Below are 113,603 nucleotides of genomic sequence, written 5' to 3' on the forward strand. Positions count from 1 at the left end.
TAATGAGGCAACGTCAGTGCAAATGCCTAGAACACAAAAATTCTGACACTCCCCCGGACCGCAATCGTAGCCCCGCCCACTCCAGGCCCACGCCGCGCCGGGCGTCTCAAGAACTCCACCCGTCGCAACGCAAACCGCCACAAAAACCAAAAACCCTATGCCAATTCCCGAAGCAGCAATTCCCAAAACTTCAACCGCTGTTCCAGCGTGGAAACCAGCACGTATTCATTCAACGTATGCGCCCCGTCGCCGTCGGCGCCCAGGCCGTCCAGCGTGGGAATGCCCATCGCCGACGTGAAGTTTGCGTCGCTGCCGCCGCCCGTCATCGGGGCGTCTTCGAGCAGGAAACCAGCCCGGTCCGCATAGCCCTGGACCAGCGCCAGCAGGGCCGCGGCGGCTTCGGTCTTCACCATCGGCGGGCGGTTCAGTTCCACGTCGATGTCGAGTTCCACGTCAGGGCCGACCGCGCACAGCTCGCGCATGCGGCGCAGCACGTCTTCGGCGGCGCCCATGTCCGGCACGCGGAAGTCCACGACGCAGCGGCACAGGGCGGGCACGGTGTTGGTCACGGTGCCTCCGGCGATGGTGCCGACGCTGACGGTGATGCCGCGGTCGTAGTCCGTCATGGCTTCCAGGGCCAGCACCTGATGCGCCATCTCGCGGATCGCGCTGCGGCCCTTCTCGTGCTGCATGCCGGCGTGGGCCGGCCGGCCCTTGACGTTCAGGCTCAGCATGCCCGTGCCCTTGCGGGCCGTCACGCACTTGCCGCCATTGGGGCGGGCCGGTTCGCAGACCAGCGCGTACTTGGCGTTGGCGGCGAAGCGTTCGATATGCGCGCGGGACGCATGGCTGCCGGTTTCTTCATCCGGGACCACCAGGAAGTCCACGGGCAACTGCGTCGCGCCCGGGCGGGCCACGCCGGCCAGGGCGGTCAGGGCTAGGTAGATGCCCGCCTTCATGTCGTAGCTGCCCGGCCCGTAGAGGCGATCGCCGTCGATGCGCACCGGGTTCTCCAGCAGCGTCCCGACCGGGTGCACCGTGTCCATGTGCGCCAGGATCAGGATGCCGGGACGCGTGTCGCCGGGGGCGCGGTTGGTGGCGTACAGCAGCGGACCCGTCGTGGGACCCAGCGACGACAGCTCGACGGTCAGGCCCGCGGCGGCCGCGTAGTCGGCGATGATGCGCGCCATCGCGGCGATGCCCTCGGGGAAATTCGACGGCGATTCGCATTGCAGCCAGCCTTGGATGCCGGCGACGATCTGTTCAGTAGTCTGGGTGTTGGACATGGCGGTTTCTGAGTTCAGCAACGAATGAAAGGGATGGGATCAGGCGACCTGCTGGCCGGCCAGGCGCTTGAGTTCGGCGTCGTCGGGCATCTTGCCGTCGAACCACAGGCTGGCGCACACGGCTGACATGGCGCGACCGTCGTGGCCGATGCCGGGCACGACCTGCAGCTTCCAGCCGAACGGCACGCCGCGGCGCTCGGCTTCCTGGCGGCCGAACTCAAAGTAGTTCTGCGCGCGCGCGAAGCGGTGCGGGCCCTGGCGCATCGCGGCGGGCTCGGACGGCAGGTTCGGGTCGTCGGTGACGATGTCCTGGTCTCCCGCCAGGATGGTCATCGGATAGGCCAGCAGCTTGATCAGATGGTCTTCCGTCAGGCCTACGCCGTCCATGCCTTCCGGATAGGGATGGTCGAAAGTGGGCAGGGTGTACCAGCCCGGGTTGCCGGCCGTCACGGCCTTGAACGGAGCGTGCGGCTGGCTGCTCATCAGGCGGTGGACGAACTGGCCGCCCGCGCTGTGGCCGAACAGGTAGACGTTTTGTCCGTCGGTGATCTCGCCGGCGATCAGGTCATTGATGACGTTGCCGACCAGGGCATACGTCCAGCCTGCGATGTGCCGCGGATTGCCGCCGGCCGAGAACACGCGGCCGTTGTTGTAGCTTTCGACGCCGGGCCAGATCTCGTTCGAGAAGGTCAGCGCGACGATCAGCAGCTTGTGCTTGTCGGCGGCCTCGACCCAGAAGTCGCGATATTCGTCGCCGTTGCGCAGCACGCCGTGCTGCACGATGACCACGGGGCGGTCCGGCGTGTAGCCGTACGGGCGGTAGGTCTGCAGCTTGAACGGACGATCGGAATTGCGATCCTCGTCCACGTACAGGATGGCGTTGCGGCCGGCATGGCCCAGTTCGATGGCGATGCGGTCGACGTTGGACATCTCGGAGGGTTTCATCAGGCGCTCACTTCATTCAGGTGGCAGGCCGACCAGTGGCCCGCCGAGATTTCTTTCAGGACCGGCGCCTGTTCGCGGCAGCGCGGCATGGCGTGGGGACAGCGGGGATTGAAAGTGCAGCCGGGCGGCGGGTTCAGCGGCGACGGGATCTCGCCCTTGATCGGCGTGAACTTGCGGCCGCGGCGGCCCACGTCCGGCACTTCGGCCATCAAAGCCTGAGTGTAGGGGTGATTGGCGCGCGCGAAGATCTCGGCAGACGTGGAAATTTCCACGATCTTGCCCAGGTACATGATCGCGACGCGATCCGAGATGTGCTTGACCACGCCCAGGTCATGGCTGATGAACAGGTACGTGAATCCGTGCTGTTCGCGCAGGTCCATGAACAGGTTGATCACTTGCGCCTGGATCGACACGTCCAACGCGGCCACGGGTTCGTCGCAGACCAGGAACTTGGGAGCCACCATCAGCGCGCGGGCGATGCCGATGCGCTGGCGCTGGCCGCCCGAGACCTGATGCGGGAAGCGGTCGCGATATTCGGGGTCCAGGCCCACTTCCTTCAGCGCCTTGTCGATGCGGCCCGGAATCTCGGCCGGGGGCGACAGCTTGTGGACCTTGAGCGATTCGCCCAGGATCTGACGCAGGCGCTGGCGCGGATTCAGCGAGGCCTGCGGATCCTGGAAAATCATCTGCACGCCCAGCGTATAGGCCAGCTTGTCGGCGCCGCGCAGGCGATTGGCGTCCTGGCCCTGGTACAGCAGTTCGCCTTCGGTCTGGCGGTGCAGTCCGGCCACGACGCGTCCCAGCGTCGACTTGCCGCAACCGGATTCGCCCACCAGGCCCACGACTTCGCCGCGCTTGATGGACAGGTCCACGCCATTGACGGCGTAGACGGTGCGGCGGTCGATGGGGCGGCCGGTCAGGGAAAGAATGCGCTGGGCCAGGTCGGGTCGCTGTTCGAAACGCTTGTGGACGTTCTTGAGCTCGATGACGGGGGTATCGGCTTGGCTCATGTTCTTACTGTGCCTCGCGGGCTATCGGCACGTAACAGCGGTAGCTGCGCGGACCTTCGTTGGTGACGGAGGGGGCTTGCTCGGTGCAGCGCGTGACCGCGTGGGAGCAGCGCGGACGGAACGCACAGCCCGAGGGGCGGCCGGCCAGGCTGGGCGCCATGCCGTTGATCTGGTGCAGGCGGGCGCCGGGCTGGGTGGCGCCGGGCATCGAGTCCAACAGGCCCTTGGTGTAGGGATGGCGCGGCGCGTCCAGCACCTGTTCGACCGGGCCGCTTTCCACGATGCGGCCGGCGTACATGACGGCCACGCGGTCGGCCAGTTCGGCCACCACGCCCAGGTCGTGGGTGATCCAGATCAGCGCCGTGTTGTGCTCGCGGCAGATCTGCTGCATGCGGTACAGGATCTGGCCCTGGATGGTGACGTCCAGCGCGGTGGTGGGTTCGTCGCAGATGATCAGGTCGGGCTTGTTCAGCATCGCGATGGCGATGGCGACGCGCTGGCGCATGCCGCCCGAAAACTCGTGCGGGTAGCTCTTCAGGCGCTTTTCCGGCGACGGGATGCCGACCATGGCCAGCGCCTCGCGGCAGCGTTCCTCGGCCACCGCGCGCGGCACGTCTTCGTGCGTGAGGATGGCCTCCATCATCTGCTCGCCGATGCGCAGCACCGGGTTGAGCGTCATCAGCGGATCCTGGAAGATCATGGCGATGCGGTTGCCGCGCAACTGGCGCATCTGCTCTTCGGACAGCTTGCGCAGGTCCGTGCCCTTGAACTTCACTTCGCCGTCCACCACTTCCCCGGGCGGGTCGATGAGGCCCAGCAGCGAGAAGCCGGTGACGGATTTGCCGGAGCCCGATTCGCCGACCAGGCCGACGATTTCGCCGCGGCGCACGGTCAGGTCGACGCCATCGACCGCCAGCCACGCGCCGGCCTCCGTATGGAATGCGGTGCGCAAACCGCGCACTTCAAGAATGTTTTCGCTCATTTCATTTGTCCACAGGCCAAACCCCATCCACTGCGCATGCAGCGGATATCGCATGATCGGGATGCCGCGGATCCGACTCCGCCGGTCCGCAGGCATGCCCCCTTGAGGGGGGCCCGCCTCAGGGGGAAGCGCGTAGCGCTTCGGGGGTGGGCCGTCACTTCCTCGGATCCAGGCTTTCACGCAGGCGGTCGCCCACGATGTTGATGGAAAGGATCAGCAGCAGCAGCGCAATGCCCGGGAACAGGCTGATCCAGTAGTCGCCCGACAGCAGGTATTGGAAGCCGTTGGAGATCAGGAGGCCCAGCGACGGTTCGGTGATGGGCACGCCCACGCCCAGGAACGACAGCGTCGCTTCCAGCGCGATCGCCGTGGCGATCTGGATGGTGGCGAACACCATCACGGGACCCAGGCAGTTGGGCAGCAGATGAAAGAGCATGATGCGCCAGGCCGGAAAGCCCAGGTTGGCGGCGGCTTCGACGTATTCCTTGCGGCGTTCCTGCAGGGCGCGGCTGCGCATGATGCGCGCGTAGTGGCCCCACTGCACCAGCACCAGCGCCAGGATCACCTTGTCGACCCCGCGTCCCAGCACCACCAGCAGCACCAGCGCCACGAGGATGGTGGGAAAGCCCAGGATGAAGTCGACGATGCGCATCAGCACCGTGTCGACCACGCCGCCCACATAGGCGGCGACCAGGCCGATGGCGCCGCCGATCGCGGTCGCCAGGACCACGGCGGACAGGCCGACCATCAGGCTGATGCGCAGGCCATACAGGATGGCGCTGAGCATGTCGCGGCCCTGGTCGTCGGTGCCCAGCCAGGCGATGCTGCCGTCCATCAGCGCCTGGCGCGGCGCCAGGCGTCCGTCCATGAGGGACAGGTTGGCCAGATCGTAGGGATTCTGCGGCGCGAAATACGGCGCGAAGATTACCAGGATCACCAGGATGGCCAGCGCGATGACGGAGCCGCGCACCGTCGGGCGCGCGTGCAGTTTCTTCAGGATGGCGGCGCGGCGCGGCGTCTCGGCCAGAGGCTGGACGGTGCGGGTGCGGCCGGGATCGGGAGTATTAGCCATGGCGGTTTATTGAGCGGGGGCCACGAGCTGCACGCGCGGGTCGAGCGCGGCGTACAGGATGTCCACAACCAGGTTGATGACGACGAAGATCAGGGTGACCAGCATCACGTAGGCGACGACGACGGGGCGGTCCAGCTGATAGACGCTGTCGATCAGCAGCTTGCCCATGCCGGGCCACGCGAACACCGTCTCGGTGATGGTGGAGTAGGCGATCAGGGTGCCGAATTCCATGCCGATCACCGTGACCACGGGGATCAGGATGTTGCGCAGGATGTGGCGGCGCACGATGCGGCCGGGCTTGACGCCCTTGGCGCGCGCGAACTTCACGTAGTCCTGGCTGCGGGCCTCGACCACGCCGGAGGCCGTCATGCGCAGCACCAGGGCGATGTTGGCCAGCGCCAGGTTGATAGCCGGCATGATCAGGTGCGACCAGCCGTCGGCGGTCAGGATGGACAGCCGCACGCCCAGCACGTCGACCGTATCGCCGCGGCCCGTCGCGGGAAGCCAGCCCAGCCACACGGCGAACAGCAGGATCAGCATCATGCCCTGCCAGAAGTTCGGCAGCGAAAAGCCCAGGACGGATGACGCCATGATGCCGCGGCCCAGGTATTCGTCGCGGTACAGGCCCGCGACCAGGCCCAGCGGAATGCCGATGACACAGGTCAGCAGGATGGCCACGATGACGAGTTCGAACGTGGCGGGGATGCGCTGCACGATCAGCTCGATGGCGGGGATCCCGTGCACGAAGGACGTGCCCAGGTCGCCATGCAGCGCGCGCCACAGGAACCCTGTGTACTGCTGCCACACGGGCAGGTCCAGGCCCAGGCGGGCGATCATCGCCTCGCGTGCGGCCTGGCTGGCTTCGGGGCTGACCAGCAGTTCGATCGGGTCGCCCACGGCATACACCGCGAAGAAGACCACGACCGAGACGGCCAGCAGCACGAACAGACTCTGTATCAGTCTGCGTAGGATGAACAAGGCCACGTGATGATTTCCTTGGTGGGCTCAGGGTTGGATAGAGGGCGCGCCGGGGACTTGCGTGGCGGGCGCCGCGCGATTGCTCAAACGATGGGTTGCGCCAGGCGGACGACGGTCACGCCGGGCCGCAGGTTCGCGGTGGACGGCATGATCAGCACGCAGTTGTCATAGGGCGTGGTGACGGGTTCGCCTTCCGACCAGCCGATCACCGTACCTGCCTTGGCCAGCATCTCCAGCCCTTTCCAGGGTTCGGCGAACCGGAAATCGGCGCTCTTGGCGGCGATGGCGTGCGTCACGCGCAATGCGCGCTGGATAGGGGCGCCGGGCGCGAACCAGGCGACGGGGAGGTCGCCGCGGTCGACCGTAGCGGCCTGAACCAGGAAGCGCGCCATCTGGTCCACGGCAACGCCGCGCGCCTCGGGCGCGCCATGGAATCCGCATTCAATTAGCAGGGAGCGCGTGCCGTTTTCGCCAGATTCTCCGAAGCGGCCGAAATCGCGCATGCGCACGCCGGCGGCGTGGCCGGCGTCGGCGATGATGGTGGCGGGATTGCCCAGGGCCAGGGCCAGGTCGATGTTGCGCTGTTCCAGGCCGGTCAGTTGCAACGGCACGTCGGAATTGCTCATCGAATGGAAGTCCAGCAGCCAGTCGGCCTGTTCCACCCATGGGCGAAGCTCGGCTGCGCGGCGGCGTTCCTGGCTGGTCGGGATGGAGAGCTTGTCTTCGCTCCAGACCCGGTTCATGTCTTCATCGACGAACCGGGCCGGCGCGTAATTGCGGGCGTCGAAGCGATCGAAGGCGGCCAGATTGCAGAACGCCAGCGTCAGCGTGCCACGGCGCGGGCGCAGGCCGGCGGTCAACGCTTCCTTTAGCGCCCAGGCGCCACAGAGCTCGTTGCCGTGGATCAGCGCGCTCAGCATGACTCGCTTGCCGGGCATGCCGGAATCGAAATGCCAGACTCCCGGCGTATCGGTATTGCCCAGGCGCTCCGCCGACAAGTCCGGACAGGCAAGAAGAAACGGGCGTGGGCTGGACGGGGAAGACGGGGGCAAGGACGTGTGCATGGCAATTCCGATGAAGCGGGACGATTGTATAGGGGATGGGGCCGGAGGCTGGGTCGGGACGCAGCGCGTCGGCTCCTTCCCACAAGACAAAACGGCTGCACGCGGCAGCCGTTTCGGTTCAATCAGCCCTCGATGCTCACTTTGCGTCGGGCTTGACCGACGAGGCCAGCGTGTACTGGTCGCGGCGGCCTTCGTAGGTGATGCCCTTGCGGAAGGCCCAGATGCTGCTTTCAAAGTGCAGCGGGATCAGCGGCACGTTGTCCAGGGCGATCTGGGTGGATTCCTGCAGCAGCTTTTCGCGCTTGGCCGGGTCGACGGTCACGATGGCCTGCTTGTAGACCTTGTCGAAGTCGGCGTTGGAGAAGCCGCCGTAGTTGCTGGTGCCCAGGCTGACGGGCGAATCCAGGGACGCCACCCACAGCTGGAACAGCGCCGACGCTTCACCCGTTTCCGCCGGCCAGCCGCCCATCGAGAAGCTGAACTCGCGCTTGGCGCGCTTGGGGAAGTAGATGGAGGCCGTCATGGCGTCCACGTTGGTCTTGATGCCGACGCGCGACAGGTACTGGGCCACGGCCTGGGCGACTTGGCCGTCGTTGACGTAGCGGTCGTTGGTGGACGACAGCGTCAGTTCAAAGCCATTCGGGTAGCCGGCTTCGGCCAGCAGCTTCTTGGCGCCTTCGGGGTCGTACTTGATTTCCGGAGCCTTGGGCAGCGCGCCGAACATGCCGTCGGGCATGAACTGGAAAGCGGGCGTGGCCATGCCGTCCATGATGCGGGCGGTGATGGTCTTGCGGTCGATGGCCATGTTGATGGCCTTGCGCACGCGCAGGTCCTGCAGCGGGTTCTTGCCGTCGGCGGCCTTGACGAACGGGCTCGGGTTGCGGCCCACGTCCGGCTGGAAGAACACCAGGCGGGTGGACGGCGTGGCCACGAAGCCGAACTTGGGGTTGTCCTTCAGGCGGGGCAGGTCGCGCGCGGCGGGGTTTTCGATCATGTCGAAGTCGCCGGACAGAAGGCCGGTCAGGCGCGGGCCGGCGGAGGGCACCGGCACGAACTTCACTTCCTTCCAGTGGGGCTTTTCGCCCCAGTAGTTTTCATTGCGGACCAGCTCGATGCCCGTGCCCTTGACGTAGGACTTCAGCATGTAGGGGCCGGTGCCGATGGCATCCTTGCCATTGTTGAAATCCGCCACGGTAGGCCAGGCGCCGGTCACGCCGCAACCCTTCTTGGGGTCGAACGTGAGCTTGCCGTGCTCGACGATGCCGTTCCAGACGATCGGCAGCGAGCGGGCCAGTTCGGCCGGCATCAGGGGGAAGGGTTCGCCCGTCTTGATGATCACGGTGTGCGCATCCGGCGTCTGGACGTCGGTGATGCGCTTCGTCATGTCCATGTAGGACTGCGACACGTTGGTTTCGTTGTTCAGCGTGCGGCAGACCGTGAACAGCACGTCTTCGGACGTGAACGGCTTGCCGTTGGAAAACTTGACGTCGTCGCGCAGCTTGAATTCCCAGGTCAGGTCATCCAGGTTCTTCCACGACGTGGCCAGCTGGGGAACCAGCTTCATATCGGCGCTGCGGCCCACCAGAGAGCTGTAGACGTGCGCGGAAAACGCGTCGTTCTGCGTCATCTTGTGATAGTGGGGGTCCGCCGAAGTGGGTTCGGCCGACAGGCCGATCTTCAGCGTCTGGGCTTGGGCGGCAGCCAAAGGAATGGCGGCGGCCACAAGGGCCAGGGTGGTGCGCAACTTCATGGTGACAACTCCGGATTGGGAACGAACCGGATCGTGCTGCGGCGGCCACGCGTGCCAGGGGACGACTGCGTCGGCCAGGGGCTTGCGGGGAGTGTCGCCAGGCACGACGGCAAGGGGCCGATTATCGGTAGGGGCTTCGCGCGCTGTCAATGCGCAGCGGCGATTGTGGCGTTAGGGAAAACGCCGAGAGGAGAAGAGGGAGAGGGCGTCGCGCGGCCCCTCTTGGGGCCTGCGCGGCGCGATGGCGCCGGTGAGGGGACGGGCGCCGGATCGTTGCAGGGGCGCGGGGGAAAGCCCGGCGGGCGCTGCAACGGCAGCGCGCCAGACTGATACGCGGGAGATCGGTCGCGAGTCAGTCCGGCGCGGCTGTTCTTACCACTGCGATCCGGAGAAGCGCGAGCTGGCGGCGCGAGCCTTGTTCATCGATTCGTTCACTTCGTCGATGAAGGCAAACACCGCAGCGATGGCTGCTGCGACGGATTGGCCGGCCTTCTTCAGGCTGGTTAGCGGGTGGGAATTCGGTTGGTTTTCGAGGGCGCCGCGGAGCAGGTCACGCTCCAGCGCGTCGGTCAGGCGGGCAGTGTGGTTCAGGGTCAGTTCGCTCATGGTTTGCTCCAGTCCGTTTCGTCTTGGGGTAAACCATTATAGGGATAACCCTAGAGCAAAAGCAATGAGCTTTTTAGGGAAAACCCTAGGATGTTGTAAAAATGTTTTGTGAGCCGGGGACTTAGCATCCGTTGCGCAGCCTGCGGGCGGCGTCGGCAAGCTCGCCGGCGGTCAATCCGATAGGGCCGATACCCTGATCGACCAGCGCATCCGCGGCTGCGCCGTGCAACCAGACCGCCCCGGGCACGGCCTGGTCCAGGGGCAGCTTTTGAGCGATCAGCGAGCCCAGCATGCCGGCCAATACGTCCCCGGTTCCGGCCGTGGCCAGCCCCGGATTGCCGGTGGTGTTGATGCGCAGCGCGCCGTCGGGAGCGCAAACCACGGTGCCGGCGCCCTTGAGGACGATCCAGGACCGGAAGCGCTCGGCCAGGCGGCGGGCGGCCACGGGGCGATCCCGCTGGATCTGGTCGGTGCTTGTCCCCAGCAGCCGGGCGGCCTCCGCAGGGTGCGGGGTCAGGATGACCGGGCCGGCGCCCCAGTTGGGGTTGATGTCCCCCCGCGCCAGGAGATTCAGGCCGTCCGCGTCCAGCACCAGGGGGGCTTCACGGCGCAGCACGAACAGTTCGGACAGGGCGTTCGCGGCCAGCGCGCCGGTTCCGATTCCGCAGCCGGCGATCCAGGTGGTGACGCCCCAGTCCTCTTCCAGCAGCGAGCGGAAGTCGCGCAACATCAGCTCGGGCTGCAACGGGTCGCAGGGCAAAGGCGAGCTTTCCTGGACGAAACCCACCAGGACCTTGCCGGCGCCAGTCTTCAGGGCGGCTCTCGCCGCCAGCAGGGCGGCGCCGGTCATGCCAGGGCCGCCACCCACCACACCCACGGTGCCGAAACTTCCCTTGTGCGTGCCCTGGCCGCGGGGCGCGAACAGGGCAGACAGGGCGTCACGGTCGATGGGAGCGGCGACGGGCAGGTCCGGGGTGTTCATTGGCTGAGGCTCCTGAAGCGAATCGTCATGGCGGATGGGGCGTATCCACTATAGTGCGCAAAAACGCGGCCGCCGTCGGCGGACTGCCGGATAACCAATAGACCACTCGGAGCAGACAATGACCGACATCACGCTGGAACACTATTCGGCCTATGAATCCCTGAAGCTGCGCCGGCATCCCGGCGGCGTGCTGGAGTTGATCATGGGCGCCAAGGGCGGCCAGCCCGGCAAACTGTCTACCGCCGACGACCGGATGCACCGCGAACTGGCCGACATCTGGCGCGATATCGACACCGACCCGGACACGCGGGTGGTTGTGATCCGCGGCGAGGGCAAGGGCTTTTCCGGCGGGGGCGACCTGGAACTGGTGCAGCAGATGGCGGACGACTTCGACGTGCGCACGCGCGTGTGGCGCGAGGCCCGCGACCTGGTCTACAACATCATCAATTGCAGCAAGCCCATCGTGTCGGCCATGCATGGCGCGGCGGTGGGGGCGGGGCTGGTGGCGGGCCTGCTGGCCGATATTTCCATCGCGGCGCGCGACGCCCGGATCATCGATGGCCATACCCGCCTGGGCGTCACGGCGGGCGACCACGCCGCGATCGTCTGGCCGCTGCTGTGCGGCATGGCCAAGGCGAAGTACTACCTGATGTTGTGCGAAACGGTTTCCGGCGAAGAGGCCGAACGCATCGGCCTGGTGTCGCTCTGCGTGGACGAGGCCGAGCTCATTCCCAAGGCGTTCGAGGTGGCCAACAAGCTGGCGGCGGGGTCGCAGACGGCCATTCGCTGGACCAAGTATTCGCTGAACAACTGGCTGCGCATGGCGGGGCCGACCTTCGATACGTCGTTGGCGCTGGAGTTCATGGGCTTTGGCGGCCCCGACGTCCGCGAAGGGATCCAATCCCTGCGCGAACGCCGCGCGCCGAATTTCCGGCCCGACTCGCCCTTCTGAGGCGCGGCGCTACTTCTTGAAGAACTTCGCGAACGCCGCCTGCGCCTCGTCGGTGCGCAGGCGGGCGCGGAACTGCTCGGCCTCGTAGTCCAGCGTTTCCTGGATGGCCTGGCGGTCGGCGCGCTTCATCATGGCCTTGGTCAGGCGCAACGCCGCGGGCGGCTGGCCCGCCAGGTCGGCGGCGGTTGCCTGCGCCGCGGCCAGGGCCTGGCCCCTGGGCGTGACCGACGTGGCCAGTCCGGCTTCGAGCGCGTCGCGGGCCGAAAAGGCCTTGCCCTGCAACAGCCATTCCGCCGCCCGGCGTCCGGCCAGGCGCGGCATCAGCAGGCTGGAGCCGCCCTCCGGGCACAGGCCCAGCGCGACGAAGGGCATGCGCAGGGTCGCGCCTTCCCCGATGTGCACGAAGTCGCAATGCTGCAGCAGGGTGACGCCGATGCCGATGGCGTAGCCTTCCACGGCGGCGATGACGGGTACGTCGGCCTTCGTCAGCGCCCGCAGGAAAGTCAATCCGGCGCTGTCGCCGGCGCCGCGCTCCGCCTGGAAATCCCGCAGGTCATTGCCTGCAGTGAAGTGTTCGCCAGCGCCGGTCAGGATGACCGCCGAGATCGCGACGTCCGCGCTGGCCTGCGTGATCTGCTCGGTCAGCGCGGCATAGGTTGCCGTGTCCAGCGCGTTGCGGCGGTCCGGGCGGTTGATGGTCAGCGTCAGGACGGCGCCGTCGCGGGCGACCTGCAGGCCGGCGCTCATGCGTGCGGCCCGGCGGCCAGGCGGGCTTTTGCCTCGGCGTATTCGCGCCGCAGCGTTTCGACGATCTTGCGAGTGGGCTCGACGCTGGCGATGCCGCCCACGCCCTGGCCCGCACCCCAGATGTCTTTCCAGGGCTTGACGCGGGTGGACCCGAAATTCGACGCGCCGGTGTCGGGCACTGGCAGGTTGGCCGGGTCCAGGCCGGCCGCGGCGATGCTGGCCTTCAGGTAGTTGCCGGGAATGCCCGTGAAGAAGGGCGTGTACAGGATGTCCGACGCGCTGGCTTCGACGATGGCGGACTTGTAGCCCTCGCTGGCGTTGGCTTCCTCGCTGGCGATGAAGCGCGTCCCCATATAGGCGAAGTCGGCGCCCATGGCCTGCGCGGCCAGCACGTGCGCGCCGGAGGTGATGGCGCCGGACAGGATCAGCGGGCCGTCATAGAAGCGGCGCACTTCGGAGATCAGCGCGAAGGGGCTGAGCGTTCCGGCATGGCCGCCCGCGCCCGTGCAGACCAGAATCAGGCCGTCGACGCCCGCTTCCAGCGCCTTTTCGGCGTGACGAATCGTGGTCACGTCGTGGAAAACCTTGCCGCCCCAATCGTGGATGCCTTTCACCAGGTCGCCGGGCGCCCGCAGGCTGGTGATGATCAGCGGCACCTTGTGGCTGGCGCACACGGCCAGGTCCTGCTCGAGGCGGTCGTTGGACTGGTGGATGATCTGGTTGACCGCGAAGGGCGCGACGGCGGCGCCCGGATTGGCTTCGCGGTAAGACGCGAGGCCAGCCTGGACTTCATCGAGCCAGTCGGTCAGCAGCGACTGCGGGCGCGCGTTCAGGGCGGGAAACGATCCCACGATGCCGCTCGTGCACTGGGCGGTCACCAGCTTGGGGTTGGAGACGATGAACATCGGGGCGCTGATGACCGGCAAGGACATCTGGCCATACAAATCAGTCACGAGGGAATTCGGCATGGCGTCGTCTCGTTGTAGATGTTTTTGGAGTATATTAATTACCTACCGACCGTCCGGTAATTAATTAATCTTTATTTAACGGCATGCCCGGAACCGCTGTCAATCGAGGTTCGCCAGAACCCCGCCAGCCTTCCGCGCGGCCTGACGCAAAGGCTGCCATGGCGACCTCCGCCCCTCCCATCCAGAAACGCGCACGCGCCGGCCGGCCGCCCACGCTGGCCGCCCCGCGCGAACGCATTCTTGAAGAAGCCGCCAAGCTCTTCGCCCGCAGCGGCTACGACGGCAGCTCCATTTCGGATCTGGCTGCCGCCATCGGGGCATCCAAGGCCGCCATCTATCACTACTATCCCACCAAGCAGGACATCTACGACGCCATCATCCTCGAGGTGCTGAACGGACTGACCCAGACGGTCGGCCGGGACGTGGCCGCCGCCGAGGGTGGCGTTGCCCGCCTGCGCGCATTCATGGTGGGACACGCGCGCTATTTCGAACAGCACCACGCGCAATTCGTGACCATGCTGATCGGCTACTCCGGCATGGCGCTGTCCGAACGCGAGGATGCCGCCAAGCTGCGCGACAGCTACGAAAAGCGCCTGCGCGAAGTGATCGCACAAGGCGTTGCCGAGGGCGCATTCCGCCCGCAGGACGTGGCCGCCACCGGCCGCGCCGTGCTGTCGATGCTGAACTGGATGGTGCGCTGGTACAAGCCGGGGCAGGGCGAGAGCGCAGAGGCCATCGCCGCCGGTTACTTCGATCTGCTGGTGGGCGGCATGCGTGCCGCCACATGACGCCAATCCGACTTCCGACCTGAATCCGCATAGAGAGACTTCCATCATGGCCCTCGACACCGAAACCCTGAACCTGTTGTTGGACGCCGTGCGCCGCTTCGTGCACGAACGCCTGATTCCCGCCGAAGACGAACTGGCATCCACCGGCCAGGTGCCGCCGGACATCGTCAACGAAATGCGCGACCTGGGCCTCTTCGGTCTGTCCATCTCGCCGGACTTCGGCGGCCTGGGCCTGACGATGGAAGAGGAAGTGCGCGTCGTGTTCGAACTGGGCCAGACTTCGCCCGCGTTCCGTTCGCTGGCGGGCACCAACATCGGCATCGGTTCGCAGTCCATCGTATTGGCCGGCACCGACGAGCAGCGCGCCCATTACCTGCCCAAGCTCGCCAGCGGCGAACTCATCGGTTCCTTCGCGCTGACCGAACCGGACGCCGGCTCGGACGCCATGGCGCTGCGCCTGTCCGCCGTGCGCGACGGCGACAGCTACGTGCTGAACGGCACGAAGCGCTACATCACCAATGCCCCCATCGCCGGCCTTTTCTCGGTCATGGCGCGCACCGCGCCGGAGCGTCGCGCCGGTTCAATCTCGTGCTTCCTGGTGGAAGCGGGCACGCCCGGCCTGACCATCGGCAAGCCGGACAAGAAAATGGGCCAGGCCGGCGCGCTGACCAGCGACGTCGTTTTCGACAACTGCCGTGTGCCGGCCAGCGCCCTGCTGGGCGGCGAGGAAGGCAACGGCTTCCGCACGTCGATGCGCGTGCTGGACAAGGGCCGCCTGCACATCTCGGCCTTGTGCGTGGGCATTGCCGACCGCCTGTTGCGCGACGCGGTGAAGTACGCCACCGATCGCAAGCAATTCGGCCAGCCCATCGCCGAGTTCCAGCTCATCCAGGCCATGATCGCGGACAGCCAGGCCGAGCTCTACGCGGCCCGTTGCATGGTGCTGGATGCCGCCCGCATGCGCGACCGCGGCGAAAACACCACCATGCAGGCTGCCTGCTGCAAGCTTTTCTCCACGGAAATGGTGGGCCGCGTGGCCGACCGCGCGGTGCAGATCCACGGGGGCGCCGGCTACATGTCCGAATATGCGGTGGAGCGCTTCTACCGTGACGTGCGCCTGTTCCGCATCTTCGAAGGAACGTCGCAGATCCAGCAACTGGTGATTGCCCGCGAGACGATCAAGGCCCATTCCTGATCTTTCCGCGTCCGGAACGCAGGCCCAGCCGTTCGAAAGGCTAATATCCAGTCTGACGAATGCTGATCAGGAGGCGGCCCCCGCGGGCCGCTTCCTGGCATGACGGAATCCCAGTTCGGCTTGCGCGTGCGCGCGGGCCGGAAGTTCTCATTTCCCTTCTAGCGAAAAGATTACAGATGTCCCAACGTCCCGCTCCCCTAACCGGCATACGTGTGCTGGATCTGACCCGCGTGCTGGCGGGTCCCTGGTGCACCCAGAACCTGGCCGACCTCGGCGCCGAAGTCATCAAGATCGAACGGCCCGGCTCGGGCGACGATACGCGGGCCTGGGGGCCTCCGTACCTGAAGGACGAAGCGGGGCAGGACACCACCGAGGCCGCCTACTACCTCTCGGCCAACCGCAACAAGATGTCGGTGGCGCTGGACATCGCGTCGCCCCGCGGCGCCGAACTGGTTCGCGAACTGGCCCTGCAAAGCGACATCCTGGTGGAAAACTTCAAGGTCGGCGGACTTTCCAAGTACGGCCTGGACTACGAGAGCCTGAAGGAAATCAATCCGCGCCTGATCTACTGCTCGATCACCGGCTTCGGCCAGACGGGTCCGTACGCCAGCCGTCCGGGCTATGACTTCATGATCCAGGGCATGGGCGGCCTGATGAGCATCACCGGCGAACGCGACGACCTGGCTGGCGGCGGTCCGCAAAAGGCGGGCGTGGCCGTGGCCGACCTGATGACCGGCATGTATTCCACCGTCGGCATCCTGGCCGCGCTGCACGAGCGGGCCCGCAGCGGCCTGGGCCAGCACATCGACATGGCCCTGCTGGACTGCCAGGTCGCCATGCTGGCCAATCAGAACCTGAACTTCATGACTTCTGGCGTGGCGCCCCGCCGCGCCGGCAACGCGCACCAGAACCTGGTGCCGTACCAGGTCTTCGCGGCCAGCGACGGCCACCTGATCGTCGCGGTGGGCAACGACAGCCAGTTCCGCAACTATTGCGGCGCGATCGGTCTGCCGGAGTTGTCGGCCGATCCGCGTTTCTCGACCAATCCGCAGCGCGTGAAGAACCGCGAGGAACTCGTGCCGCTGCTGGCCGAGCGCATGGCCACCGGCGAGCGCGACTACTGGCTGGCCGCACTGGAAGGCGTTGGCGTGCCCGCGGGCCCCATCAACACGCTGGACCAGGTCTACGAAGACCCGCACGTGCTGGCCCGGGGCATGAAGCGCGAACTGCCGCATCCTGCGGCCGGCACCGTGCCCATGGCCGCCAGCCCGCTCAAGTTCTCCGGCAGCCCGGTCGAATACCGCCGCGCGCCGCCCATGCTGGGCGAGCACACCGAGCAGGTGCTTACCGAAAAACTGGGGCTGTCGGCCGAAGAAATCCAGGCGCTGGCGCAGAGCCGGGCGTAAATCGCGCGCCGGGCGGCCCGCGCCGCCGACCGCGCATGCCGCGCCGCGCCAGGCGCGATATCCATTCCAATAAAGGCAGGAGAGAGTTGATGACGGAGATTCAAACCATCGGCGTCGTAGGCGCCGGGGCCATGGGGCGCGGCATTGCGCAGATCGCGGCGCAAGCTGGACTGCGCGTGCGCTTGTACGACACCAGTTCCGATGCCGTCGCCGCCGCGCGCGAGTCCTTGCGCCAGACCTGGGAAAAGCTGGCCCAGAAGGGCAAGCTGACCGCCGCCGATGCGCAGGCTGCGCTCGAACGCGTGGAGTCCGCCACCGCGCTGACGGACATGTCCAACTGCCATTTGGTGGTTGAGGCCATCGTCGAACGGCTGGACGTCAAGCGCGACCTGTTCGCGGCACTGGAAGGCGTCGTCTCCGATGACTGCATCCTGGCGTCCAACACGTCGTCCCTGTCCATCACCGCCATCGCGGCGGCGTGCAAGCGTCCGCAACGGGTCGCCGGTTATCACTTCTTCAATCCGGTCGCGTTGATGAAGGTAGTGGAAGTCATCGACGGCCTGCGCAGCGCGCCGGAAGTCGGCGACGCGCTGGCCGAACTGGCGCGCCGCATGGGCCACACGCCCGTGCGCGCCAAGGACATGCCGGGCTTCATCGTCAACCACGCCGGCCGCGGCATGAATACCGAAGGCCTGCGCGTGGCGCAGGAAGCCGTGGCGACCTTCGCCCAGGTGGACGCCGTCATGCGCGAGCAGGCGGGCTTCCGCATGGGGCCGTTCGAGCTGCTGGACCTGACCGCGCTTGACGTGTCGCACCCGGTGATGGAGTCCATCTACCGCCAATTCTTCGACGAGCCGCGTTTCCGTCCGTCGCCCATCACGACGGTGCGCCTGGCGGGCGGGCTGATCGGCCGCAAGGCCGGCGAAGGCTTCTACGTCTACGCCGACGGCCAGAAGCAGGTGCCCGCCGAAGCGCCCGTGCCGACGCTGCCCGAAGGCCTGAAGGTCTGGGTCAGCCCGAAGCATGCGGAAGGCTACGCGCGCGCGTCGGCGCTGGTCGACACGCTGGGCGGCACGCTGGTCACCGGATCGTCGCCGGACGCCGATGCGCTCATACTCGTCACGCCGTTCGGTGAAGACGTGTCGACCACGGTTTCCGCGCAAGGCTTGAACGCGGGCCGCACCGTGGGCCTGGACACGCTGCACGCCTTCGACAGCGCCAAGCGCCGCACGATCATGGTCTCGCCCGCCACCGAAGCCAAATGGCGCGATGCCGCGCATGCCCTGCTGGCCTCGGATGGCGTCCCGGTCACGGTGATCGAGGATTCGCCCGGCTTCATCGCGCAGCGCATCGTTGCCACCATCGTCAACATCGCCAGCGACATCGCGCAGCAGCAGATCGCCACGCCGGAAGACATCGACCTGGCCGTGACGCTGGGTCTGGGCTATCCGGTGGGTCCGTTGGCCCTGGGCGACAAGCTGGGCGCCGACCGCATCCTTGAAATCCTGAAGAGCATGCAGCGCGTGACGGGCGACCCCCGCTATCGTCCCAGCCTGTGGCTGCAGCGCCGCGTCCAGCTGGGAATGTCGCTGTTGAAGTCGTCGGCGGACTGATCAGCCATCCGGCCGCGATCGGCCGGAAGACCGCGGGAACCGGCGTGCCGGCGGCGAGCCTCCTGCGGTCAGCGGCGAACGGCAAGCGGACACAAAAAAGCCCCATGATGATTCATGGGGCTTTTTTTTGCCGGCGGTCAGGCCAACGCTTACTGGGCGGCGTTCACCATGAATTGCACGGCTGCGCGGATGTCGTCTTCCGAGGCGTTGGCTGCGCCGCCCTTCGGAGGCATCGCTCCCTTGCCTGTCATCGCTACCTTCACCATGGCGTCCATGCCGGTATTGATGTAGGGCGCCCACGCGGCCTTGTCGCCGAACTTGGGTGCATTGGCGACGCCCGTGGCGTGGCATGCGAAGCAAACGGTCTTGTAGAGCTGCTCGCCGGCGGGATTGACCGCGGCGGCTTGCGGCGCGGGCGCTGCCGGTGCGGCGGCGGCAGGCGCTGCGGCAGCGGCAGGAGCGGCTGCAGCAGGAGCCGCGGCGGGGGCAGCCCCTGCGTCGGCTTCCTTCTTGGCGCCTTCTTCAGCCGGGGCGGCGGGTTCGGGCAGTGAACCGCCGGACTTGTTGGCCATGTAGACCACCGCGCGCGCCACTTCGTAGTCGGACAGCGCCGGGTTGCCGCCCTTGGCGGGCATGCCGCCCTTGCCGTGCAGCGCAACGTTCAGCATGGCGTCGTAGCCGGCCTTGATGAAGGGAGCCCACGCGCCGTTGTCGCCCATCTTGGGTGCGCCAGCCACGCCGGCGGTGTGACAGGCCGTACAGACGGCGGCGAAGACTTGTTCGCCGGTCTTGAAGACCTTGGGGGCGTTGGCATCGACAAGTTCGAACCCCGCCACGGGGGCGATCCGCCGGGCGACGGCTTCGCCGGACAGCGCGTCCGAGCCTGCACCGGTCTTGGTGCCGGTAACCACCATATTCACCAGAAGGATGATGATGGCGATGGGAACCACGAAAGCCAGGATGACCGTGACGATCAGTTGCTTCGGGGTCTTGATAGGGGAGGAGTGCTCTTCTATGTGTTCCTGCTCGTTGCTCATGACCAAATCCTGCTAACGGGTACCGGGGGCGCCTGGCGGCGGCAACAGAAAATCAGTACTGCACAAGTTGGCGGCAATCCATGCCCGCCTGCAAGCAAACGCTGGATTATATAACGGTGTCAGGGACGCAGGTCCAATGCAAACGAACGGGTTTTCGATGAGTTTCCCCGAAGATTTGATCCAGTTCATGCAGATCCCGCAAAACTAGGTACAATACCGCCTCCTTGCGCTGCGCCCGTAGTTCAATGGATAGAATGAGAGTTTCCGAAGCTCTTGATACAGGTTCGATTCCTGTCGGGCGCGCCAAAAATTCAATGGCTTACGTGGACTTTGTGCCCGCGTTGCGCCCAAAACGCCCCAGACAGCGAAGCCTCATTCGCCTGTAGAGTCCCGCGGCGTATCGCGTGCGACAAGACTTCGCATCTTGTCCTTCTCAAGCTGGTTTGCCGCGCCGTCAATTCGCTTCGTGTAGACCTCGAAGACATCTTGGCATTGCTACGCCCCATTTGCCGCGACAAGCATCCCGGATTCATTCCGGCGTGCTAGCCCATCGTGGCGTGTGTACGCCGAGTCTGCCGCGCATCCCTCTCCCCCATTTCTTGCACCTGAAATCAACCCGCGACCACTTCATAGCGGATCTGTTTGATGGTCGTTTTTGGGACTTGCCGAAAGAAGCGCTGCCGCTCAGGACGGGGGCTTTCGCTGGCGCCCTCAACAGACGCTGACCCTGTAAGCAGGCTGGTCAGCGATCTCACATAAGACAGCACCTAACGTCAAAAAAAGCTGTTGCCTTTAGCCTCGGTTGCGGCTCGCGTCTCGACACGCCGCCTATGCGGTCGGGAGGGGCCACCCGAACTTAACCCTAAAGGATTGATATGGCGGTTCAGGCATCAGCAAAAAGAACAGGCTACGAAAAATGGCGAGACGGCGTCGACAAGGCGGTTGGTGATCCCAAATGGAATGAATGGGACTGCGAAATTCAGATGGCCGTCAATGAATACAACCGCCACCTTTCTGGCACGGCGGGATACGTCCAGCTAGATTGGCAGTTCATCAAGGCAATTTTGTGGGTCGAGTCCGGAGCAGCTAACGCGGATTGGAAGAACAGGCCCATGCGTATTGGAGTGCCCGGCGACCCCGGACTGTCATCGCTGCTGTCGGGCAACGAAGGTGGGAACTTAATTCTTCCAGCCGCTTGGAAAGGCAAGCTTACTGTCAGTTCAGCGCGAGCTATCCCTACCCATAACATTCGTGCGGGAATTGGCTATCTGTTGATGAAAATGGGCCAGTACGAATACCGCAGCGTCCCTGATGCCGATTCCAAAATCTACGAAGTCGTTGTGAAGGCAGGCGATAGCCTTGAAAAGATTGCGAAGGCCCAGGGTAGTACGGTCGACACGATGAAAGCACTAAATCCAACGGCTAGCATCTTGCGCCCCGGCCAGGTGTTGAAGTACCGAATGGCTTCTGTAAGGCGCGTCATCACGGGTTGGCGGAAGATCTCCACGGCCTTGATGGCGGCACGCTATAACGGCGGCGGGGATAACAATTACGAAATGAAGCTCAACCACGCCTTAAATCTCCTTAGCAAAGGAACGACCCGCATATGCACAAAATAGCGCCATTGATTTTTGTTGTGACTACTTTCTTTCCATTGGCTTCGATGGCGACCGCCGATGCTCATGTTCAGAGTGAGCGTGAGCTGCGCGATGAATGTTCGGGTGAATTAACCGGGGTAAGGGAATGCCTCGAAGAAAAGGCCGCGGCAAGTGAAGTCGACCTTAAAGACGCAGAAAAGCGTGTGATCGATGTCCTGACTCAATGGGATGAGGACACCAAGTACGTGAATCAAGCCAAGGCTAAATTCAACGCATCTAACAAGGAATTCGTTAAGTACCGGGATGCCCAGTGCGCTTTTGCTTCGGCTTTGGGCGGAGGAGCAATTGGCAACGCCCTAGCCATGCGCCGCTTCGCTTGCATTGCAGAACTCAACAGTAGACGAGCATTTCAGCTACGCGATTTAGTGTCGGACCGGCCACTGAAGTAGTTCTGTAGCCGTTATCGCAAAAAGGGAGCCTGTCCGGATTCTTGTGGAAATCGACAAGACCAGCCACGCGCGCGTATTTCGCGCGTGGCTGCAAGTCATCGCTTTGTGATTTCTACCCCCGATGCGGTCAGCGCGCGGGAGTGGCCGCATTGCCCGCCGGCGTACTCGGCGTGGCGGGCACTTGAATCTCTTTCTGACGCAACACGCCGCCGCCCTGGACGCTGCCCTGCACGTTCGTGGGTGAGGTCATCTTCGCCACGCAGTTCTGACGCTGCGCTTCGGGCAGGCGATTGCACCGAGCCAGCTCGTTCTGCCGTAGCTGCTCCGGGCTCTCCGCACTCAGGTTCTGGCGATCGCGCTCCTGACGCGCCGCCCCGGCTTCGCGTAGGCACGTCTCCATCGGTTGACCGGAGGCGCCGCTCTTGCACGTGGCAACGTCCTTGTCGAACTGCGCTTGCGAGGCACTGCTTGTGTCGGCCGCGTAGGCGGCGCCTGCGGCCCACGCGAGACCGGCCAGGCATAGCATCGCGGATACTCTTTTCAGGGGCACTTGAACAGCATTCAACTTGTGAACAGTATTCATGGTCAGCTCCTCAAAAAAATGGGAATGCGCCCGGCGAGGTGCCGAGCGGCCGTTCCCGACGATATATCTACCATGCTGCAATCATTGGTAGCGTGCTGCCAGGTAACTGTATGTGTCGCGTTGGTGGGCTGCCAAAGTCCGCCAGCCTGCCCGCAAACGCTGAAAAAAGCACATCCTAACCCTTCGGCGTATTCGACATTGCGAATCCTGAGTCTGAGTGTTGCTCCAAGGGCGACACGTCCGGCCGGCCGCTAGGCGGCGACTGCCAGGTGCTCGTACAGGATGACGCTGCCAATGGCGATAAGAGCAATGCCCCCGAGCATTTCGGCACGTTTGCCAGCCACATAGCCCAGGGCGCGGCCGAGCATCACACCAAGCGTGACCATCAGCGCGGTGGCCAGGCCAATGGCAACCGCCGCTATCACGATGTTTACGTCGACAAAGGCCAGGCCAGCTCCGACGGCCATTGCGTCTATGCTGGTGGCGAAGCCCGTCGCGGCGAGCAGCCAGAAGGAGTGTCGTGCTACCGGGCTTGCGTCCTCCGCCTCTTCTTTCATTGCGTTGCGGATCATCAGCAAGCCCAGGATACAGAGCATGGAGAAGGCGATCCAATGGTCCCAGGCTTCAACGTATTTCGCAGCGACGGATCCGATTCCCCAGCCGATCAACGGGGTGAGCGCCTCGATGACGCCAAAGATGACGCCGGTTCGCAAGGCTTCCGAGATTCGAGGTCTGTGTAGCGCAGCGCCTTTACTTACGGCGGCGGCAAAGGCGTCCGTGGACATGGCGAACGCGAGGACGATGATGGAGAGGGCATTCATGAGCGTGATGTCACTGGGCGAGAACGGCACAGACTGTCCACATCGCCCAGCGTGCTGTGGAAGGTCTGTGGTCTCGCCAAGTTCATCTACCGTTTACGCCATGGCCGGTTGCAGGCCAAGAATGTTGACGTAAACCCTTCCAACTAACACTGGAAGGAGGCTACTCCCCAAAGAGGCCCAAATTTTACCAGCCCAGCAGCGGTTCGTAAGAACTCGCGCGTCGAGTTGCTGATTTCGATTCAGTCCATTGCGGACGTGCGCGTCGACGTACTTTGAGCCGAGGGAGCCCGCCCGCGCCAAAAGGCACGGACGGGCGACGCGGGTTCAATCGTCCAGCGCAGGCACGGTTCCGATCTGCGCCAGGATGCGCGGCGATTCCATGTCGCCGGTTTCCTTGTCGATCATCACTTCGTACGCGGCCACGCCCGCGAACTTGGAAGCCATGGAATTCGCGATGCGGATGGCTCCGAATTCGCTGCTGGCCGGACGGATTTCACCGGGGGCGACGCCATTGGCGGCGGCGCGGTAGGGTACGACGATGTACTGAACGATATGAGCAGCTTCTGACACAGGAATTCTCCCCTGGACGACAGTTTTTCGGGCGAGCGCAATGTATCACGTCGCACTGTGTTTTTGTACAGTATTTTCGCGGTGTCGCCAACAAATTTTTCGTGGGAACTCCGCGGCACAGGAAAACCCCTAGTTCCACGCCATTGCCCGCGTTCCGCTCCCTCTCGTAATATTTTCGAAAATCCTCCGTGTTTTATAAAACCAGGGGCAAGGGATGGAAGCGAACCGCTACGACGTTTACCGCGAAGACATTGCTGGCCGCGCCAATGTGGCCGACTCGCCAGAGCGGGTGGCCTATTACCAGGAACTTGCCCGGCTGGAGACGGGGGCCCTGTGGACGGTGGCGAACAAGATCGAGCCCTGGGCGCCGCGGTCCGCGTCGGTGCCAGTGGTCTGGCGTTACCGGGACCTTCGCGGCCATGTCCTGCGATCCGCCGAACTCGTGTCTCCCGAAGAGGCGGGTCGTCGCGTCATCTATCTGAATAATCCGGGGCGGCGCGATGTGGCGGCGGCGGTGGGCTGGCTGTATTCCGGCCTGCAGGTGATGAAGCCAGGCGAGCTGGCTTCGGCGCATGCGCACACCCATTCCGCGCTGCGTTTCATCATGGAAGGCCGCGGCGCGTACACGGTGGTGGACGGCCACAAGATGACGCTGGGCGCGAATGACTTCGTGCTGACGCCGAACGGCACCTGGCATGAGCACGGTGTGGCGGAAGACGGCACCACCTGCATCTGGCAGGACGGCCTGGATATCCCGTTGGTCAACGCGCTGGAGGCCGGTTTTTATGCCGTGCATCCCGATCTGAACCAAGCGGTGACGCATCCCGTCGACGACACCACGGGCGCGTGGGGCGGCGTGGCGCTGCGGCCGCAGGTGTCCGGCTGGACCAAGCCGTACTCGCCGCTTTTCAAGTACGAATGGGAGCCCACGTACGAAGCCCTGCGCCGCTACGCGCGCACGACGGCCGGCAGCCCCTATGACGGCATCCTGCTGGAATACGTGAACCCGGCCACGGGCGGCTCGGTCATGCCGACCATCGGCGCCAGCATGCAATTGCTGCGCCCCGGCGAGCACACCAAAGCCCACCGGCATACCGGAAGCTTCATCTTCCAGGTCGCCAAGGGCAGCGGCTTTTCCGTCATCGATGGGAAGCGCTTCGATTGGACCGAACGCGACATTTTCTGCGTGCCTTCGTGGTCCATCCACGAGCACGCCAACCTGTCGTCCAACGACGACGCCTGCCTGTTCTGCTTTAACGACCTGCCCGTGATGCGATCACTTGCGCTCTATCGCGAAGAGGCGCTGCAGGACAACGGCGGCCATCAGATCCTGATCTAGTTTCACTGACATGCGCCGCCGCAAGGCGGTCCGATTCCATCCCATCCCTGACTACCCGGAGTACCTATGCGCCTGGTGACCTTTCGCGCTCATCCCACCGCCGCCGCCCGATTGGGTGCGGTCGTCGACGGCTACGTAGTGGACCTTTTCCTGCTGGGGCAGGAAGGCGGCGTGGACCTGCCCGATGACATGCTCGACTTCATCGACCTGGGGCCGGTCGCGGTGGCCCAGGCGACGCGGCTGATCGACACGTTCCGAGGCAACTGGCCTGTCGGCACGGCATTGCCGCAGGACAACGTGAAGCTGCTGGCCCCCATTCCGCGCCCGCGCAAGAACATTTTCGGCATCGGCCTGAACTACGTGGAGCACGTGGCGGAGTCCAGCCGCACGCTGGACACGTCGGTCGAGCTGCCCAAGCAGCCTGTCATCTTTTCCAAGCCGCCCACCGCGGTGATCGGGCCGGGCGACGCGATCGAGCACAACGCGAAGATCACGCAGCAGCTTGATTGGGAAGTCGAACTGGCCGTCATCATCGGGCGGCGCGCGTCGCGCGTGGCCGAGGCCGACGCGCTGTCGTATGTGTTCGGCTACAGCGTCATGCTGGACATGAGCGCGCGCGATTGCCGCCGCGCGGGCCAGTGGATCTATTCCAAGGGCCAGGACACGTATGCGCCGTTCGGTCCGTGCATCGTGACGGCCGACGAGATCCCGGATCCCCAGGTGCTGGACCTGTGGCTGACGGTCAACGGCGAAAAGAAGCAGGGGTCGAATACGCGCCACATGCTGTTCAAGGTGCCGTTCCTGATCTCCGACATCAGCGCGGGGATCACGCTTGAGCCCGGCGACATCATCGCCACCGGCACGCCGGAAGGCGTGGGAGCCGGCCGCAAGCCGCAGGAATGGCTGTGGCCGGGCGACGTGGTGGTGGCCTGCGTCGAAGGCATTGGCACACTGCGCCATCCCGTGGTGGCGGTGTAAGGGGAGCAACGCGTGAAGCCCAGAATCAAGGCCCCGCGCGAGGATGCGACCGGACCGGGCGGCGCGGATGTCGAAGACATCACGCTGTCCGAGCAGATCTACCGGCTGCTGCGGCGGGACATCATGCGCGGCGCTTTCGCGCCGGGTCAGTCGCTGCGGCTGGAGCTGCTGCGCCAGCGCTACGGGGGCAGCTTTTCGCCCATCCGTGAAGCCCTGAACCGCCTGCGCAGCGAACGCATGGTGTTGACCACGACGTCCCGCGGATTCCGGATCGCGCCGCTGACCGTGGAGGAAATGCGGGACGCCTGCGAGACCCGCATCCTGATCGACTGCGATGCGTTGCGCCGGTCGCTGGCCAACGCCGACGATGCGTGGGAGTCGCGGCTGGTGGGGGCATTCCATGCGCTGGCGTTGGCCGCTCGGCGCGCGGACGAGGCGCCCGCGCTGGACCAGGACCGCGAGGACGCGCTGGAAGCGCGGCACCTGGACTTCCACCACGCGCTGATCGGCGCGTGCCGTTCGCCGTGGCTGTTGGACCTGTCCGCGCAGCTTTACGCGCAGACCGAGCGCTACCGCCGGCCAGCGCGGGCCCGCGCCATGGCCTACGGCGCCGACCGCAATGTCGACGACGAACACCGCCAGCTGTTGGACGCCGCGATCTCGCGCGATGCGGACGGCGCCGTGGCGTTACTGGCGGGGCACTACCGCAAGACGGCGCAGGTCATCGAACGCATTCTCAGCCTTCCCGCAGGGCAAGAGGCCGCCTGAACCGCGTAGCGCGCGCCATGCCGTAAGCTTGTCGTCCATGGCAGACCTGAAACTCCTCGAAGACCTGATTGCGCTGGCGCAGACCGGCAGTTTCGTGCGCGCGGCGGAACTGCGCCACGTCACGCATCCCGCGTTCGGCCGCCGCATCCGCGCGCTGGAGGCCTGGGCCGGCGCGCCCCTGGTGGAGCGGCAGCGGCTACCGGTGACGCTCACCCCGGAAGGCGAGGCGCTGCTCAAGACGGCCACCCAGGTGATCGAGCAGATGGGGCTGGTGCGCCATCGCATCCGCAGTTCGGGGGCGGGCGGCGAGGCCGTGCTGCGGATCGCCACGGGCCGCAGCCTGGCGCGCACGCTGGTGGCCGACTGGATCGCGCGGCTGCGGCACCGCACGCCCAAGGTGCTGACCGACGGCACACAGGTCGAACTGTCCACCGGCAAGGCGCAGGATCTGGTGATCCGTCTGGAACAGGGCAAGGTGGACCTGCTGTGCTGTTACGAACATCCCGCCCTGTCCGTGCCGCTCAGCCCATCGCGCTACCGCTATATGACGCTGGCGACCGACAAGCTGGTCCCGGTCAGCCAGGTCGATGCTCGCGGCCGCCCGCGCTATCTGCTGGAAGAGGGCGGAGCGCCAGTGCCGCTGATCACCTACACGGGCGGGCTGGCCATGGAGCGCATCGTGGGCGACCGGCTGGAAGCCACCCCGTACGCCCTGACGCCGTTCGTGCGCAGCGATTCGCTCGACGCGGCGCATGGCGCGGTCGCCAAGGGTGTTGGCGTTGCCTGGCTGCCGTGGTCGATGGTGGCCGCGGATTGCCGGCGCGGGGCGCTGGCGACGCTGGGCGGGCGCAGCGAAGAAATCGCGTTCGAGGTTCGGCTGTATCGCCCGCGGGCACGGCTGACGGATCTGGCCGAGGCCGCCTGGGAAGCGACCGCCAACCGCAAAGCCTGATTTCTTCAGCGCAGAACCCGATAAGCACGGGGATGTGCTGTTTCAGCACGGCTGACGCCTGGACCCCGCTCGAAAATACCTCCCGAAACTCAAACGAGACGGCCACGCCGTCCACCCCACAGCACCCCAGGGAGAAATAATGAAGTCCATTCTGCACCCGCTGCGCGCAGCGCTGGTCTCGCTTTGCGCCGCCTCGGCCCTTGCCGTCGCACCTGCCGCCTCTGCGGCTGATTACCCTGCCCGCAGCATTTCGCTGATCGTCGGCTACCCCGCCGGCGGCAGCCTGGACCTGACCGCGCGCCTGCTGGGCGAAGAACTGGGCAAGCGCCTGGGCCAGACCGTCGTGGTCGAGAACGTCGGCGGCGCCGGCGGCACGATCGGTGCGCAGCGCGTGGCGCGCGCCGCGCCGGACGGCTACACGATCTTCCTGGGCTCCACCAATGAAATGGTGATCGCCCGCATGATCAACAGCGCTGTGAAGTACGACAGCGCCAAGGACTTCACGGCGCTGGGCATCGTGGCTTCGCAGCCGATGCTGCTGGCCGCCAGCAAGAACTCGGGTGTGAAGACCGCCGCCGACTACCTGCAAAAGCTCAAGGGCGCGGCGCCGGGCACGTTCAACTACGGCTCGTCCGGCGTGGGCACGACGTTGCACCTGGCCGGTGAAATGATCAACCAGGCCACCAGCACGCGCGCCGAGCACGTGCCCTACCGCGGCGTGTCGCCGCTGGTGACGGACTTGATGAGCGGACAGCTGGACTACGGCATGCTGGTGCTGTCGTCGGGCCTGCCCCAGGTGCGCAGCGGCAATATCGTGGCGCTGGGCCTGACCGAGAACAAGCGTTCGCCCGCCGCGCCGGAAATCGCGCCGCTGGCCGCCACGCCGGGCTTCGAGTCCGTGGACATCAACCTGTGGTTCGCGCTGTACGGCCCCGCAGGCCTGCCCGAGCCGGTGGTGGCCAAGCTGCGCGGCGTGCTGGATGAAACGCTGAAGTCCGAGCAGTTCCGCGCCAAGATGCAGGAAGCCGGCGGCGAAGTGGCCAAGCCGGGTGTCGATCCCGTGGCCTTCCAGGCCGAAGAAACCAAGAAGTACGGCGCGCTCGTGAAGGCCGCCAAGATCGAGGCGCAATAAAGGCTGCGCGTCGTAAATCAAGTCATCGTCAGACAGGCATCAAGCGGACATCACCATGGAATTCAAGCTCCCCGTACCCGACCTCGCCGCCGAACGCGCGGGCAATACCGATACGCCCGGCGTGTGGCACTTTGATTCGGGCGTTCCGGGACGGGCGCTCATGGTGTCCGCGCTGGTGCACGGCAATGAACTGTGCGGCGCATGGGCGCTGAAGGAATTGCTGGCGTCGGGCCTGCGCCCGCGCCGCGGCAGCCTGACGCTGGCGTTCTGCAATCTGGACGCGTTCGACCGTTTCGACCTGGCCAACCACGATGCCTCGCGCTTTGTGCAGGAAGACATGAACCGTGTCTGGAGCGCCGAGCGGCTGGACAATCCCACGACGCCGGACCGCCAGCGCGGCGCTGCGCTGCGCCCCTGGGTGCGCCGCGCGGACTGGCTGCTGGACCTGCATTCGATGCATGAGCCGGGCGCGCCGCTGCTGCTGACGGGCGTGCTGCCTCGCAATGTCGCGTTGGCGCGCCGCCTGAAGGCGCCGCAGCATGTGATCGTCGACGCCGGGCACAAGGATGGCGTGCGCATGCGCGACTTCGAGCACTTTGGCGACCCGGCCCGGGAAGACGCTTGCGCCTTGCTGATCGAATGCGGGTTTCACGGCGACCTGTCGTCGCGCGACGTGGCGCGCGACATGGTGGCGCGGATGCTGGTTGAGTCGGGGGTGGTGGACGCCGCGGACCTGCCCGCGGGCTGGATGTTGCCTGACGCCGTGGATCAACGCGTGCTGGAAGTCACGGACGCCGTGGTGGCGCCGTCCATGAACGTGCGTTTCGCCGGCCCGTGGTCGGGACTGGAAACGTTTGAAAAGGCGGGGTCTTCGATCGGCTGGGCCGATGAACAGCCCATCGTCACGCCCTACGACAACTGCACGCTGATCATGCCGTCGCTGCGGCAACTGAAGCCCGGCGTGACGGTGGTCAGGCTGGCCCGCGACTACGCGGGCTGAAGACTGTGCGGGGCTGCGTGGGGCTGCTTGGGGTTACTTCACTTCTGCGGCGTGTAGCGCAGCTCGTCTAGCTGGTAACCCTGCGCCGTCGCGGCGGCCAGCGCTTTGTCCAATTCTTCCTTGGGCATTTGCGGCGAACGCGACAGGATCCACAGGTACTTGCGGTCTGGCGTGCCGACCACGGACCAGCGGTACTCCGGGTCCAGTCCGATCACCCAGTAATCGCCCTTGAACGGCTTGAAGAACGAGACTTCAAGCTTGGCGTTGTTGCTGCCTTCCACGACCGTGGCGGTGCCCGACGCCGAATCGATATCCCCGTCCTTCGTGCGGCAGCGGTTGTTCACGCCGATCGTGCCATCGGGATGCGCGGTGTATTCCGCCGTGGTGTCGCCAACGCAGTTGCGCTGAAAGAACATGGGAAAGTTCGCGATTTCGTACCACATCCCAACGTAGCGCTTCAGGTCGACGGATTCGACGGTCTGCATGGGCGGCGGCGCGGCATGGGCGATGCCCGCCATGCTGGCCGCCAGGGCCAGCAGGAATTTTGCGGTGCGGCGCATGGGTAAAACCTCCTGATGTGACTGGTCAGGTCCGCGCCGTCCGCCAGCCAGGCGCCGGGCGCGAACCGAACCCTAACGATACGCCTTATTTGATCGGCGCCTTAAGCGCGTCGTGATAGCGGGCCACATAGGTTTCGAAATCGTCCGTGTCCGACTGCTCCAGTCGAAGCTGCTCCGCGGCGGACTGTGCGGCTGCCTGCTGATATTCCGTTGCCAGCGCGGCCGGCAGCGGCTGCGCGCGCAGCGCATCCGCCTGCTTGCGGCTGAGTTCGAGCGAGTAGTCGTGGAACGACAGGCCGGAGTCCTTCAGCGAGGCGAGCAGTCGTGCCGAAGGCGTGGATTCGGGCTGGTCGAGCTTGGCGCGCTGCGCGGCCAACGCTTCGGCGTAGGCGCTGCCGCCCAGCGCCGCGTCGTACAGCGCGGCGTAGGGCGCGATCTGGTCAAGCAGTTCATGGCCCCATTGCGTGAGGCTGATGGCCTGGCCTTCGCGGTCCAGCATCAGGCCGGGCTTGCGGCCTTCCTTCACGACGGTCGAGAAATTGTCGGCGCTGCGTTGACAGTAGCCGTTGGCGGGGAAGAAGGGACTGTCCGAGGCGGTGCAGAACAGCAGGAAGGCGTCGACGAAGCGGCTGGTGGCGGCGTCGATGCCCACGGGCGAGTACGGGTCGATGTCCAGGCAGCGCACTTCAACATATTGGACGCCGCGTTCGGCCAGCGCGGTGATGGGGCGTTCGCAGCGGCCCGTGGCGCGCTTGGGGCGAATGCTGGAGTAGTACTCGTTTTCGATCTGCAGCACGTTGGTGTTGAGCTGGATCCATTCGCCGTCGCGATGCGTGCCGATCTTCTGGTAGTCGGGCCACGGCTGCGTCACCGCGCCGTACAGGCGGCCGAGGAAGGTGTCGAGGTCGTTGTAGCAGAGCTTGAGCTGCGACTGCGCCTTGTTCTGGTAGCCCAGGTCGCTCATGCGCAGGCTGGTGGCGTAGGGCAGATACAGCGTGTGGTCGCCCAGCTTTTCCAACGCGTGGTCCTGCCCTTTCAGGAAGCCGCTGGCCAGGGCGGGAGCCGCGCCAAACAGGTACATCAGCAGCCAGGAATAGCGCGTGAAGTTGCGGATCAGGCCGATGTACCCGCGCGAGCGGCGGTCCTGCACCGAGCCCGGCTGCGTATCCAGGACGGACCACAGGTCTTCTGGCAGCGAAAAGTTGTAGTGCACCCCCGCGATGCACTGCATCGTCTTGCCGTAGCGCTCGGCCAGGCCGCGCCGGTATACGTGCTTGAGCATGCCCGTGTTGGACGTGCCATACCAGGCAATGGGAATGTCGCACTCGGCCGGCAGCGTCGCCGGCATGGATTGGTTCCAGATCAGTTCATGGTCCAGCACGCTGTACACGTGGCGATGCGTGTTGGCCAATTCAGCCAGCAGCGCGTCCACGTCAGTATGCGTGCCCGTGATGAGCTCGAGCAGCGATTCGGAATAATCGGTGGTGACGTGTTCGTTGGTCAGCGCCGAGCCCAGCCCGGCGGGGTGCGGCGTGCGGGCCAGGATGCCCTGTTCGTCCACGCGCAGGCCTTCTTTCTCGATGCCCCGCAGGGTCTGGGTCAGCAGCGAGCGGTTGGCCTCTAGGCGGGCGAGGCGGTTGGCGGCAGTATCGGTCACGGATTCTTCTCGTTGGGGGCTGTCGCCGGATTTTACGGGGTGCTGGCCTCCTGTGCAGAGGGAACCAGTACTGGGGACAGGGACAATGCCTGGGACGTGCGCGCCAGCCATTCGTCCAGGTCAGCATAGACCGGATCCGCGATGGGGGCGGTTTCGTTGAATATCTCGTGCCAGGCCGTGTCGTACCAGCGCAGGGTGAGCAGTTCGGCCGGTGCCCGCTGGGCAAACTGGCGGCTTCCCTCGGCGGCGACGATGGAGTCGTCGCCAGCCACCATCAGCAGGGTGCGGCAGGGCAGCAGCCAGGCCTCGCGCAGGGCTTCCTGGCCGGCCTCGTCCACGAAGCGCGCCAGCCGGCCCGTCATGCGGCGCCGCACCAGGGGGTCCGATCGGTAGGCCTTCACGACGGCCCGATCATGGGAAATCCGCGCCGGCGCCAGCCCATGGGGCACGCGCAAGTCCGGGGCGTGCAGGGACATCCAGGACAAAGTGCGGCGCACCCACTGCGGCACGTTGACGGCAAAGGGCGGCGAGCTGAGCACCAGCCCGTTCAGGTCCGCCAAGCGACGTTGGGCGATGCGCACGGCGACGAGAGCGCCCAGGCTGTGTCCCAGCAGGATGGGCGGCCGACCCTGCGCCTGCGTCCAGGCATGCAGCCTGTCGACGGCATCGGTGACCAGGTCTTCCTGTTGCTTCAGGGTGGCGGGATGCCCGGCCGAGCGGCCGTGGCCGCGGTGATCATGGGCGCCCACGGTCCAGCCGCGCGCCGTCAGCCAGCGCGCCAGGCGGTCGTAGCGTCCGGCGTGCTCGCTGAGTCCGTGCATCAGGTACACGCTGGGACTGCCTGCGCCGGCGATGGGAAGCGGCACATTGGGCGCGGCTGCCCACGAATAATTGGCCAGCGACGTGCCGTCGGGCGCGGGGGTCATCGAAATCGGCGACAATTTCTGGATTCCTCGAAATGACTAGACCCTTGCGGGTCCTCGGGTAATGACGATTTCATCGCTGTTTCGTTTCATGCTGAAGAAAACGGGCCTTTTTTTGGCGCTGGCCCTGGCGCTGGCCGCGTGCTCGCCCAGTTACAACTGGCGCGAGATGGACGTGGCCGATGGGCACGTGCGCGCGGCGTTTCCCGCACGGGTGTCCACAGAAACCCGTGATCTGAAGCTGGACAACCACACCCTGAAGTTCACCCTGGCCAGTGCGACGGTAGACGAGGCGGTCTTTGCCGTGGGATCGGCGCCGCTGCCGCCGGAGATCGCGGCCAGCCCCGCGGCCAGGCAGGCGCTGGGTGTTGCGCTGATGCGATCGCTGCACACCAACATGCAGTCGCCGCCGCCCACCGATTGGCCGCCCTATGGGCAGGAAATTGAGGTGCGGGGCAAGGCGGTGGGCAAGCCGGGATGGCTGCTGGCCAAGGTGTGGGTGACGGACACGATGCTGATCGAGGCCGTGGCCGCCGGCACCGAGGAAAGCCTGCCCGCCGATCGCGCGCGCGAGTTCCTGCGGTCGGTCGTCGTCAAGCCTTGACGTCATCGAGCAGACCCAGCCGCAGGGCGGCCACCACGGCTGCGCGCCGGCCGCGCACGCCCAGCCGGCAGCAGGCGTTGCGCAAGTGAAAATTGACCGTGCTTTCGCTGACGCCCAATATGCGGGACGTTTCCCAGCTGGTTTTGCCGGCGGCCGACCAATGCAGGCAGGCGGCCTGGCGGTCGGACAGCCGCAAGCCGGCGCACGGCGTTGCGCTGCCGGCGGCATAGGGCGATTGGGCGTGCGGAAAGAAACGCGTCGGCGTGACGGACATGGCGGCGGGGGCGGGACGCCCATTCATGAACAATGGCCTTATGCTGCGGCGGGCGCCGCGGGCAGGGCAAGCAATGATGCCGCGACGCATCAATCTCTTTATCTCTGACGGAATAGTTGCATGTTGGCCATCGCGCAGTTTTATTTGTCAGCCATCGTGCTGATGCTGCCCCTGCTTTCCTGCGTGGGAATCGGGCTGTTCTGGGGCAAGCGCGATCTTCCCTTCGGCGGCAGCTTCATCACCACGCTGGTGACGTCGGTGACCACCCCGGCGCTGGTGTTCCACACATTCGTCACGACCCACCTGGACGACCGGGCGCTGGCCGACGTGGCCGCCGCGACCCTGATCGCGCTGCTGCTTTGCGCGCTGTTGTGCGCCGCGCTGCTCAAGGTCTGGAAGCTGCCGGTGTTGAGCCTGCTGCCCACCGCCTTCCTGCCGAACGCCGGCAACCTGGGGCTGCCGATCTCGCAGCTGGCTTTCGGCGACGCCGGCCTGTCGGTCGCGGTGGCGTTCTTCGCGGTGAATTCGTTCGTGATGCACACCATCGCGGTGCGGCTGCTGCCCGGCGTGAACACCAAAGGAAGCTGGAAGAGTCCGATCCTGCTGGCTTCCGTCGTGGCCGTGGCCATGCGGGTGCTGCACATCCCGGTGCCGGAGTGGATCATCGAAACGGCGCGCATGCTGGGCGCGGTCACGGTGCCGTTGATGCTGTTGAGCCTGGGCCATGCCCTCGCGCTGATTCCTTCCAACGGCATGCGCGACGGCGCCAAAGTGGCGGCGATCCGCCTGGCCGTGGGCCTGGCGACGGGTCTGGCGGTGGCGTGGGCGCTGGATCTGGAGCCCGTGCTGGCGGGCGCGCTGACGCTGCAGATGGCCATGCCCTGCGCCGTGGTCAGCTACATGTACACCCGGCGCTACACGCAGTTGGGAGACACCGCGGCGGGCGCCGTGCTGGTGTCCACCGTGGTGTTCCTGCTGCTGGCGCCCCTGATGCTGTGGTTCTCCCACGGGCAGTAGAGGGCGCCGGGCCGGTTCAGCCCGCGCCCGCCATGGCGCGCAGTTGAGCCATCAGCGTGTCGGGCAGTTCCAGGCCATGCTTGATGGCCTCGTCGCGCAGCTTGCGGCGGCGGTCGCCCGGCAAACGTACGCCGTCGTCGTCGAGCATGGCCTCCACCAGCGTTTCGACGCGTTCCAGATAGGCGTCGTTGCCGGCCAGCGCGTTGGGGTCGATCGCCATGAACGCCTGGCCCAGGCGCGCCGGGCCGCCTTCGTCCACGAAGAACGACTCCGTTTCGAATCCGAAGCGCGCGCCGGTCAGCGCGCAGGCCAGCAGTTCGACGATAAGCGCCAGCATCGCGCCCTTGACGCCGCCCGCGGGCAGCATGCTGCCCGCCAGCCCGGCCTTCGGGTCGGTGGTGGGTTGGCCGTCCGCGTCCAGCGCCCAGCCCAGCGGGATGGGCTGGTTGTCGCGCGCCGCGATCATGAGCTTGCCGCGTGCCACTTGCGATAGAGACAGATCGACGACCAAACGGCCGCCGCCGCGGCGCGGAAAAATCGCTGCGATGGGATTGGTGCCGAACAGCGGCCGTTTGCCGCCCCAAGCAGGCATGGCGGCCGGAGAATTGCCCAGCGCCAGCCCCACCATGCCGGCATCGGCCAGCGCCTCGAGGTGATAGGCGGCCACCCCGAAGTGATGGCTGTTCGACACCCCGACGAACGCGACGCCGTGCTCGCGGGCGCGGGTCGCAGCCTGATCCACGGCCATCGCGCAGGCGGGAAACGCCAAGCCGGAACCTGCGTCGATCAGCGCCGCGCCGCCACGCTCGTGCACGATGCGGGGCTCGGCCGTGCCGATGGCGCGGCCGGTGCGCAGGTGGCCGGCGTAGAACGCGACGCGCGACAGGCCATGGGAGCTGAGCCCCTGGCTTTCCGCGAAGACCAGCGCGCGCGCGGTGCTGTCCGCCATGATCGGGTTGGCGCCGGCGGCGGCAAGCCCGGCCGCGGCCAGGTGTTGAAGTTCGTCCAGATAGATGTGAGCCATATCCTTCCTGTCGTGGGAGGCGCGCCGCGCCTCGTCAGCGTGCGCGGGCGTCAAGCGCTATTGTCACACCGGCGGCCACCATGTCGGAAACCCGCGTATTGGCCTCTTGCGTCAGGCCCGCGATGTGCGGCGTGAGGATGAGATTCGGGGCGTCGGCCAGCGGGCCGCCGGCCGGCAACGGTTCCTGTTCGAAGACGTCCAGCGCCGCGCCGCGCAGTGCGCCCGCGCGCAGGGCCTGCGCCAGCGCGGCTTCGTCGACGATGCCGCCGCGCGACGTGTTGATCAGGACGGCGCCCGGCCGCATGCGGCCGATGCGGGCGGCGTCCAGCAGATGGCGGGTGTCGGGGGTGAGCGGCACGTGCAGGGTCACCACGTCGGCCTGCGCAAGCAGCTCGTCCAGCGGCAGCGGCGCGGCGCCGGTTTCCTGCCAGGCAGGGTGGCCGGGCGGCAGCGCCGCATCGCTGCCCACGACGCGCATGCCCAGTCCTCGGGCAAGCGTCGCGGCCAGCCGGCCGATGCCGCCAAAGCCCACCACGCCAAGCGTCCGTCCGTGCGCTTCCAGTCCCTGCGACAGCGCTGCGCGGGGCCACTTGCCCGCCGCGACGTCGGGCGTGGCCGCGTAGGCGCCGCGCAGCAGCGTAAGCATCGTGCCTATGACGTACTCGGCCACCGCCCGCGCGTTGGCGCCGGTGGCCGGAATGACCTGGATGCCGCGCGCCTCGCAGCCGGGCAGGTCGATGTTGTCCAGCCCCACGCCCAACCGCCCCACCGCAAGCAGTCGCGGGGCGGCCGCCAGCAGTTCGGCGTTCACCTGGCTGCGGTTGCGCACGATGAGCGCGTCGGCCTCGGCGGCGGCGTCCAGCAGGGCGCCGCGCTGTTCGACCAGGTCGGGGGCGTAATGCACGTCGAACCGCTGCCGCAAGGCATCGACGGCGGGCGCATCCATGAACTCCGAAATCAGTACTCGCATCTGCCGGGCTCCTCGTCGTGATGGGCAGGGTGGGGCGGGCCGCGTCAGGCGACCTGGATGTTGGCGTCGCGGATGATCTTGGCCCAGCGGTCGACCTCGGACTTGAGGTAGGCGCCGAATTCCTGCGGTCCGCGCGGCTGCGGCACAAAGCCCAGTTGCAGCAGGGCCTGCTGCATGGCGGGCTGCGACACCTGCTTCACGATGGCGCCGCCGATGCGCTCGACCAGTTCCGGCGGCGTGCCGGCCGGAGCGAGCACGCCGGTGAAGTTTTCGACGATCAGGTCGGGCAGGCCGACTTCCGCCACGGTGGGCAGGTCGGGCAGATCCTTGCTGCGTTCGCGCGTGGTGATGGCCAGCGCGCGCAGCGAGCCGTTCTTCACGTGCGCCAGGGACTCGGGATAGTTGGAGAACACCACGTCCAGGTGCCCGCCGATCAGGTCCGTCAGCGACGGCGCGCCGCCCTTGTACGGCACGTGCATCAGCGGCGTGCCCGTGAGCTTCTGGTACAGCGCCAGCGTCAGGTGCGGCGGCGTGCCATTGCCGCTGGAACCGGCCGACAGCGGCTTGGCCTTCGCCGCCCGAGCCAGGTCGTCCATGCTCTTGATGGGGCTCTTGGCGTTGACGACCACCATGATGGGCGAAGACGCCAGTCCCGCCAGCGGCGTCAGGTCGCGGGTCAGGTCGTAGCCCGCCTTGCCGGCGAACAGGGTGGCGTTGGCGGCGTGGGACAACGTAATGGCCAGCCAGGTGTAGCCGTCCGGCGCGGCGTGCGAGACATGCGCCGCGCCGATGTTGGCGCTGCCGCCCGGCTTGTTTTCCACCACGACGTTCCAGCGTTCCGCGTCGCTCAGCGCCTTGCCGACCTGCCGCGCGGCGACGTCCGTCAGGCCGCCTGGCGGAAAGGGCACGACGTAGTTGATGGGGCGGTCGGGCCAGGCGCCTTTCTGCGCCAGCGCCCGTTCCCACGGGGCCAGCGCACAGAGGCCGGCGGCGCCCAGGGCGCCGAGCAGGCGCCGGCGTTGCGCGTCGTGCAGGGGGTATTGCGGTTCGCTACTCATCTGTCTTCCTCCTTGGGGATGGTGCCCGGGTAGGAATGCATACGCCTGTTGCTGCCGCGGTCTGCGCCCGGGTCTGCTGGTTCTAGTCGTGATGCCGCGATGGTGTCGCGAGGGGTGGCCGGCGCGCCCTCCTTGACGCGCCGGCGCGAGCGCTAGGCGCTTTCGAAAATCCGCGTCAGGACGAATTCCCGGTGACCCAGGGCCTCGGCCGCGGTCCAGCGGCCGTTGGCGGTGGCCAGCATGCATTCCAGCAGCTTGTCGCCCGCCTGGTTCAGGTCGATTTCCCGCTGCAGCAGGCCGCTGGTGTCCACGTCGATGTGCTCGGACATGGTGCGCACGGTGCGCGGATTGGCGCAGATCTTGATGACCGGCAGGATGGGATTGCCGATGACGTTGCCCTGGCCGGTGGGGAAGAAATGCACGGCGTAGCCCGATGCGGCGCACAGGGTCACCATCTCGGCCGCCGCCGACGATGAGTCCATGAACCACAGGCCCGGGCCGTCGGGGATCTCGGCCTTGTCGATCACGCCGTCGACGCGGCACTTCTTGCCGATCTTCTGGATGTTGCCCAGGGCCTTTTCCTCGATGGTGGTCAGACCGCCGGCGATGTTGCCCTTGGTGGGCTGGGATTCGGACAGGTCGCTGGTTTTCCAGCGGTCGATCATGGCCTGGTAGCGGTCGAACATGAACATGAAGCGTTCGCGCACGGCGTCGTTGGCGCAGCGTTCGGCCACGATGTGTTCGCCGCCGGTCAGTTCCGACGTTTCGCCGAACACCAGCGTGGACCCCAGCGCATACAGCTTGTCGAAGGCATTGCCCACGGTGGGATTAGCGCCGCAGCCAGATGTGGTGTCGGATTCGCCGCACTTGGTGGACACCCACAGGTCGGCGATCGGGCATTCGCTGCGCGTGAGCGCGGTGGCGTAATGCACGTATTCCTTGGCGCAGCGAGATGCGCGCATGATGGTGTCGTGGTCGCCGTGCAGTTCGATGCTGAAGCCCATGACCGGCTTGCCGGTGGCGGCGATGCCGTCCACGACGCGCTTGGTCCAGCCTTCCTCGATGCCGATGACGACGACGGCCGCGACGTTGGGGTTACAGCCGGTGCCGATCAGCGTGCGGAAGTGCAGTTCCAGATCTTCGCCGAATTGCAGCCGGCCGTACGGATGGGGCAGGGCCAGCGTGCCCTTGATGTTGTTGGCGACGGCTTCGGCCGCCGCGTTGGAGATGTCGTCAACGGGCAGGACGATGACGTGATTGCGCACGCCGACGCGGCCATTGTCGCGGCGATAGCCCTGGAAGGCGGTGCTGGAATCGATGATGGACATGGTGATTTCCTGTGCGATGGGGGGACGCTTACCAGCGCTTGGTCTTGATGTTGTGCACATGGGCGTGCTGGCCGGCCTTGATGGGCTCCACCACGCGGCCGATGTCCACGCCGTACTTGAAGACCGTGTCGCCGACGGCCATGTCCTGCATCGCGACCTTGTGGCCGATGGGGATGTCCTGGGATGCGCGCACATGGATGATCCTGTCCTCATCCATGATCCAGGCGTTCAGCTCCGTTCCGGCGGTAAGGCCTTCCACCACGGCGACCGCCACCGTGTCCTTCGCATCGTGCAATACGGCGTGAATCATTGTCTTCCTCTCTTGGTCTGGTGCGCCGCCGGGGTGCTGCACGCGGCGCGGATCACAACGGCCAGGAAATCTTAGGGCCGCCTTTTTTTAAAGTCAACTAAATCATATAGATGAATTGTATGACTTGAGCGAACGGAGTTCGCACCGCTACACTTGGGGGCCGTGAATATTGCGATGCACCCATGAACACCAGCCTGTCACCGACTGTGCCTTTGGGCAGTCCCTTGTACGAACAGGTCAAGCAGGCCGTGCTTGGCGCGCTGGCGCAAGGCGAATGGAAGCAGGGCGAGGCGATTCCGCCGGAAAAGAATCTTGCCGAGCGCTTCGGCGTATCGATCGGCACCCTGCGCAAGGCCATCGACGAACTGGCCGCCGAAAACATCCTGGTTCGTCATCAGGGGCGGGGCACTTACGTGGCGGTGCACACGCGCAACCACCATTTCTTCAAGTTCTTCCGCATCGTCGGCCAGGACGGCGGCAAGTCCTATCCCACCACCGAACTGGTGCGATTCCGCCGCGTCAAGGCGTCGGCGGTGGCGCGCGAAAAGCTTGCCCTGCCTGCCGGCGCCTACGTGTACGAATTCCTGAACGTGCTGTCGCTCAACGGCGACGTGGTCATGGCCGATGACGTCTGCCTGCCGGAGTCGCGTTTTCCAGGGCTAACCGAGGAGCATCTGCGTGAGCGCTCCAGCACGTTGTATGCGCTTTACCAGGACCTTTTCGGCGTGAACGTCATCGCCACCGACGAACGGCTGCGGACCTGCCTGGCCGAGCGCACGCATGCGCGCTGCCTGGGCGTGCCCGAGGGCAGCGCGCTGCTGGAGATCCGGCGCATCGCGTTTTCCTACAACCGCCAGCCGGTGGAGTGGCGCGTGTCCCGCGTGAATACCGCAAGCTACGAATACCTGGGACAGGAGCCCTGGGAGGCGGGCGCCTGACCGCGCGGCGGCGGCGGGACACCGCCGTGTCGAAGCCGTCAGCCAGGCCGCCAGCCGGCCACGTCCGCGATAAAGGCCTTGCTGCCCGGCACTTCAAGCAGTGCTAGAATTCTTGCCGCACTATCCAATTTCGGCGCCGATTTGCCTGATCCGCTTGCGGGCGCCTTCCAATAAATCCAGCTAAAGAGGTCCGTATGACCACTCCTGCCCAGCATTTGGCCGGTGATTCGGCCAGCGGGTTCGTACCCGCAACCGTCACGACATCCGATTCCGTTGATCCCGGTTCGGTCGGTCTCGTCGCTCCCACCTTCATTCGTTTCGATGAGCCGCTGCCCTTGCTCAGCGGCCAGTCGCTGGCTTCGTACGAGCTTGCCGTCGAAACCTACGGCACGCTCAATGCCCAGCGCACCAACGCCATCCTGATCTGCCACGCGCTCAATGCCTCGCATCACGTGGCTGGCCTGGCCGCGGACAATCCGACGGACGTCGGCTGGTGGGACAACATGGTGGGCCCCGGCAAGCCGGTGGACACCAACATCTTCTTCGTGATCGGCGTCAACAACCTGGGCTCGTGCTTCGGGTCGACGGGTCCGGCCAGCATCAACCCCGCGACGGACAAGCCGTGGGGCGCGGCGTTCCCGGTGCTGACGGTGGAAGACTGGGTGCGCGCGCAGGCGCGGGTGGCGGACCATTTCGGCATCGAACGCTTTGCCGCGGTGATGGGTGGATCGCTGGGCGGCATGCAGGCCCTCAGCTGGTCCATCACCTTGCCCGAGCGCGTCGCAAATTGCATCGTCATCGCCAGCACGCCGCGCCTGTCGGCGCAGAACATTGGCTTCAACGAAGTGGCCCGCCGGGCCATCATCACCGATCCGGACTTCCACGGCGGCGACTATTACGCGCAGGACACCGTGCCGCGCCGCGGCCTGTCGGTCGCGCGCATGATCGGGCACATCACGTATCTGTCCGATGACGACATGGCCGAGAAGTTTGGCCGAGCCCAGCGCGCGCCCGCCGAGAACGGCGCCTACCGCTACGGCTACGACGTCGAATTCGAGGTCGAGTCCTACCTGCGTTACCAGGGCGAGAAGTTCACGCGGTATTTCGACGCCAATACCTATCTGCTCATCACCCGCGCGCTGGATTACTTCGATCCGGCCCGCACGACGGGCGGCGACCTGGCCCGCGCGCTGGCGCCCGCCAAGTCGAATTTCCTGCTGGTGTCGTTCTCGACCGACTGGCGTTTCCCGCCGGAGCGTTCGCGCGAAATCGTGCGCGCGCTGCTCAAGAACGGCAGCCCGGTCACATACGCCGAGATCGACGCGCCGCACGGGCACGACGCCTTCCTGCTGGAAGACACGCGCTACCATGCCGTGGTCCGTGGCTACTACGAGCGCATTGCGCGGGACCTGGGCCTGGAGGCCGCCGCCTTGACCGAAGGACAATCCGAATGACTCCCGTGACTCCCCGCTATGCCCATGACGCGCTGCGGCCCGACCTGGCGCGCATCGCCAGCTGGATCGAGCCGGGCAGCCGCGTCCTGGACCTGGGCTGCGGCGACGGCGCACTGCTTGCGCACCTGCGCGACCATCGCCAGGTGAAGGGCGCCGGCGTCGAACTCGACGACACCTGCGTGATTGCGTGCGTGCGGCGTGGCGTCGAAGTCATCCAGCAGAACCTGGAAGACGGTCTGGCGCTCTTCGACGACAAGCAGTTCGACACGGTAGTCCTGTCGCAGACCCTGCAGTCGATGCACCGCACCGAGCACATCCTGCGAGAGATGTCGCGCGTGGCGCGCCACGGCGTGGTGTCGTTTCCCAACTTCGGCTACTGGCCGCACGGCTGGGCCATCCTGCGCGGCCGCATGCCCGTGACCGGGCAGATGCCCTACCAGTGGTACAACACGCCCAACATCCACCTGTGCACGCTGCGCGACTTCGAGCAACTGGCGGGGGAACTTCGCCTGCGCATCCAGGAACGCGCCACGTTCAACGAGGGCAATGAAGTCCGGCTGTTCCCAAGCTGGCGCAGCACGCTGGCGGTGTACCGCTTCGCGTCGCCCTGACATTCCGACACGCCTCCTCCTGACGCAACGGGCGAACAGGCCCTAAAATGCCGCAGGCCTGCGGCCCGAGCCTGTGCCGCCGCCGGTCACGTTCCAGGAGACCGTCATCACCGCTGTATCCAACGTCTACACCAGCCCACGCGTCGCCCCTTTGCTGGTCCTGGGCTTTGCCAGCGGCCTTCCGCTAGCCCTGACCAGCGGCACCTTGCAGGCCTGGGCCACCGTCGAAGGCGTGCCGCTGCAGGAAATCGGTTTCCTCACCCTGGTAGGCACGGCCTACACCATCAAATTTCTCTGGGCGCCGCTGGTCGACCGCTACGCGCCGCCTTTGCTGGGACGCCGCCGCGGCTGGATGCTGGTCACCCAATTGCTGTTGGCCGCGGCGATCATGGCCATGGGCGCGCTGTCGCCGTCGGCGGCGCTGATGCCGCTGGCCCTGCTGGCCGTGCTGGTGGCCTTCCTGTCGGCCACGCAGGACATCGCCTTCGACGCCTACTGCACGGACGTGCTGCGCAAGGAAGAGCGGGGGGCGGGCGCGGCCATCAAGGTCATGGGCTACCGTCTGGCGATGATCGTATCGGGCGGCCTGGCGCTGATCCTGGCGGATCAGTGGATAGGGTGGGGCAATACCTACATGCTGATGGGCGGGCTGATGCTGCTGTGCGCATTGGCCACGCTATGGGCGCCCGAGCCCGAACACATCGCGCGCCCGCCGCGCAATCTGCGCGAAGCGGTGGCCGAGCCCCTGCATGAGTTTTTCACGCGCCGCGGCGCGCTGGCGATCCTGCTGCTGATCGTGCTGTACAAGCTGGGCGACGCGTTTGCCGGCGCCCTGTCCACGACGTTCCTTATACGCGGGGCGGGCTTCACGCCGACGGAAGTGGGCACCGTGAACAAGGTGCTGGGTCTGGCCGCCACCATCATCGGCGCGCTGGCCGGCGGCTCGCTCATGTCGCGTTGGGGCCTGTACCGGTCGCTGATGGCGTTCGGCCTGCTGCAGGCCGTGTCCAATCTTGCCTACTGGCTGATCGCGGTCAGTCCGAAAAACCTGTGGCTGATGGCCACCGGCGTGGGCATCGAGAACCTGTGCGGCGGGCTGGGCACGGCGTCGTTCGTGGGCTTGCTGATGGCGCTGTGCCGCCAGCGGTTTTCGGCCACGCAATTCGCCCTGCTGTCCGCGTTGTCGGCCGTGGGCCGCACCTACCTGGCCGGGCCACTGACCCCGCCGCTGGTGAATCATCTGGGGTGGCCGGGGTTCTTTCTGCTGACGGTGGCCATCGCCATCCCGGGATTGGTGCTGCTGAAGATGCTTCGCGGCACCATCGACGCCATGGAAAAACAGAACGAGGCGTAGCGCGGCTGCGTCTCGTCCTGCATGAAGGCGGCGCGCATGCGCCGCCTTCTTTTTGCCCGGCTTATTCGTCGCCGCTGAGCCTGACGATCAGCACGTCGCTGGGCAGGGATTCCAGCAGCCGTTCGGCCACGCTGCCGATGGCGGTGCGCAGGATGCCCGTGCGGCCATGCGTGCCGGTGACGACAAGATCAGAGCGATGGTTGAACGAATACTCGGACAGCACCGTTTCGGGCTGGCCGGCTTCCAGCACGACCTTTGTGGGCCGGCCCTTGGGCAGTTCAGGGGTTTCGGCGATGAAGCGCTCGGCGCACTGTTCCGCAGTCTTGTAGAAGCTGCTGACGACCGCGTCGTCGGGCACGTTCACGCTCTGGAAGGGCACTTCGTACGCGTTGAAGAGTGTGATCTCGGCGTTGGGGACCAGTTGCAGCGCGGCGCGCAGCGCCTGGCGCGAGCCGTCCGAGAAGTCGGTGGCGACCAGGACGTCGCGGTAAGGCTTGCGTGGGCGGTTCTTCACGACCAGCACCGGCTGGCGGGCCTGGCGGGCCAGTTTTTCGACGGTGGTGCCCAGCAGCAGGCGGCCCAGGGTTTCCTGGCGTGCGATGCCGGCGACGATCAGCGAGCAGCCGTAGGTGTCGGCGGTTTCCATGATGCTGGCGACGGGATCGCCCTTGGCGACCACGACTTCGGTAGGAACGTTGGCGGCGGCCACGTCTTCGGCGAGCTCGCGTTCGGCCAGGGCCTTGTGGTCGGGCGACAGGCGCCGCCACACGGGGGTGGTCAGGCGCGCGGACGTGGCATGGGATTCCATGACGTGCAGCACGATCAGCTTGGTGTTGAGTTCCTTGGTCAACTGCAAGGCGCGATCCAGGGCTCTGTCGCCGCGCGCACTCAGGTCGGTGGCCAGCAGGATGGGGCCAATTTGCTGTGTCATACCTTATCTCCCGGTAGTGGCCAGGGCGTCGGCTCCCGCGTCCGCGCTGCCTGGCCCGTTTGCGCCCGGTCGGGCACGTCTCCATTGTCTCGCCGCGAAACGAGACTGGGCTTGATTGATATCAACGCAAAGACGAGGGTACGGGATGACGCGCTGCCAGGCAATGCCGCCGCCGTCGGCAAGCCTCAATACAATGGGGCCTTCGCCAACCCTCTGCTGATCCATGTTCTCCGATCTTTCGCCTGCCCTGCTGCATACGCTGTACCTGGTCGCCATCGTCGCGGAAGCCATGACGGCGGCGCTTTCGGCGGGTCGTCGCGACATGGACTGGATGGGCGTGTGCATCATTGCGTGCGTCACCGCCCTGGGCGGAGGGTCGCTGCGCGACGTGCTGTTGGGACACTATCCGCTGACCTGGGTGGTGCATCCGGAATACCTGTGGATGACGGGCGGCGCGGCCATCCTGACCGCGTTGATCGCGCCCGTGATGAAGCGTCTGCGCAGCATCTTCCTGCTGGCCGACGCGCTGGGCCTTGTCGCCTTCACCGTCATCGGTTGCCAGGTGGCGCAGATGATGCAGCTGCCCATCACGGTGGTGCTGCTCAGCGGAATGATCACGGGATGCGCGGGCGGGGTGCTGCGGGACGTGCTGTGCAACGAAGTGCCGCTGCTGTTCCGCAAGGAACTGTACGCCAGCGTGTCGCTGGTCACCGGCGCGCTGTACCTGGGATCCATGGCCCTCGGGCTGTCCGCCAACGCTTCCGTGCCCATCGCGCTTGCGGCGGGACTGACGATGCGTCTGCTGGCCCTGCGCTTCAACTGGCAAATGCCCAAGTTCGTGTACCGGGACGACTGGCACTGAGCCGACGCGGCAGGCTCCCCAATACGCCGTATGAAACGTAGTTTGACTAGTATGAAACAGTATCAATACTTGTGTTTCAATAAATTTCTAGTATCTTGTCGCTGTCTCATACCATGCATTGCGCAGTAAAAGGGGAGCCGATTGGACGTCAAAGCGCCCGCCACGATTCCGTATTTCCTACAGGAACAGATTCGTGGATTGATAGTGGACGGCACTATCCGACCTGGGCAGCCGCTGCGGGAACAGGAACTGGAACAGCGCTTCGGCACCAGCCGCAGCCCTATCCGGGAAGCCCTGCGCCTGCTTGAACTCAGCGGGCTGGTCACGCACATCCAGCGCAAGGGATTCCGGGTCACGCTCTATACCGAAACGCAGATCCGCCACCTGTACATGCTGCGCGCCGAGCTCGAGGCCTATTGCATTCGCCAGGTTGCTGAGATGCCCGACGTGGGCCCGCTGGTGGCTGAACTGGCCGGCTTTCACGAGACGATCGTCGCGGCGATGGCGCGCGGAGAGGCGCGCGGCTTCATCGCGGCCACGCGCGAGTTCTACCTGGCGGCGGCGCGGTACACGGGCAATGCGCCCCTCACCAGCATGCTCAGCAAGCTCTATGAGCAGATCGAGCCGCTGGGCTACCTGCTGGCGCGGCGGTCGCTGGAAGCCATCAAGATCCCGGCCTATACCGAGAGCATCATCCAGGCGCTGGGCAACCGCGACTTCGACCAGGCGGCCGACCTGACGCGCCGTTACGTCATGGAAGTGTTGCCCGAGATACTGGGCGCTTACCGCGAAGCGTCGCTGGAAGCCGCGTAAGCCCCGCGGCGATACGCGGCCCGGGCGCGCGTCAGCGGCCGGGCGTACGCACCTCGATGCCCGCCTGCTCCAGCGCCCGGCGGATGCCGTTGGCAAATACCAGGGCATTGGGTTGGTCGCCATGGATGCAGAGCGTGTCGGCCTGCACGGGCACGTCCTTGCCGTCCACCGAGCGCACCAGGCCCTCGCGCACCATGCGCACGACCTGCGCCACGGCCTGGTCTACGTCTTCGATCATGGCGCCAGCGCGCGTGCGCGGCGTGAGCGAACCATCGTCCTGGTAAGAACGGTCGGCAAAGACCTCGTTGGCGGCCGACAGGCCAATGGCGCGCGCCGCGTCGATCAGCTTGCTGCCGGCCAGACCGTAGAGGATCAGCGAGGCGTCCACGTCCTTGACTGCCTGGCAAATGGCGCGCGACAGGTTCTCGTCCTTGGCGGCCATGTTGTAGAGCGCGCCGTGCGCTTTCACGTGGTGCAGCCGCGCGCCTTGCGAGGCCGCCACGCCGGCCAGGGCGCCGATCTGGTACACGACGATGTCGTAGGCTTCTTCCGGGCTGATCTGGATGATGCGGCGGCCAAATCCGGCCAGGTCCTGCAGGCTGGGATGCGCACCAAGCGCCACGCCCTGCTTGAGCGCCGCGGCCACCGTCTTGCGCATCGTAGCGGGGTCGCCGCCGTGAAAGCCGCAGGCGATGTTGGCGGAGCTGACGTATTGCAGCACCGCGGCGTCATTGCCCATGGTCCAGGCGCCATAGCTTTCGCCCATGTCGCAGTTCAAGTCGATGCGGGTAGTCATAGCGAGTTCCTTTCTAGGCCAGAATCGCGCGCAGCGGCGCCAGCGATTCATGCAATTGGGCAAAGGCGCGTTCGCGTTCGCCGTCCAGGCGTTGCGCTTCGTCGAGTTCGATCCGCTGGAATCGAAGCACCTGGCCGGGCGCGTATTGCGCCAGGGCGGGCAGGTCCACCGTAGCGATCTGCGCGATCTTGGGATAGCCGCCGGTGGTCTGCCGGTCGGCCATGAGAATGATGGCTTCGCCACCCGATGGCACCTGCACGGTGCCAAAACAAGCGGCTTCCGACAGCGTCTGCCGCGGCTGGTTCATGGCCAGCGGCCGGCCCGTCAGGCGGTAGCCCATGCGGTCGGACTGCGGGCTGATTCGATATTCGGATTCGGCGAACGCCCGGCGACTGGATTGCGAGAACTCGGGCCAGTGCACGCCGGGCAGAAAGCGTATGAATTCACGCGGCTTGTTGCCCAGCGTCGTGGGCAGGTAGGCGCGCACCGTCCACAGGTCTTTCTGCAACGCGGCCAGGTCGCGGTCCTGCGCGAGCGGCTCTCGCAGGGGCACGACGTCGCCCTTGGCCAATGCGCGTCCCTGGAAGCCGCCGAAGCCGCTGCGCAGATAAGTGGTTTCGCTACCCATCACGGGCGTCAGCGCAAAACCGCCGTGCACGGCCAGATAGGCGCGCACGCCATTTGCCGGCCGGGCGCCGAAAGCGAGGACGTCGCCCGCGTGCGCGACCAGGGGGCGAAGCAGGGGAATATCTTTGCCGTTCAGGGTGGCGCCCAGATCGGCGCCGGCCAGCGCGAAACAGGCGGGAACGTCGAAGCGCAGCGACGGGCCGGTCAGTGTGATTTCCAGCGTGGCGGGGTCTCCCGCGTTGCCGGCCAGCGCGTTGGCCAGCCGATGGGCGCGTTCGTCCATGGCGCCCGCCGCGGGGATGCCCTGGTGCTGGTAGCCTTCGCGCCCGCGGCTTTGGAAGCTGGACAGCATGCCCGGCTTGATCACGGTCACGCTCATTTCTGGATTTCCCGGATGCGGTTGAATTCGTCGGGGCCGATGGGCACGAAACGCACGGAATCGCCGGGCTGCAGCAGGGCAGCCGGTTCGCGGGCGGGGTCGAACATGACGAGCGGCGTGGCGCCGATGATGTTCCAGCCCCCCGGCAGCCGGTTGGGATAGATCACGGTCTGCCGGTTGGCGATGGCCACGGCGCCGGGCGGCACCGCGGTGCGCGGCGACGGACGGCGGGGGATGTTCAGTTTTTCGTCGTGCACGCCCAGGTAGGCATGGCCGGGCGCGAAGCCCAGCATGAACACCATGCTGCGCGGCTGGCTGTGCAGTTCGATGACGGCCTCGGGCGTAAGACGCGCCGCGCGGGCCACGTCTTGCAGATCCGGTCCGTGTTCGCCGCCGTAGCAGACGGGAATGTCGACCTCGCGTCCGCCGGCGTCTTCGGTTGGAATGCCGCCGGCCAGCAAGGCCTCGATGTGTTCGGAAAGGGCGGCGTAGGTGGGACCTTCGCCGTGTCCACCGGGCCGGTAATGCACGGCCACGGCGACAAACGACGGCACGACATCGGTAACGCCCGGCAGCCGCGCATCGCGCAGCTTGCGGGCCGCAGCCAGACAGGTGCGGCCAACCGAGACGTCGATGTGTTCGCCGAAAGAGACGATCAGGCAGCGGTCACCCTGGGGCAGGATGCGCCAGCGGGTTTCGGCCGAAGAAGAATGGTCTGAAATTGCGTTCAACGGCACGAAACCTGTAGTGACGGGTTACTTGGCGAACAACGAGTCCATGTTCTTGAACGCCTTGAATTCCAGCGCGTTGCCCGACGGATCCAGGAAGAACATGGTGGCCTGTTCGCCGACTTCGCCCTTGAAGCGGATGTAGGGCTCGATGACGAACTCGGTGCCTGCGTCGGTCAGGCGCTTGGCCATGGCTTCCCATTGTTCCATGGAAAGCACGGCGCCGAAATGGCGCACCGGCACATTGTGCGAATCCACGGCGCTGGTGGCCTTGTGGCCGCATTCGCTGGGAGCCAGGTGAGCCACGATCTGATGGCCGTAGAAATTGAAGTCGATCCATTCGGGCGAGCTGCGGCCCTCCGGACAGCCCAGCTTTTCGCCATAGAAGGCGCGAGCTTCGGCCAGGTCGCGGACGGGGAAGGCCAGGTGGAACGGAGGCAGGTTGGTTTGAGCGGACATGAAAGGCTCCGGGGTAAGGCTAAGGAAAATGATCGTTCAGAATGCCGGCCGTCGCAATATGGGACAGGGCTAGCACTGGTGGGTAGTTTAGGTATTGTTTTTTTGATTGAAAAACGATATTTTTTGTGCCTTAGCATCGAAATAATTGATCGTGATCAAGGAATTCAAGACCTTTCTCGCCGTTGCGCGCGATGGCACCTTTACCGGTGCGGGCGCGCAATTGGGTCTGACGCAGTCCGCCGTCAGTGCGCAGATCAAGCGGCTGGAGGAATACCTGGGCGTGGAATTGTTCGACCGCGGCGCGCGCGCGGCGGTGCTGAACGCACAGGGCCGCGAGATGCTGCCGCAGGCCGAAGAACTGGTCGCCATGGCCGAGCGGATGGCGGCCACGGCCGGGGCGGGCCATGTCAGCGGATCGTTGCGCATCGGCGCGATCGCTTCCGTTCAGCAGGACCTGCTGGTCCGCGCGGTGGGCGAATTCCGCGCTGTCTACCCGGACGTGCGCGTGCGGATCGTGCCCGGTGTCTCGCTGTCGCTGCTGGGGCAGGTGGATGCTGGCGAGGTGGATCTGGCCGTGCTGATCCGGCCACCGTTTGCCTTGCCGCCCGAATTGGGTTGGCAGCCGTTGATGAGCGAACCCGTGATGCTCGCCATGCCCGAATCCATGCCGCTCGCACCCTGGCGGGAACTGCTGGCGACCCAGCCCTTCATCCGCTACGACCGGGCGTCATTCGGCGGACGGGTGGTGGACATCTTCCTGAAAAAGCACCGGATCAACGTCCATGAGGCCGTTGAGCTGGACGAGATCGAGGCCATCGCGGGCATGGTGCGCCATGGCCTGGGCGTGGCGCTTCTGCCCAGGCTGCGGCGGCTGGACATGAGGGGGCTGCGCCTGTTGTCGCTGGAGGAACTGGCCTTTCATCGCGAGATCGGCATCATCGGGCGCCTGCCCTTCGATGCGGGCAGCGTGCGCGACAAGATCGCGGAATGCCTGCTGCGGGCTGCGGCGGACGACGCCTGACGCCGTTGGCGCATCAGGGCGGATGGAACGGCGTAGCCATCTGGCGTCAGCCACGCATTCGACTGGCCGTCATCGTGCGCCAAACAGAAGGGCCCCGATGAAGGGGCCCTTGGTCATTACCGACGGTCTCAGCGTGCCTTACAGGCGGTCGCAGCGCACGGTGATGGGGTGGTTGCGCAAGTCGGACATCACGATGTCGTCGACCGCGCCTTCGACGTCGGTGATGACGTAGCCGATCTGGCCCCGCGTCTGCAGCGTCTGGCTGACGATGTTCAGGCCGTGCTGCGCCATCAGGTTGTCCAGCGCGCCCAGCGCCCCGGGCGCGTTGCGGTGGACGTGCAGGATGCGCGTGCCGCCCGCCTGTTCCAGGAACGGCAGTTCGGGGAAGTTGACGGCGCCCTTGGTAGTGCCGGCCTGCAGGAAGCGCACGAGCTTTTCAGCCACTTCGCGGCCGATGTTCTCTTGGGATTCCTGCGTGCTGCCGCCGATGTGCGGCGTGAGGATGACGTTGGGCATGCCGATGAGCGGACTGGCCAGGGGCTCGCCTGCGCCCTTGGGCTCGGTCGGGAAAACGTCCAGCGCGGCGCCGGCAAGGTGGCCGGACTTCAGCGCAGCGTGCAGGGCGGCGATGTCCACGACCGTGCCGCGCGAGGCATTGATCAGTATGGAGCCGCGGCGCATGCGCGCGATGGTGTCCGCGTTCATGATGTTTTCGGTGGACTTGCCGCCGGGCACGTGCAACGTCACGACGTCGGCCTGTTCCAGCAGTTCGTTCAGCGTGCCGGCGGGGCGGGCGTTGCCCAGCGGAAGCTTGGCCTCGACGTCGTGGTAGATGACGCGCATGCCCAGGCTTTCGGCCAGCGTGCTGATCTGCGATCCGATATTGCCGTAGCCAACGATGCCCAGCGTCTTGCCGCGGGTTTCAAAGGCGCCCGCGGCGCTCTTGTCCCAATGGCCCAAATGGACGCGGGCGTTCTTTTCGGGGATCCGGCGCAGCAGCAGGATGGCTTCGCCCAGCACCAGTTCGGCGACCGACCGGGTGTTAGAAAACGGTGCGTTGAACACCGGGATGCCGCGCTGCATGGCCGTGTCCAGGTCGACCTGGTTGGTGCCGATGCAGAAGCAGCCCACGACGCGCAGGTCGGGGTTGCCGGACAGCAGGGCGGCGTCCAGGTGCGTGCGAGAACGAATCCCCGCCACTTGCACGCCGCGCAGGGCGTCGTGCAATTGCGCCGGCGGCAGGGCCGCAGCGTGCGTGACGATGTCGGTGTAGCCGGCGGCCTCGAAGACGGCGCGGGCGCTCGGGTGGATGTTCTCGAACAGGACGATTTGTGCCATGACTGCCAAGGGGTGGGTGAGAAACGCGTTTTATTTATTGTGGACCATTTTTGCTGCGGTGCAAGGAGTAGCCATTGAGCCAATGGGGATGAATTGTTTCAGTGCGGCGGCGCGTGCGGCCGCAACGCGTGGCCATGGACGCCCCTGGGCCGGGGCTCCGTGGCGTTGAAGTGCGGCGCGGCCTAGCGGTACGCCTGGAAGACCGTGGCCCCGCCTTGCTTGTCCACCAGCACGATGTCGTGCGGGGTCTTGCGGCCGCCGTACTCCGGGCCGTCCATGCCGGGAGACCCCAGCGGCATGCCCGGTGCGGACAGGCCCGCCGCGTCGGGCTTCTCCAGCAGCAGCCGGCGCACGTCGCTGGCGGGCACGTGGCCTTCGATGGCGTAGCCGTCGACCAGGGCGGTATGGCACGAGCCGTAGTTGGCCATGCCGGCGTTGCGGCGGATCGGGCCGGTGTCGTCGACGTCATGCGTGGTGACGGCAAATCCGTTGTCGCGCATGTGCTTGACCCAGTCCTCGCAGCAGCCGCAGGTAGGCGTCTTCCAGACCTCGACCTTGACGGTCGATTGGGCGGCAACAAGAACAGGCGCGCACAGGGCCGCGGCGATGACCAGGCGGCGCGTAAGACGGGTAACGTTCATGATGCTCCGTGCAATGGGTAAGGAGGTAATTGGCGCTCAAAGGATACGGCAACGTAGCGCGCTTGATCTCGAGTGTCTTCGTGGCGCGGGCGCAAGGTAAGCGCCGTCATGTCAGAGCACCGACACCGAACCCTTCATGCCCGCAGCGTAATGGCCGGGTTCCAGGCAGCCGAAAGACACTGTTCCGGCCTTGTCGAAGCGCCACACGATCGCGCCGCTTTTGCCGGCTTCGAGCGACACCGCGTTCGCTTCCTCGTGCCGCATGCCGGGGTCCTTCATCATCATGTCGTAATGCGATTTCAGGTCGGCGTCGGTGCCCAGCACCAGCTCGTGGCGGATCTTGCCGGAATTGTGCACGTTCAGGCGCACGGTCTCGTCCGCCTTGACGTCGATGCTGGCCGGCGTGAAGCGCATGGCGTCGGTCATGTCGATGTCGATGGTGCGGGTGACGCGGGCGGCGTCGCCCGGCTTGCCGATGGGCGCGGAGGCGGCCGGCATGGCGTGGCCGGCATGGTCCTGGGCGCCGGCGGCAAGAACGGCGGCGGCCGGCGCGAACGCCAGGGCGGCAATGAGCGTGGTGCGAAGCTGAGTGCCTTTCACGTGAAATCCTTTCTGGGAGTGACCGTGATGGCACTGTAGAAAAACCGGGGTGACCCGATCCTGTCGCGCAGATTACGTTTTTGTAATGTTCGGGGCGGGCGATGCCGGGCCACGCAGCGTGATGCCGATCACGGTGCCACCCGCGTCCGACGCGGCATCCACGTCGCCGCCGTGCATGCGCGCAATGGCGCGCACGATGGCCAGCCCCAGGCCATGGCCTTCGCTGCGAGGGGCGCGAGCCGGCCCTGCGCGGAAAAAGCGGTCGAAGATGCGGGGCAGATCGGCGGGCGGGATGGGCGCGCCGGGATTGCGCACCTCTACCCGCGCTCCAGCGTCGGACATCGAGCAGGCCAGCACGATCTCTTCTCCGCGGGGCGTGGCCTTGATCGCATTCGAGATCAGGTTGGCCAGCGCGCGGCGCACCAGCCCCGGGTTGGCCGCCACGGTGGCGTCGCCCTCGTTGCGCAACCGCACGCCATGTTCTTCCAGCGTGGCCTCGTAGTATTCGGCGACGCGGCGGGCCTCGGCAGCCAGCGACACCGGCGACAGGTCGGCCGCGCGTTCGCCCCGGTCGGCGCGGGCCAGGAACAGCATGTCGTTGACCAGCGTCTTCAGGTCCTCAAGCTCTTCCAGGTTGGATTCCAGCGCGTCGCGCAGCTCCGCGGCATCGCGGGGCGAAGACAGCATGACCTGCGCGCCGTTGATGAGCGTCGCCAGCGGCGTGCGCAGTTCATGCGCCACGTCGGCGTTGAAACCTTCCATCTGCTGGTAGGCGGACTGCAGGCGGTCCAGCGTCCGGTTGAAGGAACGGACCAGTTCATGCAGTTCGCGGTCGGTGTCTTCCAGCGGCAGGCGAAGCGCCAGGTTGTCGGGCTGGATGCCGGCGGCCTGTTCGGACAGCCGGCGCGCCGGCGCCATGCTGCGCCGCACGGCCCAGGCGGCCAGCACCACGGTCGCGCCCACCCAAAGCGCGCAGATCAGCAGCAGGGCGGTGCCGTAGGCGTACAGGAATTGCGAGCTGGTGCGCGTGCTGACCGCGACGGTCAGATGCGCGCCGGGCAGGATGCGGTCGTTCATGGCCACGCGCAGCCCGCGCATGCGGCCGCCGTCGGGCGCCTGCAGCACGACCTGCCGGCCGTCCGCGGTCTCCAGCGTTTCAGGAGCGGCGCCGCCATACACCACCTTCCCCTGCGCGTCCTGGATCCAGATGCTCAACTGGGCCTGTCCCGCGCGCATCTCGTCGAACGTGGCGGCCAGGTCGGTCAGGCCGCTGGCGCTGTTCTGCATGTCGATCAGGTGGTCGATGAGTTCGAGCTTGCCGCTGACCTCGGTGATCTCCTGGCGCTCGACTTCGCGCTTGAGCGCCCAGAACAGGGTGGCGCCGGCAAGACTGGACACCAGCAGGGCGATGGCTCCCAGCAGCAGCGTAAGCCGCGCCTGCATCGACCGGACGCGGGGCCGGCGACCGACGGGAGGATTCATGAATGCCGGCCGTCAGGGGGGCGGCCGTCAGCCGACCGTGATTCCAGCACGTACCCCATGCCGCGCACGGTGTGCAGCAGCTTCATGTCGTAGGGATCGTCCAGCTTGCCGCGCAGCCGCCTCACCGCCACGTCGATGACATTGGTGTCGCTGTCGAAATTCATGTCCCAAACCTGCTCGGCCAGTGTGGTGCGCGACAGCACCTGGCCCTGGCGGCGCAGCAGCAGCGCCAGCAGGCTGAATTCCTTGGCGGTCAGGTCCAGGCGCTGGCCGCCGCGCTGGACGCGGCGGCGCGCCAGGTCCAGCTCCAGGTCGGCCAGCCGCAGCAGCGTGGGTTCCTGCGTGCGGCCGCGTCGCAGCAGGGCCTGCACCCGGGCCAGCAATTCAGAAAAGGCAAAGGGCTTGACCAGGTAGTCGTCGGCGCCGCCTTCCAGACCGCGCACACGGTCTTCGACGGCATCTCGGGCCGTCAGCATCAGGATGGGCGTGTCCTTGCGCGCGCGCACCGACGCCAGGACCTCGAAGCCGTCCACGCCGGGCAGCATGACGTCCAGCACGATCAGGTCGTACGCGCCCTCCAGGGCGAGGTGCCGGCCGTCCAGGCCGTCACGCGCCACGTCCACGACGTGGCTTTGCTCCGACAACCCCTTCCTGAGGTAGTCGGCCAATTTGGGTTCGTCTTCAATGACCAGGATGCGCATGGCCAAAAATTTACCATCGCGCCGGTGGAAAGGCCTGGCGATACCCCCGCCTCAAAGCCGGGGTATCAGGCCGTTTCGGCGACGGCGATGCGGTCCGGGGGAAAGCGCAGCGCAAAGACGCTGCCCTTGCCGGGTTCGCTGGTGATGAGCAGTTCGGCGTCGTGGCGCATTGCGATGTGCTTGGTGATCGCCAGCCCCAGCCCGGTGCCGCCCACGGCGCGCGACCGGCCTCGGTCCACGCGGTAGAAGCGTTCGGTCAGGCGGGGCAGGTGGCGCGCGGGGATCCCGATGCCGGTGTCCTGCACGCTGTAGTGCGCCCCGCCATCGGCCTCGCGCTCCCACCGCACGGTGATCTTGCCGCCGTCCGGCGTGTAGCGCACCGCGTTGGTCAGCAGGTTGGACAGGGCGGAAGTCAGTTCGGTCTCGGCGCCCAGCACGTCCAGGCTTTCGTCGATGTGCCATTCCAGCACGTGACGGCCGCCCGACAGCGCCTCGATCTGCTGGCGCGCCTTCTGCAGCAGCGCGCCCATGTTGACGGCGCGCGGATCGCTGCCCGGCGACGATTCCAGCGTGGATAGGGTCAGCAAGTCTTCGACGATGGCCTGCATGCGATGCGCCTGTTCATGCATCATGTCGATGTACTGGGCACGCTGCTCTTGCGGCAGCGCGTCGTCCGGCATGTCGCGCAGCGTTTCCAGGAACCCGGCCAGCACGGTCAGCGGCGTGCGCAGTTCATGCGAGACGTTGGCGACGAAGTCGCGGCGGGTGGTTTCCAGGCGTTCGATCTGCGTGACGTCGCGCGTGATGAGCAGGCGCTGGTTGCTGGCGTAGGCCGTGAGCTGCATCATCATCAGCCGTTCCTGGCCTTGCTGGCCCAGCCGCACCAGGATGGGCTCCGGCCAGGACGCGCGGTGCGCGTACTCCACGAACTCGGGGGCGCGCAGCAGGTTCAGCAGGTTGTGGCCGCGGTCGGCGGGCAGGCGCAAGCCCAGGTGCTGGCGCGCCATGCGGTTGCACCAGTCGATCTGGAAGTCTTCATTAAGGGTGACCGCGCCATCCGGCAGCGCCTGCGCGGCCGCCAGCATGCCCTGCATGGTGTCGCGGGTCTCGGACAGTTCGCGGGCGCGGGCCCGGGTGTAGCGATACAGCGGGGCGAGGATGTCGTCCCACGGGCCCACGGAAGCGGGCGGGGCGGTGTCGGGGTGGTTGGCCCAGCGGGAGACCAGCGACAGCCGCCAGCTTCGCCAGAGCAGCATGGCGGTCAGCGCGGTTGAAAACACCAGCCAGCCCGCCGGGTCTCCAATGAGCCATTGCGCCAGTAATGCAATCACCGCCCACAGGGCGACCAGGAAAAGTGTGCGCAGCCAGATCATCGTGCGCAAGTTTTACCGCGTGGGAAGCTGTGCCGTAAACCGATAACCGCTGCCGCGGACAGTTTCCACGTGCGCGTCGTGGCCGCTGGGTTCCAGGGCCTTGCGCAGGCGGCGAATGTGGACGTCGACCGTGCGTTCTTCCACGAACACGTGGTCGCCCCAGACCTGGTCCAGGAGCTGCGAACGGGAGAAGACGCGTTCGGGGTGCGTCATGAAGAAGTGAAGCAGGCGGAATTCGGTGGGCCCGATCTGCAGCGACTGGCTGTTGCCCGACAGGCGATGCGTCACCGGATCGAGCTTCAGGCCGCCGACGTCGATCACGTCGTCGGTGAGCTGCGGCGCGCGGCGGCGCAGCACGGCCTTGATGCGGGCCATCAGCTCTTTCGGGGAGAACGGCTTGGTGATGTAGTCGTCGGCGCCGGCTTCCAGGCCGTCAACCTTGTCCTGCTCGGAACCCTTGGCCGTCAGCATGATGACCGGGACGGCGCGGGTGCGCTCGTCGTTGCGCAGCTTGCGCGCCATGGCCAGGCCGGACGTGCCGGGCAGCATCCAGTCCAGCAGGATCAAATCGGGCAGCTCGGCGCGGATCAGCGTCTGGGCCTGGTCGGCGTCGAAGGCGCGCAGCACCTTGTGCCCGGCGAAGGACAAGTTGACGGCGATCAGTTCCTGGATTGCGGGTTCGTCTTCGACGACGAGGATGGTGCTGGACATGTGGAATTTGGCACACTTCGGAGCGCCGGCGCGGCGCGAACATTGCGATAGTATGGCCGCAATATTTCAGGTATGTGACCGCAGCGCGTCATCTGGCGGCTGAGTCCGCCGCCGGCGCGCGCCCGATAGGCTACCATTGAACGATATATCGGGAATACACCATGCAAAACCCCTCCGAATCGCAACAATCCTCCAGCTCGGACTCGGCATCCACGCATTTCGGCTTCCAGTCGGTCCCGGAAAGCGATAAGGCCCGCAAGGTCGCCGAAGTCTTCCATTCGGTCGCCCAGCGCTACGACATCATGAATGACTTCATGTCGGGCGGCCTGCACCGCGTCTGGAAGGCATTCACGATTGGCCGTGCGGCCATCCGCCCCGGCATGAAGGTGCTGGACATCGCCGGCGGCACGGGCGACCTGGCCCGCGCCTTCGCCAAGCGCGCCGGCCCCACGGGCGAGGTCTGGCTCACCGACATCAATGATTCCATGCTGCGGGTGGGCCGGGATCGGCTGACCGACGCCGGTCTGCTGGTGCCCGCCGCCGTGTGCGACGCTGAACGCCTGCCGTTCCCTTCGGGCTATTTCGACCGCGTCAGCGTGGCCTTCGGCCTGCGCAACATGACCCACAAGGACCGCGCCCTGGCGGAAATGACCCGGGTGCTCAAGCCGGGCGGCAAGCTGCTGGTCCTCGAATTCTCGCGCATCGCCAAGCCTTTGGCTCCTGCGTACGACTGGTATTCCTTCAATGTGCTGCCCTGGCTGGGCAAGAAGGTCGCCAAGGACGAAGCCAGCTATCGATACCTGGCGGAATCCATTCGCATGCACCCCGACCAGGACACCCTGGCCGACATGCTGCGCACGGCCGGGCTCGAACGGGTCCAGTACTTCAACCTGACTGCCGGCATCGCCGCCCTGCACGAAGGCGTGCGGCTGGGATAACGCGGGGCGTCCACGGCAAGTTTCACCCTCCGGCGGGGAACTTGTCGGGCGACGGCTTGTCCGTTATTCTTACACCATTCAGATTACTGTAAGAAAAGTCGCGCAGATGGTCTCGCGTATTGCGGGGCCCTCCCGTTGCTCGGGGCAGCGGGGGCGCGAGTACGAGGGAGCAAACCTATGTCCAAATTCTGTCTTTCGCGGTTTGTCGCCGCGGCGCTCATCGCCGTTTCCGGCGCTGCGCTGGTGACGGCGTCGTTTGACGCCGAAGCCCGCCGCGCTGGCGGCGGCTCGAGCGTCGGCCGCCAATCGTCCAACGTAACGCAGCAGCGCCAGGCCACCACGCCGCCCGCCGCCAACAGCAGCACGGCAGGCGCCACCGCCGCTCCGGCAGCCGCTGGCGCGGCCACGGCTGGCGCCGCGGGCGCCGCCGCCAAGAGCGGCGCTTCGCGCTGGCTTGGCCCCATCGCCGGCATCGCCGCCGGCCTGGGTATCGCCGCGCTGCTCTCCAGCATGGGCCTGTCGGGCGCGTTCCTGGAGTTCCTGTCGTCCGCGCTGCTGATCGCCGCGGTCGTCTTCGCCGTCATGTTCATCATCCGCCGCCTGCGCGGCGCCGGTCCGCGCACTGCCACCCAGGGCGCGTTCGGCGGTGGCAACAACGCCTCGGGCCAGCAGCAACAGCAACCGATGTGGCGCGAATCGCTGCAGCCCGGCGCCGCTGCGCCTGCCGCTGCCGCTGCTGCACCGGTCGCTCCTCCGGCTGTCCTGCCCAAGATGGGCGAAGACACCAACTGGTTCGTGCCGGGCGATTTCGACACGGCGAACTTCCTGAAGCAAGCCAAGGACCAGTTCGTCCGGATCCAAGGCGTGTGGGACAGCGGCAACGTCGACAACCTGCGCGAATTCCTCACTGACGACCTGATCACCGAGCTCAAGCCCCAGCTGGCCGAGCGCGGCGCGGCGCCCAACAAGACCGAAGTGGTCCTGCTGAACGCCGAAATGCTGGGCATCGAAACGGTTTCCGACGGTCACCTGGCCAGCGTGCGCTTCTCCGGCATGCTGCGCGAGGCTCCGGGCGCCGAAGCTTTCCGCTTCGAAGAGGTCTGGAACCTGTTCAAGCCGGCCACGGGCGGCTGGCTGCTGGCCGGCATCCAGCAGATCCCGGTGGAGCACGCCAGCTAAGCCTGGCGGCCCTGCTCGACCGATCTGTGCCGCGGGCGCCATAAGGCGTCCGCTTGAACCGGCCCCTCAAGGGCCGGTTTTTCCATGTGCCCCCGCAGAACAGGCACCCATCTAACCCGTTACACTCCCGATTTACCCATCAACTTCGGCAAGCCCCGCCATCGGGTCGTTGCAACCGTCATGCTGCCTCTTCCGTTCCTGCCCACCCCCACGCGCCTGGCCATCAGCGCCCTCAACGCCCTCTTGCGGCGCGAGGACTGGGCGCGCGAACGCCTGGCCCGGCATGCCGGCAAGACGGTGCGGTTTGCCATGGGTGGATTCACCCTTGGCCTGTCCATCGACAGCGAAGGGCTGGCCGACCAGGCCGACCCCGCCGTGGTGCCAGACGTTACCCTGACCGTCGCCCCTGAAAAGCTGCCGCTGCCGCGCCTGGGCGCCGGCCGCGAAACGCCGGACTTCGCCGAGGCCACGCATATTTCCGGGGACGCGGCGCTGGCGCAGGTGGTTGCCGACCTGTCCAAGCAGTTGCGCTGGGATCCCGAGGACACACTGGCCCGCGTGGTGGGCGACATCGCCGCGCTGCGCATCGTGGGGGGCGCCCGCGCGGTGGTCGGCGGCGCGCGCACGGCCGGTCAGCGGCTTGCTGAAAACGTCTCGGAATACCTGTCCGAGGAAAGCGGCGTATTGGCGGGCCGTCCGGCCCTGGAGCAGTGGCGGCTGGACCTGGCCGACCTGAACGCCCGCGCGGACGCGCTGGCCCGTTCGGCGGCCGCGCTGCAAACCCGCCTGGCTTCGGCCAGCGCAAAGCGGGGCGCCTGATCCATGTTCCCCTTGCTGCGCCTTTTCCGCATCATCCTCGTTTCGCTGCGCTATGGCCTGGACGAACTGGTGTTGTCCAGCCTGAACCATCCGCTGGCCACCTGCCTGCTGCGAGTCATCCGACTGGGCACGCGCCCGCGCACCCCGCGCGGCCAGCGGCTGCGCCTGGCGCTGGAATCGCTGGGCCCCATTTTCGTGAAGTTCGGGCAGGTGCTGTCCACGCGGCGCGACCTGATCCCGGCCGACATCGCGAACGAACTGGCCCTGCTGCAGGATCGCGTGCCGCCGTTCCCGTCGGCGCAGGCGGCGGCCTGCATCGAGGCTGCCCTGGGCGCGCCTCCGGACAAGCTGTTCGCGCAGTTCGAGATCGATCCCGTCGCGTCGGCCTCGATTGCGCAGGTCCACTTTGCCGTCCTGCACGACGGCCGCGAAGTCGCGGTCAAGGTGCTGCGCCCGGGCATGCTCAGCATCATCGAAAAGGATCTGTCGCTGCTGAAGGTCGTGGCGCGCATCATCGAGCGCCTGGGCCCGGACGGCCGCCGCCTGAAGCCGCGCGAGGTCGTGGCGGAGTTCGACAAGTACCTGCACGACGAGCTGGACCTGGTGCGCGAGGCATCTAATTGCAGCCAGTTGCGCCGCAACTTCGGTCCCGAATCCGGCCGCGGCGACATGCTGATCGTGCCCGAGGTGATCTGGGAATACACGGCTTCCACCGTGTTCACCATGCAGCGCATGTACGGCATGCCGGTGGGCCAGGTCGAGCGCATGCGCGAGGCCGGCATCGACATCCCCACGCTGGCGCGCACCGGCGTTGAAATCTTCTTCACCCAGGTGTTCACCGACGGCTTTTTCCATGCCGACATGCACCCGGGCAACATCTACGTGTCGGACCGCCCCGGGACGCTGGGCAGCTATATTGCGCTGGACTTCGGCATCGTGGGATCGCTGTCCGAGTTCGACAAGAACTACCTGGCGCAGAACTTCCTGGCGTTCTTCCACCGCGACTATCGCCGGGTGGCGCAGTTGCATATCGAGTCGGGCTGGGTGCCGCCCGACACGCGCGAGGAAGAACTGGAGGGCGCGGTGCGCGCCGTCTGCGAACCGTATTTTGACCGTCCGCTGTCGGAAATCTCGCTGGGGCAGGTGCTGCTCCGGCTGTTCCAGACGTCGCGCCGGTTCAATGTCGAGATCCAGCCGCAGTTGGTCCTGTTGCAAAAGACCCTGCTCAACGTCGAGGGACTGGGCCGCCAGCTCGATCCCAACCTGGATCTCTGGAAGACGGCCAAGCCCTATCTGGAACGCTGGATGCGCCAGCGTGTCGGATTCCAGGGCCTGCGCCAGAGCCTGGAAAAAGAAGCCGCGCAGTGGTCGCAAATGCTGCCGGCCTTGCCCAGGCTGGTCCATGACCACCTGAGCCGTCCCAATGTCTCGCCGGCGCTGCTGGCCGAGATGACGCAGCTGCGCCGCGCGCAGGAGCAGAACAACCGGCTGGTTGCAGCGCTGGTTGGGGTGCTGGCGCTGGCCGTCGGGGTCGCCATATGGGCCCTGACCCGATAGGCGGCGCGATGATCTAGACCATCCTTGTCATGTTTCATTCATGAAACGGTCATCATAGCTTCGCGGGAGACGGCGAAAAATAGCGCTGCGGTGGATGGAATGCAGCGCCTCCGCCTATAAGAACGCGCGCGCCATTCATCAATTTTCATAGCCCCACTAGCGGGACGAATACAAGGGCAGAACATGCTTTATCCTGAACTCTTCAAGACCATGGAAGCCGTGCGCTGGAACATGGCGCACGACATTCCCTGGGGCGACTTCGACCGCAGCAAGCTCTCGGACGAACAGGCCCACACGATCAAGATGAACGCCATCACCGAGTGGGCGGCGCTGCCGGCCACCGAAATGTTCCTGCGCGACAACCGCGGCGATAGCGATTTCTGCGCGTTCATGTCGGTGTGGTTCTTTGAAGAGCAGAAGCACTCCCTGGTGCTGATCGAATACCTGCGGCGCTTCTGCCCGGACCTGGTGCCCACCGAAGAAGAACTGCACAACGTGCGCTTCGAGTTCGACGCCGCGCCGGAGCTTGAAACGCTGATGCTTCACTTCTGCGGTGAAGTGCGCCTGAACCACTGGTATCGTCGCGCCGCGGAATGGCACACCGAGCCCGTCATCAAGGCCATCTACAAGACGGTGGCGCAGGACGAGGCGCGCCACGCCGGCGCCTATCTGCAATACATGCGCCGCGCACTGCATGACCGCGGGCAGCACACCAGCGAGCAGGCCCGGCTGGCGTTCTCGAAGATCGGCGTGCTGATGGCTTCGGCCGGCCGCACGCAGCAGGCCCTGCACCCGACCAACCTGCACGTGAACAAAGACCTGTTCCCGAACGACACCGTGCAGTCGCGCCTGCCGGAACCCGGCTGGCTCGAGCACTGGCTGGACACGCAGATCCGCTTTGACGGCGTCTGGGAACAAAAGGTCGCCACGCGGATCCTGCACATCCTGTCCAAGCTCATGGACCGCAGCTTCGAGACCGTGAAGGACCTGAACCGCTACCGCAAGGAAATGACGGCGCTGATCGTTCCCAAGGATAAAGAGATCATCCTGGCCGGCGCCTGATCCCTCCTATAATCGCCGCATGTCCGCCGCCCGTTTCGAATCCAAGGTCCTGTCCCGCGACGAATGCGTCGCCGCCATCGCCGCCGGCCGCTATCCGCGGCCGCTGGTGTTCACCAACGGGGTGTTCGACATCCTGCATCGCGGACACGCCACCTACCTGGACCAGGCCGCCCAGTTGGGCGCCACGCTGGTGGTGGCGGTGAACACCGACGAATCGGTGCGCCGCCTGGGCAAGGGGGCGGAGCGTCCGCTGAACCGCATGGAAGACCGGGCGGCGCTGTTGGCCGCGCTGGGCTTCGTGACCGTGGTCACGTCCTTCCACGAAGACACGCCCGAGGCGCTGATCGGGCAGATCAAGCCCGACCTCATCGTCAAGGGCGGCGACTACGACATGGAAACGTTGCCCGAGACCGCGCTGGTGAAAACCTGGGGCGGGCGTGCCGTGGCGATTCCCTTTGAATTCGAACGTTCCACCACGGCGCTGGTGAAGAAGATCCAGGGCGGCTGAACGACAACCGCCCTCGACCTCAAAGAAAAAGGCGGCCCGCGAGGCCGCCTTTTTCTTTTGTCCGAGACTGCCTGTCAGGCCGTCAGCGAGGGTCGCGCAGCAGCCGGTTGATGGCTTCCAGATCCGATTCGGCCAGGATGCCGCTGGTGGCCTTCAGGCGCAGGCTGGACAGCACGGTGCTGTAGCGGGCCAGCGCCAGGTCGCGCTGGGTGGCGTAGAGCTGCTGCTGGGCATTGAGCACGTCCAGGTTAATGCGCACCCCGACCTCGTAGCCCGTCCGGTTGGCCTCCACGGCGGCGCGGCTGGACTTCTCGCCGGCTTCCAGCGCCTGGATGCGCGCCAGGCCACTGGTGACGCCGGTGTAGTACTGGCGGGCGGCCTGGACGGCCTGGCGACGCGCCGCCTCGAAGTCGTAGCGCGCCTTTTGCTCCAGTTCCACCTTTTCCGTGACCTGCGAGGACACGCCGCCGCCCGAATACAGCGGGATGGACAGCACCACACCGATGGTGTTGTCGATAGGCTTGCCGGGCGCCGCGTTGCGCATCACGGCGTCGCTGGCGCTGCCGCTGGTGGCGCGCAGGTTGAGCGTGGGGTAGTGGCCGCTCTTGGCGATCTGGATTTCGCGGCCGGCGATGCGGGTCAGGAGCTGCGCGCGCAGGACTTCCAGGCTGGACGATTCGGCCTGGGTGCTCCAGTCCGATACGCGCGCCGGGTGCGGTGCGGGCAGTTGCACGCCATAGGGCAGTTCGGACAGGGCGCCGGGCGCCGTGCCGATGATCTTGGCCAGTTCCTCGCGGCGGACGTCGAGATCGTTCTGCAGCCGCAGTTCCTGCGCGACGACAAGGTCGTAGCGGGCCTGGGCCTCGTACGTGTCCGTGATGGTGGCGTTGCCGAGTTCGAAGTTGCGCTTGGCGGATTCCAGCTGCCCGCCTACGGCGGCCTTTTCCGCTTCGGTGGCGGTCAGCGTGTCCTGGGCATACAGCACGTTGAAGTAGGCGTCCGCCACGCGCAGCAGCAGGTCCTGATAGGCCTGCTGAAGCTGGACCTCGACGTCGGCGACGATAAGCTTGGACTGTTCGAAGTTCTGCCAGCGGCCCCAGTCGAAGAGCGGTTGGGTCAGCGCCAGGTCCCACACGCCGCGCCCGCCGCTGTACGCGTAGGACAGGCCGCGGGTGCTGCGGGTTTCCTGGTAGGCGCCGCCGGCTTCCGCGGAGATCAGCGGAAGCAGCAGCGCGCGGGCCTGGGGTTCTTTTTCAAGGCCGGCGCGGTAGTTGGCGCGCGCCGCAGCGTAGACGGGGTCGTTGCCCAGCGCGGCCTGCCAGACCTGGACGAGGTTTTGCGCAGAGGCGGTCAGGGGGCCGACGCTTGCGGCAGAGGTGAATACCAGTAAAGCCGTAAGCGAGCGGACGCGCATGATCTTCAACGATACGCCGGGCCGCCGGGCGATGCGCCGGCCTGTATCGGGGCCGGGCGCGGGCGGCGAGGTTGCGGGTTTAGAACTTGAACTGGGAGACCGCGACGCCGCGCAGCGGCTTGATGACGGTTTCGAACAGGTTCACGGTTTCGAAGCTGGCGGCGGTGGTGCGGGTGATGCGACAGGCCGTCATGACGGGAGCCTGGCCGACGACCACGACAAGGCGACCGCCCACGCGCAGCTGGTATTTCAGTGCGTCCGGCACGACCGGCACGGAACCGGTGACCAGGATGGCGTCGTATTCGGTGGAGCCCCAGCCGTTGCGGGCGTCGCCGGTTTCGACCTTGACGTTGGTGACGTTGTTGATCTGCAGGTTCTGCTGCGCGAAGGTCACCAGGCGGCTGTCGATTTCAACCGAGGTGACCTGCTGCGCCAGGTAGCCCAGCAGGGCGGCCTGATAGCCGGAACCCGTGCCGATTTCCAGCACGCAGTCGGACTTGGTCAGCAGCAGCTCCTGCGCCAGGCGGGCTTCCACCTTGGGGGCCAGCATGGTCTGACGCGTATTGACCGCATTGATCTCGAGCGGCAGCTCAAGGTCGGAAAACGCCAGGGCGCGCAGGGCCGGCGGAACGAATTGTTCGCGGCGCACATCGAACAGCGCTTGCAGCACGTTGGCGTCCAGGACGTCCCACGGGCGGATCTGCTGTTCCACCATATTGAAGCGGGCTTGTTCTACGTCGGGCAGGGTCGAAGCGTTCATGACGGTCAGAAAAAACAGAGGAATCAACAGGCCATTGTACCGATTCGTAGCGTCCTGTGACGGCCCGCCCCGCCGGTAGATGTTTCAGTCGGGACGCCGTACCCCGCAAAAGCAGACGGCGCCCCGTGGGCGCCGTCTGAAAGCAGGGCCGTGGCCGCTACCACCATCCGTGGAAGTGGTGGACCGGTCCGTGGCCCGAGCCCACCGACAGGCGCTCGGCGTGGCGGATCGCTTCGGTGAGGTAAGCCTTGGCACGCTTGGCGGATTCCGGTACGTCCCCGATTTGCGGGATCAGAGCCGCCAGCGCGGCCGACAGCGTGCAGCCGGTGCCGTGCGTGTTGGCGGTATCGATGCGGTGGCCGGGCAGTTCGATCATGCGGTCGCCGTCGTGCAGCAGGTCAATGGTTTCGCTGCCGGGCAGATGTCCGCCCTTGACCAGCACCCAGCGTTCGCCCGAATGCGCCAGCTTGTTGCGCAGGCGTTCGGCCACGCGCCGCATTTCCTTGACCGTTTCGACCGGGCGTTCTTCCAGCAGCACGCCGGCCTCGGGCAGATTGGGCGTCAGCAGGGTGGTCAGGGGCAGCATGGCTTCGCGCATGGCGCCCACGGCGTCGTTCTCGAGCAGCAGGTCGCCGCTTTTGGCGACCATGACCGGGTCCAGCACCACGTGGGACGGCGTCCACTTGGCGAGCTTTTCAGCCACGACTTCGATGACCGGGCGCTGGCCCAGCATGCCGACCTTGACCGCGTCGATGCGCACGTCGGTGAAGAGCGTGTCGATCTGCAGGCCGACGAAGGCGGGCGGCACCGGCGAAATGCCGGTCACGCCCTGCGTGTTCTGCGCGGTCAGCGCGGCGATGATGGCGCAGCCATAGGCGCCCAGCGCGCTCATGGCCTTGACGTCGGCCAGGATGCCGGCGCCGCCGGAGGGGTCGACGCCCGCGATGGTCAGCGCATTGGGAATGGGACGGCCGCTGGCGGCCGGCTGGCGGGAGCTCATTTGGCGGGACCGGCGGTGATGAGGCCTTCGGTGGGCGAGCTGGGCGCGCCGCTGTAGAGCTTCTTGGGCATACGGCCGGCCAGGAAGGCTTCGCGGCCGCTTTCAACGCCCTTTTTCATGGCGCTGGCCATGAGGACGGGGTCGCGGGCTGCGGCGATGGCGGTGTTCATCAGCACGGCGTCGCAGCCCAGTTCCATGGCGATGGCGGCGTCCGACGCGGTGCCCACGCCGGCGTCGACGACGACCGGCACGCGGGCCTGCTCGATGATCAGGCGCAGGTTCCAGGGGTTCAGGATGCCCATGCCCGAGCCGATCAGGGAGGCCAGCGGCATGACGGCCACGGCGCCCATGTCTTCGAGCATGCGGCACTGGATGGGGTCGTCGGTGCAATAGACCATGACCTTGAACCCTTCGTCGACCAGCGTCTTGGTGGCCTTCAGCGTTTCGGGCATGTTGGGGAACAGGGTGTGGGGATCGCCCAGCACTTCCAGCTTCACGAGGTCATGGCCGTCCAGGAGCTCGCGCGCCAGGCGCAGGGTGCGCACCGCGTCATCGGCGGTGTAGCAGCCCGCCGTGTTCGGCAGCAGCGTAAATTTTGACGTGGGGACGTAGTCCAGCAGGTTCGGTTCGCCGGCGTTCTGGCCGATGTTGGTGCGGCGGATGGCGACGGTGACGATTTCGGTGCCGCTGGCGTCCAGCGCCGCGCGAGTCTGTTCGAAGTCCTTGTACTTGCCGGTTCCGACGAGCAGGCGCGACGAATAGACGCGGCCGGCGATGGTGAGAGTGTCTTGTGTGGTCATGGCGGTGCTTCAAAGGGCGGGCGCGCACGATGCGAGGCCCGCGGGGGACTGGCTGTCTGATGCCCGAATGATAAAGCAGGTCGCGGTGTGGCAGGAGCCGGCCGTCGCCAAGCGCGTTCCACTATTTGCGCAAGACGCGCGTCAGCGCACCCGGTCCAGGTCCGCGCAAAGGGTCTCTGCCGCGTCGATCAGCCGCGGCCCCGGCCGGTACAGCGCGTCGGCGTCGATCCCGTACACGTGGCCCTGGCGGGCGGCGGGCAGGCCCATCTTCTGCCATGCAGACAGGTTCGCCTGCGTATCCTCGGGGCGGCCGACGCCGGCCAGCACCACCTCGGGCCGCGCCGCCAGTACGCCTTCCAGGGTGACTTGCGGCGCCACGATGGACGCCTGGCCAAAGACATTGACGCCGCCGCACAGGCGCAGCGCGTCGCTGACGATGCTGGCGTCGTTCAGGGTGAAGATGGGGTCCAGGCCCGCCTGCACAAAGACACGCACGGGCCGCCGGCCCGCATAGCGCGCCTTCAGGGCGTCCAGCCGCCTTTGCAGGTCCTGCGCGGTGGCGCGCGCGACCGGTTCGGTGCCGAACAGCACGCCCATGCGCTCGACGGCGCCGGGTATGGCCTCGAGCGTCAGCGGATCGCTGTAGAAGACGGGTACGCCCAGCTTGTCCATCACGCGCACCAGGGGTTCGGCGGCCGACGGCTGCCAGGCGATCAAGAGGTCGGGGCGGGCGGCGGCCACGCGCTCGGCGTCCGGCTGCGTGCCGTCGCCGATGACCGGCACCGCGCGGGCCGCGGGCGGGTAGTCGCTGCCGCGCACGGTGCCCACCAGGTAGTCGCCCGCGCCGGCGGCGTAGACGAGTTCGGTGGCATGCGGGGCAAGGGTGATCGCGCGCCGCGCGGGCGCGGCCAGGACGACGTTGCGGTCGCGGTCGTCGTGGACCTGGATGGCGGCCGCCGACCCGGCCGGCGCGCCGCTGGCGAACGCCGGACCGAGCGCCAGCATCAGCGCCAGGCCGGCGATCGTCGAAGCGCGGAGGGGTGTCATGAGGAATCTCGAAATAGTCGGCGGGGCCCGCCGACTATATCGGAAGCCGGCAATCAATAGCGCAGCGTGAGCGACGCGTAGAAATTGCGGCCCGGGGCAGGGTACAGGCTGTAGTTGGCGACCGGACCCAGCATTTCGAACGACGCATTGCCGCCGCGGATGCCGTAGGTGGCGTACTGGCGGTCGAAGATGTTGTTCACGCCCACGGCGCCTTCGATGTTGCGCGTGAACTTGTAGGCCAGCTTGGTGTTGAACAGGACGTAGGCGTCCAGTTGCTTGTCGAACTGGTTGGCCTGGTCGTTGTCCATGCGCGACTTGCCCACGTACTGCGCCGCCACGTTCCACAGGAACGAATCGGTGGGGCGCCAGGTCACGGCGGCATTGGCCAGCCACTTCGGCGCCAGGGGCACGGTCTTGCCCGCCAGGTCCACGCCGGCGTAGGTGCCGGAGCGGAACTGCGCTTCCATCCAGGTCAGGTTGGCGTCCAGGGTCACGCTGCTGGACAGGGCGGTGTGGCCTTCCAGTTCGATGCCCTGACGGCGGGTCGGATCGAGGTTGGTGTTCGCGCCGGTGCCCGGGCCCCACAGACCGTCGGCCAGCGGGTTGTACTGGATCTCGTTGGTCAGGTCATAGTGGAAGTACGACAGGCGCGCGCTGCTGGTGGCGGATTGCCAGGTGACGCCCAGTTCCTTGTCGATGGAGGTCTGGGGCGCCAGCGGCGACTGGACCGACAGCAGTTCGTCGGCATTGGGCAGGCGGAAGCTGCGGCCGACCTTGCCGTACAGCCCGAAGCCGCTGGGCAGGTCCTGGCGCACGCCCAACTGCCAGGCGGTCAGGTGGTTGCTGCGGTCGGACGGGGTGCCGGAACCCGAGATCACGTCCAGGTCGTCCGACGCGTACTGGCGGCGCACGCCCATCGTCACGTAGGTGCTTTCCGTGGCGCGGATCTGGCCTTCGGCGAACAGGCCGTACTGGTGCTGGCGCGACTGCCACTGCGACGGCTCGAAGTCGTAGTAGGCGTTCTGGTCGGCCGTGGTCTTGGCTTCCTGCGCGTCTGCGCCGAACACCACGCTGTGGCCGCCGTTGATCGGCAGGCGGTAGCGAATGCTGCCGATGTTCTCTTCCAGCGTCTGGTCGCGCAGCGTGTCGCCGAAACCGTCATAGGTCAGGCCGTTCAGCTTCTTTTCGCGGGTCGACAGGTCGGCGTACAGGACGCCGGCGCCGATGGCCTGTTCCAGTTGCAGGCCGAACGTGGTGGTCGTCGTCTTGACGAAATCGACGTCGTTCTTCGAACCGCGCGGGTCGTCCTGGAATTCGTTCACGCCGGTGAACGGGTTGATCGAGCGCGGGCCCGGCAATTCCAGCTTCTGCGTGGTCGTGCGGCCGTACAGGCGGATCGAGCCGTCGTCGTGGCGGAACGTGATGCCGCCGCCGCCGCCTTCGCGGCGCTCGCCGCTGTTGTCGCGGTAGCCGTCGCTGTGCAGCGACTGCATGTAGGCGTCGACGCCCACCTTTTCGTTGTTCATCGAGACGGCGGCGTCGTACTGGCGCAGGCCGTAGCTGCCGAAGGTGGCGGTGGCGCGGGCGGTCACCGGTTCCTTCGAAAAATCCGATTTGGTGATGATGTTGATCACGCCGCCGGTGGTGCCGCCGCCGTACTGGACGGAGCCGCTGCCGCGCACGATTTCAATACGCTCCACCTGGTCCAGCGGCACCACGCCCAGGCTGGGCGCCGACAGGTCGTTGGTGTTCTGCTTGACGCCGTCGATCAGGATCAGCGTGTTGCTGGCGCCCGTGATGCCGAAACCGCGCAGGTCCACGATGGCGTTGTCGCTGGAGCTGGTGGTGTTGATCAGGTTGATGCCGGCCTGCGTGGACAGCAGGTCCTGCATGGTGCGGGCGCTGCTGGCCGCGATGTCTTCGGCGGTAAGCACCGAGATCGACACCGGCAGGGTGCGGCCGTCGGTGGGCACGCGCTGGGCGGTGACGGTGATCTTGTCGAGTTCAGGGGTGGCGGGGGCAGCTTGCTGGGCGGCGGCAAGCGCCGGGGCGGAACAGACCAGAGCGCCGGCGTAGCGCCGGATGGAGCGGGCTTTCATCTACATAACCTCGAAGCGACCCGCGACCCCGCAGGCCATTCACGATGGGGAGGATGCCCTGGCCGCGGCGGGCCAAGGGGCCGGGCGGCGTGGAACGAGCATCCTGACGAGCGAACAGGCCGGTATCGGGCTGCCATGGGCGCGAGCGCGCATGGGGACCGTTGCGGGGGCAGCACAGGCTGGACGCGGGGGCTGCCGGGCGGCCTTGTGGACGGCGCGGCGGCCCGCTGGGGGGCGTCTTCCTGTTTCCCGTTTATCTTCCGCGCGCGGCGGGCAAGTGTTGCGTCTTTGCCTGCTAATTGCGCCGAAAGCACCGGTTCGGGGCCGAAACTGTATCACCGGGAGGCGCGGGAAGGCCCATTTTGTTACGATCAGGGCTTGTTTTTCCAGCGTTTTTCGCTTTTTAGCCACATTCGCGCTGCCGTGGCCAACCCATTTGGACCTGATCGTGTCGTATCCCCGCCTGCCGTACCCTCCCGAAGCCTATACCCATGGCGGCGAATTCGCGCGCCTGCTGGGCAAGCGCATCCTGATCCTGGACGGCGCCATGGGCACCATGATCCAGCGCTACAAACTGGGCGAAGCGGACTTCCGCGGCGAGCGCTTCGCCGATCACGGCAAGGACGTGAAGGGCAACAACGAGCTGCTGTCGCTGGTGCGGCCCGACGTGATCTCCGAGATTCACCGCCAGTACCTGGAAGCGGGCGCCGACGTCATCGAGACCAACACCTTCGGCGCCACGACCATCGCGCAGGGCGACTACGACCTGCCGGAACTGGCCTACGAACTGAACGTGGTGTCCGCCAAGCTGGCGCGCGAGGCCTGTGATGCCTACAGCACGCCGGACCGGCCGCGCTTCGTGGCCGGCGCGCTGGGCCCGCAGCCCAAGACGGCGTCGATCTCGCCGGACGTGAACGACCCCGGCGCGCGCAACGTGACCTTCGACGAGCTGCGCGTCGCCTACATCGAGCAGCTCAATGGCCTTCTGGATGGCGGCATCGACATCGTCCTTATCGAAACCATCTTCGATACGCTGAACGCCAAGGCAGCTATTTTCGCCACCGAAGAGGTGTTCGAGCAGCGCGGCATCCGCCTGCCGGTGATGATTTCCGGCACGGTGACCGACGCGTCCGGCCGCATCCTGTCGGGCCAGACGGTCGAGGCCTTCTGGAATTCGGTGCGCCACGCCCGTCCCGTCACCATCGGGCTGAACTGCGCGCTGGGCGCGGCGCTGATGCGCCCCTACGTGGCCGAGCTGTCCAAGATCTGCGACACCTACGTCTGCGTGTATCCCAACGCCGGCCTGCCCAACCCGATGGCCGAAACGGGCTTCGACGAAACCCCGGCCGACACGTCTGCGTTGCTCGAGGAGTTCGCGCGCGCCGGCCTGGTGAACATGTCGGGCGGCTGCTGCGGCACCACGCCTGACCACATCCGGGCAATCGCCGAAAAGGTCACCTCGCTGACCCCGCGCGTCGTTCCGGACATCCCGGTCAAGACCCGCCTGTCGGGCCTGGAGGCCCTGAACATCGACGAGGACACGCTGTACGTCAACGTGGGCGAACGCACCAACGTGACGGGCAGCAAGATGTTCGCCCGGCTGATCCGCGAAGAAAAATACGACGAGGCGCTGGCAGTCGCCCGCCAGCAGGTCGAGAACGGCGCGCAGATCATCGACATCAACATGGACGAGGCCATGCTGGATTCGGTGGCCTGCATGCACCGCTTCCTGAACCTGATCGCCTCCGAGCCCGATATCGCCCGCGTGCCGGTGATGATCGACAGCTCGAAGTGGGAAGTCATCGAGACCGGCCTGAAGTGCGTGCAAGGCAAGGCCGTGGTGAACTCCATTTCCATGAAGGAAGGGCTGGAGCCCTTCCGTCACCATGCGCGCCTGTGCCGCCGCTATGGCGCGGCCGTGGTCGTCATGGCTTTCGACGAACAGGGCCAGGCCGACACGCTGGAACGCCGCAAGGAAATCTGCGGCCGCGCGTACAAGATCCTGGTCGAGGAAGAAGGCTTCCCGCCGGAAGACATCATTTTCGATCCGAACGTCTTCGCGGTCGCCACTGGCATCGACGAGCACAACCACTATGCCGTGGACTTCATCGAAGGCACGCGCTGGATCCGCGAAAACCTGCCGCACGCCCGCATCTCGGGCGGCGTGTCGAACGTCAGCTTCTCGTTCCGCGGCAATGAGCCGATGCGCGAGGCCATCCACACCGTGTTCCTGTATTACGCGGTGAAGGAAGGCATGACGATGGGCATCGTCAACGCCGGCCAGCTGGGCGTGTACGCCGACCTGGATCCCAAGCTGCGCGATCTGGTGGAAGACGTGGTGCTGGACCGCCCGGAACCCGTCGGCAAGACGGACCCGGCGGACGAGCGCACGCCCACCGAACGCCTGGTGCAGTTCGCCGACTCCGTGAAGGGCACGGGGGCGAAGAAGGAAGAAGACCTGGCGTGGCGCAATGCCGAGGTCGAGCAGCGCCTGTCGCATGCGCTGGTGCACGGCATCACCGCGTTCATCGTCGAAGACACCGAAGAGGTGCGCCAGAAGATCGCCGCGCGCGGCGGCCGTCCGATCGAGGTGATCGAAGGCCCGTTGATGGACGGCATGAACGTCGTGGGCGACCTGTTCGGCGAGGGCAAGATGTTCCTGCCTCAGGTGGTGAAGTCCGCGCGCGTGATGAAGCAGGCGGTGGCCCACCTGATTCCCTTCATCGAGGAAGAAAAGCGCCAGATCGCGGCGGCCGGCGGCGACGTGCGCGCCAAGGGCAAGATCGTCATCGCCACGGTCAAGGGCGACGTGCACGACATCGGCAAAAACATCGTGTCGGTGGTCCTGCAGTGCAACAACTTCGAAGTCGTGAACATGGGCGTGATGGTGCCCTGCGCGCAGATCCTGGAAAAGGCCAAGGAAGAAAATGCCGACATCGTCGGCCTGTCCGGCCTGATCACGCCCAGCCTGGAAGAAATGGCGTACGTGGCGTCCGAGATGCAGCGCGACGAGTATTTCCGTAGCCGCAAGGTGCCGCTGATGATCGGCGGCGCCACCACCAGCCGCGTGCACACCGCCGTGAAGATCGCGCCCAACTATGAAGGACCGGTCATCTACGTGCCGGACGCCAGCCGTTCGGTGGGCGTGGCGACCAGCCTGATGTCGGATCAGTCGGAAGCCTACCTGGCCGAATTGGCCGAGGAATACGAAGACGTGCGCCGTCGCCATGCCAATCGCAAGGCGACGCCCATCCTGCCGCTGGCCGAGGCGCGCGCCTCGCGTCCGGCGATCGACTGGGACAACTACACCCCGCCGCGCCCGAAGTTCATCGGCCGCCGCACCTTCAAGAGCTACGACCTGGCCGAGGTCGCGAAATACGTGGACTGGGGCCCGTTCTTCCAGACGTGGAGCCTGTTCGGCCCGTTCCCCGCCATCCTGGACGACAAGGTTGTGGGCGAACAGGCGCGCAAGGTCTACGCCGATGGCCAGGCCATGATGAAGCGCATCATCGAGGGCCGCTGGCTCACCGCCAACGGCGTGGTCGGTTTCTATCCGGCCAACAGCATCAACGACGAAGACATCGAAATCTACAAGGACGAGACCCGCAGCGAGGTGCTGTTCACGTACCGCAACCTGCGCCAGCAGGGCGCCAAGCGTGAAGGCGTCAGCAACAAGTCCCTGTCCGACTTCATCGCGCCCAAATCCAGCGGCAAGCTGGACTACATCGGCATGTTCGCCGTCACCGCCGGCCTGGGCATCGAGAAGAAGGAAGCGGAGTTCGAAAAGGCGCTGGACGATTACTCCAGCATCATGCTCAAGTCGCTGGCGGACCGCCTGGCCGAAGGCTTCGCGGAATGCCTGCACGCGCGCGTGCGGCAGGACCTGTGGGGCTATGCGCCCGACGAGGCCCTGTCCAACGAAGACATGATCGCCGAGAAATACGTGGGCATCCGCCCGGCGCCGGGGTATCCGGCCTGCCCGGAACACGTGGTGAAGACCGACATGTTCCGCGTGCTGGACGGCGACGATATCGGCATGATGCTGACCGACAGCTACGCCATGTACCCGGCGTCCAGCGTGTCGGGCTTTTACTTCAGCCACCCGCAGTCGCAGTACTTCAACGTGGGCGTCATCGGCCAGGACCAGCTTGAAGACTACGCCCGCCGCAGCGGTCGCAGCATCGAGGACCTGAAGCGCACGCTGGCGCCCAACCTGGGCTAAGAGACTATGACTGGGGCGCGGCGATGCGCCCCAGTATTTTCTCGATCGACACCCCGATCGCAAGCACCTTGCGATCATCGCCCGGCAGGCCGTCGATCTCCAGTCCTACAGGCAGGCCCTGCGCCGACAGGCCGGCGGGCACGCTCAAGCCCGGCAGGCCGGCATTGCTGCCGGGGTCGACGTTGCGGGCCAGGCGGCCGAATACCTCGAAACTGCTGGCCTCGGGCGTGGCGGCGGGCGGCAGGACCGGCACGGTCGGAAACAGCAATCCGTCCAGCCCGTGCTCCTGGAACGCGCGGCGATAGATGTCGATGAGCTCGCCGCGCTGCGTTGCGATGACCCGTTCATACAGCGGTTGCAGCGCCAGGACCTGTCCGTCGGGCAGGGGCAGGACGCCCGGCACGATCAGGTTGTCGAAGATGCCCTTCACGTCGGGGCTGGAGATCTGCGCCACCACCTCTTCAAAGCTCACGCCGGAGCCGTAGCGCGCCAGGTAATCCGTCAGGTCGGGCTTTTGCTCATACAGGCATAGCGGCATGCCCACCGCGGCGTTGGCGGCCGGCAGGTCGGGGATGTTCAGGTCCACCAATTGCACGCCCGCGGCGCGCAAGCGGTCCAGGGCTGCGTCTGCCACCGTCTGCACTTCGGGATCCAGGTCCGCCCAGAAATAGCCGGCCAGACCCAGGCGGATGTTTGACGCCGGCAAGGGCGCCAGCGGCTGCGAGTCGCCCGTCAGCACCGCATCCAGCAGCACGATGTCCGCCATGCAGTTGGCGATGGGGCCCGCCGTGTCGCGGGTGTGCGAAATCGGCGTGATGCCGTCGCCGCTGTATCGGCCCACGGTCGGCCGGAAGCCGGCCGCGCCATTGACGGCGGCGGGCAGGCGCACCGACGCGCCGGTATCCGTGCCCAGCGCGGCAGGCGCCAGGCGCGCGCCTACCGCCGCGCCGCTGCCCGATGAAGACCCGCCGGCGATCAGTCGGGAATCGTAGGCGTTGCGCGTGCCTTCGCCATGCGGGCCGGGAAAGGCCGTGTTGTAGCCGGACACCCCGAAGGCCAGTTCGTGCATGTTGGTCTTGCCCAGAATCACGGCCCCGGCCTCGCGCAGGCGCTGCACGAGGGGCGCGTCCTCTGCCGGGTGGAAGTGGCGCAGCGCGGGCGTGCCCGCCGTGTTGGGCAGGCCCGCGACGTGGATGTTGTCCTTGATCGCAATCGGCACGCCCCACAGGGCGCCTGGCGCCCTTTGTCCGCGCGCGGCATCGCAGGCGCGCGCCTGTGCCAGGGCGCCTTCGCGGTCGACGGTGATGAACGCGTTCAGGTCCTGGCGGGCGTCGATGCGGTCCAGGCAGGCCTGCGTCAGCGCAAGACTGCTGAGACGGCCCTCGCGGATCAGGGCCGCCGCTTCGGCGACGGTCAGGCCCGCCAGTTCGGACGGCAAGGGCTGGTCGGACGTGCTGGGCATGGCGCTTTCCTTGGTCGAATTGAACCCGTATCTATACAGGGGCGGACCGGGGGCTGTCGAGGACGGGGCAGGCCGGCGTATTGGCGGGCTAGTGGTAAACCACGATGCCGAAAATTGGTGGACCAAATACGATTTGGTAAGACCAATTTGAGGCGCCATGACGTTGCAATCGCTATCGAAGCTCGACGTCCCGACCAGCCGGCCCGCGGCAGATCGCGGCTACCTGCGGCTGGCGGCCCAGATCCATGCGCTGGTGGCGCAGGGAGAATTCGCCGCCGGCCAGCGCCTGCCGGCGGAGCGCGCGCTGGCCGAGCGCTTCGACGTCAGCCGCACGTCCGTGCGCGAGGCCATCATTGCGCTTGAATTGCAGGGCGTCGTCGAGGTCCGGGGCGGGTCCGGCATCTATGTGTGCGAGCCCGGCGCTGGCGTGAACCGCCTGCCCATGGCGCAGGAGCCGGGCGTCGGTCCCTTCGAACTGCTGCGCGCGCGCTGCCTGATCGAATCCGAGATTGCCGCGCTGGCCGCGTCCACCCGCAGCGACGCGGACCTGGATCGTATTTTCGAAGCGCTGACGGCCATGCGCGACCAGATGACCGACAAGGCCGCCAACGCCGAGGCCGACCGCCGGTTCCATCTTTGCATCGCACAGTCCACCGGCAACAGCGTGCTGCTGGCGACGGTGACGTCGATGTGGGACCAGGCGCATGGGCCGATCTGGGAAAAAATCGAGCAACATTTCCACACGCAGGCGTTGCGACTGGCGTCGCAGGCGGATCACCAGCGCATCTTCGGCGCGCTGGTGGCGCGCGATGCGCAGGAAGCAAGGCAGGCCATGCGCGATCACCTGGAGCGGGTGATCGGCGAATTCGCACAGGGGTGGCGCTGATGCTGAATTGCGAGATACACGGGGCGCAGGACCTGCGCGTGGCCGATCGGCCGTCGGAAGCGCTGGGGCCGTCGCAGGTGCGCGTCGGCGTGAAGGCCGTGGGCATCTGCGGATCGGACCTGCATTATTTCCGCCACGGCAAGGTGGGCGATTTCGTCATCCGCGAACCGCTCACGCCGGGGCACGAGGCCGCCGGGCAGGTGCTGGAGGTGGGCGCGGACGTGACTTCCGTCAGACGGGGCGATCGCGTGGCGCTCGATCCGGCTCGCACCTGCGGCGTATGCCGCTACTGCCGCCAGGGCGATTCCAATCATTGCGAGTCCGTGCATTTCTTCGGCAGCGCCAGCCGCTATCCGCACATGCAGGGCGCGATGCGCGAAGAGGTCGTGGTCGATGAGCGGCAGTGCGTGCCGGTGCCGGACTCCCTGTCTTTCGAGCTGGCCGCCTTTGGCGAGCCGCTGGCCGTCGCCCTGCATGCGGTGCGCAGCGCGGGGCAACTGCTGGGCAAGACGGTCATGGTGGTCGGGGCCGGGCCGATCGGCGCCCTGATCGTGATGGCCGCGCGCCTGGCGGGCGCCAGCCGGATCGTCGCGGTGGACATCGTGGACCAGACGCTGGCGGCGTGCTTGCGGGTGGGCGCCACGCGCGCCATCAATGCGGCCACGGCCCCGGAAGCGCTGGACGAACTGGCCGCGGGCAAGGGCACGGTGGACGTGTGCTTCGAAGTCTCGGGCAGCTACGCGGGACTGGCGAACTGCCTGCGCGCGTCGCGGCCGCGGGGCGTGGTCGTCACCGTCGGCACGCTCAGCGGCAGCAGCGAGCATTGCCCCTTCAACCAGATCATGGTGAAGAGCCTGTCGTGCGTCGGCAGCTTCCGCTTCGTGGACGAATACGCCATCGCCGTCGACTGCTTGAGCCGTGGCGTGCTGGACGTGTCGCCGCTGTTGACGGCGGCGGTGCCGGTGGCGCGTGTGCATGATGCCTTCGCATTGGCGGGCGACCGTCAACAGGCGATGAAAGTGATGGTGACGTTCTGACCCGCCGGCCGCCTTGCGTGGCCGCCCCAACCCCTGTAGCCGGAAGCCGAAGATGAAGATTACGAATGCACGCGTGATTGTCTGTTCTCCGGGCCGCAATTTCGTGACCCTGAAAATCGAAACCGATCAGGGCCTGACCGGCATCGGCGACGCCACGCTGAACGGGCGCGAACTGGCGGTGGCCGCGTACCTGACCGAGCACGTGATTCCGTGCCTGATCGGCCGCGACGCGCACCAGATCGAGGACATCTGGCAATACCTGTATAAGGGCGCCTATTGGCGGCGCGGGCCGGTCACGATGACCGCCATCGCGGGGGTGGACACGGCGCTGTGGGACCTGAAGGCCAAGGCCGCCGGCCTGCCGCTGTACCAGTTGCTGGGCGGCAAGAGCCGCAGCGCCGTCATGGTCTACGGCCACGCCAACGGATCCGACATCGAGCACACCGTGGACGAAGTGCTGCGCTACGCCGACATGGGGTATCGCGCCATTCGCGCGCAGAGCGGCGTGCCGGGGCTGGAAAAGGTTTACGGCGTGGGGCGCGGCAGCCTGTTCTACGAGCCCGCCGACGCGGACCTGCCCAGCGAGCACGACTGGTCGACCGAAAAATACCTGCGCCATGCGCCTCTGCTGTTCGAGCGCATACGCGAAAAGCTGGGCTTCGAACACCATCTGCTGCATGACGTGCATCACCGCCTGACGCCCATCGAAGCCGGGCGGCTGGGCAAGTCGCTGGAACCCTACAGCCTGTTCTGGATGGAGGACGCCACGCCCGCCGAGAACCAGGAGGCGTTCCGGCTGATCCGGCAGCACACCACCACGCCGCTGGCCGTGGGCGAGATCTTCAACACCATCTGGGACTGCAAGGACCTGGTGCAGAACCAGCTGATCGACTACATCCGCACCACCGTCGTCCATGCGGGCGGTATCACGCACTTGCGGCGCATCGCCGACCTGGCGTCGCTTTACCAGGTGCGCACCGGATGCCACGGCGCCACCGACCTGTCACCGGTCTGCATGGGCGCGGCGCTGCACTTCGACCTGTGGGCGCCGAATTTCGGCATCCAGGAGTACATGCGCCACACCGAGGAGACGGACGCCGTCTTCCCGCACGCCTACACGTTCGACCAGGGCATGCTGTACCCCGGCGACGTGCCCGGCCATGGCGTCGATATCGATGAAAAGCTGGCGGCCCGGTATCCGTATCAGCGCGCCTATCTGCCCGTGAACCGGCTGCAGCACGACGGCACGCTATGGAACTGGTAGCGCCGCAGGCCCCTTGCCTGAGCCAAGCGACGCTTGACGCATTGCCGCCCGAGGTCGCTCGTCCGGGATATGACCGGTCGGCGCTGCGGATCGGCATCGTGCATCTGGGCCTGGGCGCGTTTGCGCGCGCCCATCTGGCGGCGGTGAACGATGCGGCGCTGCGTGCCGGGGACCTCGGCGGCGGCTCCGGGCACGATTGGGGCATCTGCGGCGTGTCGCTGCGCCAGGCGGGCACGCGCGACGCCTTGGCGCCGCAGGACGGCCTGTACGCGCTGGCCTTGAGCGACGCCGATGAACACGGCGCGCCCCGTCAACGCATAGCCGTCATCGGCTGCCTGCTTGAGACCCTGGTGGCGCCCGAGGATCCCGGGGCCGTGCTGGCGCGCATTGCCGCCGCCGACACGCGCATCGTCAGCGTCACGGTCACCGAGAAGGGGTATTGCCACGACCCGGCCAGCGGGCGCCTGGATTTCACGCATCCCGACATCGTGCACGACCTGGCGACGCCGGATGCGCCGCGCAGCACCATTGGCTTCCTGGTGCGGGGCCTGGAACGCCGGCGCGCTTCAGGGCTTGGACCCATCACCGTCATGTCGCTGGACAACCTGCACGCTAACGGGCGATTGCTTGGTGAGATGGTGCTGGCGTTCGCTGCGCGGGTCGATACGGGGCTGGCGGACTGGATTGCGTCGGGCTGCACGTATCCGTGCTCGATGGTCGACCGCATCGTGCCTCGCACGACCGATGCGAACAGGCAGGAGATCGGCCAGGCGCTGGGCCTGAACGATGCCTGGCCGGTGCTGGCCGAGCCCTACCTGGAGTGGGTCGTCGAGGATCGGTTCGCGGCGGGCCGCCCGGACTGGACGGCGGGCGGAGCACGCTTCGTGCAAGACGCGGCGCCGTTCGAATCGCTGAAGCTGCGCATGGTCAACGGCGCGCACTCGGCGCTGGCCTACCTGTCCGTGATGGCGGGATGGAAGACGGTGGACGAGGCCATGGCGCAGCCGGGCATGGCACGGTACCTGCATGAACTGATGCGGGCGGAAATCGAGCCTACGTTGCCGGCGCTGCCGGGCCTGGACGTTGCGCAATACCGGCGGCGGCTGTTGCAGCGGTTTGCCAATCCGGCGCTGCGGCACCAGACGCGGCAGATCGCCATGGATGGCTCGCAGAAACTGCCGCAGCGCCTGCTGGACACGGTGCGGGACCGACTGGCGTCTGGCAGCCCGATTACGGGCCTGGCGCTGGCAGTGGCGGGCTGGCTGCATTTCCTGCGCGGTGTGGATCAGGCGGGGCGGCGCTACGAGATCCAGGATCCGATGGCCGCGGCGTTGGCGGCTCGACATGCGCAGGCCGAACGGGCGGCGCGGGAAGCCGGCGACGGACCCGCGGCGATGCTGGCCTGGGCCGGTGAAATGATGGGGGCGCAGGCGGTGTTCGGCGATCTGGGCCGGGATCCGCGTTTCCTGCGGGCAGTCGCAGAGGCCGTGCAGTCCTTGCGCAGTCTTGGCGTGGCGGGGACGTTGGCCGCGGCATATTCGCCGCGGCCAGCCTGAATCAGCCCGGCTTCCTCACCACGATCGTCGCCGTGTCGCTGGTGAAGGAGCTGTCGTCGCGCACGTCGAAGTGTGCGCGCACCACGTCCGGCGCGATGCCGAACATGTGGCGCAGCGCCGCGACCAGGGTGTCGGGCGTGCGCATGCGCGTGACCCAGGACTGGAACTCCAGCGGCAGGCGGCGCGGCGCCAGTTCCTGCAGGGTGAAGCCCGCCTCGGTCAGCATGCGCGTCCATTCGGCGACGGAATAATCGCGCACGTGCGAAGTGTCGCGCAGCACCTCGATGGTTTGCAGCCAGGTGTCCAGCAGCGGTTCGCCGGGCGACACGACATCGGCGAACACGGCGGTGCCGCCCGGCTTGAGCACGCGGAAGGCTTCGCGCAGGCCGCGTCCGGCGTCCTGCCAGTGATGGGTGGAATAGCGCGACATGACCAGATCGAACTCGCCATCGCCGAAAGGCAGGTATTCGGCCTTGCCCTGACAGGTCACCAGGTTGGCAAGGCCGCGCTTTTCGGCTTCGCCCGCCACCACGTCCAGCATCTGCTGCGACAGGTCATAGGCGGTGACCTGGCCGACCAGCGGCGCCACGTGGAAACTCACGTGGCCGCCGCCGCAGCCCAGGTCCAGCACGCGGGCGCCCGGGTGCTGGCGGGCAATGCCGGCCATCTGCAGCAGGTCTTCGCCCTGCGCGTGGACCGCGCTGGTCAGGTAGGCGGTGGCGCGGGGGCTGAACTGGCGGTCGACGGCGGCGTCATGGGAGCTGGAGGTCATCGGATGTCCTTGGTGTCTTGGATGCGGAACGGGTGCAGGCGCTAAGATAGGCGGGCCCGTATACACGTACAAGCCCATTGTTTATCCTGGTATGACTACTTCCCCCCAGGCCGCCATCGCCGGCCATGAAGGCTCGCACCTGCGCCGTCACGCGCTGGGCGAATTCGTGCGCAGCGCGCGGTCGCGCATCACGCCCCAGATGGCCGGCCTGCCCGAAGGTTCACGCCGCCGCACCCCCGGACTGCGGCGTGAAGAAGTGGCGCAGCTGTGCGGCATCAGCGTCACCTGGTACACCTGGATCGAGCAGGGGCGCGAGGTGTCGGTGTCGCCGTCGGTGTGGTCGCGTATCGCCGGGGTGCTTCAGTTGGCGCGCGCGGAGCGCGCCTATCTGTTCGATCTGGCCGACTGCGCGGATCCGCAGCATGCGCGCGACGACGCTGGCGGAGCGCCCGGACCGCTGCGCGAATGCGTGGACGCGATCAATGCGCCGGCCTATGTGCTGGACCGCGCCTGGAATCTGCTGGCCTGCAATGCGCCGCTGTGCGATCTGTTCGACGACTGGCCGACGCGGGATCCGGAACCGAATCTGTTGCGCTACATCTTCCTGGACCCCGCTGCCCGCGAACTGGTGGTGGACTGGGACCAGCGCGCGCGCCGCGTGGTGGCGGAGTTCCGCGCCGACGCGGGCGCGCACCTGGACGAGCCCGCCGTGGTGGCGCTGTTGGACAGCCTGAGCCGGCAGAGCGTCGTGTTCTCGCACTGGTGGACGCGCCATGCCGTCGTGGAGCGCGAAGGCGGCCTGCGTGAGTTCCAGCATCCGCGACGCGGCAAGCTTGCGTTTCAGCAGATCACCTTCCGGCTGGCGACACATCCGGATTTGAAGCTGGTGATGTTGCTGAGCGGCGCGGGGGAGGCGGCGCAGGCGGCGGTTTGAGGGGCCGGCGCAGGCCAGCGGGACGCGTGTTCGCCATCCTGCCCTGAATGGTGTCAGACACCTGAGACGCAGCCTCTATGCCGCGCTTTCCTCACCGAACAGGCTATCCTGCATGCCCGCATCCACCAGGCCCTGCAGCAATTTCTTTACCGGCGCGGGCAGCGCCACGGACGCCAGATCGCCGGCGGCGACCCAGCGTTGCGGCATGGCGGATTCGCGTACGCCGACCGCGCGCACGGGCACTAGCCACGGGCGAATGTGCAGCCGGTAATGCGTGAACGTATGCGCGAAGGCGGCCAGTTCGAAGCGTTGTTCGGGCTCCAGGCCCAGCGCGCGCGACGCGCTGTCGGGGTCGCCCGCCACGTCGAACTCGGGCAGGCTCCACAAGCCGCCCCAGATGCCGGGCTCGGGCCGCTGCTGGAGCAGGAACGCGCCCTGGTGCCGCAGCACCAACATACAGGTCTCGCGCTCGGGGATGGTCTTGCGCGCCTTGGGGGTGGGCAGTTCGGCCTGGCGGCCCTCGCGCCGGGCCACACAACTGTCTGCAACCGGGCACCTGTCGCAGGCGGGCTTGCCGCGCGTGCATAGCGTTGCGCCCAGGTCCATCAACCCTTGGGTATAGGCCGCCATGTCCAGGCCGGGCGCGGCGTCGACCTGCGCATGCGCCAGCGCCCAGAGGCGCTGTTCGACCTCGCGCTTGGACGGATCCCCCGCGATGCCGAAATGGCGCGTGAAGACGCGCTTGACGTTGCCGTCCAGGATGGGCGAACGCTCGCCATTCGAGAACGCGGCGATGGCCGCGGCCGTGGACCGGCCGATGCCGGGCAAAGTGGTGATGGCCTCGGCCGTCGGCGGAAAGCGTCCGTTCCAGTCGCGCACGATCTCCTGCGCGCAGCGATGCAGGTTGCGGGCCCGCGCGTAATAGCCCAGCCCCGCCCAGTACGGCATCACGTCTTCCTGCGAGGCGGCGGCCAGCGCCGCGACGTCCGGGAAGCGTTGCAGAAAGCGTTCGTAGTAGGGGATGACGGTGGCTACCTGCGTCTGCTGCAGCATGATTTCCGATAGCCAGATCCGATAGGGATCCCGGGTGTTTTGCCAGGGAAGATCGTGGCGGCCGTGCTGGCGTTGCCAGGCGACGATGCGAGGGGCGAAGTCCATGCGGGCAATTATCGCATCGCCCTATTGCCGCTCCGGGGGGCAGCGGTTACAACCGAAAGGACTAGGGCTTGCCGGCCCCGTTATCGGAAAGCAGGCGCCGCAAGCGCGATTCCGCCCGAAGAAGCGCGAACGCATCAGGACTTCACTTTCACGGCCCTTGTTGGCCCGTGCGCGTTCTTTGGAACGGCGCGCGAAGCTGGTGGGGGCATCAGAGCTTGGAGTAGACATGAATGCCCCCCTTACGCCCGCCGTCCGCGCGGCGCTCGAATCCGTCCAGCTTGACGACAAATACACCCTGGAGACCGGCCGCGCCTGGATGAGCGGCATCCATGCCCTGGTGCGCCTGCCCATGATGCAGCGGGTGCGTGACGCGCAGGCGGGGCTGAACACCGCGGGATTCGTGTCGGGTTATCGGGGATCTCCGCTGGGTGGCGTCGACCAGAACATGTGGAAGGCGGCCAAGTACCTGAAGGCGCATCATGTCGAGTTCCAGCCCGGCATCAACGAAGACCTGGCCGCCACTGCGGTGTGGGGCACGCAGCAGGTCAACCTGTTTCCGGGCGCCAAGTACGACGGCGTGTTCGGCATGTGGTACGGCAAGGGGCCGGGCGTGGACCGCTGCGGCGATGTCTTCAAGCATGCGAACGCCGCGGGCACGTCGCGCCACGGCGGCGTGCTGGTGGTGGCGGGGGACGACCATCCGGCCAAGTCGTCGACGCTGCCGCACCAGAGCGACCATATCCTGAAAGCCTGCATGATCCCGGCGCTGTTTCCGTCCAGCGTGCAGGAAGTGCTGGACTACGGCTTGCATGGATGGGCAATGAGCCGCTACGCGGGCGTGTGGGTGGGCATGAAGTGCATCACCGATATCGTCGAGGTGTCGGCGTCGGTCGATGTGGATCCGCATCGCGTGAAGATCCTGCTGCCCGAGGATTTCCAGCTTCCCGCGGACGGCTTGAACATCCGCTTGCCCGATACGCCGTTGCAGCAGGAGGCCCGGCTGCTGGACTACAAGCTGTATGCGGCGCTGGCGTACGCCCGCGCCAACGGCCTGAACCGCGAGTTGTGGCAGGTGCCGCAGCGCGATGCGCGCTTCGGCATCATGACGTCCGGCAAGGCGTATCTGGACACGCAGCAGGCGCTGTCCGACCTGGGCCTGACCGAGAACGTGTGCCAGCGCATCGGCCTGCGTCTCTTCAAGGTGGGCATGGTGTGGCCGCTGGAATCCACGGGCACGCAGCAGTTCGCCGAAGGGCTGGACGAAATCCTGGTGGTCGAGGAAAAGCGCCAGGTGCTGGAATATCAGCTCAAGGAAGAACTCTTCAGCTGGATCGGCAGCGGCAAGAAGATTCCGCGGGTGGTGGGCAAGTTTGACGACAAGGACGGCGGCGAGTGGTCGGTGCCGCAGGGCAACTGGCTGCTGCCGGCGCATTACGAGTTTTCGCCAGCCATGGTCGCAAAGGCCATCGCCGCACGGCTGTTGCGGTTTGCGCTGCCGGACGACGTGCGCGCGGGCATCGAAGCGCGGTTGGCGTTCATCCGCGCCCGCGAACAGGCGCTGGCGCGTCCGCGCGTGGTCGAAGAGCGCAAGCCCTGGTTCTGTTCGGGCTGTCCGCACAATACGTCGACCCGCCTGCCGGAGGGCTCGCGCGGCATGGCGGGCATTGGCTGCCATTACATGGTCCGGTGGATGGACCGCAGCACTGATGTCTTTACGCAGATGGGCGGCGAGGGCGTTCCGTGGCTGGGCCAGGCGCCGTTCACGGAAGAGAAGCATGTCTTCGCCAATCTGGGCGACGGCACGTATTTCCATTCCGGGCTGCTGGCGATACGCGCGGCGGTGGCTGCCAAGGCGCCCATTACCTACAAGATTCTGTTCAACGACGCGGTCGCGATGACGGGCGGCCAGCCGGTGGATGGCCCGATCAGCGTGCCGATGATCACGCGGCAGGTGGCGGCGGAGGGCATCGACAAGATCGTTGTGGTGACCGACGATCCGGACAAGTACGCGGACGTGTCCGATCTTGCGCCGGGGGTGCCGGTGCGCCATCGCGACGAGCTGGACGAGGTGATGCGCGAGCTGCGCGATCACCCCGGCGTGTCGGTGCTGGTCTACGACCAGACCTGCGCCACGGAAAAGCGGCGCCGCCGCAAGCGCGACGCATACCCGGATCCGGCGCGGCGCGTGCTGATCAACGAGCGGGTTTGCGAAGGCTGCGGAGACTGTTCCGCGAAGTCGAATTGCTTGTCCGTGGAGCCGCTGGAGACGGAATTCGGCCGCAAGCGCAAGATCAATCAATCGAGCTGCAACAAGGATTTTTCCTGTCTGAAGGGCTTTTGCCCCAGCTTCGTGACGGTGGAGGGCGGCAAGCTGAAGAAGCCGCGTGCGCTGGCGCAGGACGACGGCGCGCCGGACGACGACGTGCCGGCGCCGCGGGTGCAAGTCCTGGACCAGCCTTATGGCGTGTTCATCGCTGGCGTGGGCGGGACGGGCGTGGTGACGATCGGCCAGTTGCTGGGCATGGCGGCGCATCTGGAGGGGAAGGGCTGTTCGGTGCTGGACATGGCGGGTCTGGCGCAAAAGGGCGGCGCGGTGTATTCGCATGTGGTGCTTGCGGGCACGCCGGATCGCCTGCTGAACACGCGGGTGGCGATGGGCGAGGCCGATCTGCTGCTGGCCGGCGATCTGGTGGTGGCGACCAGCGCGGACGCGATGGCCCGCGTGAGCCCGGGCCGCACGCGCGTGCTGCTGAATGGAGATACGGCGCCGACGGCGGCGTTCGTGTCCAACCCCGCCTGGACGCTGCCGGGCGCGAGCCTGACGGCGGATTTGCGCGAAGCCTGCAGCAACGAGAACCTGGCTACGCTGGACGCGGCTGCGATGGCGTTGGTGCTGCTGGGCGACGCGATCTATTCGAATCCGCTGCTGATGGGCTATGCGTGGCAGAAGGGCTGGATTCCGCTGTCGCGCGAGGCGCTGCTGCGCGCGATCGAGCTCAATGGGCAGCAGGTGTCCAGCAATCTGGCGGCGTTCGGATGGGGGCGGCGCGCGGCGCACGATCCCGCGGGTGTGGCGCAGTTGATGGCGAATGGCGGCGTGCCGCTGGCCGAGCCGGAGGACATCATCGAGATCACGCGCCCGCGTGCGCCGAGTCCGGTGGTGGACCTGAAGAAGCCGGCGGGCGAACTTGCGCAGGTGGTTGCCGTGCGCAAGGCTTTCCTGACGCAATACCAGAACGCGGCCTACGCGCAGCAGTACACGGATCTGGTCGACAAGGTGGCGCATGCCGAGCGCGAGGCGACGGGCACGGGCCGGGTGGCGCTGGCGGTGGCGCGCTATTACTTCAAGCTGCTTGCGTACAAGGACGAGTACGAGGTGGCGCGGCTGTATTCGGACGGCGAGTTCGTGAAGCGGGTGGGCGAGCAGTTCGAGGGAAATTGGAAGCTGCGCTTTCACCTGGCGCCGCCGATCTTTGCGCGGCGCGACAAGGACGGGCATCTGGTCAAGCGCAGTTATGGGCCGGGGATGCTGAAGGTGTTCCGGTTGCTGGCAAGGATGCGGTTTTTGCGTGGATCGAGGTTTGATCCGTTTGGGTATACGAAGGAGCGGCGGGCGGAGCGCGAGTTGATCCGCGAGTACCGGGAGACGATGACGGCGATCCTGGCGAAGCTGAACCGCGGGAATCTGGATCGGGCGGTGGCGTTGGCGAGCGTGCCCGAGGAGATTCGCGGGTACGGGCACGTGAAGGAGGCGTCGATGGTGCGGGCTGAGGCTTTGCGGGAGGAGTTGTTGAAGGAGTTTACGGCGCGGGTGGTGGCGATTGGGGTTAGGGCGGCTTGAGGGTGGTGTCTGATTGGTGCGGGTGCTGGACCGTCTGCGAGTATCCCATCGGCCACAAGCGGCGCCGGAGCGACGGCATCCCTCTGAGCATTGACTGTTGGACGATTGGCGGCTGGCGATGGGCGTTGTTCTTTTGACGCCCGGCACGTCGGCGGCCTGGGGCGCGCGGGGCTACGATTGCGGTCCGGAGCCTTCGCTCCGGACTGCCCCGTCGTCATTGTCGTTGTCGCCTCCGGCGACTGCCTTCCGATTCCCTTGGGCGCATCTACACGCCCCGCGCACCCCAGGCCGCCGACGCGCCGGGCTCTGGCGGCTGGATTCTGCCGGTCGTTGGGGCGGGCGGGGTTCTTGAGGTTCTTGCCGCCATTGGGGTGAGGTGGAACGTCTTGCGGGGCCCGCCCCACTGCGGCCGCGCGGGCGGCCTTGTGGGGCTCACGCTGTGTCTTGCGTCGGGGGCTGACGCTGCGCGCTTGCCTGCTATTTTGCCTATTTCGCCGCGCCGGCCGACCAGCCTTTGGACAGTTCCACGGCCTGGCGCCAGCGTTTCATGCGGGCGTCGCGGACGGATTGGGGCCAGGTGGGGGCGAAGGTGCGTTCGGCTTGCCACTTGGAGGCGAATTCGTCCTGGCTGGACCAGAAGCCGACCGCGAGGCCGGCCAGGCCTGCTGCGCCGAGGGCGGTGGATTCGGGGACGCGGGGGCGCACGACGGGGACGCCCAGGATGTCGGCCTGCATTTGCATCAGGAGGTCGTTGCGGGCGGCGCCGCCGTCGACGCGTAGTTCAGTCAGGGCGATGCCGCTGTCGCCGTTCATGCAGGTGAGCAGTTCTGCGCTTTGCAGGGCGATGGATTCCAGCGTGGCGCGGGCGATGTGGGCGCGGGAGGTGCCGCGGGTCAGGCCTACGAGGGTGCCGCGGGCGTAGGGGTCCCAGTGCGGGGCGCCCAGGCCGGCGAAGGCGGGGACCATGAAGACGTCGTCGGTGTCGGAGACGCTGGCGGCCAGGGATTCGATGTCTTCGGAGCGCTGGATGATGCCCAGGCCGTCGCGCAGCCACTGCACGGCGGCGCCTGCCACGAAGACGCCGCCTTCCAGCATGTAGGCGGGCTTCCATTTGGCCTGGCCGGGCTGGGGCAGGCCCCAGCCGACGGTGGACAACAGGTTGTTTCGGGATTGGACGGGCTTGTCGCCGACGTTCATCAGCATGAAGCAGCCGGTGCCGTAGGTGTTCTTGGCCATGCCGGGCTTGAAGCAGGCCTGGCCGAAGGTGGCGGCCTGCTGGTCGCCCGCGACGCCGGCGATGGGGACGGAGCCGCCCAGCCATTCGGGCAGGGCGTCGCCGACGATGGCGCTGCTGGGCGCGATTTGCGGGAGCACGCTGCGCGGGATGTTGAGGAGCGCGAGGATGTCGTCGCTCCAGTCCTGCGTGTGCAGGTCGAACAGCATGGTGCGCGAGGCGTTGCTGGGGTCGGTGCTGTGCACGGCGCCGCCGGTCAGTTGCCAGATGAGCCAGGTGTCGACGGTGCCGAAGGCGAGTTCGCCGCGTTCGGCCATGCGGCGCGCGCCGGGTACGTGGTCCAGCAGCCAGGCGAGTTTGGTGCCCGAGAAGTAGGCGTCCACGACCAGGCCGGTGCGGGATTGCAGAAAGTCGCCGTGGCCGTCCTGGCGAAGCTGGTCGCACAGGGGGGCGGTGCGGCGGTCTTGCCAGACGATGGCGCGGGCCAGCGGACGGCCGGTGGCGCGTTCCCAGATGAGGGTGGTTTCGCGCTGGTTGGTGATGCCGATCGCGGCGATGTCGGCGGCGGCTGCGCCGGCGTTGCGCAAGGCTTCGCGCGCGACGTCGAGCTGGCTGTGCCAGATTTCGTTGGCGTCGTGCTCGACCCAGCCCGGGCGCGGGTAGTGCTGGCGGAATTCACGTTGGCCGACGCCGCGGACGATGCCTTCGCGGTCGAAGACGATGGCTCGGGAGCTGGTCGTACCCTGGTCCAGGGCTAGGACAAATTCATTCGTCGTCACTGTTTTTCGCGCCGTTCAGGTGTGCCCCGGCCAGCGGGTCGAGGCGTCTAAAGGAGAAGGTCGAAGCCATGCACAGCAGGCCGATGACGACGAAGCCCGCGACCACGTCGCTGATAGCCAGCGTTTCGGCGCCGCGCAGGGACATGCTGATGTTCAGCGTGACCGCGGCCACCCCGACGCCCAGGGTGATGCCAAGTTGCTGCGCCATCGCGGAAAAGCTGCTGGCGCGGCTCATTTTGGACGGGGGGATGTCGGCATAGGTTAGCGTATTTACCCCCGTGAACTGCAGCGACCGGAAGAAGCCGCCCACAAGCAGGATGGCGATCATCAGCCACACGGGCGTTGCGGGGCTGAAGGCGCCGCAGACGATGATGAAGGCGCCCGTCAATAGCGCGTTCAGGGTCAGCACGCGCCGGAAGCCGAAGCGCTGCACGATGGGCGTGGCGACGAATTTCATGAGCAGCGCCCCGGCGGCGCTGGCGAAGGTGATGAGGCCGGCCGAGAACGGCGTGAGGCCGAAGCCCACCTGGAGCAGCATCGCCAGCAGGAACGGCGTGGCGCCCACGGCAAAGCGGCACAGGTTGCCGCCCAGCGTCGAGATGGCGAAGGTGGGGATCCGCATCAGGGACAGGTCGATGATGGGATGTTCGGTGCGGCGGGCGTGCACGCCGTACAAGAGGCCGCAGACGATGCCCACGGCGATGAGGCCGAGCAGCATGGGCAGCGGCATCACGTCGCGGCCGATGGCCTCGAAGCCGCTGACCAGGGTGGCCAGGCAGATGGCGCTGAGCAGGAAACCGATCCAGTCCAGGCGGGGCGTGCCGGTCTCGCGGATTTCCGCAACAAAGCGCAGGACGAGGAAGATGCCCAGGATGCCGATCGGGATGTTGATCAGGAAGATCCAGTGCCACGACATGTACGTGACCATGAAGCCGCCCAGCGGCGGGCCGATCACGGGCCCGAGCAGCGCGGGGATGGACAGGAAGGACATCGCCTTCAGGAGGTCATGCTTGGGAACGGTGCGGAGCAGGATGATCCGGCCCACCGGAACCATCATGGCCCCCGCCATGCCCTGCACGATCCGGGACAGCACGAGCTGCTGAAGGTCTTGTGACAGGGCGCAGGCGACCGAGCTGAGCGTGAACAGGCCGATCGCGGTGATGAACACCCGCCGGGCGCCGTAGCGGTCGGCCGCCCAGCCGCTGATGGGCACGAAAACGGCGACGGCCAGCAGGTAGGACGTGATCGCCACGTTGAGCCGCACCGGGGTGGACCCCAGCGCGCGAGCCATGGCGGGCAGGGCGGTGGCCACGACGGTGGCGTCCAGCATCTGCATGAAGAGCGCGCAGCCCACGATGAAGGGAATCATGCGCGCCGCGCGCACTGCATCCGGGGTTGAGGGCGGAGCGGGATTGGCTGCGGCTGCGGATTCTGCGGACATGTCGGAAAGCGGCGGTGGATGCCTGACGATTGTAACGCCGGGGATCGGGCCGCCGTGAAGTAAACTCGTGGCATCTGCAACCTAATGAAATTGGTGCCATGGCGACCAACTACGAATCCGAGATCACCCTGTTCCTGAAGGACTTCAAGAAATCCCACCCTGGCACGGAAGAGCGCCAGCGCGAGGGACGCGCCCGCCTTTGGGACAAACCGCAGGATCCGGAGCTGCTCGAAGGCTTCCGCGCGGCCCGTGTGCCGCAAAGGCCGTACGTGTATCAGGCTGACTGATACCCGTCTCGGCAAACATGGTCCAGAACTCCTCGGTGCCAGGCGATGCCCTGGCCGCGCTAGTGCAACCGTCCGTCGACAGCACGCCCGACACCATCGATAGCGTGGCTTTCGCGCGCCTCTATGGCGAGCCGCTGTTCCAGATGCCGACGGACCTGTACATCCCGCCGGATGCGCTGGAAGTTTTCCTGGAAGCGTTCGAGGGGCCGCTGGACCTGTTGCTTTACCTGATCCGCAAGCAGAACTTCAACGTTCTGGACATCCCCATGGCGGATGTCACGCGGCAGTACCTGTCGTATGTGGACCAGATCCGCATCACGAACCTCGAGCTGGCCGCCGAATACCTGCTGATGGCGGCCATGCTGATCGAGATCAAATCGCGCATGCTGCTGCCGGTCAAAAAGACCGACACCGGCGAAGAGCCCGAAGATCCGCGCGCCGAACTGGTCCGCCGTCTGCTCGAATACGAACAGATGAAGCTGGCTGCCCAGAAGCTGGACAAGATGCCGCAACTGGGCCGCGACTTCGTCAGCAGCCAGGCCGTGGCCGACCTGAGCGTGGAGCGCGCGCTGCCCGACGTCAGCGTGGACGACCTGCGGGCGGCCTGGGCCGACATCATGAAGCGCGCCAAGCTGAATCAGCACCATCACATCACGCGCGAGCAGCTGTCCGTGCGCGATCACATGACGCACATCCTGCGGCGCCTGAACGACGTGCGCTTCATGGAGTTCGGCGATCTGTTCATGGAGCGCGTCCGCGAGGGCGCGCCCGCTGCCGTCGTCGTCGTGCATTTCATCGCCATGCTCGAGCTGGCCCGCGAGTCCCTGTTGGAGATTACGCAGGCCGAGCCCTATGCTCCCATCTACGTGCGCCTGGCCTACACCAGCGTGGCGGCGGTCGCGGCCTGACACCTGACCGGGCGGCCGCCAACCCCGGAGATTCTCCTTGAAAGTCGTACACACCATCCAGGAATTGCGCGATCACCTGCGCGGACAGAATCGCGTGTCGTTCGTGCCCACCATGGGCAACCTGCACGAGGGCCATCTTGCTCTCATGAAGCTGGCGCGCCAGCACGGCGACCCCGTGGTGGCCAGCATCTTCGTGAACCGCCTGCAGTTCGGCCCGAACGAGGATTTCGACCAATATCCCCGCACCCTGGCCGCCGACATCGAAAAGCTGGAACAGGCGCGCGACGTCTACGTGCTGTTCGCGCCGAACGAGCGCGAGATGTATCCCGAGCCGCAGAACTACCGCGTGCAGCCCCCGGACGACCTGGGCGACATCCTGGAAGGCGAGTTCCGCCCCGGTTTCTTCGCCGGCGTCAGCACGGTGGTGCTCAAGCTCTTTTCCTGCGTGCAGCCGCGCGTGGCCGTGTTCGGCAAGAAGGACTACCAGCAGCTCATGGTGGTGCGCAACATGTGCCGCCAGTTCCAATTGCCGGTGGAAGTGCTGGCGCACGAGACCGTGCGCGCCGCCGATGGCCTGGCGCTGTCGTCGCGCAACCGATATCTCAGCGACGCCGAGCGGGCCGAGGCGCCTGCCCTGTACGCCGAACTGCAGCAGATTGGCACCCGTCTGGGCCAGGGCGAGCGCGACGCCGCCGCTTTGGAACGCGACGCCACCGACCGCCTGACACAGCGCGGCTGGAAGGTCGACTACGTGGCCCTGCGCCGCCAGCGCGACCTCAAGCGCCCCGAAGCCGCCGACCTGCAGGCCGGCGAGCCCGTCGTGGTGCTGGCCGCGGCCAAACTGGGCGCCACCCGTCTGATCGACAACCTGGAACTGGTTTACACGGCCTGATTCCGTAGCGGGAACCGGCCTTCGGAGCCGGAACAGGGGTGTTTTCGTCCACCCCTGTCAGAATTGCCAGCTTCCGCCTGGCAAGGGGGCGGGGCAGACTGATTGCAATCCTACGTTGCAAGCGAGCCGCCCCATGCAATCTCCCCACCCCGAACTGGACGCCGTCCTGTCCTCCCTTACCGCCCGCGAACGCCAGATCGTGGAGTACGTTGCGGCCGGCCGCGCCAACAAGGTCATCGCGATCGACCTGGGCATCTCCCTGCGCACCGTCGAGGCCCATCGCGCCCGCATCTTCGTCAAACTGAATGCTCGCAACGCGATGCAATTGGCCTGTCGCCTGTGCAAACACGGCCGGTCGGGCGCATCGCCGGTGCCCGGCGCTCACTGGCAGGCTCGGGGCGAAGCCGCGCCGGGCCACGCGGGCGTCGGGGGCGTCGGGGGCCGCGTCCTGCACGAACCGGCCCGCGCCTACGTGCCGTGCGGGACGGGGCTCCCCGACACCGATGCGTCCTGCAAACCGAGGTCGCAATGAAGACGGGCCGCTTAACCTTCGCCCCAAATGAAACCGGGCCTGGCGAACATTGCGTTCGTCAGGCCCGGGGAATGCTTGTGTCGTCTTGCGGTGTTCAGGCGCCGCAGCCTGGGTTCAAGGGCACTTCGGCGCGGTGGACTTGGCCAGTTCGTCGATCGGGTCCAGATCAGGCTGGCGGGTCAGGTTGTAGTTCAGGTTGGGCGTCTGGCCGCCAATGGAACGCACGCGCAGCACGTTGTTGGCGGCCACCAGGAATTCCACGCGGACGTTGCCCTGGCCGTCCATCAGGATGACGCGCGGCGGACGTTCGTCGGTGGCGTCCCAGCAGCCTTGTTCGGACACCGGAGGACCCTTTTTGGGATCGTTGTCCAGGTAGGCGGTGCGGCCGCGCCAGCGGCCGTTGGGGGCCAGCGTCAGGGTTACCCGCTGCGCCGTGCACTGCATCGCGGGCGAAAAGCACGGCAGGGTGCCCATATAGGTTTGGGGCTGCGGAACCAGGCTGTGCGAGATGCCGCTGGGCGCCGGCGCCGGGGCTGGCGCGGACGCCGCGGCGCCCGAACCACCGGAGCTGCCGGAGCCGCTTTCGGCGCCTTCCGGCACGGCCTGGCCGTCTTCGGTGGTCTGGCCGGCGGGGTTGGCCTGGTTGTTCTGGTTCTGCGCCTTGCGGGCGTCGGGCTTGAGTTCGATCTGCACTTGCGACGGGGCGCGGATGACGCTGCGATAGCCCGCGCCAGAGCCCTGGTACTGTGCGTCGGTCACGGTGCTTTCGGCGGGCAGGTCGTAATAGCCTTCTGCCTTTTGTTTGGCGCAGCCTGTCACGCCTATCACGGTGCCCGCTAGCAGCAGCCCCATGACGCTGAATTTGCGGGAGCGGGAAACGATATCGACGCGCGCGGCCATGGCAGCTTATCCGTGAATTGAGTCTGTCTCCGATTTTACGCACTTATGCGAAGATTCGATACGTTCCCCTTAGCCGTTGCGGGACTAGCCGGTACTTTATGCACAAATTACGACATGGGCGCGAGCGGCCCTTTACACCTTGCTCCATCGTTGGCAAGGCGAATGCGGGGCCGCGCGCAAACCGCGGGGGAAATTGACGGCGATGTGGCAAGTCTTCGACATACCCGCAGCAGCCTTCATCGGAATTGCCGCACTGGCCGGCCTGTTCGTGGGCAACTGGCTGACCTTGTTGACCTTCCGTCTGCCGCGCATGATGGAACGCGAGTGGCAGGCGCAATGCCTCGAGGCCGTGGGCAAACCACCGCCCGCTGGCCACTATGGCTTGCTGTCGCCGGCGTCGCAGTGCCCCGCCTGCAACGCGCCGGTGGGCTGGAAGGGCCGGCTTCCTCTGTTGGGTTGGCTGCTGTCGGGCGGCCGCTGTGCGTCCTGCAAGTCGCCCATCGGCTGGCGATATCCGGTCATCGAGCTGCTGACGTGCGCACTGTTCGCGGCCTGCGCCGTACGCTTTGGCGCGACGCCTCTTGCGTTGATGGCGATGGGCCTGTCCGCCACGCTCGTCGCGCTGGCGTGGATCGATTTCGAATCGACGCTGCTGCCCGACGTTCTGACGCAGCCGCTGGTATGGGCAGGCCTGCTGGTCAATCTGTTCGATGCGTTCACCAGCTTGCAGATGGCCGTGGCTGGCGCGGTCGCCGGCTATGTGTTCCTGTGGGTTATCTTTCATGTGTTCCGCTTGCTGACCGGACGGGAAGGCATGGGACATGGTGACTTCAAGCTGCTGGCGGCGCTGGGCGCCTGGTTCGGCATCGGCGCGCTGCCCATGGTGCTGCTTGGCGCTTCGCTGGTTGGCGTGCTGGTCGGCGGGGCGCTGACGCTCAGCGGCCGCGCCAGCCGCGGCCAGCCCTTGCCCTTCGGACCTTATCTGGCGCTGGCGGGCCTTGTCATGCTGCTGCTGGGAGGCGAACAGGGCGTGTGGCAATTCATGAGCTGACCGGCGCAGCCATGCATTCAGGGCCGAACACCAAGCCTCCGGCAACAGATGACGGCCACGCAATGACATCCAGGCAAGAAACAAAAGGGAAGGCGGTATGTTCAAGATCGGTCTGACGGGCGGCATTGGTTCAGGCAAGTCCCGTGTGGCGGACATGTTGGCGGAATGGGGCGCGACGCTTGTCGATACCGACGAGATCGCGCGTGCGCTGACCATCGCTGGCGGCGCGGCCATGCCGGCGATCGAACGTGAATTCGGTCCGCAGGCGCTGGCGCTCGATGGCGCCCTGGACCGCGCATGGATGCGCGCCCAGGCTTTCGCCGATCCGCAAGTGCGCCAGCGGCTCGAAGCCGTGCTGCATCCGCTCATCGGCCGCGAGACCAAACGCCAGGCCGAGAGCGCGAGCGGATCGTATCTGGTCTTCGTTGTGCCGCTGTTGGTGGAGTCCCTGGACCGCTGGCGATCGCGCGTGGATCGTATCTGCGTAGTCGATTGCGATCCCGAAACGCAGGTCGCCCGCGTACAGCAGCGCAGCGGGCTGACGGAGCCCGACATCCGGCGTATCATGGCGGCACAGGCTGCGCGGGCAAGCCGGTTAGCGGTTGCGGACGACGTCATACTCAACGACGCAGCCACTACTCCGGAACAGTTGCGCGCGCGGGCGTTGACCCTGCATGACCGCTGGCTGGCGCTGGCGACCACGACAGGCCGGTAAGCCAGCGGGCTGCCGGCACCCCTGAACATCCCTGGCCCGGCGGCCAACCACTGATAGGGCCTGTAAAAAAGCGTGATCGTTTACGAATACCCCTTCAATGAGCGCATCCGCGCTTATCTGCGGCTGGAATACCTGTTCGACAGGTTGTTCTTCTTTGCGCGCGAAGGCGACTCACGCCAGCATCAGGTTGCCGTCACCTCGCTTTTCGATCTGCTGGACGCCTGCGAACGCACCGACGTCAAGGGCGCGGTGCTGCAAGACCTTGAGCGTCAACGCCTGGCGCTGGTGGGGTTGCGCGATCATCCCGGCGTGGCGCAGGACGCGCTTGAGGGCATGCTGCGCGAAATGGAAAAGGTGGCCAGTGCGCTGGCCGCGCCGGGCAAGACCGGCCAGTCGCTGCGCGAAAACGAATGGCTGACCAGCCTGCGCGGCAGGCTGTCGGTTCCGGGCAGCGCCACCCAGGTGGACATGCCGTCCTACTTTGCCTGGCAGAACAAGCCCGAAGCCGCCCGACTCGCCGACTTGCAGGCCTGGATAACACCCTTCTTTCCCCTCTACGACGGCCTGACGCTGGCGCTGCGCCTGTTGCGCGAATCCGGCCGCAAGACCGACATCGTTGCCGAACAGGGCGCCTACCAGCAGATGCTGGGCGGCAAGCAGTTCCAGCTTCTGCGTGTCTGGGTGGACCCCACCCACGGCGTCTTTCCAGAGATCAGCGCCAATAAGTACATGATCTGGATACGTTTTTCCACTCAGGACGGCGAATTCAAGCCCCAGCAGGTGGCGCGCGACGTCGCCTTCCAGATGACGCTGTGCAGCTCGTAGGCGCAAGTTACGCACGGTTTCGCTGCCCGGATACCTGTTGCGGGTAGTTTCAGCCTGACGGCCCCGCCGGCCGAAACCGGGACGGTCTAGTAGACAATACGGCTTTCCTTCCGAGTGTGCCGGAACCGTTTCCATGTCCGAAAGCCGTCCTGTATCCCCACCCTCCCGCTGGAGCCGTCGCAAAGTCCTCGGTCTGGTCATTTTGCTGCTCGTCGTGGCGGCAATTGCCTGGGTGGCGTTGCGTCCCTCGGCCAAGCCGGGCGGCGCGGGCGGGCGGGGCGGCGGCCGTCCCTCGGCGGCCGCGATGGCGAACATGGCCAACATGGCCGTTCCCGTGCGGGCAGCCACCGCCGCGCAGCAGGACATCGACATCTTCCTGCGGTCCCTGGGCACCGTCACCGCCTACAACACGGTCACGGTCAGAAGCCGCGTCAGCGGAGAACTCGTGGAAGTGGCCTTTCAGGAGGGGCAGCAGGTCAAGGCGGGCGACCTGCTGGCGCAGGTGGATCCTCGCGCGTTCCAGGTGGCCCTGGACCAGGCGCGCGGCACGCAGATGCAGAACCTGGCCCAGCTTGAAAACGCCAAGCGCGACCTCCAGCGCTACCAGGCCCTGTACAAGCAGGATTCCATCGCCAGGCAGCAGGTCGACACGCAGGCCGCACTGGTGCGCCAATACGAAGGCGCGGTCAAGAGCGACCAGGCCAACGTGGACAACGCCAAGCTGCAACTGGATTACGCGCGCATCACGGCGCCGATCAGCGGCCGCCTTGGCCTGCGCCAGGTCGACCGCGGCAACCTCGTGTCCAGTTCGGATACCAACGGCCTCGTGGTCATCACCCAGACCCAGCCGATCTCCGTCGTGTTCACGCTGCCCGAGACGCAGCTTCCCGAAGTGCGCGCCGAATTGGCGGCAGGCAAGACGCTGACCGTCGAAGCCTACGATCGGGCGGACACGCGCCGCATCGCGACCGGCACCCTGGAAACCTTGGATAACCAGATCGACGTCACGACCGGCACGCTGCGGCTCAAGGCCCGCTTCGACAATGCCGACGACGCGCTCTTTCCGAACCAGTTCGTCAATGTCCGGCTGCATGTGCTGACCCGCAAAGACGTCACCGCCATTCCCACCGCGGCGGTCCAGCAGGGATCCGCCGGCGCGTTCGTGTTCCTGGTGCAGCCCGACAACACGATCGCGGTGCGCCAGGTCAAGCTGGGCGCCATCAATAGCGGGATGGTCGCCGTCAACGAAGGCCTGCAGCCCGGCGACCGCGTCGTCACCGAAGGCACCGACCGCCTGCGCGCCGGCGCCAAGGTGGAAATCGTGGGCGGCGCGGAAGTCATCCCCGCCGGCCGCGACAAGGCTTTGGGCGCGGGCGCGCCGGCTGGCACCACGCCGCCCACGAAGTAAGAGAACGCCGTGAGCCCGTCGCGCCTCTTCATCCTGCGGCCCGTGGCCACCACCCTCTCGATGGTGGCCATCCTGATCGCCGGCCTCATCGCCTATCGTTTCCTGCCTGTCTCGGCGCTGCCCGAGGTCGACTACCCGACCATCCAGGTCGTCACCCTGTATCCCGGCGCAAGCCCCGACGTGATGACCTCGCTGGTCACGTCTCCGCTCGAGCGCCAGTTCGGGCAGATGCCGGGGTTGAACCAGATGTCGTCCACCAGTTCGGGCGGCGCGTCGGTCATCACCCTGCAGTTCAACCTGACCTTGCCGTTGGACGTGGCCGAGCAGCAGGTGCAGGCGGCGATCAACGCGGCCTCGAACCTGCTGCCGTCCGACCTGCCGGTGCCGCCCACCTACAACAAGGTGAACCCGGCCGACGCGGCGGTGCTGACGCTGGCGATCACCTCGCCCACGATGCCCCTGCCGCAGGTGCGCGACCTGGTCGACACGCGGGTGGCGCAGAAGCTGTCGCAGATTCCGGGCGTGGGGTTGGTCAGCGTGGCCGGCGGGCAGCGCCCGGCGGTGCGCGTCCAGGTGAACCCCCAGGCGCTGGCGGCCAACGGGCTGTCGCTGTCCGACTTGCGCACCGCCATCGTGGGCGCCAACGTCAACCAGCCCAAGGGCAACCTGGATGGTCCGCAGCGGTCCACCACCATCAACGCCAACGACCAGCTCAAGTCGCCCACCGACTACAACAGCCTGATCATCGCGTACAAGAACGGCGCGCCGCTGCGGCTGGCCGACGTGGCGCGCGCCGTCGAAGGCGCCGAAGACACGCGCCAGGCCGCATGGGCCGGCGACAAGCCGGCCATCCTGCTGAACATCCAGCGCCAGCCTGGCGCCAACGTGATCGACGTGGTCGACCGCATCCAGGCGTTGATGCCGCAGCTGCGCGCCGCGCTGCCCGCCACGTTGGACGTGGCCGTGGTGTCCGATCGCACCCAGACCATCCGCGATTCGGTGGCGGACGTGCAATTCGAGATGCTGCTGGCGGTGGGGCTGGTGGTCATGGTCACGTTTGTCTTCCTGCGCAGCGTGACGGCCACCCTGATCCCCAGCGTCGTGGTGCCGCTGTCGCTGGTGGGCACGTTCGGCATCATGTATCTGGCCGGGTTCTCCATCAACAACCTGACGCTGATGGCCCTGACGATCGCCACCGGCTTCGTGGTGGACGACGCCATCGTCATGATCGAGAACATTGCCCGCCACATCGAGGAAGGCGAAAAGCCCATGCAGGCTGCGCTCAAGGGCGCGTCGCAGATCGGCTTCACGCTGATATCGCTGACCCTGTCGCTGATCGCCGTGCTGATCCCGCTGCTGTTCATGACCGAAGTGGTGGGGCGCCTGTTCCGGGAATTCGCGATCACGCTGGCGGTGGCCATCATGATCTCGCTGGTGGTGTCGCTGACCCTCACGCCCATGATGTGCGCGCGGCTGCTGCGCGCCGAATCCGACCAGAAGCACGGGCGCTTCCACCAGGCCACCGGCGCCTTCATCGATCGGGTCATCGCCGCGTACGACCGCATGCTGCAGGTCGTCCTGCGCCACCAGACCCTGACGCTGGTGGTCGCTGTCGCCACGTTCGCGCTGACGGTGCTGTTGTACATGATGGTGCCCAAGGGCTTCTTTCCGCAGCAGGACACCGGCCTCATCCAGGCCATCACCCAGGCGCCTCAGTCCATTTCGTTCAAGGCCATGTCCGAACGTCAGCAGGAGGCCGCGCGGCTCGTGCTGGAAGATCCCGACGTGCAGGCCGTGTCGTCCTTCATCGGCGTGGACGGCAGCAACGCCACGCTCAGCGCGGGCCGCATGCAGATTTCACTGAAGCCGCAGGCCGAGCGCACCAGCGACCTGCGCACGGTGATGGCGCGGCTGCAGGAATCGCTGGGCAAGCAGGACGGCCTGACCGTCTACATGCAGCCCGTGCAGGACCTGACCATCGAAGACCGGGTCAGCCGCACGCAGTACCAGATGACGCTGTCCAATCCCGACCTGAAGGTGCTGAGCGAATGGACGCCCAAGCTGGTCGAGCGCCTGCGCAGCGTGCCCGGCCTGATGGACGTTGCCGACGATCTGCAGGACGACGGCCTGCAGACGTGGGTGGAAATCGACCGCGACGCGGCTTCGCGGCTGGGCATCACCGCTGCCGTCATCGACGAGGCGCTGTACAACGCCTTCGGGCAGCGGCTGATTTCCACGATCTTCACGCAGTCCAACCAGTACCGCGTGGTGCTCGAGGTTTTGCCGCAGTTTCAGATGTCCCCTGGCGCGCTGGGCCAGATCCATGTGCCGACGTCGACGGGCGCGCAGGTGCCGCTGTCTTCCGTGGCGCACATCTCCGAAGGCAGGACCGTGCTGGCCGTCAACCGGCTGGACCAGTTCCCCATGGTGACGGTGTCGTTCAACCTGGCCCCGGGCGCATCGCTGTCCGATGCGGTGCAGAACATCACCGCGGCCGAGGCCGAGATCGGCATGCCGGCCGCCGTGGAAACCCGCTTCCAGGGTGCGGCGCTGGCATTCCAGAACTCGCTGTCCAGCACGCTATGGCTGATCCTGGCCGCCGTGATCACGATGTACATCGTGCTGGGCGTGCTGTACGAAAGCTACATCCACCCCATCACCATCCTGTCCACGCTGCCGTCCGCGGGCGTCGGCGCGCTGCTGGCGCTGCTGATCAGCGGCACCGAGCTCGACATGATCGGCATCATCGGGATCATCCTGCTGATCGGCATCGTCAAGAAAAACGCCATCATGATGATCGACTTCGCGCTGGACGCCGAGCGCAAGCGCGGCCTGGCCCCGCGCGAAGCCATCCACGAAGCGGCGCTGCTGCGCTTCCGTCCCATCCTGATGACCACGCTGGCGGCGCTGTTCGGCGCCTTGCCGCTGATGTTGTCCACGGGCACGGGCGCTGAATTGCGCCAGCCGCTGGGCCTGGTCATGGTGGGCGGCCTGCTGCTGTCGCAAGTGCTGACGCTGTTCACGACGCCGGTCATCTACCTGATGTTCGACCGCATGTCGCGCCGCTGGGGCCGCGCCGACGAGCCGTCCGCCGGAGATGCCCGATGATCCTGTCGGCGCCCTTCATCGTCCGGCCGGTGGCGACCACGCTGCTGAGCCTGGCGGTCGTGCTGGCCGGCATGCTTGCGTTCTTCCTGCTGCCCGTGGCGCCGCTGCCGCAGGTGGACATCCCGACCATCTCCGTGTCGGCCAGCCTGCCGGGCGCCAGCCCCGAGACCATGGCTTCCAGCGTCGCCACGCCGCTGGAGCGATCCCTGGGCAGCATCGCGGGCGTCACCGAAATGACGTCGCGCAGCTCGCAGGGTTCCACCCGCATCACGCTGCAGTTCGACTTGTCGCGCGACATCAACGGCGCCGCGCGCGACGTCCAGGCGGCCATCAACGCCGCCCGCTCCCTGCTGCCGACCAGCCTGCGCAGCAATCCCACGTATCACAAGTCCAATCCGTCGGACGCGCCCATCATGACGCTGGCGCTGACGTCCGACACGCTCAGCCAGGGCCAGCTTTACGACCTGGCTTCCACCATCGTCGCGCAGAAGCTGTCGCAGGTGGACGGCGTGGGCGAGGTCACGGTGGGCGGCAGTTCGTTGCCGGCGGTGCGTGTCACGGTGCTGCCGGGGGCGCTGGCCAACCAGGGCGTGTCGCTGGACGAACTGCGCGCCACGCTGGCCAACGCCAACGCCAACCGTCCCAAGGGCGTGCTCGAGAACGACCGCTACCACTGGCAGATCATGGTCAGCGACCAGCTCAGCCGCGCCGAGCAATACCGGCCGCTGATCGTCGCCTGGCGCGACGGCGCGCCGGTGCGCGTGTCCGATGTGGCCCGCGTCGAGGACTCGGTCGAAGACCTGTACCAGACCGGTTTCTACAACGACCGCAACGCCATCCTGATGATCGTGCGCCGGCAGGCGGATGCCAACATCATCGAAGCCGTGGATGCGGTGCGCGCGCAGCTTCCCGTGCTGCAGGCGCTGATGCCGGCGGACGTGAACATGACGGTGGCGCAAGACCGCACGCCCAGCATCCGCGCGTCGCTGCACGAAGCGGAGCTGACGCTGATCATCGCCGTGGGCCTGGTTGTGCTGGTGGTGCTGCTGTTCCTGCGGCGCTGGCGGGCTGCGATCATCCCCAGCGTGGCGGTACCGGTGTCGCTGATCGGCACCTTCTGCATCATGTATCTGTGCGGGTACACGCTGAACACCATTTCGCTCATGGCGCTGATCGTTGCCACCGGCTTCGTGGTCGACGACGCCATCGTGGTGCTGGAAAACATCATGCGCCACGTGGAAGGCGGCATGTCGCCGATGCGCGCCGCGCTGCGCGGATCGCGCGAGGTGGGCTTCACCGTGTTGTCGATGAGCCTGTCGCTGGTGGCGGTGTTCATTCCCATCCTGTTGATGGGCGGCGTGGTGGGACGCCTGTTCCGCGAGTTCGCCGTGACCCTGTCGGCCGCCATTCTGGTGTCGCTGGTGGTGTCGCTGACGCTAACCCCCATGATGTGCGCGCGCCTGCTGCGCCCGGAACCCAAGGATGAAAAGCCGCCGGGACGCCTGGGCCAATGGTCCGAGCGCGCCTTCGCGGCCATGCTGTACGGCTACCGCGTGTCACTGCGCTGGGCGCTGGCGCACGGCCGCCTGATGATGCTGACGCTGGCGATCGCCGTCGGCTTGAACATCTACCTGTACACGGCGGTGCCCAAGGGCTTTTTCCCGCAGCAGGATACGGGCCAGCTTCTGGGCTTTTTCCGCGTGGATCAGGGCACGTCGTTCCAGGCCACGCTGCCCAAGCTCGAGGCGCTGCGCAAGGTCGTGCTGGCCGATCCGGCCGTGCAGAGCATGACGGGCTATGCCGGTGGGCGCGGCGGCAGCAACAGCAGCTTCATGCAGATCCAGCTCAAGCCGCTGGCCGAACGCAAGGTGTCGGCGGACACGGTCATCAACCGGCTGCGCGCCAAGCTGCAGAACATGCCCGGTGCGCGCATGTTCCTGGTGTCGCAGCAGGACATCCGCATCGGCGGGCGCCAGAGCCAGGGCTCTTACGACTACACGCTGATGTCGGGCGACCTGCAATTGCTGCGCACGTGGATGCCCAAGGTGCAGCAGGCCATGGCAAAGATCCCGGAAATCACCGACGTCGACACCGACGTCGAGGACCGTGGCCGCGAGATCAACCTGGTCATCGACCGGGACGCCGCGACCCGCCTGGGCGTCAGCATGTCCACCATCTCGACGGTGCTGAACAACTCGTTCAGCCAGCGCCAGGTGTCGGTGATGTACGGGCCGCTGAACCAGTATCACGTCGTGCTGGGCGTGGACCCCAAGTTCGCGCAGGACATCGAATCGCTGCGCCAGGTCGAGGTCATCACTGCGGATGGCGCCCGTGTGCCGCTGTCCGCGTTCACCAAACTGGAAAACTCCAACGCGCCGCTCAGCGTCCAGCACCAGGGGCTGTTTGTCGCCGACACCATTTCGTTCAGCCTGGCGCCGGGCGTGTCGTTGGGTCAAGCCACGACCGCCATCGACAACGCCGTGGCCCGCATCGGCCTGCCGTCGGACCAGATCCAGGCGGGCTTCCAGGGCACCGCCGCCGCGCTCCAGCAGACGCTGGCGCAACAGCCATGGCTGATCCTGGCCGCGCTGGTCACCATGTACATCGTGCTGGGCATCCTGTACGAAAGCTTCATCCACCCGTTCACCATCCTGTCGACGCTGCCGTCGGCGGGCCTGGGCGCGCTGCTGGCCCTGCTGCTGGTGCGCTACGACTTCACTTTGATCGCGCTGATCGGGGTGTTCCTGTTGATCGGCATCGTGAAGAAGAACGCCATCATGATGGTGGACTTTGCCCTGGACGCCGAGCGCAATCACGGCATGTCGCCGCGCGACGCCATCTTCCAGGCCTGCCTGACGCGGTTCCGGCCCATCATGATGACGACGATGGCGGCCATCTTCGGTGCGCTGCCGCTGGTGCTGGCCACCGGCGCGGGCGTCGAGATGCGCCAGCCTCTGGGCATTACCATCGTGGGCGGCCTGGTCCTGAGCCAGATCCTTACGCTGTACACGACCCCCGTGGTCTATCTATACCTGGACCGCCTCCGCCTTTGGGCCGCGCGCCGGCGCGCGGCTCGGGCAGGCGATACCGTTTCCACAGAACACACATGATCCGACCCAAGCTGTTCCACCATGCTTTTTTCCCTCGCGCCGCGGCGACGCTGGCGCTGTGCGCGCTGCTGGGCGCTTGCGCGGTCGGCCCTGACTACCAGCGTCCCGCGCTGGACGTGGGCGACGCCTACAAGGAAGGCCAGGTCGAAGTGCCGGGCTGGAAGCCCGCGCAGCCGCGCGACGAGCCGGACCGGGGCGCATGGTGGAAGGTTTACGAGGATCCCGTCCTGAACGGCCTTCTGGATCGTCTCAACGAATCCAACCAGACCATCGCGCAGGCCGAGGCCAACTACCGCCAGGCGCTGGGGTTGGTGCGGGGCGCGCGTTCGGGCTTCTATCCCACGGTCGGCGCGGCGGCCGGCATGACGCGCGCGGGCGCCAGCAGCCAGAACGGCTCGTCGTCCTCGTCGGGCAGCAACGTGTCGAATCAGTATTCGCTGACCGGCAGCGTCAGCTGGGAGCTCGACGTCTGGGGCCGTGTGCGGCGCAGCGTGGAATCGTCGGAAGCCAGCGCGGCGGCCAGCCTGGCCGACCTGGGCGCGACCCGGCTGAGCGCGCAGGCGGCGTTGGCGCAGACCTACCTGCAACTGCGCGTGCTGGACGAACAGAAGCGGCTGCTGGACGCCACCGTGGCGGCGTATGAAAAGTCGCTGCAGCTGACGCAGAACCGCTACGAAGTCGGCGTCGCCGGCCAGGCCGACGTGGCGGTGGCGCGCACGCAGCTCGAAAGCACGCGCGCGCAATCCATCGACCTGGACTGGCAGCGCGGCCAGTACGAACACGCGATCGCCGTGTTGATGGGGCAGGCGCCGTCGCAGTTCAGCCTGCCGCCCGCGGTGTTCACGTTGAAGCTGCCGCAGATTCCGGTGGGGCTGCCGTCCGAATTGCTGGAGCGCCGTCCCGACGTGGCGGCCGCGGAACGCCGGGCCGCCGCCGCCAACGCGCAGATCGGCGTGGCGCAGGCCGCCTGGTTTCCAAGCCTGACGCTGTCGGCCGACGGCGGCTTTCGCAATGGCGAATTCGCGGAACTGCTGACGGCGCCGGCGCGCTTCTGGTCGCTTGGGCCGGCGCTGGCCATGACCATCTCCGACGGCGGCGCGCGCGAAGCGCAGGTTGAACAGGCCCGCGCATCGTACGACTCGCAGGCGGCGGCCTACCGGCAGGCCGCGCTGACCGGACTGCGCGAGGTCGAGGACTACCTGATCCAGCTGCGCGTCATGGAACAGGAACAGATCGTGCAGCGCCGCGCGCTGGAATCGGCGCGCGAATCGCTGCGGCTGATTCAAAACCAGTACCGGGCGGGTCTCGTCGACTACCTGAGCGTCGCCGTGGTGGACGCCACCGCGCTCAACAGCGAGCGCAATGCCCTGAGCCTCATGGGCAGCCGCCTGGCGGCCAGCGTCAACCTGATCGTGGCCCTGGGCGGCGGTTGGGAAGGACTGCCGCCCGTCGAATCCGCGCGCGCCGACCAGGCGCAGTAACCGCATAGGGATTACGCCTAAACCCCCCTCGCATTCATTGACAAGCCTTCGGCGCAGGTTCCTAATGCCGTCAAAGTGACCATGCGGTCACTTCTGCGCGCAGTAACGATGCACCGACTTCCGTTTGATCAATCGAACACGCACATTGCGAAGGGGAATGAGGATGGGCTGGTTATCTCGTGGGCGGACGGCCGCCTTGGCAGGGCGCTGGACCGGCGTGGCGGCTGCCGCCGCGCTGGCATTGGGAGCGGCGGCGGCGTCCGCGCAGGAATGGCCGGCACGGCCGATCACGCTGATCGTCCCGTTTCCCCCGGGCGGAACCACCGACATCTTCGCGCGCACCATCGCCGAGCACATGCGCCCCTCGCTGGGCCAGGCCATCGTCGTCGAGAACAAACCGGGCGCGGCCGGCAACCTGGGCGTGGCGACGGCCGCGCGCTCGCAGCCGGACGGCTACACCATCGTGCTGGGCTCCGTCGGCACGCAAAGCGTCAACCAGTTCCTGTACAGCAACATCGGCTTCAATCCCGCCACCGACCTGGTGCCGCTGGGCATGATCGCATCCACGCCCAACGTCATGGCGGTGGCCGCGGGATCGCCTTGGCGCAATCTTGAAGACGTGATGAAGGCCGTGAAGAAGGATCCCGGCAAGTATTCCTACGCCTCGCCGGGCATCGGCTCGTCGGTGCACCTGACGGGCGCCTATTTCGAGTCCATGGCCAACCTGCAGATGCTGCACGTGCCGTTCAAAGGGTCGTCGGCCGCGATTCCCGCCGTCATCGGCGGCCAGGTCGACATCCTGATGGACAACCTGCCCAGCTCCATGGCGGCGCTGAAGGCGGGCGACCGGCTGCGCGGCATTGCAGTCACGTCGGCCGAGCGCAGCCCCGCCGCGCCCGATCTGCCCACGATGGCCGAAGCGGGCCTGCCGGGCTTCGAGGTCACCGCGTGGTCTGGCCTATACGCGCCGCGCGGCACGCCCGCGCCGGTGGTCGACAAGCTGATCGCGGCCATGAGGCAGGCGCTGAAATCGCCCGAATTGCAGAAGTCGCTGGCGCAGGGCGGCGCCACGCCGGGCAACGTCTTCGGCGCCGACCTGGCTGCGTTCGAAGTCAAGGAGCGCGACAAGTGGGGCAAGCTGATCCAGAACCGCGGCATCAAGGCGGACTGAGCCCTGCGCCTGGCGAACGCCCTGTTTATCTTGATACTGAAAAGGCGACGCCGCCCACGCGCGGCGCCAGCCCTGCTTATTGCAGAGCGAAGGGCGCCGCTTCCACGGCGGGGCTGCGGCCCCGCATCAGATCCGTCAGCATGCGTGCGCTGCCCGCCGCCAGCGTGAAGCCCAGGCCGCCGTGGCCGGTGTTCAGCCACAGGTTGCGGTAGGGCGTGGCGCCGATCAGCGGCTTGCCGTCGGGCCGCGCGGGCCGCAGGCCCGCCCAGGCCTGCGGCGCGCCCGCGGGATTCAGGCGCGGAAAGAACTTCGCCACATCGCGTTCCAGGCTGCGCACGCGCGCGGGATCCACCGCGTTGCCGCCGGTGCCGATGTCGACCATGCCCGCCACGCGCAGCCGCTGGCCCAGCCGGGCGTAGACCACCTTGCGCCGGATGTCGCTGATGCTCGCGCTGGGTGCGATGCTGTCGGGGGTCAGGTCGTACGTCAGGCTGTACCCCTTGAGCGGATAGATACGCAAGTCCATGCCCAGCCGCCGCGCCAGGGTTTGCGCGCCCATGCCGCTGGCCAGCACGTAGTGGTCGGCGTCGATGTCGCCGCCGGCCGTCCCCGCGCCGACCACGCGTCCGCGTTCGGACCGCAACGCCTGCACCGGCGTATTGAAATGGAAACGCACAGGATCCGGCGCGGCGCGCAGGATGCGTTCCAGCTCGGTGCACAGGCGCTGGCAGTCCCCCGCATCTTCGGTGGGCGTGTAGATGGCGCCGGCGATGCTGGCGCCGATATCGGCCAGCGCCGGCTCCAGGTCCAGGCAGGCCTGCCGGTCCATCACGCGCTGCTCGCAGCCCAGCGTGGCCTGGTATTCGCGCTGCGACAACGCATGTTCATAGGCTTGCGCGTCCTGGTAGACCAGCAGCTTGCCGGACGAAGAAAAATCGAAATCCGGATTTTCGCGTTGCACCAGGTCGTGCACGCAGAGCCGGCTGTACAAGCCCAGCGCCAGCAGTTCGCGCGTGGTCGAGCGGCTGCGCGAGCGCGTGCAGGCGCGCAGGAAGTCGAGGCTCCAGCGCCACTGGTCAGGGTCCAGCCTGGGCCGGAATCGCAACGGCGTGTCGCGTCCCAGCAGCCAGGAAGGCAGCCGGGGCAGCACGCCCGGATCGGCCAGCGGCGCGACGAAGCTATAGCTGAGCTGCGCGCCGTTGGCCATGCTGGTGGACTGCCCGGGGCCCGATCCCGCATCGACGACGGTGACGCGATGGCCCTCGCGATGCAGGAAGTAGGCGGTGGTCATGCCGACCACGCCCGCGCCGATGACAACTATATGCATGGTGTTCCAGTGAAGCGGCACGGCATTGCAGCGCGCGCCAAGCTGTGCGATGTCCGCATGGGATCGTGTGCGGTCAGGCCGCCCATGCGGGCGTTTCGAAGCCGGGGGCGGCGCGTTCATCGCCGCGCAGCAGGCGTCCCGGCCGCGCGCCGGTGGCGGCTCCGTTTTCCTCGACCAGCACTCCGTTGACCAGCACCGCATGGATGCCGGTGGACGGCAGCGTCGGTTCCGCGAAGCTGGCGAGGTCCGCCACGGTGCGCGGGTCGAACACCACCACGTCGGCAAGGCATCCGGCGCGCAACACGCCGCGGTCCTTCAATCCGAACTGCGCGGCGGTCAGGCTGGTCATGCGGCGAATGGCTTCCTCCATTCCCAGCACGCGCATCTCGCGCACGTAGCGCGCCAGCACGCGCGAAAAAGCGCCCCACAGGCGCGGGTGCGGGCGCTGGTCATGCGGCAGGCCGTCGGAGCCGATCATCACGCTGCCGTGGCTGATGACGCGCTTCACGTCGTCTTCGTCCATCGAAAAATAGATGGCGCCGCCGGGCGACAGTTCTTCGGCCAGCCGGGTGGGATCCTTGCCTTCGCGCTCGGCCAGTTCGCGCAGGTCCACGCCCTGGATCTCGGGGCGGGTCTGCGACCACGTCACGATGATCTTTTCGCCGGCGGCCACGCGGCGCGGCTCCAGGATGGTGGACGACGCCGAATAGGGGTACACGTCCATGCCCAGCGGCTGGTTGGCGCGCGCGCGGTCGTACAGCGCCAGCGTTTCGGCCGTGCGCCCGTGGTTGTTCTTGCCGGTGACCTTGTGGTGGGACAGGATCGCGGGCACGTCGGCGGCGCGGCCGATCAGGAAAGCCTCTTCCATGGAATCGCAGACGTGGTCGGCCTCGTCGCGCAGATGCGTGGTGTACAGGCCGCGCCACGACGAAAGCGGTTCGGCCACGCCGATCACTTCTTCCGTGCTGGCGTGCATGGCGGTGGGGTAGTACAGACCGGTGGACAGTCCTGCCGCGCCGGCGGCCATGGCCTCGTCCAGCGCGCGGCGCATGACGGCGATTTCGCCTTTGTCGGCCGGCCTGTCCAGCCGGCTCATCGCGGACACGCGCAGGCTGGAATGCCCCACCAGCGCAAGGCTGTTCACGGCGGCGGGCGCATCGTGCAGCGCCTGTGCGTAGTCCTGCATGCGCGCATAGAGTTCGCCGGGATGCTTGGCCAGCAGATTGAGCGGCGGCGGCACGGCGTCGCCCGGCGTGCTGACCGGGGCCAGGCTGATGCCGCAGTTGCCGGTGACCACCGTCGTGATGCCCTGGCTGACCTTTGGACGCATCAGCGGCGTGCCCAGCAGCGCGCGGTCATCATGCGTGTGGCAGTCGATGAATCCCGGCGACACCACCTTGTTGGTGGCGTCGATGCGTCGACCGGCGCGCCACGCCGAGCCGTCGCCGATGGCGGCGATGCGCTGGCCTCGGATGGCGAGGTCGGCGCGGCGGGCGGGACCGCCCAATCCGTCGGCCACCAGGCCGCCGGTGATGATGATGTCGTAATCCTGCTGTTCGGGATGCGCGGGCATGGCGGGGAGGGGATCAGGGTTCGGGCGGGGCGGCCGGCCGGGGTGGACGGCGCGCCTCCAGATTGGCGAGCGATTCGGTGTTCAGGGCTGTCGGGAAGCCGTGCGCGACCAGGTGTTCCAGCGCGCCGTTGATGCGGTCCCAGCCTTCCTCCGTGCGCAGCGGCACGCCAAGGAAGTGGGATTCGGTCTTGGCGCGCAGCATCAGGTACAGCACGCCGGCCAGCATCACGCTGACGACGGCGGGGACGTCCACGTCGGGGGCCAGGCCGTCGACGCGGTCGATGAAGCCGCGCGCGGCGCGTTCGCGGCGTTCCGCCAGCGGCGCGGACACCTCGTTGCGTTCGATGAGTTCCCAGCGGCGCACTTCGCGCAGCGTCTCGTTGCCGGACAGCGCGTCGATCTGGGCGCGCAACATGGACAGCACGAGGTCGCCGGGGGTGCGCTGGCTGGATTCGTCGGCCGCCAGCAGACCCGGGTTGCGCGTCCAGAAGTCCTGCTCCTGCATCCAGGCCAGCATCAGCCCGGGCATGCCGTCAAAGTAGCGGTAGATGAGTTCCTTGCTGACGCCGGCGCGCTTGGCGATGGCATTGATGCCGACGCCGCCCATTCCGGTTTCCAGGATCTGGGATTCCAGGGCTTGCAGTATCAGTCGCTCGGTGTTTTCGCGGCGAGACATGGGCCTACTCCTTCATCACGATGAAACGCGGGCCATGATGTTGTGACTGCATGGTCACATTTGGCGTTTACGGTATTGCCTTGGACCGGCCACCATCAAGGGGGGAGTTTCCCTAAGACGCGCAGGCCGTGTGCGCGACAGCTGCCCGTCGCGCGCCCGGCGCGGCGATCGCCGACGGGACTACAGCCCCACCGCCTTCAGATCCGGACGCTGGCGATGCCAGTCGGTGACCGCCTGGAAAGCCATGCCGATCCGGCCCAGCGCGCCCTCGCCATTCGGCTTGCCCAACAACTGCACGCCCAGCGGCAGGCCGTCGGCGGTGAAGCCTGCGGGCAGGGCGAGTCCGGACGCGTTGACGTAATTGCCGGCCCGCGTGAAGGCGGCCAGCGGCGTGGCCGCTTCGTCCACGTCTTCGAGATGGCGCGCGCCGAAGGGGGCGCAAGGGGTCAGCACGGCGTCGAAGTCGCGCATCCAGTCCAGCCAGTCGCGCCGAGCTTGCACGTGCGCCTGAAGCGCGGCGATGTAGTCGGCGGCGGAGATCCCCTTGCCGGAAAGGACACGGGCCCGGACATACTTGCCGATGGGCATGCCGGCGTCCTCGATGTAGGCGCGATGGACCGCGTAGGCTTCGGCCGCGATGATCTGGCCGTTGCGCTGCATCATCTCGCGGAAGTCGAAGGGCAGAGGAGTTTCCGCTACGTCCGCGCCCAACGCCGCCAGCACTCGGCGCGCATCGTCCAGCGCGGACAGCGCGTCGCCGTCGACGGCGATGGGATGCTGCACGAGCGGCATCACCGCAATGCGCACGCCGCGCAGCGGCTGCGGGCTGTCCGGAGGCTCAACGTATTGGAAGGCGGGCGTGCCCAGCGTGTGGGGATCCTGCGGGTCCGGGCCCGCCATCAGCGCGGTCAGCAGCATCGCGTCGCGCGTGTCCCGCGTCAGCGGTCCCAGGGTGTCCAGGGTGGTCGACAACGCCACCGCGCCGTGCAGGCTGATCAGCCCGCGCGTGGTCTTCAGGCCCGTGACGCCGTTCAGCGCTGCGGGGATCCGCACCGAGCCGCCCGTGTCCGACCCCAGCGCGGCGGGCGCCAGGCCGGCCGCGACGGCCACACCCGACCCGCTGGACGATCCGCCGGGGACGCGCGGCTGCCGCAGGTCCCAGGGATTGCGCGGCGTGCCCATGACCGGGTTGGTGCCCCAGCCGCCAAAGGCGAACTCCACCATGTGGGTCTTGCCCAGCATCACCATGCCCGCGTCCAGCAGGCGCGCGACGGCGGTGGCGGTGACGCCGCTGCGGCGTTCGCGCCAGGCTTCGGAGCCCGCCGTGGTGACGTGTCCCTGGATGTCGCACAGGTCTTTGACCGCCACTGGCACGCCGTCCAGCGGGCTGAGCAGGCCGTACCCCGCGAGACGGCGCGCATCGGAGGCTTCCGCCAGCCGCAGCGCGCCGGCGCTGTCGACGCTGACAAAGGCGCCCAATGCCGGATTGGCCTGAGCGATGCGGTCCAGGAAGTGGCGAGTCAGCTCCACCGAGCTGTAGCGGCCCTGCGCCAGGCCGTCCGCCAGTTCGCTCATCGTGGCAAATGCGATCTCGGACATGTTTTCCTCTGGTTGATGCGGTGGTCCTGCCGGCCAGGTCCACGACAGCGCGCCGGTATGCGGCGGCATCGGAAGAAGGGTGCATGGGCGCGTCGATCCGGTCTATGCGCGCTTTCCCGCCCGGGCCCAAAAAAGCAACGGCCCATGCAGGGCATGGGCCGTCGGAGGCGGTGGCGTCAAGCGCGCGTCAGAGGATGCCGCGTATGCCCGCGATGCCGTGCGCGCCGTGGCGCAGCGCCTGCGACACGGTCTGGGTGGATTGCCCGCCCAGTGCGAACACCGGAATGCCGGCGTCGCGGTTGCCCTGCACGAAGCCTTCCCAGCCCAGCGTCGGCGCTCCCGGGTGGCTGGGGGTATCCAGCACCGGGCCCAGCACCGCGAAGTCGGCGCCGATGTCGCGGGCGTGGACGACCTGCGCGTTGTCGTGCGCGGACACGCCGACCAGCGCGGCCTTCGGCAGTTCGGGACGGGCGGTCAGGCGCGTCGCGTCAACGGTGCGCAGGTGCACGCCATCGGCTTCCTTCCACCATGCGATGGGATGGATGCTGTTGACCAGCACGCGCGCGCCGGCGGCGCGGCAGCGCTTCAGCACCTGCTGCAGGACTTCGTGCAGCGAACTGGCGCCCACGCCGTCCGGCCATTGCGGTTCGCGGAACTGCACCAGCTTCACGCCGCGCGCCAGGGCGGCTTCAAGGCGGCCCAGGAACGGCGCGATGCCCGCGCGCGAACCGATGGAACTGATGCCGTAGGTGGTGGGAAGCTGCAGCCAGCGCAAGGGCGGCAAGGTGGCGGGCAGAAGGTCGCCCACCGAGGCCGCGTTGGCGGGGTGCACCCATTCCAGGCGCTGGTTCTCGAGGCTTTGCGGTTCGCCTTCCCATCCGGTGACGTGGCAGAACGCCAGGCGGACCGTGGTGTGCGGATAGACGTGCACATAGGTAACCCAGGGACGCGACTGCGTGACGCGGATGCCGATTTCTTCGTGGAGCTCGCGCGCCAGCGCTTCCAGCACCGTTTCGCCGGGTTCCAGCTTGCCGCCGGGCAGTTCCCACCATCCCGACCACGGCTTGCCTTCAGGCCGCTGGCCCAGCAGCAGCATGCCGTCGGGACGCAGGATCAGGCCGGCGGCGACGTCGACGATCTTTTCAGACATGGCGGG

101 protein-coding genes, 1 tRNA gene, 1 pseudogene and 2 riboswitches (1 of these 105 running past the window's edge) are annotated in these 113,603 nt (G+C 66.8%); of the genes and pseudogenes, 48 read left to right on the forward strand and 55 right to left on the reverse strand.

The window, feature by feature from the left end:
- Nucleotides 1-155: 155 nt before the first annotated feature.
- The 10 genes from RT614_RS23080 to RT614_RS23125 all read right to left on the reverse strand — a co-directional run bounded on the left by RT614_RS23080 (nt 156) and on the right by RT614_RS23125 (nt 10,675).
- Complete coding sequence (locus tag RT614_RS23080; RefSeq protein ID WP_313624500.1) at nt 156-1,286, reverse strand: M20 family metallopeptidase; 1,131 nt, start codon at nt 1,284-1,286, stop codon at nt 156-158.
- A gap of 39 nt (nt 1,287-1,325) precedes the next feature.
- Nucleotides 1,326-2,231 (reverse strand): alpha/beta hydrolase, encoded by a 906-nt coding sequence (locus tag RT614_RS23085; RefSeq protein WP_313624501.1) that lies wholly within the window; start codon nt 2,229-2,231, stop codon nt 1,326-1,328.
- On the reverse strand, nt 2,231-3,241 hold the full coding sequence (locus RT614_RS23090; protein WP_313624502.1) for an oligopeptide/dipeptide ABC transporter ATP-binding protein: 1,011 nt from the start codon (nt 3,239-3,241) through the stop codon (nt 2,231-2,233). Before RT614_RS23090 ends, RT614_RS23085 begins: the two co-directional genes overlap by 1 nt.
- 4 nt (nt 3,242-3,245) lie before the next feature.
- Nucleotides 3,246-4,223 (reverse strand): ABC transporter ATP-binding protein, encoded by a 978-nt coding sequence (locus RT614_RS23095; RefSeq protein WP_313624503.1) that lies wholly within the window; start codon nt 4,221-4,223, stop codon nt 3,246-3,248.
- Between the two features lie 154 nt (nt 4,224-4,377).
- Nucleotides 4,378-5,295, reverse strand: coding sequence for an ABC transporter permease (locus RT614_RS23100; RefSeq protein ID WP_313624504.1), 918 nt, complete (start codon nt 5,293-5,295; stop codon nt 4,378-4,380).
- Nucleotides 5,296-5,301: 6 nt separating this feature from the next.
- On the reverse strand, nt 5,302-6,279 hold the full coding sequence (locus RT614_RS23105) for an ABC transporter permease (protein ID WP_313624505.1): 978 nt from the start codon (nt 6,277-6,279) through the stop codon (nt 5,302-5,304).
- A gap of 77 nt (nt 6,280-6,356) precedes the next feature.
- Nucleotides 6,357-7,337, reverse strand: a complete 981-nt coding sequence (locus tag RT614_RS23110; RefSeq protein WP_313624506.1) for a succinylglutamate desuccinylase/aspartoacylase family protein — start codon at nt 7,335-7,337, stop codon at nt 6,357-6,359.
- Nucleotides 7,338-7,473: 136 nt separating this feature from the next.
- Nucleotides 7,474-9,087, reverse strand: coding sequence for an ABC transporter substrate-binding protein (locus tag RT614_RS23115; RefSeq protein ID WP_313624507.1), 1,614 nt, complete (start codon nt 9,085-9,087; stop codon nt 7,474-7,476).
- A gap of 372 nt (nt 9,088-9,459) precedes the next feature.
- Nucleotides 9,460-9,693 carry a hypothetical protein gene (locus RT614_RS23120; RefSeq protein WP_313624508.1) on the reverse strand — a complete coding sequence of 78 codons (234 nt, stop codon included), beginning with the start codon at nt 9,691-9,693 and terminating at the stop codon, nt 9,460-9,462.
- A gap of 121 nt (nt 9,694-9,814) precedes the next feature.
- On the reverse strand, nt 9,815-10,675 hold the full coding sequence (locus tag RT614_RS23125) for an NAD(P)H-hydrate dehydratase (protein ID WP_313624509.1): 861 nt from the start codon (nt 10,673-10,675) through the stop codon (nt 9,815-9,817).
- A 118-nt stretch (nt 10,676-10,793) separates the two neighbouring features.
- On the opposite strand from RT614_RS23125, the gene RT614_RS23130 reads away from it, so the two are divergent.
- A complete protein-coding gene (locus RT614_RS23130; protein ID WP_313624510.1) occupies nt 10,794-11,627 on the forward strand; it encodes an enoyl-CoA hydratase/isomerase family protein in 834 nt (277 codons plus the stop codon).
- A 9-nt stretch (nt 11,628-11,636) separates the two neighbouring features.
- On the opposite strand, the gene RT614_RS23135 is transcribed toward RT614_RS23130, so the two are convergent.
- On the reverse strand, nt 11,637-12,374 hold the full coding sequence (locus RT614_RS23135) for an enoyl-CoA hydratase-related protein (protein WP_313624511.1): 738 nt from the start codon (nt 12,372-12,374) through the stop codon (nt 11,637-11,639).
- Nucleotides 12,371-13,342, reverse strand: coding sequence for a nitronate monooxygenase family protein (locus RT614_RS23140; RefSeq protein ID WP_313624512.1), 972 nt, complete (start codon nt 13,340-13,342; stop codon nt 12,371-12,373). The genes RT614_RS23135 and RT614_RS23140 overlap by 4 nt, the downstream gene beginning before the upstream one ends.
- A gap of 158 nt (nt 13,343-13,500) precedes the next feature.
- Here RT614_RS23140 and RT614_RS23145 point away from each other — a divergent pair, with 158 nt between their 5' ends.
- From RT614_RS23145 to RT614_RS23160, 4 genes are all read left to right on the forward strand, one after another.
- Nucleotides 13,501-14,130 (forward strand): TetR/AcrR family transcriptional regulator, encoded by a 630-nt coding sequence (locus RT614_RS23145; protein WP_313624513.1) that lies wholly within the window; start codon nt 13,501-13,503, stop codon nt 14,128-14,130.
- Nucleotides 14,131-14,176: 46 nt separating this feature from the next.
- Nucleotides 14,177-15,325 carry an acyl-CoA dehydrogenase family protein gene (locus RT614_RS23150; protein WP_313624514.1) on the forward strand — a complete coding sequence of 383 codons (1,149 nt, stop codon included), beginning with the start codon at nt 14,177-14,179 and terminating at the stop codon, nt 15,323-15,325.
- A gap of 176 nt (nt 15,326-15,501) precedes the next feature.
- The gene (locus RT614_RS23155; protein ID WP_313624515.1) at nt 15,502-16,731 is read left to right on the forward strand and encodes a CaiB/BaiF CoA-transferase family protein; all 1,230 of its coding nucleotides are present in this window, start codon (nt 15,502-15,504) and stop codon (nt 16,729-16,731) included.
- 89 nt (nt 16,732-16,820) lie between these two features.
- Nucleotides 16,821-18,344 (forward strand): 3-hydroxyacyl-CoA dehydrogenase, encoded by a 1,524-nt coding sequence (locus RT614_RS23160; protein WP_313624516.1) that lies wholly within the window; start codon nt 16,821-16,823, stop codon nt 18,342-18,344.
- A gap of 149 nt (nt 18,345-18,493) precedes the next feature.
- Here the strand turns inward: RT614_RS23160 and RT614_RS23165 are convergent, their stop codons facing one another.
- Entirely contained in the window at nt 18,494-19,381 is an 888-nt protein-coding gene (locus RT614_RS23165) for a c-type cytochrome (protein ID WP_313624517.1), read from the reverse strand.
- A gap of 231 nt (nt 19,382-19,612) precedes the next feature.
- Between RT614_RS23165 and RT614_RS23170 the strand changes: the two genes are divergently transcribed.
- The 3 genes from RT614_RS23170 (at nt 19,613) to RT614_RS23180 (ending at nt 21,428) form a co-directional block, all read left to right on the forward strand.
- Nucleotides 19,613-19,687 (forward strand) — tRNA-Arg (locus tag RT614_RS23170).
- Between the two features lie 569 nt (nt 19,688-20,256).
- Nucleotides 20,257-21,000, forward strand: coding sequence for a LysM domain-containing protein (locus RT614_RS23175; RefSeq protein WP_313624518.1), 744 nt, complete (start codon nt 20,257-20,259; stop codon nt 20,998-21,000).
- A complete protein-coding gene (locus RT614_RS23180; RefSeq protein WP_313624519.1) occupies nt 20,988-21,428 on the forward strand; it encodes a lysozyme inhibitor LprI family protein in 441 nt (146 codons plus the stop codon). Before RT614_RS23175 ends, RT614_RS23180 begins: the two co-directional genes overlap by 13 nt.
- Nucleotides 21,429-21,555: 127 nt before the next feature.
- Here the strand turns inward: RT614_RS23180 and RT614_RS23185 are convergent, their stop codons facing one another.
- From RT614_RS23185 to RT614_RS23195, 3 genes are all read right to left on the reverse strand, one after another.
- Nucleotides 21,556-22,011 (reverse strand): hypothetical protein, encoded by a 456-nt coding sequence (locus tag RT614_RS23185; RefSeq protein WP_313624520.1) that lies wholly within the window; start codon nt 22,009-22,011, stop codon nt 21,556-21,558.
- Between the two features lie 251 nt (nt 22,012-22,262).
- On the reverse strand, nt 22,263-22,832 hold the full coding sequence (gene mntP, locus RT614_RS23190; RefSeq protein ID WP_313624521.1) for a manganese efflux pump MntP: 570 nt from the start codon (nt 22,830-22,832) through the stop codon (nt 22,263-22,265).
- Between the two features lies 1 nt (nt 22,833).
- Nucleotides 22,834-23,013, reverse strand: a riboswitch (yybP-ykoY riboswitch).
- Nucleotides 23,014-23,156: 143 nt separating this feature from the next.
- Nucleotides 23,157-23,402, reverse strand: a complete 246-nt coding sequence (locus RT614_RS23195; protein ID WP_313624522.1) for a hypothetical protein — start codon at nt 23,400-23,402, stop codon at nt 23,157-23,159.
- Between the two features lie 214 nt (nt 23,403-23,616).
- Here RT614_RS23195 and RT614_RS23200 point away from each other — a divergent pair, with 214 nt between their 5' ends.
- From RT614_RS23200 to RT614_RS23225, 6 genes are all read left to right on the forward strand, one after another.
- Nucleotides 23,617-24,741 (forward strand): cupin domain-containing protein, encoded by a 1,125-nt coding sequence (locus tag RT614_RS23200; RefSeq protein ID WP_313624523.1) that lies wholly within the window; start codon nt 23,617-23,619, stop codon nt 24,739-24,741.
- Nucleotides 24,742-24,807: 66 nt separating this feature from the next.
- Nucleotides 24,808-25,719 carry a fumarylacetoacetate hydrolase family protein gene (locus RT614_RS23205; RefSeq protein ID WP_313624524.1) on the forward strand — a complete coding sequence of 304 codons (912 nt, stop codon included), beginning with the start codon at nt 24,808-24,810 and terminating at the stop codon, nt 25,717-25,719.
- A 12-nt stretch (nt 25,720-25,731) separates the two neighbouring features.
- Entirely contained in the window at nt 25,732-26,487 is a 756-nt protein-coding gene (locus tag RT614_RS23210; RefSeq protein ID WP_313624525.1) for a GntR family transcriptional regulator, read from the forward strand.
- A gap of 37 nt (nt 26,488-26,524) precedes the next feature.
- The gene (locus RT614_RS23215) at nt 26,525-27,439 is read left to right on the forward strand and encodes a LysR family transcriptional regulator (protein ID WP_313624526.1); all 915 of its coding nucleotides are present in this window, start codon (nt 26,525-26,527) and stop codon (nt 27,437-27,439) included.
- A gap of 139 nt (nt 27,440-27,578) precedes the next feature.
- Nucleotides 27,579-28,571: a tripartite tricarboxylate transporter substrate binding protein gene (locus RT614_RS23220; protein WP_313624527.1), complete on the forward strand. Its 993-nt coding sequence runs from the start codon at nt 27,579-27,581 to the stop codon at nt 28,569-28,571.
- Between the two features lie 55 nt (nt 28,572-28,626).
- Nucleotides 28,627-29,571 (forward strand): succinylglutamate desuccinylase/aspartoacylase family protein, encoded by a 945-nt coding sequence (locus tag RT614_RS23225; protein ID WP_313624528.1) that lies wholly within the window; start codon nt 28,627-28,629, stop codon nt 29,569-29,571.
- Nucleotides 29,572-29,609: 38 nt separating this feature from the next.
- Here RT614_RS23225 and RT614_RS23230 read toward each other — a convergent pair whose 3' ends face one another.
- The 3 genes from RT614_RS23230 to RT614_RS23240 form a co-directional block, all read right to left on the reverse strand.
- A complete protein-coding gene (locus RT614_RS23230; protein WP_313624529.1) occupies nt 29,610-30,131 on the reverse strand; it encodes a lipocalin family protein in 522 nt (173 codons plus the stop codon).
- An 85-nt stretch (nt 30,132-30,216) separates the two neighbouring features.
- On the reverse strand, nt 30,217-31,788 hold the full coding sequence (gene gshA / locus RT614_RS23235; protein ID WP_313624530.1) for a glutamate--cysteine ligase: 1,572 nt from the start codon (nt 31,786-31,788) through the stop codon (nt 30,217-30,219).
- A 32-nt stretch (nt 31,789-31,820) separates the two neighbouring features.
- Nucleotides 31,821-32,729 (reverse strand): alpha/beta hydrolase, encoded by a 909-nt coding sequence (locus tag RT614_RS23240; protein WP_313624531.1) that lies wholly within the window; start codon nt 32,727-32,729, stop codon nt 31,821-31,823.
- A 46-nt stretch (nt 32,730-32,775) separates the two neighbouring features.
- Between RT614_RS23240 and RT614_RS23245 the strand changes: the two genes are divergently transcribed.
- Complete coding sequence (locus RT614_RS23245; protein WP_313624532.1) at nt 32,776-33,315, forward strand: hypothetical protein; 540 nt, start codon at nt 32,776-32,778, stop codon at nt 33,313-33,315.
- On the opposite strand, the gene RT614_RS23250 is transcribed toward RT614_RS23245, so the two are convergent.
- Nucleotides 33,305-33,616, reverse strand: coding sequence for a helix-turn-helix domain-containing protein (locus tag RT614_RS23250; protein WP_409558511.1), 312 nt, complete (start codon nt 33,614-33,616; stop codon nt 33,305-33,307). The two genes, RT614_RS23245 and RT614_RS23250, sit on opposite strands and share 11 nt — an antisense overlap.
- A gap of 93 nt (nt 33,617-33,709) precedes the next feature.
- On the opposite strand from RT614_RS23250, the gene RT614_RS23255 reads away from it, so the two are divergent.
- Nucleotides 33,710-34,606 (forward strand): AEC family transporter, encoded by an 897-nt coding sequence (locus tag RT614_RS23255; protein WP_313624533.1) that lies wholly within the window; start codon nt 33,710-33,712, stop codon nt 34,604-34,606.
- A gap of 16 nt (nt 34,607-34,622) precedes the next feature.
- Here the strand turns inward: RT614_RS23255 and RT614_RS23260 are convergent, their stop codons facing one another.
- The 5 genes from RT614_RS23260 to RT614_RS23280 form a co-directional block, all read right to left on the reverse strand.
- Entirely contained in the window at nt 34,623-35,630 is a 1,008-nt protein-coding gene (locus RT614_RS23260; protein ID WP_313624534.1) for an Ldh family oxidoreductase, read from the reverse strand.
- 34 nt (nt 35,631-35,664) lie between these two features.
- A complete protein-coding gene (locus RT614_RS23265) occupies nt 35,665-36,600 on the reverse strand; it encodes a hydroxyacid dehydrogenase (protein ID WP_313624535.1) in 936 nt (311 codons plus the stop codon).
- Between the two features lie 44 nt (nt 36,601-36,644).
- Nucleotides 36,645-37,658: a tripartite tricarboxylate transporter substrate binding protein gene (locus RT614_RS23270; protein ID WP_313624536.1), complete on the reverse strand. Its 1,014-nt coding sequence runs from the start codon at nt 37,656-37,658 to the stop codon at nt 36,645-36,647.
- A 152-nt stretch (nt 37,659-37,810) separates the two neighbouring features.
- Nucleotides 37,811-38,986, reverse strand: a complete 1,176-nt coding sequence (locus tag RT614_RS23275) for a UxaA family hydrolase (RefSeq protein ID WP_313624537.1) — start codon at nt 38,984-38,986, stop codon at nt 37,811-37,813.
- Nucleotides 38,987-39,014: 28 nt separating this feature from the next.
- Nucleotides 39,015-39,296, reverse strand: a complete 282-nt coding sequence (locus tag RT614_RS23280) for a UxaA family hydrolase (RefSeq protein WP_313624538.1) — start codon at nt 39,294-39,296, stop codon at nt 39,015-39,017.
- A gap of 182 nt (nt 39,297-39,478) precedes the next feature.
- On the opposite strand from RT614_RS23280, the gene RT614_RS23285 reads away from it, so the two are divergent.
- The 4 genes from RT614_RS23285 to RT614_RS23300 all read left to right on the forward strand — a co-directional run bounded on the left by RT614_RS23285 (nt 39,479) and on the right by RT614_RS23300 (nt 43,653).
- Nucleotides 39,479-40,234 (forward strand): GntR family transcriptional regulator, encoded by a 756-nt coding sequence (locus RT614_RS23285; RefSeq protein WP_313624539.1) that lies wholly within the window; start codon nt 39,479-39,481, stop codon nt 40,232-40,234.
- Between the two features lie 123 nt (nt 40,235-40,357).
- Nucleotides 40,358-40,439, forward strand: a riboswitch (SAM riboswitch).
- Complete coding sequence (locus RT614_RS23290) at nt 40,429-41,688, forward strand: homoserine O-acetyltransferase (protein ID WP_313624540.1); 1,260 nt, start codon at nt 40,429-40,431, stop codon at nt 41,686-41,688. (Overlaps the previous riboswitch by 11 nt.)
- Complete coding sequence (gene metW, locus RT614_RS23295; protein ID WP_313624541.1) at nt 41,685-42,299, forward strand: methionine biosynthesis protein MetW; 615 nt, start codon at nt 41,685-41,687, stop codon at nt 42,297-42,299. Before RT614_RS23290 ends, metW begins: the two co-directional genes overlap by 4 nt.
- Before the next feature lie 106 nt (nt 42,300-42,405).
- Nucleotides 42,406-43,653, forward strand: a complete 1,248-nt coding sequence (locus RT614_RS23300; RefSeq protein ID WP_313624610.1) for a muropeptide transporter — start codon at nt 42,406-42,408, stop codon at nt 43,651-43,653.
- 61 nt (nt 43,654-43,714) lie between these two features.
- Here RT614_RS23300 and RT614_RS23305 read toward each other — a convergent pair whose 3' ends face one another.
- A complete protein-coding gene (locus RT614_RS23305; RefSeq protein WP_313624542.1) occupies nt 43,715-44,584 on the reverse strand; it encodes a universal stress protein in 870 nt (289 codons plus the stop codon).
- Nucleotides 44,585-44,807: 223 nt separating this feature from the next.
- Here RT614_RS23305 and RT614_RS23310 point away from each other — a divergent pair, with 223 nt between their 5' ends.
- Together RT614_RS23310 and RT614_RS23315 are read left to right on the forward strand one after the other, a co-directional pair.
- The gene (locus RT614_RS23310) at nt 44,808-45,446 is read left to right on the forward strand and encodes a trimeric intracellular cation channel family protein (protein WP_313624543.1); all 639 of its coding nucleotides are present in this window, start codon (nt 44,808-44,810) and stop codon (nt 45,444-45,446) included.
- A gap of 141 nt (nt 45,447-45,587) precedes the next feature.
- Nucleotides 45,588-46,259: a GntR family transcriptional regulator gene (locus RT614_RS23315; protein WP_313624544.1), complete on the forward strand. Its 672-nt coding sequence runs from the start codon at nt 45,588-45,590 to the stop codon at nt 46,257-46,259.
- A gap of 31 nt (nt 46,260-46,290) precedes the next feature.
- Here the strand turns inward: RT614_RS23315 and RT614_RS23320 are convergent, their stop codons facing one another.
- From RT614_RS23320 to RT614_RS23335, 4 genes are read right to left on the reverse strand one after another with little or no spacing between them, the layout of a single operon-like run.
- Nucleotides 46,291-47,055, reverse strand: coding sequence for a 5-oxoprolinase subunit PxpA (locus RT614_RS23320; protein WP_313624545.1), 765 nt, complete (start codon nt 47,053-47,055; stop codon nt 46,291-46,293).
- A gap of 13 nt (nt 47,056-47,068) precedes the next feature.
- On the reverse strand, nt 47,069-48,061 hold the full coding sequence (locus RT614_RS23325; protein WP_313624546.1) for a biotin-dependent carboxyltransferase family protein: 993 nt from the start codon (nt 48,059-48,061) through the stop codon (nt 47,069-47,071).
- Nucleotides 48,058-48,792: a 5-oxoprolinase subunit PxpB gene (gene pxpB, locus RT614_RS23330; RefSeq protein ID WP_313624547.1), complete on the reverse strand. Its 735-nt coding sequence runs from the start codon at nt 48,790-48,792 to the stop codon at nt 48,058-48,060. The genes RT614_RS23325 and pxpB overlap by 4 nt, the downstream gene beginning before the upstream one ends.
- 24 nt (nt 48,793-48,816) lie before the next feature.
- Nucleotides 48,817-49,248, reverse strand: a complete 432-nt coding sequence (locus RT614_RS23335) for a VOC family protein (RefSeq protein WP_076518636.1) — start codon at nt 49,246-49,248, stop codon at nt 48,817-48,819.
- A 151-nt stretch (nt 49,249-49,399) separates the two neighbouring features.
- Between RT614_RS23335 and RT614_RS23340 the strand changes: the two genes are divergently transcribed.
- Nucleotides 49,400-50,269: a LysR family transcriptional regulator gene (locus RT614_RS23340; protein ID WP_313624548.1), complete on the forward strand. Its 870-nt coding sequence runs from the start codon at nt 49,400-49,402 to the stop codon at nt 50,267-50,269.
- A 138-nt stretch (nt 50,270-50,407) separates the two neighbouring features.
- On the opposite strand, the gene serA is transcribed toward RT614_RS23340, so the two are convergent.
- From serA to phoB, 7 genes are all read right to left on the reverse strand, one after another.
- Complete coding sequence (gene serA, locus RT614_RS23345) at nt 50,408-51,607, reverse strand: phosphoglycerate dehydrogenase (protein ID WP_313624549.1); 1,200 nt, start codon at nt 51,605-51,607, stop codon at nt 50,408-50,410.
- 182 nt (nt 51,608-51,789) lie between these two features.
- Nucleotides 51,790-52,248 carry a DUF411 domain-containing protein gene (locus tag RT614_RS23350; protein ID WP_313624550.1) on the reverse strand — a complete coding sequence of 153 codons (459 nt, stop codon included), beginning with the start codon at nt 52,246-52,248 and terminating at the stop codon, nt 51,790-51,792.
- Nucleotides 52,249-52,359: 111 nt separating this feature from the next.
- On the reverse strand, nt 52,360-52,848 hold the full coding sequence (locus RT614_RS23355) for a cupredoxin family protein (protein ID WP_313624551.1): 489 nt from the start codon (nt 52,846-52,848) through the stop codon (nt 52,360-52,362).
- Between the two features lie 72 nt (nt 52,849-52,920).
- On the reverse strand, nt 52,921-54,330 hold the full coding sequence (locus tag RT614_RS23360; protein ID WP_313624552.1) for a heavy metal sensor histidine kinase: 1,410 nt from the start codon (nt 54,328-54,330) through the stop codon (nt 52,921-52,923).
- Nucleotides 54,327-55,031: a heavy metal response regulator transcription factor gene (locus RT614_RS23365; protein ID WP_313624553.1), complete on the reverse strand. Its 705-nt coding sequence runs from the start codon at nt 55,029-55,031 to the stop codon at nt 54,327-54,329. Before RT614_RS23365 ends, RT614_RS23360 begins: the two co-directional genes overlap by 4 nt.
- 65 nt (nt 55,032-55,096) lie before the next feature.
- Nucleotides 55,097-56,404 carry a phosphate regulon sensor histidine kinase PhoR gene (phoR, locus tag RT614_RS23370; protein ID WP_313624611.1) on the reverse strand — a complete coding sequence of 436 codons (1,308 nt, stop codon included), beginning with the start codon at nt 56,402-56,404 and terminating at the stop codon, nt 55,097-55,099.
- 12 nt (nt 56,405-56,416) lie between these two features.
- Complete coding sequence (phoB, locus tag RT614_RS23375) at nt 56,417-57,115, reverse strand: phosphate regulon transcriptional regulator PhoB (protein ID WP_006227196.1); 699 nt, start codon at nt 57,113-57,115, stop codon at nt 56,417-56,419.
- Between the two features lie 161 nt (nt 57,116-57,276).
- On the opposite strand from phoB, the gene ubiE reads away from it, so the two are divergent.
- The 6 genes from ubiE to rfaE2 all read left to right on the forward strand — a co-directional run bounded on the left by ubiE (nt 57,277) and on the right by rfaE2 (nt 63,178).
- Nucleotides 57,277-58,053, forward strand: a complete 777-nt coding sequence (ubiE, locus tag RT614_RS23380) for a bifunctional demethylmenaquinone methyltransferase/2-methoxy-6-polyprenyl-1,4-benzoquinol methylase UbiE (protein WP_313624554.1) — start codon at nt 57,277-57,279, stop codon at nt 58,051-58,053.
- Nucleotides 58,054-58,230: 177 nt separating this feature from the next.
- Complete coding sequence (locus tag RT614_RS23385; RefSeq protein ID WP_313624555.1) at nt 58,231-59,232, forward strand: Tim44 domain-containing protein; 1,002 nt, start codon at nt 58,231-58,233, stop codon at nt 59,230-59,232.
- A 180-nt stretch (nt 59,233-59,412) separates the two neighbouring features.
- Nucleotides 59,413-60,051 (forward strand): SCP2 sterol-binding domain-containing protein, encoded by a 639-nt coding sequence (locus RT614_RS23390; protein ID WP_313624556.1) that lies wholly within the window; start codon nt 59,413-59,415, stop codon nt 60,049-60,051.
- A 3-nt stretch (nt 60,052-60,054) separates the two neighbouring features.
- A complete protein-coding gene (gene ubiB / locus RT614_RS23395; RefSeq protein ID WP_313624557.1) occupies nt 60,055-61,608 on the forward strand; it encodes a ubiquinone biosynthesis regulatory protein kinase UbiB in 1,554 nt (517 codons plus the stop codon).
- Between the two features lie 183 nt (nt 61,609-61,791).
- On the forward strand, nt 61,792-62,670 hold the full coding sequence (locus RT614_RS23400; protein WP_313624558.1) for a ferritin-like domain-containing protein: 879 nt from the start codon (nt 61,792-61,794) through the stop codon (nt 62,668-62,670).
- Nucleotides 62,671-62,689: 19 nt separating this feature from the next.
- The gene (gene rfaE2 / locus RT614_RS23405; RefSeq protein WP_313624559.1) at nt 62,690-63,178 is read left to right on the forward strand and encodes a D-glycero-beta-D-manno-heptose 1-phosphate adenylyltransferase; all 489 of its coding nucleotides are present in this window, start codon (nt 62,690-62,692) and stop codon (nt 63,176-63,178) included.
- Nucleotides 63,179-63,260: 82 nt separating this feature from the next.
- Here the strand turns inward: rfaE2 and RT614_RS23410 are convergent, their stop codons facing one another.
- From RT614_RS23410 to RT614_RS23435, 6 genes are all read right to left on the reverse strand, one after another.
- Complete coding sequence (locus tag RT614_RS23410) at nt 63,261-64,592, reverse strand: TolC family outer membrane protein (protein WP_313624560.1); 1,332 nt, start codon at nt 64,590-64,592, stop codon at nt 63,261-63,263.
- 79 nt (nt 64,593-64,671) lie between these two features.
- Entirely contained in the window at nt 64,672-65,352 is a 681-nt protein-coding gene (locus RT614_RS23415; protein WP_313624561.1) for a protein-L-isoaspartate O-methyltransferase, read from the reverse strand.
- A gap of 157 nt (nt 65,353-65,509) precedes the next feature.
- Nucleotides 65,510-66,352 carry a bifunctional hydroxymethylpyrimidine kinase/phosphomethylpyrimidine kinase gene (gene thiD / locus RT614_RS23420; RefSeq protein WP_313624562.1) on the reverse strand — a complete coding sequence of 281 codons (843 nt, stop codon included), beginning with the start codon at nt 66,350-66,352 and terminating at the stop codon, nt 65,510-65,512.
- Nucleotides 66,349-67,152, reverse strand: coding sequence for a thiazole synthase (locus RT614_RS23425; protein ID WP_313624563.1), 804 nt, complete (start codon nt 67,150-67,152; stop codon nt 66,349-66,351). Before RT614_RS23425 ends, thiD begins: the two co-directional genes overlap by 4 nt.
- A gap of 141 nt (nt 67,153-67,293) precedes the next feature.
- Nucleotides 67,294-68,199: a cobalamin-binding protein gene (locus RT614_RS23430; protein WP_409558512.1), complete on the reverse strand. Its 906-nt coding sequence runs from the start codon at nt 68,197-68,199 to the stop codon at nt 67,294-67,296.
- A 53-nt stretch (nt 68,200-68,252) separates the two neighbouring features.
- Nucleotides 68,253-70,298, reverse strand: coding sequence for a TonB-dependent receptor (locus tag RT614_RS23435; RefSeq protein ID WP_313624564.1), 2,046 nt, complete (start codon nt 70,296-70,298; stop codon nt 68,253-68,255).
- Nucleotides 70,299-70,746: 448 nt separating this feature from the next.
- On the opposite strand from RT614_RS23435, the gene metH reads away from it, so the two are divergent.
- Nucleotides 70,747-74,520 (forward strand): methionine synthase, encoded by a 3,774-nt coding sequence (metH, locus tag RT614_RS23440; protein WP_313624565.1) that lies wholly within the window; start codon nt 70,747-70,749, stop codon nt 74,518-74,520.
- Between the two features lie 4 nt (nt 74,521-74,524).
- Here metH and iaaH read toward each other — a convergent pair whose 3' ends face one another.
- Entirely contained in the window at nt 74,525-75,982 is a 1,458-nt protein-coding gene (gene iaaH, locus RT614_RS23445; protein ID WP_313624566.1) for an indoleacetamide hydrolase, read from the reverse strand.
- 157 nt (nt 75,983-76,139) lie between these two features.
- Between iaaH and RT614_RS23450 the strand changes: the two genes are divergently transcribed.
- Genes RT614_RS23450 through RT614_RS23465 form a run of 4 tightly spaced genes read left to right on the forward strand, consistent with a single transcriptional unit; the run spans nt 76,140 to nt 80,725 of the window.
- Entirely contained in the window at nt 76,140-76,868 is a 729-nt protein-coding gene (locus tag RT614_RS23450) for a FadR/GntR family transcriptional regulator (RefSeq protein WP_313624567.1), read from the forward strand.
- Nucleotides 76,868-77,905: an L-idonate 5-dehydrogenase gene (locus RT614_RS23455; RefSeq protein WP_313624568.1), complete on the forward strand. Its 1,038-nt coding sequence runs from the start codon at nt 76,868-76,870 to the stop codon at nt 77,903-77,905. Before RT614_RS23450 ends, RT614_RS23455 begins: the two co-directional genes overlap by 1 nt.
- 52 nt (nt 77,906-77,957) lie before the next feature.
- Complete coding sequence (manD, locus tag RT614_RS23460; RefSeq protein ID WP_313624569.1) at nt 77,958-79,169, forward strand: D-mannonate dehydratase ManD; 1,212 nt, start codon at nt 77,958-77,960, stop codon at nt 79,167-79,169.
- Nucleotides 79,157-80,725: a mannitol dehydrogenase family protein gene (locus RT614_RS23465; RefSeq protein ID WP_313624570.1), complete on the forward strand. Its 1,569-nt coding sequence runs from the start codon at nt 79,157-79,159 to the stop codon at nt 80,723-80,725. The genes manD and RT614_RS23465 overlap by 13 nt, the downstream gene beginning before the upstream one ends.
- Nucleotide 80,726: 1 nt before the next feature.
- Here RT614_RS23465 and RT614_RS23470 read toward each other — a convergent pair whose 3' ends face one another.
- Nucleotides 80,727-81,497: a class I SAM-dependent methyltransferase gene (locus RT614_RS23470; protein ID WP_313624571.1), complete on the reverse strand. Its 771-nt coding sequence runs from the start codon at nt 81,495-81,497 to the stop codon at nt 80,727-80,729.
- Between the two features lie 91 nt (nt 81,498-81,588).
- Between RT614_RS23470 and RT614_RS23475 the strand changes: the two genes are divergently transcribed.
- On the forward strand, nt 81,589-82,431 hold the full coding sequence (locus RT614_RS23475; protein ID WP_313624572.1) for a helix-turn-helix transcriptional regulator: 843 nt from the start codon (nt 81,589-81,591) through the stop codon (nt 82,429-82,431).
- 75 nt (nt 82,432-82,506) lie between these two features.
- On the opposite strand, the gene mutY is transcribed toward RT614_RS23475, so the two are convergent.
- Complete coding sequence (gene mutY / locus RT614_RS23480) at nt 82,507-83,589, reverse strand: A/G-specific adenine glycosylase (protein ID WP_313624573.1); 1,083 nt, start codon at nt 83,587-83,589, stop codon at nt 82,507-82,509.
- Nucleotides 83,590-83,815: 226 nt separating this feature from the next.
- Here mutY and RT614_RS23485 point away from each other — a divergent pair, with 226 nt between their 5' ends.
- Complete coding sequence (locus RT614_RS23485; protein WP_313624574.1) at nt 83,816-87,430, forward strand: indolepyruvate ferredoxin oxidoreductase family protein; 3,615 nt, start codon at nt 83,816-83,818, stop codon at nt 87,428-87,430.
- Between the two features lie 486 nt (nt 87,431-87,916).
- Here RT614_RS23485 and glpK read toward each other — a convergent pair whose 3' ends face one another.
- Together glpK and RT614_RS23495 are read right to left on the reverse strand one after the other, a co-directional pair.
- Nucleotides 87,917-89,443 carry a glycerol kinase GlpK gene (gene glpK, locus RT614_RS23490; RefSeq protein ID WP_313624575.1) on the reverse strand — a complete coding sequence of 509 codons (1,527 nt, stop codon included), beginning with the start codon at nt 89,441-89,443 and terminating at the stop codon, nt 87,917-87,919.
- On the reverse strand, nt 89,430-90,884 hold the full coding sequence (locus RT614_RS23495; RefSeq protein WP_313624576.1) for a DHA2 family efflux MFS transporter permease subunit: 1,455 nt from the start codon (nt 90,882-90,884) through the stop codon (nt 89,430-89,432). Before RT614_RS23495 ends, glpK begins: the two co-directional genes overlap by 14 nt.
- 98 nt (nt 90,885-90,982) lie before the next feature.
- Here RT614_RS23495 and RT614_RS23500 point away from each other — a divergent pair, with 98 nt between their 5' ends.
- From RT614_RS23500 to RT614_RS23515, 4 genes are all read left to right on the forward strand, one after another.
- On the forward strand, nt 90,983-91,171 hold the full coding sequence (locus RT614_RS23500; RefSeq protein WP_313624577.1) for a DUF3460 family protein: 189 nt from the start codon (nt 90,983-90,985) through the stop codon (nt 91,169-91,171).
- Nucleotides 91,172-91,188: 17 nt separating this feature from the next.
- Complete coding sequence (locus RT614_RS23505; RefSeq protein WP_313624578.1) at nt 91,189-92,079, forward strand: ScpA family protein; 891 nt, start codon at nt 91,189-91,191, stop codon at nt 92,077-92,079.
- 37 nt (nt 92,080-92,116) lie between these two features.
- The gene (gene panC / locus RT614_RS23510; protein WP_313624579.1) at nt 92,117-92,971 is read left to right on the forward strand and encodes a pantoate--beta-alanine ligase; all 855 of its coding nucleotides are present in this window, start codon (nt 92,117-92,119) and stop codon (nt 92,969-92,971) included.
- A gap of 133 nt (nt 92,972-93,104) precedes the next feature.
- Entirely contained in the window at nt 93,105-93,503 is a 399-nt protein-coding gene (locus RT614_RS23515) for a LuxR C-terminal-related transcriptional regulator (RefSeq protein ID WP_313624580.1), read from the forward strand.
- Between the two features lie 114 nt (nt 93,504-93,617).
- On the opposite strand, the gene RT614_RS23520 is transcribed toward RT614_RS23515, so the two are convergent.
- On the reverse strand, nt 93,618-94,403 hold the full coding sequence (locus RT614_RS23520; protein ID WP_313624581.1) for a hypothetical protein: 786 nt from the start codon (nt 94,401-94,403) through the stop codon (nt 93,618-93,620).
- Between the two features lie 202 nt (nt 94,404-94,605).
- On the opposite strand from RT614_RS23520, the gene RT614_RS23525 reads away from it, so the two are divergent.
- The 8 genes and pseudogenes from RT614_RS23525 (at nt 94,606) to RT614_RS23560 (ending at nt 107,272) form a co-directional block, all read left to right on the forward strand.
- Nucleotides 94,606-95,454 carry an A24 family peptidase gene (locus RT614_RS23525; protein ID WP_313624582.1) on the forward strand — a complete coding sequence of 283 codons (849 nt, stop codon included), beginning with the start codon at nt 94,606-94,608 and terminating at the stop codon, nt 95,452-95,454.
- 97 nt (nt 95,455-95,551) lie between these two features.
- A pseudogene (gene coaE, locus RT614_RS23530) lies at nt 95,552-96,195 on the forward strand (dephospho-CoA kinase); the annotation flags it as partial.
- Nucleotides 96,196-96,241: 46 nt separating this feature from the next.
- Nucleotides 96,242-96,994 carry a cell division protein ZapD gene (gene zapD, locus RT614_RS23535; protein ID WP_313624584.1) on the forward strand — a complete coding sequence of 251 codons (753 nt, stop codon included), beginning with the start codon at nt 96,242-96,244 and terminating at the stop codon, nt 96,992-96,994.
- Nucleotides 96,995-97,127: 133 nt separating this feature from the next.
- Nucleotides 97,128-98,402 (forward strand): MdtA/MuxA family multidrug efflux RND transporter periplasmic adaptor subunit, encoded by a 1,275-nt coding sequence (locus RT614_RS23540; protein ID WP_313624585.1) that lies wholly within the window; start codon nt 97,128-97,130, stop codon nt 98,400-98,402.
- A 9-nt stretch (nt 98,403-98,411) separates the two neighbouring features.
- Nucleotides 98,412-101,510, forward strand: a complete 3,099-nt coding sequence (locus RT614_RS23545; RefSeq protein ID WP_313624586.1) for an MdtB/MuxB family multidrug efflux RND transporter permease subunit — start codon at nt 98,412-98,414, stop codon at nt 101,508-101,510.
- Nucleotides 101,507-104,620, forward strand: a complete 3,114-nt coding sequence (locus tag RT614_RS23550; protein ID WP_313624587.1) for a multidrug efflux RND transporter permease subunit — start codon at nt 101,507-101,509, stop codon at nt 104,618-104,620. The genes RT614_RS23545 and RT614_RS23550 overlap by 4 nt, the downstream gene beginning before the upstream one ends.
- Nucleotides 104,617-106,101, forward strand: a complete 1,485-nt coding sequence (locus RT614_RS23555; protein WP_313624588.1) for an efflux transporter outer membrane subunit — start codon at nt 104,617-104,619, stop codon at nt 106,099-106,101. Before RT614_RS23550 ends, RT614_RS23555 begins: the two co-directional genes overlap by 4 nt.
- 163 nt (nt 106,102-106,264) lie before the next feature.
- Entirely contained in the window at nt 106,265-107,272 is a 1,008-nt protein-coding gene (locus RT614_RS23560) for a tripartite tricarboxylate transporter substrate binding protein (RefSeq protein WP_313624589.1), read from the forward strand.
- Nucleotides 107,273-107,348: 76 nt separating this feature from the next.
- Here the strand turns inward: RT614_RS23560 and RT614_RS23565 are convergent, their stop codons facing one another.
- The 6 genes from RT614_RS23565 to RT614_RS23590 form a co-directional block, all read right to left on the reverse strand.
- Nucleotides 107,349-108,719, reverse strand: coding sequence for a D-amino acid dehydrogenase (locus RT614_RS23565; RefSeq protein ID WP_409558513.1), 1,371 nt, complete (start codon nt 108,717-108,719; stop codon nt 107,349-107,351).
- Nucleotides 108,673-110,172, reverse strand: a complete 1,500-nt coding sequence (locus RT614_RS23570; protein ID WP_313624591.1) for a D-aminoacylase — start codon at nt 110,170-110,172, stop codon at nt 108,673-108,675. The genes RT614_RS23565 and RT614_RS23570 overlap by 47 nt, the downstream gene beginning before the upstream one ends.
- A gap of 13 nt (nt 110,173-110,185) precedes the next feature.
- A complete protein-coding gene (locus tag RT614_RS23575) occupies nt 110,186-110,848 on the reverse strand; it encodes a TetR/AcrR family transcriptional regulator (protein ID WP_313624592.1) in 663 nt (220 codons plus the stop codon).
- A gap of 180 nt (nt 110,849-111,028) precedes the next feature.
- Nucleotides 111,029-112,447 carry an amidase gene (locus tag RT614_RS23580; protein WP_313624593.1) on the reverse strand — a complete coding sequence of 473 codons (1,419 nt, stop codon included), beginning with the start codon at nt 112,445-112,447 and terminating at the stop codon, nt 111,029-111,031.
- Nucleotides 112,448-112,634: 187 nt separating this feature from the next.
- The gene (locus tag RT614_RS23585; protein ID WP_313624594.1) at nt 112,635-113,597 is read right to left on the reverse strand and encodes a Nudix family hydrolase; all 963 of its coding nucleotides are present in this window, start codon (nt 113,595-113,597) and stop codon (nt 112,635-112,637) included.
- A protein-coding gene (locus RT614_RS23590; RefSeq protein ID WP_313624595.1) for an ATP-binding protein crosses the window boundary here: on the reverse strand, nt 113,590-113,603 show its final stretch. 853 nt of this gene lie beyond the right edge of the window; the window shows 14 of its 867 coding nt (coding positions 854-867); its start codon lies beyond the right edge, outside the window — the gene reads right to left on this strand; the stop codon is at nt 113,590-113,592. The genes RT614_RS23585 and RT614_RS23590 overlap by 8 nt, the downstream gene beginning before the upstream one ends.

Origin of the sequence: Achromobacter sp. (assembly GCF_032102605.1) — a bacterium.
GTDB lineage: Bacteria > Pseudomonadota > Gammaproteobacteria > Burkholderiales > Burkholderiaceae_B > Achromobacter.

Excerpts from the sequence above, each read along its gene's own strand:
- RT614_RS23485 (WP_313624574.1), top strand. The coding sequence starts at position 83,816 with ATGAATGCCCCCCTTACGCCCGCCGTCCGCGCGGCGCTCGAATCCGTC.
- RT614_RS23305 (WP_313624542.1), bottom strand. The coding sequence starts at position 44,584 with ATGACACAGCAAATTGGCCCCATCCTGCTGGCCACCGACCTGAGTGCG.
- RT614_RS23465 (WP_313624570.1), top strand. The coding sequence starts at position 79,157 with ATGGAACTGGTAGCGCCGCAGGCCCCTTGCCTGAGCCAAGCGACGCTT.
- thiD (WP_313624562.1), bottom strand. The coding sequence starts at position 66,352 with ATGAGCTCCCGCCAGCCGGCCGCCAGCGGCCGTCCCATTCCCAATGCG.
- RT614_RS23525 (WP_313624582.1), top strand. The coding sequence starts at position 94,606 with ATGTGGCAAGTCTTCGACATACCCGCAGCAGCCTTCATCGGAATTGCC.
- RT614_RS23425 (WP_313624563.1), bottom strand. The coding sequence starts at position 67,152 with ATGACCACACAAGACACTCTCACCATCGCCGGCCGCGTCTATTCGTCG.
- RT614_RS23520 (WP_313624581.1), bottom strand. The coding sequence starts at position 94,403 with ATGGCCGCGCGCGTCGATATCGTTTCCCGCTCCCGCAAATTCAGCGTC.
- RT614_RS23410 (WP_313624560.1), bottom strand. The coding sequence starts at position 64,592 with ATGCGCGTCCGCTCGCTTACGGCTTTACTGGTATTCACCTCTGCCGCA.
- RT614_RS23455 (WP_313624568.1), top strand. The coding sequence starts at position 76,868 with ATGCTGAATTGCGAGATACACGGGGCGCAGGACCTGCGCGTGGCCGAT.
- RT614_RS23580 (WP_313624593.1), bottom strand. The coding sequence starts at position 112,447 with ATGTCCGAGATCGCATTTGCCACGATGAGCGAACTGGCGGACGGCCTG.
- RT614_RS23125 (WP_313624509.1), bottom strand. The coding sequence starts at position 10,675 with ATGAACACCCCGGACCTGCCCGTCGCCGCTCCCATCGACCGTGACGCC.
- RT614_RS23385 (WP_313624555.1), top strand. The coding sequence starts at position 58,231 with ATGTCCAAATTCTGTCTTTCGCGGTTTGTCGCCGCGGCGCTCATCGCC.
- RT614_RS23225 (WP_313624528.1), top strand. The coding sequence starts at position 28,627 with ATGGAATTCAAGCTCCCCGTACCCGACCTCGCCGCCGAACGCGCGGGC.
- serA (WP_313624549.1), bottom strand. The coding sequence starts at position 51,607 with ATGGCACAAATCGTCCTGTTCGAGAACATCCACCCGAGCGCCCGCGCC.
- iaaH (WP_313624566.1), bottom strand. The coding sequence starts at position 75,982 with ATGCCCAGCACGTCCGACCAGCCCTTGCCGTCCGAACTGGCGGGCCTG.
- RT614_RS23120 (WP_313624508.1), bottom strand. The coding sequence starts at position 9,693 with ATGAGCGAACTGACCCTGAACCACACTGCCCGCCTGACCGACGCGCTG.
- RT614_RS23140 (WP_313624512.1), bottom strand. The coding sequence starts at position 13,342 with ATGCCGAATTCCCTCGTGACTGATTTGTATGGCCAGATGTCCTTGCCG.
- RT614_RS23335 (WP_076518636.1), bottom strand. The coding sequence starts at position 49,248 with ATGTCCGCTCAAACCAACCTGCCTCCGTTCCACCTGGCCTTCCCCGTC.
- RT614_RS23265 (WP_313624535.1), bottom strand. The coding sequence starts at position 36,600 with ATGCGAGTACTGATTTCGGAGTTCATGGATGCGCCCGCCGTCGATGCC.
- RT614_RS23430 (WP_409558512.1), bottom strand. The coding sequence starts at position 68,199 with ATGACACCCCTCCGCGCTTCGACGATCGCCGGCCTGGCGCTGATGCTG.
- RT614_RS23155 (WP_313624515.1), top strand. The coding sequence starts at position 15,502 with ATGTCCCAACGTCCCGCTCCCCTAACCGGCATACGTGTGCTGGATCTG.
- RT614_RS23390 (WP_313624556.1), top strand. The coding sequence starts at position 59,413 with ATGCTGCCTCTTCCGTTCCTGCCCACCCCCACGCGCCTGGCCATCAGC.
- RT614_RS23270 (WP_313624536.1), bottom strand. The coding sequence starts at position 37,658 with ATGAGTAGCGAACCGCAATACCCCCTGCACGACGCGCAACGCCGGCGC.
- RT614_RS23495 (WP_313624576.1), bottom strand. The coding sequence starts at position 90,884 with ATGTCCGCAGAATCCGCAGCCGCAGCCAATCCCGCTCCGCCCTCAACC.
- RT614_RS23310 (WP_313624543.1), top strand. The coding sequence starts at position 44,808 with ATGTTCTCCGATCTTTCGCCTGCCCTGCTGCATACGCTGTACCTGGTC.
- RT614_RS23475 (WP_313624572.1), top strand. The coding sequence starts at position 81,589 with ATGACTACTTCCCCCCAGGCCGCCATCGCCGGCCATGAAGGCTCGCAC.
- RT614_RS23215 (WP_313624526.1), top strand. The coding sequence starts at position 26,525 with ATGGCAGACCTGAAACTCCTCGAAGACCTGATTGCGCTGGCGCAGACC.
- RT614_RS23320 (WP_313624545.1), bottom strand. The coding sequence starts at position 47,055 with ATGACTACCCGCATCGACTTGAACTGCGACATGGGCGAAAGCTATGGC.
- RT614_RS23230 (WP_313624529.1), bottom strand. The coding sequence starts at position 30,131 with ATGCGCCGCACCGCAAAATTCCTGCTGGCCCTGGCGGCCAGCATGGCG.
- RT614_RS23135 (WP_313624511.1), bottom strand. The coding sequence starts at position 12,374 with ATGAGCGCCGGCCTGCAGGTCGCCCGCGACGGCGCCGTCCTGACGCTG.
- RT614_RS23285 (WP_313624539.1), top strand. The coding sequence starts at position 39,479 with ATGAACACCAGCCTGTCACCGACTGTGCCTTTGGGCAGTCCCTTGTAC.
- ubiB (WP_313624557.1), top strand. The coding sequence starts at position 60,055 with ATGTTCCCCTTGCTGCGCCTTTTCCGCATCATCCTCGTTTCGCTGCGC.
- RT614_RS23560 (WP_313624589.1), top strand. The coding sequence starts at position 106,265 with ATGGGCTGGTTATCTCGTGGGCGGACGGCCGCCTTGGCAGGGCGCTGG.
- RT614_RS23260 (WP_313624534.1), bottom strand. The coding sequence starts at position 35,630 with ATGGCTCACATCTATCTGGACGAACTTCAACACCTGGCCGCGGCCGGG.
- RT614_RS23565 (WP_409558513.1), bottom strand. The coding sequence starts at position 108,719 with ATGAACGCGCCGCCCCCGGCTTCGAAACGCCCGCATGGGCGGCCTGAC.
- RT614_RS23450 (WP_313624567.1), top strand. The coding sequence starts at position 76,140 with ATGACGTTGCAATCGCTATCGAAGCTCGACGTCCCGACCAGCCGGCCC.
- RT614_RS23515 (WP_313624580.1), top strand. The coding sequence starts at position 93,105 with ATGCAATCTCCCCACCCCGAACTGGACGCCGTCCTGTCCTCCCTTACC.
- RT614_RS23205 (WP_313624524.1), top strand. The coding sequence starts at position 24,808 with ATGCGCCTGGTGACCTTTCGCGCTCATCCCACCGCCGCCGCCCGATTG.
- RT614_RS23090 (WP_313624502.1), bottom strand. The coding sequence starts at position 3,241 with ATGAGCCAAGCCGATACCCCCGTCATCGAGCTCAAGAACGTCCACAAG.
- RT614_RS23400 (WP_313624558.1), top strand. The coding sequence starts at position 61,792 with ATGCTTTATCCTGAACTCTTCAAGACCATGGAAGCCGTGCGCTGGAAC.
- RT614_RS23150 (WP_313624514.1), top strand. The coding sequence starts at position 14,177 with ATGGCCCTCGACACCGAAACCCTGAACCTGTTGTTGGACGCCGTGCGC.
- RT614_RS23555 (WP_313624588.1), top strand. The coding sequence starts at position 104,617 with ATGATCCGACCCAAGCTGTTCCACCATGCTTTTTTCCCTCGCGCCGCG.
- RT614_RS23145 (WP_313624513.1), top strand. The coding sequence starts at position 13,501 with ATGGCGACCTCCGCCCCTCCCATCCAGAAACGCGCACGCGCCGGCCGG.
- RT614_RS23280 (WP_313624538.1), bottom strand. The coding sequence starts at position 39,296 with ATGATTCACGCCGTATTGCACGATGCGAAGGACACGGTGGCGGTCGCC.
- RT614_RS23325 (WP_313624546.1), bottom strand. The coding sequence starts at position 48,061 with ATGAGCGTGACCGTGATCAAGCCGGGCATGCTGTCCAGCTTCCAAAGC.
- RT614_RS23185 (WP_313624520.1), bottom strand. The coding sequence starts at position 22,011 with ATGAATACTGTTCACAAGTTGAATGCTGTTCAAGTGCCCCTGAAAAGA.
- RT614_RS23085 (WP_313624501.1), bottom strand. The coding sequence starts at position 2,231 with ATGAAACCCTCCGAGATGTCCAACGTCGACCGCATCGCCATCGAACTG.
- manD (WP_313624569.1), top strand. The coding sequence starts at position 77,958 with ATGAAGATTACGAATGCACGCGTGATTGTCTGTTCTCCGGGCCGCAAT.
- RT614_RS23160 (WP_313624516.1), top strand. The coding sequence starts at position 16,821 with ATGACGGAGATTCAAACCATCGGCGTCGTAGGCGCCGGGGCCATGGGG.
- RT614_RS23365 (WP_313624553.1), bottom strand. The coding sequence starts at position 55,031 with ATGCGCATCCTGGTCATTGAAGACGAACCCAAATTGGCCGACTACCTC.
- rfaE2 (WP_313624559.1), top strand. The coding sequence starts at position 62,690 with ATGTCCGCCGCCCGTTTCGAATCCAAGGTCCTGTCCCGCGACGAATGC.
- RT614_RS23570 (WP_313624591.1), bottom strand. The coding sequence starts at position 110,172 with ATGCCCGCGCATCCCGAACAGCAGGATTACGACATCATCATCACCGGC.
- metW (WP_313624541.1), top strand. The coding sequence starts at position 41,685 with ATGACTCCCGTGACTCCCCGCTATGCCCATGACGCGCTGCGGCCCGAC.
- RT614_RS23165 (WP_313624517.1), bottom strand. The coding sequence starts at position 19,381 with ATGAGCAACGAGCAGGAACACATAGAAGAGCACTCCTCCCCTATCAAG.
- RT614_RS23505 (WP_313624578.1), top strand. The coding sequence starts at position 91,189 with ATGGTCCAGAACTCCTCGGTGCCAGGCGATGCCCTGGCCGCGCTAGTG.
- RT614_RS23175 (WP_313624518.1), top strand. The coding sequence starts at position 20,257 with ATGGCGGTTCAGGCATCAGCAAAAAGAACAGGCTACGAAAAATGGCGA.
- RT614_RS23080 (WP_313624500.1), bottom strand. The coding sequence starts at position 1,286 with ATGTCCAACACCCAGACTACTGAACAGATCGTCGCCGGCATCCAAGGC.
- RT614_RS23220 (WP_313624527.1), top strand. The coding sequence starts at position 27,579 with ATGAAGTCCATTCTGCACCCGCTGCGCGCAGCGCTGGTCTCGCTTTGC.
- RT614_RS23130 (WP_313624510.1), top strand. The coding sequence starts at position 10,794 with ATGACCGACATCACGCTGGAACACTATTCGGCCTATGAATCCCTGAAG.
- RT614_RS23500 (WP_313624577.1), top strand. The coding sequence starts at position 90,983 with ATGGCGACCAACTACGAATCCGAGATCACCCTGTTCCTGAAGGACTTC.
- RT614_RS23180 (WP_313624519.1), top strand. The coding sequence starts at position 20,988 with ATGCACAAAATAGCGCCATTGATTTTTGTTGTGACTACTTTCTTTCCA.
- RT614_RS23360 (WP_313624552.1), bottom strand. The coding sequence starts at position 54,330 with ATGAATCCTCCCGTCGGTCGCCGGCCCCGCGTCCGGTCGATGCAGGCG.
- RT614_RS23415 (WP_313624561.1), bottom strand. The coding sequence starts at position 65,352 with ATGAACGCTTCGACCCTGCCCGACGTAGAACAAGCCCGCTTCAATATG.
- RT614_RS23585 (WP_313624594.1), bottom strand. The coding sequence starts at position 113,597 with ATGTCTGAAAAGATCGTCGACGTCGCCGCCGGCCTGATCCTGCGTCCC.
- RT614_RS23290 (WP_313624540.1), top strand. The coding sequence starts at position 40,429 with ATGACCACTCCTGCCCAGCATTTGGCCGGTGATTCGGCCAGCGGGTTC.
- RT614_RS23350 (WP_313624550.1), bottom strand. The coding sequence starts at position 52,248 with ATGAACGTTACCCGTCTTACGCGCCGCCTGGTCATCGCCGCGGCCCTG.
- RT614_RS23250 (WP_409558511.1), bottom strand. The coding sequence starts at position 33,616 with ATGAATGGGCGTCCCGCCCCCGCCGCCATGTCCGTCACGCCGACGCGT.
- RT614_RS23100 (WP_313624504.1), bottom strand. The coding sequence starts at position 5,295 with ATGGCTAATACTCCCGATCCCGGCCGCACCCGCACCGTCCAGCCTCTG.
- RT614_RS23275 (WP_313624537.1), bottom strand. The coding sequence starts at position 38,986 with ATGTCCATCATCGATTCCAGCACCGCCTTCCAGGGCTATCGCCGCGAC.
- phoB (WP_006227196.1), bottom strand. The coding sequence starts at position 57,115 with ATGTCCAGCACCATCCTCGTCGTCGAAGACGAACCCGCAATCCAGGAA.
- RT614_RS23200 (WP_313624523.1), top strand. The coding sequence starts at position 23,617 with ATGGAAGCGAACCGCTACGACGTTTACCGCGAAGACATTGCTGGCCGC.
- RT614_RS23550 (WP_313624587.1), top strand. The coding sequence starts at position 101,507 with ATGATCCTGTCGGCGCCCTTCATCGTCCGGCCGGTGGCGACCACGCTG.
- RT614_RS23540 (WP_313624585.1), top strand. The coding sequence starts at position 97,128 with ATGTCCGAAAGCCGTCCTGTATCCCCACCCTCCCGCTGGAGCCGTCGC.
- RT614_RS23435 (WP_313624564.1), bottom strand. The coding sequence starts at position 70,298 with ATGAAAGCCCGCTCCATCCGGCGCTACGCCGGCGCTCTGGTCTGTTCC.
- RT614_RS23110 (WP_313624506.1), bottom strand. The coding sequence starts at position 7,337 with ATGCACACGTCCTTGCCCCCGTCTTCCCCGTCCAGCCCACGCCCGTTT.
- RT614_RS23575 (WP_313624592.1), bottom strand. The coding sequence starts at position 110,848 with ATGTCTCGCCGCGAAAACACCGAGCGACTGATACTGCAAGCCCTGGAA.
- mutY (WP_313624573.1), bottom strand. The coding sequence starts at position 83,589 with ATGGACTTCGCCCCTCGCATCGTCGCCTGGCAACGCCAGCACGGCCGC.
- RT614_RS23115 (WP_313624507.1), bottom strand. The coding sequence starts at position 9,087 with ATGAAGTTGCGCACCACCCTGGCCCTTGTGGCCGCCGCCATTCCTTTG.
- RT614_RS23255 (WP_313624533.1), top strand. The coding sequence starts at position 33,710 with ATGTTGGCCATCGCGCAGTTTTATTTGTCAGCCATCGTGCTGATGCTG.
- ubiE (WP_313624554.1), top strand. The coding sequence starts at position 57,277 with ATGCAAAACCCCTCCGAATCGCAACAATCCTCCAGCTCGGACTCGGCA.
- RT614_RS23095 (WP_313624503.1), bottom strand. The coding sequence starts at position 4,223 with ATGAGCGAAAACATTCTTGAAGTGCGCGGTTTGCGCACCGCATTCCAT.
- RT614_RS23470 (WP_313624571.1), bottom strand. The coding sequence starts at position 81,497 with ATGACCTCCAGCTCCCATGACGCCGCCGTCGACCGCCAGTTCAGCCCC.
- phoR (WP_313624611.1), bottom strand. The coding sequence starts at position 56,404 with ATGATCTGGCTGCGCACACTTTTCCTGGTCGCCCTGTGGGCGGTGATT.
- RT614_RS23245 (WP_313624532.1), top strand. The coding sequence starts at position 32,776 with ATGACGATTTCATCGCTGTTTCGTTTCATGCTGAAGAAAACGGGCCTT.
- mntP (WP_313624521.1), bottom strand. The coding sequence starts at position 22,832 with ATGAATGCCCTCTCCATCATCGTCCTCGCGTTCGCCATGTCCACGGAC.